General features: G+C 70.2%; 109 protein-coding genes, 1 tRNA gene, 3 rRNA genes and 5 pseudogenes (2 of these 118 running past the window's edge). 59 read left to right on the forward strand and 59 right to left on the reverse strand.

The genetic code is table 11. The features are described 5' to 3' along the window. Both QCD66_RS23710 and QCD66_RS23715 read right to left on the reverse strand, forming a co-directional pair. Positions 1 to 2227, reverse strand: partial view of a glycosyl hydrolase 53 family protein gene (locus QCD66_RS23710; protein ID WP_375736824.1) — the 5' portion only. The gene continues 149 nt to the left of window position 1, outside the view; 2227 of the gene's 2376 nt are visible here — the first part of the coding sequence; its start codon is at positions 2225 to 2227; its stop codon lies off the left edge, out of view. Between the two features lie 678 nt (positions 2228 to 2905). Further along, positions 2906 to 3312, reverse strand: a pseudogene (locus QCD66_RS23715) (transposase); the annotation flags it as partial. Here QCD66_RS23715 and catA point away from each other — a divergent pair. The 3 genes and pseudogenes from catA to QCD66_RS23730 form a co-directional block, all read left to right on the forward strand. After that, positions 3286 to 4152 carry a catechol 1,2-dioxygenase gene (gene catA / locus QCD66_RS23720; RefSeq protein WP_375736825.1) on the forward strand — a complete coding sequence of 289 codons (867 nt, stop codon included), beginning with the start codon at positions 3286 to 3288 and terminating at the stop codon, positions 4150 to 4152. The pseudogene QCD66_RS23715 and the gene catA sit on opposite strands and share 27 nt — an antisense overlap. Then, positions 4152 to 4448, forward strand: a pseudogene (gene catC, locus QCD66_RS23725) (muconolactone Delta-isomerase). The gene catA and the pseudogene catC overlap by 1 nt, the downstream one beginning before the upstream one ends. Positions 4449 to 4690: 242 nt before the next feature. Beyond that, a pseudogene (locus tag QCD66_RS23730) lies at positions 4691 to 4924 on the forward strand (transposase); the annotation flags it as partial. A 371-nt stretch (positions 4925 to 5295) separates the two neighbouring features. Here the strand turns inward: QCD66_RS23730 and QCD66_RS23735 are convergent. Next, positions 5296 to 6633: an amidohydrolase family protein gene (locus QCD66_RS23735; protein WP_375736826.1), complete on the reverse strand. Its 1338-nt coding sequence runs from the start codon at positions 6631 to 6633 to the stop codon at positions 5296 to 5298. 25 nt (positions 6634 to 6658) lie between these two features. Next, on the reverse strand, positions 6659 to 7387 hold the full coding sequence (locus QCD66_RS23740) for an Atu4866 domain-containing protein (protein ID WP_375736827.1): 729 nt from the start codon (positions 7385 to 7387) through the stop codon (positions 6659 to 6661). Positions 7388 to 7515: 128 nt separating this feature from the next. On the opposite strand from QCD66_RS23740, the gene QCD66_RS23745 reads away from it, so the two are divergent. Next, the gene (locus tag QCD66_RS23745) at positions 7516 to 8343 is read left to right on the forward strand and encodes a helix-turn-helix domain-containing protein (RefSeq protein WP_375736828.1); all 828 of its coding nucleotides are present in this window, start codon (positions 7516 to 7518) and stop codon (positions 8341 to 8343) included. Positions 8344 to 8364: 21 nt separating this feature from the next. On the opposite strand, the gene QCD66_RS23750 is transcribed toward QCD66_RS23745, so the two are convergent. Next, the gene (locus QCD66_RS23750; RefSeq protein WP_375736829.1) at positions 8365 to 8901 is read right to left on the reverse strand and encodes a nuclear transport factor 2 family protein; all 537 of its coding nucleotides are present in this window, start codon (positions 8899 to 8901) and stop codon (positions 8365 to 8367) included. Next, positions 8898 to 9557 carry an Atu4866 domain-containing protein gene (locus tag QCD66_RS23755; protein WP_375736830.1) on the reverse strand — a complete coding sequence of 220 codons (660 nt, stop codon included), beginning with the start codon at positions 9555 to 9557 and terminating at the stop codon, positions 8898 to 8900. Before QCD66_RS23755 ends, QCD66_RS23750 begins: the two co-directional genes overlap by 4 nt. Positions 9558 to 9615: 58 nt before the next feature. On the opposite strand from QCD66_RS23755, the gene QCD66_RS23760 reads away from it, so the two are divergent. The 4 genes from QCD66_RS23760 to QCD66_RS23775 all read left to right on the forward strand — a co-directional run bounded on the left by QCD66_RS23760 (position 9616) and on the right by QCD66_RS23775 (position 13222). Beyond that, positions 9616 to 10551: an ISAs1 family transposase gene (locus QCD66_RS23760; RefSeq protein WP_375736831.1), complete on the forward strand. Its 936-nt coding sequence runs from the start codon at positions 9616 to 9618 to the stop codon at positions 10549 to 10551. A 180-nt stretch (positions 10552 to 10731) separates the two neighbouring features. After that, positions 10732 to 11730 (forward strand): alpha-amylase family glycosyl hydrolase, encoded by a 999-nt coding sequence (locus tag QCD66_RS23765; protein ID WP_375736832.1) that lies wholly within the window; start codon positions 10732 to 10734, stop codon positions 11728 to 11730. Between the two features lie 44 nt (positions 11731 to 11774). Then, entirely contained in the window at positions 11775 to 12218 is a 444-nt protein-coding gene (locus tag QCD66_RS23770; RefSeq protein WP_407566786.1) for a hypothetical protein, read from the forward strand. 5 nt (positions 12219 to 12223) lie between these two features. Beyond that, positions 12224 to 13222, forward strand: coding sequence for an IS3 family transposase (locus tag QCD66_RS23775; RefSeq protein WP_407566787.1), 999 nt, complete (start codon positions 12224 to 12226; stop codon positions 13220 to 13222). An 87-nt stretch (positions 13223 to 13309) separates the two neighbouring features. Here QCD66_RS23775 and QCD66_RS23780 read toward each other — a convergent pair whose 3' ends face one another. After that, positions 13310 to 14800: a carboxylesterase/lipase family protein gene (locus QCD66_RS23780; RefSeq protein WP_407566788.1), complete on the reverse strand. Its 1491-nt coding sequence runs from the start codon at positions 14798 to 14800 to the stop codon at positions 13310 to 13312. A 96-nt stretch (positions 14801 to 14896) separates the two neighbouring features. Between QCD66_RS23780 and QCD66_RS23785 the strand changes: the two genes are divergently transcribed. The 4 genes from QCD66_RS23785 (at position 14897) to QCD66_RS23800 (ending at position 20866) form a co-directional block, all read left to right on the forward strand. Further along, positions 14897 to 15496 carry a TetR/AcrR family transcriptional regulator gene (locus tag QCD66_RS23785; RefSeq protein ID WP_375735732.1) on the forward strand — a complete coding sequence of 200 codons (600 nt, stop codon included), beginning with the start codon at positions 14897 to 14899 and terminating at the stop codon, positions 15494 to 15496. Between the two features lie 221 nt (positions 15497 to 15717). Beyond that, entirely contained in the window at positions 15718 to 16344 is a 627-nt protein-coding gene (locus QCD66_RS23790) for a hypothetical protein (RefSeq protein ID WP_364221269.1), read from the forward strand. Continuing rightward, on the forward strand, positions 16344 to 19118 hold the full coding sequence (locus QCD66_RS23795) for an ABC transporter ATP-binding protein/permease (protein ID WP_375735731.1): 2775 nt from the start codon (positions 16344 to 16346) through the stop codon (positions 19116 to 19118). The genes QCD66_RS23790 and QCD66_RS23795 overlap by 1 nt, the downstream gene beginning before the upstream one ends. Then, entirely contained in the window at positions 19115 to 20866 is a 1752-nt protein-coding gene (locus QCD66_RS23800) for an ABC transporter ATP-binding protein (protein ID WP_375735730.1), read from the forward strand. Before QCD66_RS23795 ends, QCD66_RS23800 begins: the two co-directional genes overlap by 4 nt. A 22-nt stretch (positions 20867 to 20888) precedes the next feature. Here QCD66_RS23800 and QCD66_RS23805 read toward each other — a convergent pair whose 3' ends face one another. The 7 genes from QCD66_RS23805 to QCD66_RS23835 form a co-directional block, all read right to left on the reverse strand. Then, positions 20889 to 21071: a hypothetical protein gene (locus QCD66_RS23805; RefSeq protein WP_375735729.1), complete on the reverse strand. Its 183-nt coding sequence runs from the start codon at positions 21069 to 21071 to the stop codon at positions 20889 to 20891. Between the two features lie 89 nt (positions 21072 to 21160). Next, entirely contained in the window at positions 21161 to 22855 is a 1695-nt protein-coding gene (locus tag QCD66_RS23810) for a SulP family inorganic anion transporter (RefSeq protein WP_375735728.1), read from the reverse strand. Further along, positions 22852 to 23193, reverse strand: a complete 342-nt coding sequence (locus QCD66_RS23815) for a metalloregulator ArsR/SmtB family transcription factor (protein WP_357543784.1) — start codon at positions 23191 to 23193, stop codon at positions 22852 to 22854. The genes QCD66_RS23810 and QCD66_RS23815 overlap by 4 nt, the downstream gene beginning before the upstream one ends. Before the next feature lie 274 nt (positions 23194 to 23467). Further along, positions 23468 to 24226: an SH3 domain-containing protein gene (locus QCD66_RS23820; protein ID WP_375735727.1), complete on the reverse strand. Its 759-nt coding sequence runs from the start codon at positions 24224 to 24226 to the stop codon at positions 23468 to 23470. Further along, entirely contained in the window at positions 24214 to 25980 is a 1767-nt protein-coding gene (locus tag QCD66_RS23825) for a C39 family peptidase (protein ID WP_375735726.1), read from the reverse strand. The genes QCD66_RS23820 and QCD66_RS23825 overlap by 13 nt, the downstream gene beginning before the upstream one ends. Before the next feature lie 63 nt (positions 25981 to 26043). After that, positions 26044 to 26685 (reverse strand): hypothetical protein, encoded by a 642-nt coding sequence (locus tag QCD66_RS23830; RefSeq protein ID WP_364221245.1) that lies wholly within the window; start codon positions 26683 to 26685, stop codon positions 26044 to 26046. A 2-nt stretch (positions 26686 to 26687) separates the two neighbouring features. Continuing rightward, positions 26688 to 27407: a hypothetical protein gene (locus QCD66_RS23835; protein ID WP_375735725.1), complete on the reverse strand. Its 720-nt coding sequence runs from the start codon at positions 27405 to 27407 to the stop codon at positions 26688 to 26690. Positions 27408 to 27499: 92 nt separating this feature from the next. Here QCD66_RS23835 and QCD66_RS23840 point away from each other — a divergent pair, with 92 nt between their 5' ends. The 22 genes from QCD66_RS23840 (at position 27500) to xerC (QCD66_RS23945) (ending at position 44660) form a co-directional block, all read left to right on the forward strand. Next, complete coding sequence (locus tag QCD66_RS23840; RefSeq protein ID WP_375735724.1) at positions 27500 to 30370, forward strand: BTAD domain-containing putative transcriptional regulator; 2871 nt, start codon at positions 27500 to 27502, stop codon at positions 30368 to 30370. A gap of 133 nt (positions 30371 to 30503) precedes the next feature. Beyond that, on the forward strand, positions 30504 to 30701 hold the full coding sequence (locus QCD66_RS23845; protein ID WP_375735723.1) for an integrase: 198 nt from the start codon (positions 30504 to 30506) through the stop codon (positions 30699 to 30701). A gap of 437 nt (positions 30702 to 31138) precedes the next feature. After that, on the forward strand, positions 31139 to 31465 hold the full coding sequence (locus tag QCD66_RS23850) for a PadR family transcriptional regulator (RefSeq protein ID WP_375735722.1): 327 nt from the start codon (positions 31139 to 31141) through the stop codon (positions 31463 to 31465). Next, positions 31462 to 32013, forward strand: a complete 552-nt coding sequence (locus QCD66_RS23855; RefSeq protein WP_375735721.1) for a hypothetical protein — start codon at positions 31462 to 31464, stop codon at positions 32011 to 32013. Before QCD66_RS23850 ends, QCD66_RS23855 begins: the two co-directional genes overlap by 4 nt. 633 nt (positions 32014 to 32646) lie before the next feature. Continuing rightward, entirely contained in the window at positions 32647 to 33288 is a 642-nt protein-coding gene (locus tag QCD66_RS23860; protein ID WP_375735720.1) for a hypothetical protein, read from the forward strand. Positions 33289 to 33441: 153 nt separating this feature from the next. Further along, entirely contained in the window at positions 33442 to 34299 is an 858-nt protein-coding gene (locus QCD66_RS23865) for a helix-turn-helix domain-containing protein (RefSeq protein WP_375735719.1), read from the forward strand. Between the two features lie 20 nt (positions 34300 to 34319). After that, positions 34320 to 34523 (forward strand): DUF397 domain-containing protein, encoded by a 204-nt coding sequence (locus QCD66_RS23870; RefSeq protein WP_357519840.1) that lies wholly within the window; start codon positions 34320 to 34322, stop codon positions 34521 to 34523. A 31-nt stretch (positions 34524 to 34554) separates the two neighbouring features. Beyond that, entirely contained in the window at positions 34555 to 35778 is a 1224-nt protein-coding gene (locus QCD66_RS23875) for an MFS transporter (protein ID WP_375735718.1), read from the forward strand. A 143-nt stretch (positions 35779 to 35921) separates the two neighbouring features. Beyond that, positions 35922 to 36239, forward strand: coding sequence for a hypothetical protein (locus QCD66_RS23880; RefSeq protein ID WP_364216729.1), 318 nt, complete (start codon positions 35922 to 35924; stop codon positions 36237 to 36239). A 136-nt stretch (positions 36240 to 36375) separates the two neighbouring features. After that, positions 36376 to 36921, forward strand: coding sequence for a DUF3307 domain-containing protein (locus QCD66_RS23885; RefSeq protein WP_375735717.1), 546 nt, complete (start codon positions 36376 to 36378; stop codon positions 36919 to 36921). A gap of 83 nt (positions 36922 to 37004) precedes the next feature. Next, the gene (locus tag QCD66_RS23890) at positions 37005 to 37931 is read left to right on the forward strand and encodes a hypothetical protein (protein ID WP_375735716.1); all 927 of its coding nucleotides are present in this window, start codon (positions 37005 to 37007) and stop codon (positions 37929 to 37931) included. A 73-nt stretch (positions 37932 to 38004) separates the two neighbouring features. After that, positions 38005 to 38850, forward strand: coding sequence for an FtsK/SpoIIIE domain-containing protein (locus tag QCD66_RS23895; protein ID WP_375735715.1), 846 nt, complete (start codon positions 38005 to 38007; stop codon positions 38848 to 38850). Further along, positions 38847 to 39062, forward strand: coding sequence for a hypothetical protein (locus QCD66_RS23900; protein ID WP_364221154.1), 216 nt, complete (start codon positions 38847 to 38849; stop codon positions 39060 to 39062). Before QCD66_RS23895 ends, QCD66_RS23900 begins: the two co-directional genes overlap by 4 nt. 82 nt (positions 39063 to 39144) lie before the next feature. Next, positions 39145 to 39567: a DUF6197 family protein gene (locus tag QCD66_RS23905; RefSeq protein ID WP_375735714.1), complete on the forward strand. Its 423-nt coding sequence runs from the start codon at positions 39145 to 39147 to the stop codon at positions 39565 to 39567. After that, positions 39564 to 39863 carry a hypothetical protein gene (locus QCD66_RS23910; protein WP_364221148.1) on the forward strand — a complete coding sequence of 100 codons (300 nt, stop codon included), beginning with the start codon at positions 39564 to 39566 and terminating at the stop codon, positions 39861 to 39863. Before QCD66_RS23905 ends, QCD66_RS23910 begins: the two co-directional genes overlap by 4 nt. After that, positions 39860 to 40240, forward strand: coding sequence for an RRQRL motif-containing zinc-binding protein (locus tag QCD66_RS23915; RefSeq protein ID WP_375735713.1), 381 nt, complete (start codon positions 39860 to 39862; stop codon positions 40238 to 40240). The genes QCD66_RS23910 and QCD66_RS23915 overlap by 4 nt, the downstream gene beginning before the upstream one ends. A 1-nt stretch (position 40241) precedes the next feature. Beyond that, entirely contained in the window at positions 40242 to 40532 is a 291-nt protein-coding gene (locus QCD66_RS23920; RefSeq protein WP_375735712.1) for a hypothetical protein, read from the forward strand. Continuing rightward, the gene (locus tag QCD66_RS23925; RefSeq protein ID WP_375735711.1) at positions 40519 to 41247 is read left to right on the forward strand and encodes a hypothetical protein; all 729 of its coding nucleotides are present in this window, start codon (positions 40519 to 40521) and stop codon (positions 41245 to 41247) included. The genes QCD66_RS23920 and QCD66_RS23925 overlap by 14 nt, the downstream gene beginning before the upstream one ends. Beyond that, a complete protein-coding gene (locus QCD66_RS23930) occupies positions 41244 to 41522 on the forward strand; it encodes a hypothetical protein (RefSeq protein WP_375735710.1) in 279 nt (92 codons plus the stop codon). Before QCD66_RS23925 ends, QCD66_RS23930 begins: the two co-directional genes overlap by 4 nt. Next, complete coding sequence (locus tag QCD66_RS23935; protein WP_375735709.1) at positions 41522 to 43276, forward strand: replication initiator; 1755 nt, start codon at positions 41522 to 41524, stop codon at positions 43274 to 43276. The genes QCD66_RS23930 and QCD66_RS23935 overlap by 1 nt, the downstream gene beginning before the upstream one ends. After that, positions 43273 to 43518, forward strand: a complete 246-nt coding sequence (locus QCD66_RS23940; protein WP_375735708.1) for a helix-turn-helix domain-containing protein — start codon at positions 43273 to 43275, stop codon at positions 43516 to 43518. Before QCD66_RS23935 ends, QCD66_RS23940 begins: the two co-directional genes overlap by 4 nt. Then, entirely contained in the window at positions 43515 to 44660 is a 1146-nt protein-coding gene (gene xerC, locus QCD66_RS23945) for a tyrosine recombinase XerC (RefSeq protein WP_375735707.1), read from the forward strand. The genes QCD66_RS23940 and xerC (QCD66_RS23945) overlap by 4 nt, the downstream gene beginning before the upstream one ends. Positions 44661 to 44927: 267 nt before the next feature. Here xerC (QCD66_RS23945) and QCD66_RS23950 read toward each other — a convergent pair whose 3' ends face one another. Beyond that, on the reverse strand, positions 44928 to 46166 hold the full coding sequence (locus QCD66_RS23950) for an IS701 family transposase (protein WP_407566789.1): 1239 nt from the start codon (positions 46164 to 46166) through the stop codon (positions 44928 to 44930). 367 nt (positions 46167 to 46533) lie between these two features. Here QCD66_RS23950 and QCD66_RS23955 point away from each other — a divergent pair, with 367 nt between their 5' ends. The 3 genes from QCD66_RS23955 to QCD66_RS23965 all read left to right on the forward strand — a co-directional run bounded on the left by QCD66_RS23955 (position 46534) and on the right by QCD66_RS23965 (position 49909). Beyond that, positions 46534 to 47130, forward strand: coding sequence for a DUF4145 domain-containing protein (locus tag QCD66_RS23955; RefSeq protein ID WP_375736886.1), 597 nt, complete (start codon positions 46534 to 46536; stop codon positions 47128 to 47130). Between the two features lie 738 nt (positions 47131 to 47868). Beyond that, on the forward strand, positions 47869 to 48543 hold the full coding sequence (locus tag QCD66_RS23960) for a DUF4231 domain-containing protein (protein WP_375736885.1): 675 nt from the start codon (positions 47869 to 47871) through the stop codon (positions 48541 to 48543). Positions 48544 to 48739: 196 nt separating this feature from the next. Then, positions 48740 to 49909 carry a hypothetical protein gene (locus QCD66_RS23965; protein ID WP_375736884.1) on the forward strand — a complete coding sequence of 390 codons (1170 nt, stop codon included), beginning with the start codon at positions 48740 to 48742 and terminating at the stop codon, positions 49907 to 49909. 88 nt (positions 49910 to 49997) lie between these two features. Here the strand turns inward: QCD66_RS23965 and QCD66_RS23970 are convergent, their stop codons facing one another. The 3 genes from QCD66_RS23970 to QCD66_RS23980 form a co-directional block, all read right to left on the reverse strand. After that, positions 49998 to 50933 carry an NAD-dependent epimerase/dehydratase family protein gene (locus QCD66_RS23970; protein WP_375736883.1) on the reverse strand — a complete coding sequence of 312 codons (936 nt, stop codon included), beginning with the start codon at positions 50931 to 50933 and terminating at the stop codon, positions 49998 to 50000. 1 nt (position 50934) lies between these two features. Beyond that, positions 50935 to 52374 carry a helix-turn-helix transcriptional regulator gene (locus tag QCD66_RS23975; protein WP_407566790.1) on the reverse strand — a complete coding sequence of 480 codons (1440 nt, stop codon included), beginning with the start codon at positions 52372 to 52374 and terminating at the stop codon, positions 50935 to 50937. 215 nt (positions 52375 to 52589) lie between these two features. Continuing rightward, on the reverse strand, positions 52590 to 52952 hold the full coding sequence (locus tag QCD66_RS23980; protein ID WP_375736881.1) for a hypothetical protein: 363 nt from the start codon (positions 52950 to 52952) through the stop codon (positions 52590 to 52592). A 620-nt stretch (positions 52953 to 53572) separates the two neighbouring features. Here QCD66_RS23980 and QCD66_RS23985 point away from each other — a divergent pair. From QCD66_RS23985 to xerC (QCD66_RS24070), 18 genes are all read left to right on the forward strand, one after another. Beyond that, positions 53573 to 53809, forward strand: a complete 237-nt coding sequence (locus QCD66_RS23985) for a DUF6284 family protein (protein WP_375736880.1) — start codon at positions 53573 to 53575, stop codon at positions 53807 to 53809. 30 nt (positions 53810 to 53839) lie between these two features. Beyond that, complete coding sequence (locus QCD66_RS23990; protein WP_375736879.1) at positions 53840 to 54181, forward strand: hypothetical protein; 342 nt, start codon at positions 53840 to 53842, stop codon at positions 54179 to 54181. After that, the gene (locus tag QCD66_RS23995) at positions 54178 to 55290 is read left to right on the forward strand and encodes a hypothetical protein (protein WP_375736878.1); all 1113 of its coding nucleotides are present in this window, start codon (positions 54178 to 54180) and stop codon (positions 55288 to 55290) included. Before QCD66_RS23990 ends, QCD66_RS23995 begins: the two co-directional genes overlap by 4 nt. Beyond that, positions 55290 to 55490 (forward strand): hypothetical protein, encoded by a 201-nt coding sequence (locus QCD66_RS24000; RefSeq protein ID WP_375736877.1) that lies wholly within the window; start codon positions 55290 to 55292, stop codon positions 55488 to 55490. Before QCD66_RS23995 ends, QCD66_RS24000 begins: the two co-directional genes overlap by 1 nt. Before the next feature lie 28 nt (positions 55491 to 55518). Further along, complete coding sequence (locus QCD66_RS24005; protein ID WP_375736876.1) at positions 55519 to 55671, forward strand: hypothetical protein; 153 nt, start codon at positions 55519 to 55521, stop codon at positions 55669 to 55671. A gap of 93 nt (positions 55672 to 55764) precedes the next feature. Next, positions 55765 to 56223 (forward strand): DUF3307 domain-containing protein, encoded by a 459-nt coding sequence (locus tag QCD66_RS24010; protein ID WP_375736875.1) that lies wholly within the window; start codon positions 55765 to 55767, stop codon positions 56221 to 56223. A gap of 18 nt (positions 56224 to 56241) precedes the next feature. Then, on the forward strand, positions 56242 to 56418 hold the full coding sequence (locus QCD66_RS24015) for a hypothetical protein (RefSeq protein ID WP_375736874.1): 177 nt from the start codon (positions 56242 to 56244) through the stop codon (positions 56416 to 56418). Positions 56419 to 56510: 92 nt separating this feature from the next. Next, positions 56511 to 58724 carry a cell division protein FtsK gene (locus QCD66_RS24020; RefSeq protein ID WP_407566791.1) on the forward strand — a complete coding sequence of 738 codons (2214 nt, stop codon included), beginning with the start codon at positions 56511 to 56513 and terminating at the stop codon, positions 58722 to 58724. Between the two features lie 141 nt (positions 58725 to 58865). Next, a complete protein-coding gene (locus QCD66_RS24025; protein ID WP_407566792.1) occupies positions 58866 to 59117 on the forward strand; it encodes a hypothetical protein in 252 nt (83 codons plus the stop codon). Further along, positions 59114 to 59422: a hypothetical protein gene (locus tag QCD66_RS24030; protein ID WP_375736120.1), complete on the forward strand. Its 309-nt coding sequence runs from the start codon at positions 59114 to 59116 to the stop codon at positions 59420 to 59422. Before QCD66_RS24025 ends, QCD66_RS24030 begins: the two co-directional genes overlap by 4 nt. Beyond that, entirely contained in the window at positions 59422 to 60168 is a 747-nt protein-coding gene (locus QCD66_RS24035) for a DNA cytosine methyltransferase (protein ID WP_375736121.1), read from the forward strand. Before QCD66_RS24030 ends, QCD66_RS24035 begins: the two co-directional genes overlap by 1 nt. Next, on the forward strand, positions 60168 to 60482 hold the full coding sequence (locus tag QCD66_RS24040; protein WP_375736122.1) for a DUF4326 domain-containing protein: 315 nt from the start codon (positions 60168 to 60170) through the stop codon (positions 60480 to 60482). The genes QCD66_RS24035 and QCD66_RS24040 overlap by 1 nt, the downstream gene beginning before the upstream one ends. Then, positions 60479 to 60973, forward strand: a complete 495-nt coding sequence (locus tag QCD66_RS24045) for a hypothetical protein (RefSeq protein WP_375736123.1) — start codon at positions 60479 to 60481, stop codon at positions 60971 to 60973. The genes QCD66_RS24040 and QCD66_RS24045 overlap by 4 nt, the downstream gene beginning before the upstream one ends. Before the next feature lie 32 nt (positions 60974 to 61005). Beyond that, positions 61006 to 61941, forward strand: coding sequence for a bifunctional DNA primase/polymerase (locus tag QCD66_RS24050; RefSeq protein ID WP_375736124.1), 936 nt, complete (start codon positions 61006 to 61008; stop codon positions 61939 to 61941). Further along, entirely contained in the window at positions 61938 to 63521 is a 1584-nt protein-coding gene (locus tag QCD66_RS24055) for a hypothetical protein (RefSeq protein WP_375736125.1), read from the forward strand. Before QCD66_RS24050 ends, QCD66_RS24055 begins: the two co-directional genes overlap by 4 nt. A 434-nt stretch (positions 63522 to 63955) precedes the next feature. After that, positions 63956 to 64156 (forward strand): hypothetical protein, encoded by a 201-nt coding sequence (locus QCD66_RS24060; RefSeq protein WP_375736126.1) that lies wholly within the window; start codon positions 63956 to 63958, stop codon positions 64154 to 64156. After that, entirely contained in the window at positions 64153 to 64365 is a 213-nt protein-coding gene (locus QCD66_RS24065; protein ID WP_375736127.1) for a helix-turn-helix transcriptional regulator, read from the forward strand. Before QCD66_RS24060 ends, QCD66_RS24065 begins: the two co-directional genes overlap by 4 nt. Next, on the forward strand, positions 64365 to 65570 hold the full coding sequence (gene xerC / locus QCD66_RS24070) for a tyrosine recombinase XerC (RefSeq protein ID WP_375736128.1): 1206 nt from the start codon (positions 64365 to 64367) through the stop codon (positions 65568 to 65570). The genes QCD66_RS24065 and xerC (QCD66_RS24070) overlap by 1 nt, the downstream gene beginning before the upstream one ends. An 82-nt stretch (positions 65571 to 65652) precedes the next feature. Here xerC (QCD66_RS24070) and QCD66_RS24075 read toward each other — a convergent pair. The 9 genes and pseudogenes from QCD66_RS24075 to ald all read right to left on the reverse strand — a co-directional run bounded on the left by QCD66_RS24075 (position 65653) and on the right by ald (position 74657). Next, positions 65653 to 65726: transfer RNA gene (locus QCD66_RS24075), tRNA-Pro, on the reverse strand. Positions 65727 to 65976: 250 nt separating this feature from the next. Next, positions 65977 to 67392, reverse strand: a complete 1416-nt coding sequence (der, locus tag QCD66_RS24080; protein ID WP_364221236.1) for a ribosome biogenesis GTPase Der — start codon at positions 67390 to 67392, stop codon at positions 65977 to 65979. Positions 67393 to 67450: 58 nt separating this feature from the next. Then, positions 67451 to 68131, reverse strand: a complete 681-nt coding sequence (gene cmk / locus QCD66_RS24085; RefSeq protein ID WP_375736129.1) for a (d)CMP kinase — start codon at positions 68129 to 68131, stop codon at positions 67451 to 67453. A 215-nt stretch (positions 68132 to 68346) separates the two neighbouring features. Further along, the gene (locus QCD66_RS24090; RefSeq protein WP_364221230.1) at positions 68347 to 69087 is read right to left on the reverse strand and encodes a pseudouridine synthase; all 741 of its coding nucleotides are present in this window, start codon (positions 69085 to 69087) and stop codon (positions 68347 to 68349) included. After that, a pseudogene (scpB, locus tag QCD66_RS24095) lies at positions 69074 to 69898 on the reverse strand (SMC-Scp complex subunit ScpB); the annotation flags it as partial. The gene QCD66_RS24090 and the pseudogene scpB, both read right to left, overlap by 14 nt. Positions 69899 to 70344: 446 nt before the next feature. Then, entirely contained in the window at positions 70345 to 71280 is a 936-nt protein-coding gene (locus QCD66_RS24100) for a segregation/condensation protein A (RefSeq protein WP_364221227.1), read from the reverse strand. Positions 71281 to 71321: 41 nt separating this feature from the next. Then, positions 71322 to 72251, reverse strand: a complete 930-nt coding sequence (locus tag QCD66_RS24105; protein ID WP_364221224.1) for an AAA family ATPase — start codon at positions 72249 to 72251, stop codon at positions 71322 to 71324. A gap of 295 nt (positions 72252 to 72546) precedes the next feature. Continuing rightward, on the reverse strand, positions 72547 to 73545 hold the full coding sequence (locus QCD66_RS24110; RefSeq protein ID WP_375736132.1) for a site-specific tyrosine recombinase XerD: 999 nt from the start codon (positions 73543 to 73545) through the stop codon (positions 72547 to 72549). Then, entirely contained in the window at positions 73542 to 74657 is a 1116-nt protein-coding gene (ald, locus tag QCD66_RS24115) for an alanine dehydrogenase (protein WP_364221221.1), read from the reverse strand. The genes QCD66_RS24110 and ald overlap by 4 nt, the downstream gene beginning before the upstream one ends. A 324-nt stretch (positions 74658 to 74981) precedes the next feature. Here ald and QCD66_RS24120 point away from each other — a divergent pair, with 324 nt between their 5' ends. Beyond that, the gene (locus tag QCD66_RS24120) at positions 74982 to 75248 is read left to right on the forward strand and encodes a TM2 domain-containing protein (RefSeq protein ID WP_212817211.1); all 267 of its coding nucleotides are present in this window, start codon (positions 74982 to 74984) and stop codon (positions 75246 to 75248) included. A 67-nt stretch (positions 75249 to 75315) separates the two neighbouring features. On the opposite strand, the gene QCD66_RS24125 is transcribed toward QCD66_RS24120, so the two are convergent. From QCD66_RS24125 to QCD66_RS24185, 13 genes and pseudogenes are all read right to left on the reverse strand, one after another. Continuing rightward, complete coding sequence (locus QCD66_RS24125; RefSeq protein WP_364221218.1) at positions 75316 to 75945, reverse strand: NUDIX hydrolase; 630 nt, start codon at positions 75943 to 75945, stop codon at positions 75316 to 75318. Between the two features lie 143 nt (positions 75946 to 76088). Continuing rightward, positions 76089 to 77768 (reverse strand): annotated as a pseudogene (locus tag QCD66_RS24130) (CTP synthase); the annotation flags it as partial. A 137-nt stretch (positions 77769 to 77905) separates the two neighbouring features. Then, entirely contained in the window at positions 77906 to 80164 is a 2259-nt protein-coding gene (locus QCD66_RS24135) for a hypothetical protein (RefSeq protein ID WP_375736130.1), read from the reverse strand. Continuing rightward, a complete protein-coding gene (locus QCD66_RS24140; RefSeq protein ID WP_364221215.1) occupies positions 80164 to 81336 on the reverse strand; it encodes a glycosyltransferase family 4 protein in 1173 nt (390 codons plus the stop codon). Before QCD66_RS24140 ends, QCD66_RS24135 begins: the two co-directional genes overlap by 1 nt. Further along, positions 81333 to 83033, reverse strand: coding sequence for a murein biosynthesis integral membrane protein MurJ (gene murJ, locus QCD66_RS24145; RefSeq protein WP_407566793.1), 1701 nt, complete (start codon positions 83031 to 83033; stop codon positions 81333 to 81335). Before murJ ends, QCD66_RS24140 begins: the two co-directional genes overlap by 4 nt. Position 83034: 1 nt before the next feature. Continuing rightward, positions 83035 to 83910, reverse strand: coding sequence for a hypothetical protein (locus QCD66_RS24150; RefSeq protein ID WP_364221209.1), 876 nt, complete (start codon positions 83908 to 83910; stop codon positions 83035 to 83037). Continuing rightward, positions 83907 to 84845 (reverse strand): copper transporter, encoded by a 939-nt coding sequence (locus QCD66_RS24155; protein ID WP_364221206.1) that lies wholly within the window; start codon positions 84843 to 84845, stop codon positions 83907 to 83909. Before QCD66_RS24155 ends, QCD66_RS24150 begins: the two co-directional genes overlap by 4 nt. Before the next feature lie 27 nt (positions 84846 to 84872). After that, entirely contained in the window at positions 84873 to 86063 is a 1191-nt protein-coding gene (steA, locus tag QCD66_RS24160; RefSeq protein WP_364221203.1) for a putative cytokinetic ring protein SteA, read from the reverse strand. 119 nt (positions 86064 to 86182) lie between these two features. Beyond that, positions 86183 to 87940, reverse strand: a complete 1758-nt coding sequence (recN, locus tag QCD66_RS24165) for a DNA repair protein RecN (protein WP_375737039.1) — start codon at positions 87938 to 87940, stop codon at positions 86183 to 86185. Positions 87941 to 88181: 241 nt separating this feature from the next. Then, positions 88182 to 89066: an NAD kinase gene (locus tag QCD66_RS24170; RefSeq protein WP_357534528.1), complete on the reverse strand. Its 885-nt coding sequence runs from the start codon at positions 89064 to 89066 to the stop codon at positions 88182 to 88184. Further along, positions 89063 to 89971: a TlyA family RNA methyltransferase gene (locus QCD66_RS24175; protein WP_357534526.1), complete on the reverse strand. Its 909-nt coding sequence runs from the start codon at positions 89969 to 89971 to the stop codon at positions 89063 to 89065. The genes QCD66_RS24170 and QCD66_RS24175 overlap by 4 nt, the downstream gene beginning before the upstream one ends. Positions 89972 to 89996: 25 nt before the next feature. Further along, positions 89997 to 90350, reverse strand: a complete 354-nt coding sequence (locus QCD66_RS24180; RefSeq protein WP_407566794.1) for a hypothetical protein — start codon at positions 90348 to 90350, stop codon at positions 89997 to 89999. Beyond that, complete coding sequence (locus QCD66_RS24185) at positions 90347 to 91033, reverse strand: phasin family protein (RefSeq protein ID WP_375737266.1); 687 nt, start codon at positions 91031 to 91033, stop codon at positions 90347 to 90349. Before QCD66_RS24185 ends, QCD66_RS24180 begins: the two co-directional genes overlap by 4 nt. A gap of 184 nt (positions 91034 to 91217) precedes the next feature. Between QCD66_RS24185 and QCD66_RS24190 the strand changes: the two genes are divergently transcribed. Then, positions 91218 to 91556, forward strand: a complete 339-nt coding sequence (locus tag QCD66_RS24190; protein ID WP_357534522.1) for an alkyl sulfatase C-terminal domain-containing protein — start codon at positions 91218 to 91220, stop codon at positions 91554 to 91556. Positions 91557 to 91562: 6 nt separating this feature from the next. On the opposite strand, the gene QCD66_RS24195 is transcribed toward QCD66_RS24190, so the two are convergent. Further along, positions 91563 to 92612, reverse strand: a complete 1050-nt coding sequence (locus tag QCD66_RS24195; RefSeq protein WP_375737265.1) for an HAD-IIA family hydrolase — start codon at positions 92610 to 92612, stop codon at positions 91563 to 91565. Further along, on the reverse strand, positions 92609 to 93649 hold the full coding sequence (locus tag QCD66_RS24200) for a Replicase polyprotein 1ab (RefSeq protein WP_375737267.1): 1041 nt from the start codon (positions 93647 to 93649) through the stop codon (positions 92609 to 92611). Before QCD66_RS24200 ends, QCD66_RS24195 begins: the two co-directional genes overlap by 4 nt. 120 nt (positions 93650 to 93769) lie before the next feature. On the opposite strand from QCD66_RS24200, the gene QCD66_RS24205 reads away from it, so the two are divergent. Continuing rightward, the gene (locus tag QCD66_RS24205) at positions 93770 to 95239 is read left to right on the forward strand and encodes a hypothetical protein (protein WP_407566795.1); all 1470 of its coding nucleotides are present in this window, start codon (positions 93770 to 93772) and stop codon (positions 95237 to 95239) included. A 97-nt stretch (positions 95240 to 95336) separates the two neighbouring features. Here the strand turns inward: QCD66_RS24205 and rrf are convergent. From rrf to QCD66_RS24230, 5 genes are all read right to left on the reverse strand, one after another. After that, positions 95337 to 95453: ribosomal RNA gene (rrf, locus tag QCD66_RS24210) — 5S ribosomal RNA — on the reverse strand. A 106-nt stretch (positions 95454 to 95559) separates the two neighbouring features. Further along, positions 95560 to 98665: ribosomal RNA gene (locus QCD66_RS24215) — 23S ribosomal RNA — on the reverse strand. A gap of 367 nt (positions 98666 to 99032) precedes the next feature. Further along, positions 99033 to 100548, reverse strand: a 16S ribosomal RNA gene (locus QCD66_RS24220). Together the 16S, 23S and 5S rRNA genes form the textbook arrangement of a ribosomal RNA operon. Before the next feature lie 680 nt (positions 100549 to 101228). Further along, a complete protein-coding gene (gene tyrS / locus QCD66_RS24225; protein ID WP_375735174.1) occupies positions 101229 to 102488 on the reverse strand; it encodes a tyrosine--tRNA ligase in 1260 nt (419 codons plus the stop codon). Between the two features lie 42 nt (positions 102489 to 102530). Further along, a complete protein-coding gene (locus QCD66_RS24230; RefSeq protein ID WP_364207635.1) occupies positions 102531 to 103169 on the reverse strand; it encodes a DNA-3-methyladenine glycosylase in 639 nt (212 codons plus the stop codon). 82 nt (positions 103170 to 103251) lie between these two features. Between QCD66_RS24230 and QCD66_RS24235 the strand changes: the two genes are divergently transcribed. Then, entirely contained in the window at positions 103252 to 104049 is a 798-nt protein-coding gene (locus QCD66_RS24235) for a phosphotransferase (protein WP_375735175.1), read from the forward strand. 47 nt (positions 104050 to 104096) lie between these two features. Here the strand turns inward: QCD66_RS24235 and argH are convergent, their stop codons facing one another. The 12 genes from argH to pheT form a co-directional block, all read right to left on the reverse strand. After that, positions 104097 to 105560, reverse strand: a complete 1464-nt coding sequence (gene argH / locus QCD66_RS24240) for an argininosuccinate lyase (protein WP_364207633.1) — start codon at positions 105558 to 105560, stop codon at positions 104097 to 104099. A 116-nt stretch (positions 105561 to 105676) separates the two neighbouring features. Next, the gene (locus tag QCD66_RS24245) at positions 105677 to 106189 is read right to left on the reverse strand and encodes an arginine repressor (RefSeq protein WP_357540126.1); all 513 of its coding nucleotides are present in this window, start codon (positions 106187 to 106189) and stop codon (positions 105677 to 105679) included. A gap of 94 nt (positions 106190 to 106283) precedes the next feature. Next, positions 106284 to 107213 (reverse strand): ornithine carbamoyltransferase, encoded by a 930-nt coding sequence (argF, locus tag QCD66_RS24250; protein ID WP_364207571.1) that lies wholly within the window; start codon positions 107211 to 107213, stop codon positions 106284 to 106286. After that, complete coding sequence (locus QCD66_RS24255) at positions 107210 to 108394, reverse strand: acetylornithine transaminase (protein WP_357540122.1); 1185 nt, start codon at positions 108392 to 108394, stop codon at positions 107210 to 107212. Before QCD66_RS24255 ends, argF begins: the two co-directional genes overlap by 4 nt. Beyond that, complete coding sequence (gene argB, locus QCD66_RS24260; protein WP_364207569.1) at positions 108391 to 109332, reverse strand: acetylglutamate kinase; 942 nt, start codon at positions 109330 to 109332, stop codon at positions 108391 to 108393. The genes QCD66_RS24255 and argB overlap by 4 nt, the downstream gene beginning before the upstream one ends. 56 nt (positions 109333 to 109388) lie before the next feature. Continuing rightward, positions 109389 to 110561 carry a bifunctional glutamate N-acetyltransferase/amino-acid acetyltransferase ArgJ gene (argJ, locus tag QCD66_RS24265; protein WP_357540118.1) on the reverse strand — a complete coding sequence of 391 codons (1173 nt, stop codon included), beginning with the start codon at positions 110559 to 110561 and terminating at the stop codon, positions 109389 to 109391. Between the two features lie 70 nt (positions 110562 to 110631). Continuing rightward, the gene (gene argC / locus QCD66_RS24270; RefSeq protein ID WP_375735176.1) at positions 110632 to 111633 is read right to left on the reverse strand and encodes an N-acetyl-gamma-glutamyl-phosphate reductase; all 1002 of its coding nucleotides are present in this window, start codon (positions 111631 to 111633) and stop codon (positions 110632 to 110634) included. 79 nt (positions 111634 to 111712) lie between these two features. After that, complete coding sequence (locus tag QCD66_RS24275; protein WP_364207565.1) at positions 111713 to 112024, reverse strand: DUF6510 family protein; 312 nt, start codon at positions 112022 to 112024, stop codon at positions 111713 to 111715. Position 112025: 1 nt separating this feature from the next. Further along, positions 112026 to 112790: a ferredoxin reductase gene (locus QCD66_RS24280; protein ID WP_364207563.1), complete on the reverse strand. Its 765-nt coding sequence runs from the start codon at positions 112788 to 112790 to the stop codon at positions 112026 to 112028. Next, positions 112760 to 113359 carry a sulfite oxidase-like oxidoreductase gene (locus QCD66_RS24285; protein WP_364207561.1) on the reverse strand — a complete coding sequence of 200 codons (600 nt, stop codon included), beginning with the start codon at positions 113357 to 113359 and terminating at the stop codon, positions 112760 to 112762. The genes QCD66_RS24280 and QCD66_RS24285 overlap by 31 nt, the downstream gene beginning before the upstream one ends. A 71-nt stretch (positions 113360 to 113430) precedes the next feature. After that, positions 113431 to 113919, reverse strand: coding sequence for a S26 family signal peptidase (locus tag QCD66_RS24290; protein ID WP_375735177.1), 489 nt, complete (start codon positions 113917 to 113919; stop codon positions 113431 to 113433). A gap of 5 nt (positions 113920 to 113924) precedes the next feature. Continuing rightward, positions 113925 to 115343 carry the 3' portion of a phenylalanine--tRNA ligase subunit beta gene (gene pheT, locus QCD66_RS24295; RefSeq protein WP_375735178.1) on the reverse strand. The gene runs 1104 nt beyond the window's last position, so 1419 of the gene's 2523 nt are visible here — the last part of the coding sequence; its start codon lies off the right edge, out of view; the stop codon is at positions 113925 to 113927.

Here is a 115343-nt window from a genome sequence, read left to right on the forward strand (position 1 = left end):
TCACCGGGCCGGTGATCGTATTCCGACCACAGCCGAGCACCGGGTTACCGAGCGTCACCGACGAGCCCTCGGAAAGGCTCACGGGGCCACTGATCCGGCTGTCGCAGACAACCACCGCCTTCGCGTCGACCGCCCGTACCGGACCGGCGATAGTCGCCTGGTCGACCTGTAGCGACGCACCGGCACGTACCGACACCGGACCGGACACCGTCGCTCCGTCCAGGCACGTCACGCCTTCGGTCACGGTCAGCGGCCCGGCATGCCGTCCGGTTATCGCCCGGTCACAGTCGAGGGCGGCGTATGCCCTGATGACGTCGACCACCGCTGTCACGGATCCGAACCCGGTCAGGCCGTGGATGGTGAGCCGGCCGGCCGTGTCGGTGGCGCCGGCGGGCACCGAGTCCCATTCAACCGGGGTTGGCCGGTTCGAACCATCCGCTGTGGTCAGCACCTGCACCGACTCGGGCAGCACGACGTCGTCACCAATCAGTACGGCCGAATAGACCGTGTCCTCCACCACGTGGGTTGCGTGACTCTTGTTGAAGACGTCGATCGACGCGTTCGGTTCCCAGGTGCGCGTCATTCCGGGTACGGGGCTGAACAGGGACTGCCACCTTGCGGGCTCCCACGCCAGAACTCCCAGTCCCTGGTTGTTCGGGATGTCGTTGGCGATCTGGAACACGCGCTGGAGGGCGTCCGCCTGGCCCTGGACGGTCCGCGGGTACGGCGAGTTGGGCATCGGGGTTCCGTCGCCGCCCGACGCCGGGTACGAAGTCTCGGCGATGTCGATCTTGTAGCCCGGGTGTGCCGCTGCCACGGCGTTGACGTTGAACTCGTAGTGGTCCGGCGATCCGTGGTACTGCGGGTAGTACGAGTGAGCGAGGACGTCCGGGTCGGCGCCCTTGGCGTTCACGCGGGTGAGGTACTGGTTCCAGAACTCCAGTGTCCTGTCGAGCTGGCCGTTGTCGATGATGATGTGGGTCTCGACGGCGATGTTCTTGCCCTGGGCTGCTGACACGTCACGGACCGCACGGATCCCCGCGGCGGACAGTGTGGTGAACCGGTCCCACGCCTCGTCGTACAGTTGCCGTTCGGCGGGGTCGTCGGAACGCCAGTAGTTCCAGAGCAGGCCACCGCCGGGCTTCGACTGATAGATGTCAGCCTGGTTCCGGAAGTACGCCGGGTTGGTGGCACCGATGTGGGCGTTCTCGCTGCCGTACATGAAGCCATTCAGGATCTCGTTGCCGATGGCCACCTTGTCCGGCGTGGTGCCCTGCTCGATCAACTGCTCGATGGAGTCGTAGGTGTAGTCGTAGACCGCTTGGGTCAGGTCGTCGAACTCCAGCTCCGCCCACGCCCGAGGCTTCGGCTGCTTCACGGGGTCGGCCCACGAGTCCGCATAGTGGAAGTCAATGCCCAGCCCCATGTCCCGCTCGGCCTTGATCCACTTGGCTACTTCGCGCGTTCGTTCCGGACCCTGGTACGGAATAGCCTGCACGGCCCCGTTGCTCTCGTTACGCGGCTCGTTGAAGACACGCAACCGGATGTACTCGAAGCCACGGTCCTTCAACACGTCCAGCAGGTGAGGTCCCGCGCCCCGGTCATCCGCGAGCGGACTCACCCAGTAGTTCCGCCCTTCCGCGACGTCATTGTCGACCCAGGAGGCGTCGCCGCCGAGAACAAGGTCGTCGCGCAGGTAGTTGTAGACGCTGAGTTCACTGACGCCCACGGCCGCTCCGGGCGAGGCACCCTTCACCGTCACCCGGACGTATCTCGTGCCGGGCTGGGTGAAGAGGTCGACCGACCCTCGCGCGGGCTCGTGGTTGGCCGAGTGGTCGGCGATGACCGTCCAGTTGTCACCATCCCCAGACGACTCGATGGCGTATTGATAGACCGCCCCGGAGTCCGGGAAGAGAACCCTGACCTTCCTGACGTTGTCGTACGCACCGCCGAGATCGAGGGTCAACCACTGGCTGGTCGACATGTCCTCGGCGATCCACGCGGTCTGGTCGTCCTGGTCGATCGCGAGGTTCGCGGTGGATGCGCCACTGCTGACCTCGACGCTCGCCCATGACTTCGCGCCGATGTTGCTCTCGATCGGCGAGATCTCAGCCTCACCGGAGAGCGCGGAAGCCGGGACGACCGGCCCAAGAACTGCCACACCGCAAGCCATCGCGACTGCGGCCGTGAAGCCTAGTGTCCTCCGGATGGGACGCTTGCGCGTCATTCTTGCTCCTCATCTTTTGCCGCTGATCGAAAAGAGGACCGCCGCGACCCGGCGAGATTCTCGAGCGGATCTGGACAGCCCAACTGTTCGGCACTGGCCGGGGTCGGTCAGGGCCGCCATCTCGCTCCCGCCCTCCCCGAGGGTCGCCCAGGTAGAGAAGGAGCACTTCCCGCCTTTGGTGCTTCCGGGGCCAACGCCTGCGGACGGCCCGACGCAGGACGTCCAAGCCCGTCGCTCCGAAGACGTGGCGTGAGCATCTCCAACGTGAGATTTCTCAGTCGTGAAACGTTTTAACGCCCCAAGTATGGTAAGACCATTCACGGATGTCAACAGCGCGTTTCAGAACGTTTCGGACAATCCCGCCCACTCCCTGCCGCCTAGGGGAACATCGGAGGGGCTAGCGCCGAAGGAAGCACCGCGTTACACCCTGATTCGACCAGCAGCGACGCGATCGGTCATCGCAATACTTGAAACGTTATTTGCAGCGTCGCGGTGCGGGCACTGACGTGGGTGGGGCCGTCACCCGGGCAACGACGCCCACAGCCTCGCAATGGTCCTCCGCGGCGCGCGTTTGCATCTCCGGTTGGCAGCCCGGCACTCACAGACGGCGACGGCGGGAGTGACTGGGCCCCGTTTGGTGGTCCACCGGCTATGAGAGCGGTGGTTGCCGGTTGGTGGAGCCGGCGCCGGACGACGTTGCGCCGACCGGTGCTGCCCGACCAGCCGGCACGCCCTGCGTTCGGACACCCCGAACCGCTGCCGCAACACCGTCACCGCCAGGCGGCGGCGCCGCGGGCTCACCAGTTTCCCCGGTTCAACTCCTTGAGCATGTCGATATCCAGGAGCTGATCGGCGACGATCCTCTTCAACCGGGCGTTCTCCCGTTCCAGATCCTTCAGCCGCTTGGCGTCGTCGGCCTTCATCCCGCCGTACTGCGCGACCCACCGGTGCCAGGTCGCCTCGGAGACCTCCAACTGCTTACACACCTCCGGCAGGGCCGAGCCCTGGCCGATCAGCTTCTCGCCCTCACGCAGCTTGCGGATGATCTGCTCCGGTGTGTGCCGTCGTCGGGTACCCATCGTGATGATTCCTCCCAGCCCCATCATGGGGCATCGGACTCTCACAACAGGTGGACCACTTCACGGGGACCCAGTCAGCCGTTCGACGCGGTCAAGAACACCCCCAAAGAGAGGGTCGACCTACTGGCGCGCGAACTGCTCAACGCTGCGCACGAAACCATCCGGAAGCACAAGGTCACCTACGACGAGTTCAACGCGCTCAAGGCATGGCTGATCCAGGTCGGCAAGGACGGCGAATGGCCGTTGTTCCTCGACGTCTGGCTCGAGCACGTCGTCGAGGATGTCGCCACCGCTCACAGGGCCGGCAGCAAGGGCAGCATCGAAGGTCCGTACTACGTGCCGAACGCCCCCGAACAAGGCGCGGACGGTGCCGTGCCAATGCGCACGAACGAGCGCGGCACAACGTTGCTGTGGGAAGGCACGATCACCTCCACCGACGGAACCGCCCTCGCCGGCGCGACAGTCGAACTGTGGCAGGCCGACGCCGACGGCCTCTACTCACAGTTCGCGCCGGGCATTCCCGAGTGGAACCTGCGCGGCACCTTCACCGTCGGCGTCGACGGCAGGTTCCGGATCCGCACCATCGAGCCGGCGCCGTACCAGATCCCCACAGACGGCTCCTGTGGCAAGTTGATCGCTGCCGCCGGCTGGCACGCCTGGCGCCCGGCCCACCTGCACGTGAAGGTCTCCGCGCCTGGCCACGAGTTGGTGACCGCGCAGCTCTACTTCCCCGGTGACCCACACAACGACGACGACATCGCCAACGCGGTCAAGTCGGAGCTGATACTCACACGGCGCGACGGCGGACGCGCTGTCGAATACGGCTTCGTGCTCGACCCTGCCTGATGCTGTTTCACGTACGGATGGACGTCCGACTCCCCCACGATCTCGCCCCGGAGGCCCGGGCCGAGATCGTGGCCAGGGAGAAGGCGTACTCCCAGGAGTTGCAGCGGGCCGGCAAGTGAGCTCACATTTGGCGAATCGCCGGCAAATACTCAAACTTCTCGGTCTTCAACGTGGAAAGCAACGACGAACTCCACACGATCCTGTCCGGCCTGCCCCTCTTTCCCTACATGGACATACAGGTCACGGCACTCGCCACCCACCCCTCGGACATCGCAGCCTGTCACGAGGATGGGTAGCGGCGGCCGCCGCCAGTTTGGACGCGGTCTGTGATCCTCCTGCCGCCCACCACAACGGGATTGCACCAACGACGGTCCTCTCGTGTCGGAGCCGCCGTACAAAGCCCTGCGGAGTCGACTCCGCAGGGCTTTGTACGCCCCACCCGGTCAGGGCGTGTACAGATCAACGGCTGATCGACCGACCTGGGAGAGACGCCAGATGACGGCGGAGATCACCTCGGGCAGGAACCGGCCGGCGAGTCGGGCTGCTCAAGCGGCTGACGAAGGCGGTCCTGGAGAGCGCGCTGAATGAGGAGGTTACCGAGCACCTCGGCTACGACAAGCGCGGCGCGGCCGGTGCCGGTCGGGGCAACGTCCGCAACGGGACCCGGTCGAAGACGGTGCTGACCGAGGCCGACGGGGCGGAACGGATCGACGTGCCGCAGGATCGGGCTGGCACCTTCGAACCGCGGATCGTGCGCAAGCGGCAGCGGCGCCGCCGTCCGCGCCCGGCCAGGCCGTGCACTCAGTCCGTCCACACCGATCGGCGCGCATGCCGCGGCAGCGGCGGTGCCGGGGACGACCGTCTCGTTGTGGTGGTAGATGCACTGGTCGGCCGGAATGCTCGGCTCGATGTGTTTGCCGGTCACCGCTGCTCCCCTCGTCGCCGAGGCCGGTGAGGCTGACGGAACTCGCCCACCCGGTCAGGAACTCAGTCGGAACGGCGACGCAGGTCAGCGGGGATACGCGGCTCGACTGCACGACGGCAGGTGTGACGCTGCCCGCGAGAGGGCCGCGTCACACCTGTCCTGATCGCGTCGGCCAAGGCCATGCCCGCCGAGAGCGCGAATCCGTCGTACTGCCGAGATCAATCCTCGGCGACGGCCTTGCGGATCGCGTCGCGGGATTCGGTCACCTGCCGGCGCAGCTCGTCCATGTCCACGCCGACAAGTTGCCCGTTCCGCTTGCGCACCTGGCCGGCCACCACGACGGTCTCGATGTTGCGGGCGTCGGCCCCGAGCACCAGCGTGCCGACCGCGTCGTTGAGCGGCATCGTGTTGATGTCGTCGGCGGCGACGACCAGCAGGTCCGCCTGCTTGCCGGGGGTGAGGGCCCCGGTGACGTCACCGAGTCCATTGGTCCGGGCGCCCTGCGCCGTGGCGAAGTCCAGCACGTCGCGTGAGGTGATCCGGTCCGGCGTGGTGTCCGTGCCGTACGCGGCGTTCACCGCACGCATCCGCTGGATCGCGTGCAGGGTACGCATCTGCGTGAACATGTCGCTGGCCAGCGCCACCTCCACGTCGATGCTGAGTCCGGGCCGGATACCGACGGCCAGCGCCTCGTCGATCGCGGGTACCGCCGTCTCCAGGCCGATCTGCGCCTCGGAGGTCGGTGCCAGCGACACGGTGACCCCCGCGTCGCCCATCGCCTGCCACGCCTGCGAGGTGAGGCCGGTGGCGTGGATCAGGGTCAGGTCCGGGCCGAGCAGCCCGTCGGCGGCCCAGCGCAGGATCGCCGCCGACGACGGCATACCGAACACCGCGTCCACGCTGACACCGAGGTCGAGATCGCGCGCGACGGCCGCCAGCTCCGGCCCGTAGGCCAGGGCCGGGCCGGCGATCTCGTCGGTGGCCAACGCCGCCAGGCGCAGGGTCACCAGCCCGCCGTTCGTCCCCTGGTACGCCCCGCACAACCGGGCCAGGTCGCCGGGCCACTGGCGGTCCCACTCACCGAAGTGCGGCCCCATCGACGCGTGTACGCCCCGGATGCCGGTGTCGACCAGCGCCCGGATCGCCGCGTCCGAGTGCGCCGCCGTACGGGAGTTGTGCGAGAAGTCGAGCATCGTGGTGATGCCGGCGTCGAGGGCGGTGAGCGCGGCGAGCCGGGTGCCGACGTACATGTCGTGCGGCGTGTACGCGGGCGCGATCCCGGCCAGCGTCGACTTCACGTACGCCTCCAGGTCGGTCACGTCCGGGATGCTGCGGCGCATCTGCGCCTGCCAGGCGTGCCGATGCGTGTCGACGAATCCGGGGCTGACGATCCGGCCGGTCGTGTCGACCACGGTCGCGCCCGCCGCCTCCGGATGCGACCGCAGGTCCGGGCCAACCGCGACGATCCGGTCCGCACGGATCAGCACGTCACCCCGTTCCAGGTCGCCGATGGCCGGGTCCATGGTGACGACCGTGCCGCCGCTGAACAACATCATCGGGCTCCCCCTTCGCTGTCTGCGCTCACCGGCGGCGCAGGACGTAACCGGCGTGGTGAAGGACCCCGTCGACGAACCGGCCGTACGCCCAGAAACCCAGGTCGTCGCGGTAGACGATCCGGTCGCCGTCGATCCAGAACGCCCCCTGGTACGCGTGCGGCCGACCGCCCCGCGTCTCGTCGTACCGGCCGTCGGCGGTGAGTTCCTGGTGCAGGAAACCGGTCTCGTCGATCCACATGCCCAGGTAGGGGCTCTCGACCGACCTCGGCCCCGGCTGGGGCTCGATCGGAGCGGGCGTGAGTCGGCGGCCGTTGACCTGCGCGATCTCGCCGTCGACGACGATCGCGGCGGCCTGCTCCGGACGCCAGACGATCATCTCCAGCACGGACCTGCCGGAGGTCGGGCCGGCGACCAGGGCGAAGGTGGCCGGGTTTCCGGGAGTGAGCGCGCCGACCCGGTCGGCCGGACGAACACGCAGGCCGGCGACGGCGACACCGTCGACCACCGCGGGCACGATGGCCAGACCGGTGCAGTCGACCACGATCGCGCCGTCGTCCTCGGCCGCGGTGTGCAGGCCGGTGCCGACCGCGACGATCTCGTTCGTGCCGATCAACAGGTCGGCGGCGGGGAAGTCACCGATCACCGGGTCGAGCGTGTGGATGGCGGCGTTGACGAACATCAGTGGCCGGTGCCGGTCGCCGGTGTTCCCGGCGATCTCCGCCAGTACCGCCTCGTCGAGCAGCAGGCTGCTCATGGCGTACCTCCTGGGGTTGGGGTTCGTGCTCCCACCGTCACCGGCGGCGGAGTCGGCAGCCAGGCCGGACCGAACCAGGGTGTGACGCACCCTGCCTGGCCGGAGCCCGCACGGTTACCGTTGGTGGCATGCCGACGACCGCGCTCGGGGCGTTCCTCACCGCCCGACGCGCCCGGTTGACCCCGGGCGCCGTCGGCCTCGTCTCCAGTGGCACCCGGCGCGTCGCCGGGCTGCGGCGCGAAGAGGTCGCGGTGCTGGCCGGGGTGAGCGTCGACTACTACACCCGGCTCGAACAGGGCCGCGAGCGCAACCCGTCGTCGTCGGTGCTGGCCGCCGTGGCCCGGGCGCTCGACCTCGGGCCGGACGCCCACGACCACCTCTTCCGGCTGGCCGGGCTCTCGCCCGGCAGCGCGCCGACCCCCGCTCGACCACAGGTCGGGCAGAGCCTGCGCGAACTGCTCGACGCCTGGCCGGACACCCCGGCCGTGGTCATCGACCGGCGACTCGACCTGCTGGCCGGCAACGCGCTGGCCGACGCGTTCTACGCGGACTTCACCGAAGCGGACAACCTCGTCCGGATGACCTTCCTCGACCCGGCCGGTACGACGTTCTTCGCCGACTGGCGTCGCGCCGCCGAGGCGTGCGTGGCGAACCTGCGCCTGGCCCTCGGCCATGACCCGCACGACCGGCGGGCGCGGGAACTGGTCGAGGAGATGGGCGCCGCGAGCGCGGAGTTCCGCAGGCTGTGGGGGCGGCACGACGTGCAGGGCAAGACGCACGAGGCGAAGACGTTCCGGCACGGTGCGGTGGGCGAACTGACGCTGTCGTACCACGCGTTCGACGTACGGGACGCGCCCGGCCAGCAGTTGATCGTGTACCGGGCGGAGCCGCACAGCCGCAGCGCCGAGGCACTGCGACTGCTGGGCACCCTGGCCGTCAGTCGCTGGCTCCGCTGACCCCGGGCTCGTACCGCCGATTCAGGGAAGCTCGACGCGCTCGATGAGCTCCCGCACCGCGATCATGTCCAGGAAGGCGTGGCAACGCACCACCTTGCCGCCTCGCATCTGCCAGATCCAGCAGTACTCGTTGTGGTAGTCGGCGCCGTCGGTGGCCGTCGCGTCACCCTCGAACCGGATGATCACGGTGTCACCGTCGGTCCACATGTCCTTGATCGTCATCCTGAGGATCGACGCCAGCCGGTCCAGGATCGGTGCCGACCCCTCCGCCAGGAACTCGGCCTTGGAGGTGTAGGTGCGGCCGTTGACGATCGTCCATCGGACGTCGTCGTGGAGGATCTCGTAGATGTCGCCACCCGCGTTCTGCCGCGCGAAGGCGCGCAACACCGCGGCCCGGTTGCGGCCCTCCTCGCCCGGCTTCCCGGGGCCGCGCCCGCCGGCCCGCTCGGCCGGGGCCGCCGAGGCCGCGCCAGCCCCGGCCAGGGCTGTCAGTCCACCGGCGACTCCTGCGGTCAGGAGCACCCGCCGGCTGTGCTGCGTGGCACTGTCCTTCATCATCGTTCCTCCCTAGCTTGCCGATGCGCGTCGCTGCCCTCGCGGTAGAAGACGTATCCCGCGTGGTGCAGCACGTCCCCGTCGAAGGTGCCGTCCGCGCTGAATCCGGTGTCGTCGACGTACTCGATCCGGGTCCCGACGACCTGGTAGGAACCCGTGTAGGCGCTCTCCCGCCCGCCACGGGCCTCGTCGTACCGGCCGTTCGCCAGCAGCATCTGCCGAATGTGACCGTCGGCCGTCACCCACATCCCGACGTACGGGTGCGGCGACACGTCACCGGCCCCCGCCGGTGGCGTCGCAGTCTGTGCGGCAGTCGCCGAAGGCGTGGACGCCGGACCGCCGTGCGGCGCCGCGTCGTCGGAAGCGGCACCACCGCTGCCTGCCCCGGCGGAACAACCCGCGAGCAACAGGACGCCGCACGCCGCGCTGAACAGAGCCCCTGGTCTCGAATTCGCCATGTCGACCACGGTAGGTATCCCGTCCGCCGACAGCCTGGTCCCAGTACTCCCAGGAAGAGGCCACCCTGCGTGCTCACCGCACACCCTGGCCAGGCCAGTGCCGCCCAGTGGGTCTTCCGGAGGGCCCTGGCAAGTCGTGACGGTGCCTGACTGTGGGGCTTGGGGTAGAAGCGCGGTTGTTGGTGGCGGCAGGACGGGCATGACCGGCTCAGATGATCATCACGGTTCTCTAGGCCATGCTGATCGTCCGAAGTGAGTCATGCCCGCACTGGCATCAGCGCTGACCTCGTCCCTGTCCTGCGCACCGGCTCTGACCGTGCCCGACCCCGCTGGTGGGTTGCCCGCGGTGCTCGCTGGTCTGCCTGATCCACGGGCACGGCGAGGTGTCCGGCACCGGCTGGCGGTCGTGGTGACCGCGGCGGTGTGCGCTGTGGTGGCCGCCTACCGCTCGTACGCCGCGATCGCCGAGTGGGTCGCCGACGTGCCGGCCGCGACGGCTCTCACATTGGGCATGACGCCCAATAGGCGCCCGTCGGAGGCGATGATCCGTCGGCTGTTGCAGGCCATGGACCCGCAACTGTCCGCGGCGATCAGTGTCTGGCTCGCCCGCCGGGCTGCCGCCGCAACCTCGACGACCGGCCGGGCCATCGCCGTCGACGGCAAGGGCCTGCGCGGCTCCCGCAGCACCGACAACACCGCCCGACACGTCCTCGCAGCCTGCGACCAGAACACCGGCGTGGTCCTGGGCAGCATCGACGTCAACGGCAAGAGCAACGAGATCACCCGATTTCAGCCGCTGCTCGATCAGATCAGCGACCCGCGCGACACCGTGATCACCGCCGACGCCCTGCACTGCCAGCGTGAGCCCGTCACCTATCTCGCCGAACGCGGCGCCCACTGGATCCTGACCGTCAAGGGCAACCAGCCCCACCTGCACGCCCAACTCACCGCACTGCCCGGCCTGGACCAGGTAGACGATCGCGGCCAGGATGGCCCGGTCATCAGCCCGCCGTTTTCCACCACCCTGCAGCCGGAGCGCAGGGGCGGGATCAACGGCTGCGTGGCCTGCCAGAAGTCGTCCGGAGCCCAGGAAGACGTCGATGATCTGCTGCGTACGCTTCGCGCTCTTCGCGTACGTGCCGCGATCGGATCGCCGGGCCACGGACCTCCCATTCCGTTCGGTCGATGTCGATGAGGTCGCCCGCTCGCACCCGCCTCCGACGCATCGTATGCGGATCACGACACATCACCTGCCGCCCCACGGGCCCCCGACATCCCGCCATCTTCAAAATATCCGTACGGATATTTCTGTGCTACGGTCTCGTCCATGTAGCGCAGATCCTCGCGGCGCCGTCGACGAACGAACGGAGCGAGAATGTCGTCCTACCCGAGATCGCATGCCGACCAGGCGCGACTGGCCCACGCGAACGACCCGACGTGGTGGCGACAGGCAGTCGTCTACCAGGTCTATCCCCGCAGCTTCGCGGACTCGAACGGCGACGGGATCGGCGACCTTCGCGGAGTGCTGTCCCGCGTGCCGTACCTCGCATCGCTCGATATCGACGCCGTCTGGCTGAGCCCGTTCTACCCGTCCGCACTGACCGACGGCGGCTACGACGTCGACCACTACCGTGACGTGGATCCGAGGCTCGGGACCCTGGACGACTTCGACGCACTCGTCGATCAACTCCACCGGCACGGCATTAAGATCATCATCGACATCGTCCCCAATCACAGCTCCGACCGTCACGCGTGGTTCCAGGAAGCGCTCGCGGGCGGACGCGGCTCCAGCGCCCGCGAGCGCTACATCTTCCGAGAAGGTCGGGGAGAGCACGGCGAACTGCCTCCGACGGACTGGGCAGCGCTCTTCGGCGGGTCCGCCTGGACGTGCGTGGATGACGGGCAGTGGTATCTGGGCCTGTTCACCCCTCACCAGCCCGACTGGAACTGGAACAATGCGGATGTCCGGGAGGATTTCCTACGCACTCTGCGTTTTTGGGGCGACCGCAGAGTGGACGGCTTCCGCGTCGACGTCGCGATGGGCCTCGCCAAGGACCTGCGCGATCCCCTCCCGAGCTGGGAGATGATCGCACCGGGTCTGGCGATCCTAAAAGGTCTCGTCTTCGAAGACCCGTTCGAAGAGGGACAGCATCCGCTCTTCGACCGCGACGAGGTCCACGACATCTACGCCGACTGGCGCGCCGTCTTCGACAGCTACTCGCCACCGTTGTTCGCCGTCGCCGAGGCGTGGGTGGCGCCGCACCGACGCGTTCGCTACGCCAGCGCGGAGAGCCTCGGACAGGCCTTCAACTTCGATCTGTTGACCGCGCCCTGGAGCCCACTTGGTCAAGATGGTGTGAGACACCCCGTGTGAGTGGGGTGCTGACCTGAGGGCGGGGATCGGAGATCCTTGTGTACGTGTCCACTTCATCTGGCAAGGAGTCGGCGTCCGGTGGCGGGGCTGATCCGGCGCCGAAGCCGTCGCGGCGGGTTTTCAGCCCGGAGTACAAGCTCGCGATGGTCGCCGAGTACGAGAGCGCCGCGAACGGGGAGAAAGGCGCGATCCTGCGCCGGGAGGGCTTGTACTCATCGCACATCATTGAATGGACGCGAGCCCGCGACGCCGGGCAACTCGGCAACGGAGGCGCCGAGAAAACGGACGCCGCCACGACTGTGGCCGGGGCGCGAGTGAAGAAGTCCGCGGAACAGATCGAATTGGAGAAGCTGCGCCGGCAGAACGAGAAACTGCAGGCGGATCTGAAGAAGACCCGTATGGCGTTGGATATTATGGGAAAAGCGCACGCGCTCTTGGAAGAACTCTCCGAGAGCGCGGACGACGACAGCCCGCCGAAGAGATCCTGACCGCCGTGTTCGGCGAGTTGCGCGACGCGGATATCTCGGTGCAGCGGGCGTGCGCGCTGACTGGGACCTCGCGGGCGACCTACTATCGGCGGGCGAAGCCGGTCGGACCGCGGCACGGGCCGTGGCTGCCGCGGACCCCGCCGCCGCAAGCGCTCAGCACGGCCGAACGTGACCGGGTGCTGGCGGTGTTGAACTCGCCGGTATACGCCGACCTGGCGATCCCGCAGGTCTGGGCCCGGGAACTCGATGCGGGCAGGTACCACTGCTCGATGTCCACGATGTATCGCATCGCCCGGGCGGCCGGGCAGAGCCGGGAACGACGCCGGCTGGCGACTCATCCACCCCGGGTGCGTCCAGAGCTGGTCGCGACCGGGCCCGGTCAGGTGTGGTCCTGGGACATCACCGCGTTGAAAGGACCCGTCAAAGGCGTCTGGTACAGATGTTACGTCGTTATTGACATCTACTCACGTTACGTCACCGGCTGGCTCGTCGCCGCCGGTGAGGACGCGATCGTGGCCCGTGTCTTCCTGGCCGACGCGATCAGCCGTAACGGGATCGAGCCGCACACCATCCACGCCGACCGTGGCGGCGCCATGGTGTCGAAGCCGGTATCGGAAATGCTCGTCGACCTCGGAGTCCTACGTTCGCATTCCCGGCCTCGGACCTCGAACGACAACCCGTACTCCGAAGCTCAGTTCAAGACGATGAAATACGTGCCGGACTTCCCGGATAGGTTCGGATCCCTCGCTGACGCGAGAGCCTTCTGTGACGCCTTCTTCACCGCCTACAATCACGAGCATCGGCATTCCGGGATCGGCTGGCACACTCCGGCGTCGGTGCACTACGGCACCGCCGAGCAAATCCGTGAGCAACGCCAACGCGCCCTCGACGCGGCCCACGCCGCCCACCCGGACCGGTTCAACCGCCGGCCGCGCGCACCGAAACTGCCCGACCAGGCCTGGATCAACCAGCCGACCCAGAAGGAACAGACCGTCTCAGTTTGACTTGACAACTACCGGTACGCCAGTTCGCGCTGTCCCCGATGGGCAGGTGAGTGGCGGCGTCGCAGTCGTAGGAGCCGACCCGGACAATTACGAGAGATCGAAGGGGGCGGGGAAGTGGCCTTCCCAGATCTGGCGGGATGCCTGTTCGGGGTAGGGCAGAGTCTTCGACTCGGTGTCCAGGACGCGGGTGAGGTGCCCGCCGGGCCGGTGAGCGGACCAGCCCGCGTCGCCGGTGGTGACGAAGCGGACCCATGCCTCCTGGAGTTCGCGGGAGAGCGCGACGGCCTCGGGAGTGGGCTCCCCGCCGATGAGCTGGGTGCCGACGGGGCTGTCCAGCGTGCCGAACGCCAGGGGCACGTCGAGGCTGTGGCAGGCGCCCAGGATGCCGCCGAGGGCCGGGGCAACCCAGCACAGTTCGAACAGGTATGAGGTGCCGCCGGCTGCGGCGTTCGCCTCGGCCAGCTTCTGTGACGGCATGCGGAAGAGGGCGTCGGAGTACACCGTCTCCACCAACTCCTCCGGGCCTGCCTGCGGGAACGCGGCACGGTAGGCCCGCGCGCCGTCCGGCTGCGGGGCGTGCAGTTCCAGGGCTGCGTGGGCGTCCTCCTCGGCGAAGGTGCCGTACCGTCCGCTCATGACGCTGAAGTACCGGAATTCGTCCCGGGTGTGGCCGACGAGCAGTTCGGTCCCGCTCGCGCGCGCGCCGGTCAGCGCGGGCCAGGGCGTTTCCGGGAGGACCTCGCCGTCGACGACGGGGCACAGCGCGGTGCCGGTCTCCGTGAGGCGTCCCCAACTCTCCCGGTGCGCGTGGAGGCCGGCGTTGAAGGAGGTGAGCGCGGCGGCCAGGTGCCATGGGTCGATGTCGCGCAGGGCCTCGGCGGTGGGGGCCGCCGCGCCGAGCCGGTCCGCGAACGCGGCGGTGACCTGCCGTGCCAGCGCGGGGGTGCTGTGCAGCCCCGGCACCGAATGGGCGATGGCCCGCCGGAACAGGCCGCGCGCGGACTTCATCGTCAGCAGGGCCGCGACCGAGCCCGCCCCGGCGGACACCCCGCCCACGGTGACCCGGCCGGGGTCGCCTCCGAAGGCGGCGATGTTGCGCTGCACCCACTCCAGCGCCGCGATCTGGTCGAGGAATCCGCGGTTGGGCGGCACGTCGTCGAGGAACGCGAATCCCTCCGCGCCCACGCGGCAGTTGATGGTCACCACGACGACTCCCGCCTCGGCCAGCGCTGCCGGGTCGTACATCGGGTCGCTCGACGCCGCCGAGAGGTAGCCGCCCACGGGGATCCACACCAGCACCGGCAGTCCCGCCGCGCCGGGATCCGGAGTGCCGACGTTGAGCGTCAGCCAGTCGGTGCCCTGCGGCGGCACGTCGATCGGCAGGGACAGCGGCACCACGGGGCCGAACTCGACCGCCTGCCTCGTCCCCTCCCAGCGGTGCGGCGGCGCGGGCGCGGCGAATCGGAGCGCTCCGACCGGGGGCTGGGCGTAGGGGATGCCGCGGAACACCGCGTGCCCCTGCCGCCGGCGCCCCTGCACCACGCCTTCCGTGGTCCGTACCCTTGGCTGTTCGCACATGACGATTCCTTCCCTCGAGTGGAACCCAGGATTATGGGTCAGTTGTATTATGTCAACCGTATTGGAACAGTCCCGGGTACGAGGGAAGGGCCGGCGATGCCGAAACAGGTGGACCACCGCGGACGCCGCGAAGCGATCGCCCGCGCACTGTGGCGGGTGGTGGAGCAGCGCGGCGTCACACAGCTGACGATGCGCGTGGTCGCGCAGGAGGCGGGCATGTCACTCGGGCAGCTGCAGCACTACTTCGCCTCCCGGACCGCCATGCTCTCCTTCGCCATGGACTTCGCGTCCGAGCAGACCTCGGTGCGCGTACACCACGGGCTCGAAAAGCTCGGCGACCGTCCGCACCCCCGTGACGTGCTGCGACTGACGCTCGCGGAAATGCTCCCCCTGCACGCCGACGCCCGCGCGACCAGCCGGATGAGCGCCACCTACGCCCTGGAGGCGCTGCACGACGAGGCCGTGCACGAGCAGGCGCGCCGCGGCCTCGTCCAAGGGCGGGCCCTCGTCGAGCAGTTGGTCCGCCAGGCGATCGCCGACGGGCACATCGACTCCGGCCGCGACCCGGCGACCGAGACCAACCTGCTCCTCGCCCTCACCGGCTTCACCTCCCTGATCGAACTCGACGTGATCGGGCCCCAGGACGCGCTCGCCGCGATCGACGTACATCTGGACCGGCTGTTCAGGAGCACATGACCTGTCCCCGGACACGGGGGCAGGTGGTGTCGGTCGTCGCCGGTCGCTCGTGAGTCGATCCGTCACCTTTGACCCCGGGATCTTGTTTTCCCGCGAGCCCTAACTTAGGGTGCCCTTAGTTACCCCCTATAACTCGCGGTGGAGGTGCAGTGGCGCGCGTAGGCGAACGTCGACGCCGGATCGGGGTTTACGACATCGTGCGGGTCGGTCGCGATCTCGGGATGGACGCCCTCAGCGTCAAGGCCGTCGCCGTCGAGCTTGGGGTCAGCCCGACCGCGCTCTACCGCTACGTCGACGGGCGGTGGGCGCTCGAACAACTCGTCGGGGAGAGCATCCTCGCCGAGCTAACCCTGACCGACGACCCCTCACACGGCATCGAGCGGCACCTGCTCTCGTTCGCGCTGCAACTGCGGGCCTTCACCCATATCCACCCGGGCATAGCCAGCTACCTGCAGACACTCTTCCCCCGTGGCGACTCCGGGCGGCGGGTGCTCGCCGACGAGGTCGCCGCGCTCGTCCGGCGTGGCTACGCCCCGGACGCGGCGATCGTCGTCTGCGGGGCGGTCGCCTCGATGACGATCGCGCTCGCGGCGTCCGAGGAGGTCAGCATCGCGGCCGAGAACGAGGACGCCGACGGCCTCGACCGGGAGCGTCTGTCGGCGGTCACCCACCTCGCCGTCGACGACCGCCTCGGGCCGGCGCACCTTGCCCTGCCCCAGTTCGCGCGTCCCGAGTACGTACGGCTGCTGCTCACCGGCGCGATCCGTGGCCTGGTCCACGTCGCGCCGCCCGGCCGGCCGGTCCATGAGATCGTCGCGGACCTCGCCGCGACCGGAGAGGAACTTTGATGGGCAGACGCGGATTCCAGGGTGCGGTCATGCGCAGCTTCGGCGCCCGTGACCATGAGTCGACCGTGGTCGGGCGGGAGCAGCGTGCGCCGAACCTGGTGCGCATCCGGCTGATCTCGCCGACGCTCTTCGACGAGGTGGAGGTCTTCCCCACAGCCTGGCTTCGGTTCTGGTTCCCCGACCCGGACGGTGGTGAGACCGAGCACCAACGCGCCTACACGATCGCCGAGGCGGATACGTCGACCGGCGAGTTCGCCATCGACATGGTGCTGCACGAGCCCGCCGGCGCCGCGTCCACCTGGGCGCAGAACGCCCAGCCGGGATGGACCGTCATGGCGACCTCGCTCGGCTCGTCCCGGTTCGAGGTGCCGGAGGACCTGCCTGCCGGCTACCTGCTGATCGGCGACTCGGCGTCGATCCCGGCGATCAACGGCATTCTCGGCGCGCTCCCCGCCGATGTCCCGGTGGAGGTGTACCTCGAGCAGCACGACGAGGCGGACCTGCTCATCCCGCTCGCCACCCACCCGCGGGCACGTGTCCACTGGGTGCCGCGCGCCGGAGGGGCCTCGCTGGCCGGGGCGATCGAGGCACGTGACTGGTCGGACTGGTATGCCTGGCTCGGCACCGAACACGTCTCCCTCAAGCACCTGCGGACCCGGCTGAAGGACGAGTTCGGGTTCCCGAAGTCGGAGGTGTACGGCCAGTCGTACTGGATCTACGGCCGTTCCATGGGCAAGTGGCGCGCCAGCAAGGAGGAACGGGCGGCTGTCCGGGCGGCGGAGGCGGCCACCGCCTCCCCCGCCGACACGCCCGCCGACCGAGCGTCGTTGGTAGCCTCGGCCGCACCCGTCGTGGACGGGGCCGGCGCGACGACGGCCCCGACAGCACCGGCCGAGTCCGTGCATTCGGACACGGCCGACCCGGACGTGCGGGGCGCCTGGCGGGCCCAGGCCGCCGGACGACTCCTTGCGCCGCTCAAGCGCACCCTCATCCTGGCCGGGGTGTTGCAGGCGGTGGTGACCCTGGTGGAGTTCGCCCCGTTCGTGCTGCTGGTCGAGCTGGCCCGGCGGATGCTGGCCGGCGCGCCGGACCACGCGCTGTGGACGATCGGGCTGTGGGCGGTCGCCCTGCTCGGCGTGGGCACTCTGCTCAGCGGCGCACTCACCCTGTGGCTGCACCTCGTCGACGCCCGCTTCGCGCGAGGCGTGCGGCAGCGACTGCTCGGCAAACTGGCCCGGCTGCCGCTCGGCTGGTTCACCGCCCGCGGCTCCGGCCACGTCAAGCAGGTGGTGCAGGACGACACCCTGGCCGTGCACTACCTGGTGACCCACGCCGTCCCCGACGCCGTCGCCGCGATCGTGGCGCCGCTGGCCGTGCTCGGTTACCTCTTCGTGGTCGACTGGCGGATGGCGTTGCTGCTGTTCGTACCGGTGCTGGTCTACGTGTTCACCATGTACGCGATGATCGTCCAATCCGGACCCAGGATCAGCCAATCCCAGCGGTGGGCGGAGCGGATGTCCGGCGAGGCCGGCGCCTACCTGGAGGGACAGCCGGTGATCCGGGTCTTCGGTGGGGCTGCCGCGTCGACGTTCCGCGCCCGGCTCGACGAGTACATCCAGTTCCTCAACGACTGGCAGCGGCCGTTCACCAACAAGAAAACGTTGATGGATCTCACGACCCGGCCGGGGACGTTCCTGCTCGTCATCGCCGCCGCCGGCACCGCCTTCGTCGCCGGCGGATCGATGGAGCCGGTGACGCTGCTGCCGTTCCTGCTGTTGGGAACCACGTTCGGCGCCCGGCTGCTCGGCATCGGCTACGGGCTGAGCGGGCTACGCGCCGGACTGCTCGCCGCCCGCCGCGTACAGAACACCATCGACGGCCCCGAACTGCGGACCGCCGCGGAGGACGCCCACGCCGCCCCAGCGGAGGTCGATGTCATCGGAGACGGCGACTCCACCCGCCACCGCGCCGGGACCGTCACCTTCGACCGGGTCACGTTCTCCTACCGGCCCGGCGTGCCGGTGATCTCCGACGTCTCGCTCGTCCTCACCCCCGGCACCGTGACCGCGCTCGTCGGCCCGTCCGGATCGGGCAAGTCGACGCTGGCCGCACTGCTCGCCCGGTTCTACGACGTCGACTCCGGCGCGATCCGGGTCGACGGTCGCGACGTGCGCGACCTCGGCGTCGACGCGCTGTACGAGCGGGTCGGCTTCGTGTTCCAGCAGACGCAACTGGTGCACGGCACGGTGCACGACAACATCGCCCTCGCCGTGCCGGACGCGACCCGTGAGCAGGTCGTCGACGCGGCCCGAGCGGCGCACATCCACGATCGCGTCCAACGCATGGCCGACGGGTACGACACCGTCCTCGGACCCGACGCGGCACTGTCCGGCGGGGAGCGCCAGCGCCTCACCATCGCCCGCGCGATCCTCGCCGACACCCCGGTCCTCGTCCTCGACGAGGCGACCGCCTACGCCGACCCCGAATCGGAGTACCTCGTGCAACAGGCCCTCAACCGGCTCACCGCCGACCGCACCGTGCTCGTCATCGCCCACCGGCTGCACACCATTACCGGCGTCGACCGGATCGTGGTGCTCGACGAGGGACGCATCGCCGAGACCGGCACCCACGACGAACTCCTCGCGGCCGGCGGCCGGTACCGGCGGCTCTGGGACGCCGGACAGGGACGCAGTGCCGACGACGCCGCGACCGACCCGGACGGGCAGCCGCGTCCGGCCGGTCAGTCGTTCGAGATCGAGGGGGCGGCCCGATGATCCGTACCCTGGTGCGTCTGCTGCCTCCCGACCAGCGTCGCCGGGCCGCCGGCCACACCGCCCTGACCGTCGTCGGCGTCATCCTGCGCGCGGTCGGCGCGGTGCTGCTGGTGCCGCTCGTCGCTGCCCTGTTCGGCCCCGACCCCGGACGGGCGTGGCCGTGGGTGGGTGCCCTGACCGCGGTAACCGTCGTGGGATGGGTCGTCGACGCGAGTGTCGCCCGGATCGGCTTCGACCTCGGGTACGGGCTGCTCAACAACGCCCAGCACACGATCGCCGACCGGCTCACCCGGATCCAGCTGACCTGGTTCACCGCCGACAACACCGCCACCGCCCGGCAGGCGATCGCGGCGACCGGCCCGGACCTGTTCGGCATCATCGTCTACCTGGTCACCCCGCTGATCGGCGCGATCGCCCTGCCCGTCATCATCGGGCTGGCGCTGCTCGCCATCTCCGTACCGCTCGGGCTTGCCGCACTGGCCGGGGTGCCGGTGCTGCTCGGCGCGTTCTGGGCGGCCGGGCGGATCACCCGGGCCGCGGACCGCACCGCAGGTGAACGCAACACCTCGCTGACCGAGCGGATCGTCGAGTTCGCCCGCAACCAGCAAGCCTTGCGGGCGGCCCGGCGCGCCGAGCCAGCCCGCAGTGTCGTCGGCGCCACGCTGGAATCCCAGCACGGTGCGGCCATGCGGCTGGTGCTCATGCAGATCCCGGGGCAGTTGCTGTTCAGCCTCGCAAGCCAGATCGCCCTGGTGCTGCTGGCCGGCACCACGACGGTGCTTGCGGTGCGGGGCGACCTCGGCATCCCGGAGGCGATCGCGCTGATCGTCGTCATCGCACGCTACCTGGAGCCGTTCGCCGCGCTCGGCGGCCTCTCCCCCGGCATTGAGACCGCCACGACGACCCTGCGTCGGATGCACGCCGTCCTGAACGCACCGGTCCCGACCGGGGGCACGGCGGACGGGTCCGTGCCGACCGGGGCGCCCCGGATCCGGCTGGACGCAGTGGAATTCCGCTACGACCCGGACGGCCCACCCGTCCTCGACGGCCTGGACCTGACCTTCGAACCGGGGAGCACCACCGCGATCGTCGGCCCTTCCGGATCGGGCAAGAGCACCGTCCTGGCGCTGCTCGCAGGGCTGCACACACCGTCGAGCGGAGCCATCCGCATCGGCGACGCCGACGTCGCCACCCTGGATCCGGATGCCAGGCGCCGGTTGGTCAGCGTGGTCTTCCAACACCCGTACCTGTTCGGCGGCACGGTCCGGGACAACATCCTCGCCGGCGACACCTCGGCCGACGCTGACCGCGTCGCCCTGGCCGCGGCGTTGGCCCGTGTCGACGAGTTGACCGCCCGGCTGCCCGACGGGGAGGAGACCGTCGTCGGCGAGGCCGGCACCGCCCTGTCCGGCGGCGAACGGCAACGGGTGAGCATCGCACGGGCACTGCTCAAGCCCGCACCGGTGCTACTGCTGGACGAGGCCACCAGCGCCCTGGACACCGAGAACGAAATCGCGGTCGTCCGGGCGCTCACCGACGACCCAGTGCCGCGCACCCGGGTCATCGTCACCCACCGGCCCGGCAGCATCCGCCACGCCGACCGGGTCGTCCTGATCGAGAACGGGCGCGTCATCGAGGACGGGCCCGTCGACGAACTGCTCGCCGCAGGTGGCCGGTTCGCCCAGTTCTGGCAGCAGCAGGAGTCGGTAGCCGGGTGGCGCATCGCGGCGGGCCGCACCGCCGCCTGATTCCGCCGCGGCGCCGGCGCACTCACCGCCGCCACCGGCGGGCCAACCGGGCCATCTCGTCGAGCAGGTCATGACTTGGTGAGGGCGGGCGTCGCGGAACTTCGACGACTTCGTGCCGGCGGCCATCGGTGGCGGTGATCGCGATACGGCGCGGCTTGGATGTCTCGGCATCAACATGCAGATGGGGGGCGATCTCGCCGGCCACACCAAGACCTGAAACCGTTACCAGACGGGCTTTTGCGCGAGATCGGAAAGGGCATCCGGCGAGGAGGGGACCAACCTGCGCGAGCCTGGTCAGGGCTGGAGTTGTGTGGGTATCGCTCCGTTGGTCTGGAGCATGTCGCGGGCGGCTTTGATGGCGTCGGGGGTGGTGGGAAGGACCCGGCCGGCGTTGTCGAGCCGGGTGAGTACGCCGAGGGCTTGCAGTGGCCGGTGGTGGCCGTCGCGGATGCCGGAGACGTAGACGGTGATGCCGCGCCCCTCGAGTTTTTCGATGGCGTCCTTGAGGATGAGCGCGCCTGAGGCGTCGATGGTGGTCACTCGGGACATGCGGAGAATGACCACCGAGACGTCTGCGACGTCGGCCAGTTCGAGCAGGAAGCGGTGGGCGGCGGCGAAGAACAGGGGGCCGTCGATCCGGTAGGCGACGATGTGTTCGGTGAGCAGTTTGTGTTCGGCTTCGCCGTGCGCGTCGGGCAGGTCCGGTGTCACGTCGACCTGGTCGAGGCGGGCGTCCTTGGCCACGGCCCGCAGGGCGAGGGTGCCGGCGACGATCAGGCCGATGATCACGGCGTAGACCAGGTCCAGGGCAACTGTCGCGGCAGCGGTGAGGACCAGGACCACGGCGTCGGATCGGGTGGCGCGGGCCATTGCCTTGAGGCTTCCGACCTCGACCATGCGGATCGCGGTGGCGATCAGTACGCCGGCCAGGGCCGCGAGTGGGACACGGGAGACCAGCGGCGCCGCGGCGAGGACGATGAGCGCTAGTATCGCAGCGTGGGTGAGTGCGGCCAGACGGGAGCTGGCTCCGGAGCGCACGTTCACGGCGGTACGGGCGATGGCGCCGGTGGCCGGAACCCCGCCGAACAGCGGAGCCGCGATGTTGGCCAGTCCTTGGCCGAACAGTTCACGGTCGGGGTCGTGGCGTTGCTCGACCGTCATGCCGTCGGCCACGGACGCCGACAGCAGGGACTCCAGAGCCGCGAGGGTCGCGACGGCAAGAGCCGGCGCCAGCAGCGCGGTGAGCGTGTCCGGATCGAGGAACCCCAGGGACGGCGCGGGCAGGCCGGCGGGTAGGGCGCCGATCGTCTGCGCATCCAGCTCGAGAGCCTCGGTCACGATCGTCGCGGCGATGACGGCGAGAATGGAGAACGGGATGGCGGGCTTCCATCTCGCACCGAGAAGCATCACCGCGGCCACACCGACGGTGATGCCGGCCGGCGCCCAGTTCGGGGCGCCGACGAATCCTCGCATGGCGTGCCAGGTGGCCAGCAGGATCTGGTCGGCTTCCGGCTTGGGGACGCCGAGTGCGTTGGGAATCTGTTGCAGGCCGATCACACAGGCGATCCCGAACGTGAATCCCTCGACCACCGGCGCCGGGACGTACCGCATGTAGCGGCCGGCTCTGGCGAACGCGAGCGCGACCAGCAGCAGCCCGGCCAGCAACCCGACGGTCAGCACCCCGGTGGCGCCGTACTGAGCGGTGATCGGCACCAGGACGACCGTCATGGCCCCGGTCGGCCCGGAGACCTGCAGGTTCGATCCGCCGAACACCGCGGCGACAGCACCCGCGACGATCGCGGTCGCCAGTCCCGCTTCCGCACCCATTCCCGAGGCGACCCCGAAGCCGAGGGCGAGCGGAAGCGCGACCACGGCCACCGTGAGTCCGGCCAGCAGGTCGCGGCGCGGCTGACGGCGTATCGCTGCCAGGTCTGCGCGACCGGGTAGCAGGGACCTGACCTGACGCCAGGACCTGCCGATCGGCTTCACTTCGCGTCGGCTCCGACTTGCCGTAGCTCCTCAAGAAGCTCGTTCTGACCGGCGAGCATCTCGGTGAGGATCCGCCGCGCGGCTCGCATCAGGTCGGCGACGTCCCCACCGGCCAAGGCGTAGACGACGGTGGAGCCCTGGCGGCTGGCTGTGACGATGCCCGACCGGCGAAGCACCGCCAACTGCTGCGACAGGTTCGGAGGCTCGACGTCGATGGCGGCCAGCAGGTCCCGCACCGGCATGGGCCGTTCCTGCAGCAGCTCCAGGACCCGGATCCGGACCGGATGACCCAGCATCCGGAAGAACTCGGCCTTGGCCTGATAGAGCGGAACCGGCATGCCACCTCGATCACTGAAACCTGATCACTGAAACCCCCACCGCCGAAGCACTGCCGCCCGACGCTCCCACATCGTGCATCAAGTTGCGAAATTATGCAATTGCTAATTCGATCCGGACGGGGATGCGACCCCCACCGACAACTCCCCTGGCCGCTGGGCGATCGAGACGAGAGCCTCATCGACGCCGCGAACCCCACCTCGACCACTTGACACGTCAGAGGGACCTCGGCCCGGTCGGCCCGGTCCTCCTCCACCAGGCCGTCCGGGTTTCCGCTCAACAGTTCGGGGCGACCGTGCCGGACGATCCGGTGTGGACGAACCCGTCGGAGACGTACCGGCCGTCGCCGATCTTGTCCCAGATGTCGGTCCAGTACTGGTAGACGTCGCTCCAGACCCGGGTGCCCCGGGTCTGGCAGATGATCTGCACGGTCGCGCCGTGGGCGACGGTGCCGACCACGGCGTACGAGGTGCCGGGGCCGGACCGCACGTTCAGTGCGTCGCCGCCGGTGTTGACCGTGCCGTAGACCCCGCCACCGGGGTTGCCGACCCCCTCGCGGGCCTCGGCGAGGTAGTTGCGGTAGGCGCCGTTGGTGTAGGTCGCCCACGCGGTCCAGCCGGACCAGCCCCAGATGTCGTGGGCGGCACGGGCGTTGCAGTACAACTCGTAGGCGCAGGCGTCGCTGACCCAGGCGTGGTAGCAGTTGTTGATCTGCCAGCCGCCGCGGTCGAGCGAGCCGTTGGGGCAGCCGGCGGTCGGGCCGTTGCGGTTCTGGGCGCCGGCGGTGCACCAGGACTCGGCCAGGGCGACGGCGACCGCGACGACCAGGTTCTCGCCGGTCCAGCCGGCCGCACGGGCCGGCTGGGCGCAGCGTACGGAACGGGCGCTGGCCTGCGTGCCCACGCCGTCCCCGGTCCGGGCACCGGCCGCGACCGGCTCCGGCCCGGCCGGGCTCGCCGCGGCCGGGCCGGCCACGGTCAGGTTCAGCCCGAGTACGGCCACCAGCGCGACCACGGTACGGATCACGCGGCCCACGCGTACCACCCCCTCATGTAGTCCAGTGTGTAGGCGGTGTTCTTGCCGTCCCAGCTCCCGTCGGTGCCGGCGCCGTACGGGTCGTTGACGTAGACCCGGCCGTCGTCGAGGTAGCCGGTGATCAGGGCGATGTGGCCGTACCTGCCGTAGGCGAAGTTGCCGCTGACGACGACCATCAGGTTGGCGTCGATCTTGGACTTGATCCAGGACCAGGTGACATTGCCGGTCTCGGCGACCGTGTACGAGACGTGCCGGTCGAGGTAGTCCCGCAGCCAGTGGTGCAGGGTGCCGACGCTCGGAGTGTCCACCAGCCAGCCGTACGCGCCGGCGAAGTAGTTCCAGTTCGGGTCCGGGGCCACCGCGTCGTAGGTGGTGCCGTAGGCGGTGTACCGGTGGGTGATGTATCCGCCGTACGGTGACCAGTGCCGTGACGGGGTACTGACGTAGTAGCCGTTCTGGTTGGCGAGTTGGTAGCCGGCGAGGTCCATGACCACGCTGGTCGGCCCGCAGGCGGAGTTGCCGTTGAAGTTGTCGGCGGTGTCCCAGAGCTGGTGGATGAAGGTCGACGAGACGATCTTCGCCTGTACGCCGGCACCGCCGGTGGTTGCGGTGCCGGTGCCCTTCCCGCCGCTGGTGACGGTGGCCGTCGTGGGGGTGGCGGCGGCGTCGAGGTGCGCGGCGGTCACCGCGTCGGTGGCGTCCACGATCCGCACCCCGAGGCGTTCGGAGGCCAGCCGCAGTCCGGTGCCGGCGAATCCGTCGAGGCGGTAGTTGGCGGTGATGCCGGCGACGACACGTTCGATACCGCCCGTCTTCAGGTCGCGGACGTAGACGCCGTTCAGGTCGTCGAGCCGTTGCAGCGCCCGACCCCGGCTGGCCGCCTTCTCGTCCGGGGAGACACAGCCCTGGATGGCGTACGCGACCCGCCCGTCGCCGCTCCACACCGCCTCGCGGTAGGAGTCGGTGGTGGTGCCGGTCCGGGTCAGCGTCGTACCGTGCTCGTCGGCGAGCAGCAGGCTGGCGGAGGTGCCGGCGCACGGGTAGACGTGGTCGGCGACGATCGCGCTCACCCGCACCGCCCCGCCGACCGTCACGGTGCGCAGGTCGCGGTAGACGGTGCCGCCGGTGCTGGCCAGTACGGTGCGGTGGGTGCCGGTGGCCAGGTCGACCCGGCTCAGTGACGGCCCGGACCCAGGCCCGGCCAGCCGGTGGGTGACCAGCGCCGCCCCGCCGGTGCCCCAGCCGAGCAGTTGTACGTCGCTGCCGGTGAGCCGGGCGACGGCGCGGTCCGGGCCGGCACCTTCCGCCGGGCGCAGCCGCAACTGCCCGGAGTCGGTGCCGGCCAGGACGTAGCCGAGCCGGCCGTCCGTGGTGTACGCGGCGGAGGTTACCCGGCCGGCGGCGACCCGGGTGAGCCGTCCGCTGTCGACGTCGAGGGCGAGCAGGCCGGCTCCGTACCGGCCGTCGAAGTCGGTGATGACGGCGGCGTGTCTTCCGGTCGGGTCGAGCACGGCCCGTACCGAGAAGCCGGGGTCGCTGACCGCGACCGTGGCGCGGGTGACGCCGTCGACGCGGACGTCGTAGCCGGCGGCGGTCCGTACGGTGTGGATGCCGTGGTCAGCGGGGGCGGCCGGCACGCCGCCGGCCGTGGCCGGCGGCGTGCCGGTGGTGGCCAACGCCGCCGCGCAGAGTCCGGCGAGCAGGATCGGGCGGACTGCCCGCGAGCCGCGTCCGGGTGGTCGGGGTGGGGACATGTGCGTCTCCTTCGCAGGTTGGTCGGGGCTCCCGGCCGGGAGCGCCGCCGGCCGGGAGCGGGTTCACCCGATCTGGTCCGGTGCCCGGGGTTCGAGCCCGAGTGCCTCGCGCAGGTCCTGGGCGAGGGCGGTCGGGTCGGCGAACCGGCTCTGCCGTACCAGCAGTGCCGTGGAGACCGGGAAAAGGTTGCCGGCCTCCCGCATGAGTTCGGCCGTGCCAGCCCCGGCTGGGCGGTCGGGGCCGAGAACCCGATCGGCGGTCGGGTCGTCGAGGACGTAGACCCAGACCCGGTAGGCGCTCGGGTCGTCGGTCAGCCCCGGACCGGCCAGTACGGTGCGGTCGTACCGCTCGGGCAGGGCCGGTGCGGGGCAGCCGAGGTGGACCGCGGTCGCCGGGTCGTACCCGAACCGGCCGTAGGCACCGGACCAGCCTGGCGCCTGGCGGGCCCGGTCCAGGGCGGTGAGCAGGACGGTCCGGACGCTGTCCGGCGCGTCCGAACGCGGTCCGGCCTCGACACACATCCGCAGGTCCGACCGGGTGGTGACGAGTAGTCCGCTGGCGGTGTCGAGGTGGGCGTGGTCGGCGTGGTCGTGGCCGCTGTCGCGGCCTGTCGCCGCCACCGCGATCCCGCCGGCGATCAGCGCCGCCACGACCGCCCCGGTCAGCACGGTCAGGAGTCGGGTGGGTGGAAAGCGCCGGTCCACGGTCAGCCCATCAGGTTCCGTACGGACTGGAAGTCCGATGGGCTCGGATACCAGTTGGTCCAGTTGCCGCAGCCGTAGCCGACGATCGTGCTGTGCATGAGGCTCGGCGGGTTGCAGACGCCGTTGTCGTCGGTCAGGCCGAAGACGTGCCCGAACTCGTGGTTGATGAACGCCCGACCGGTGTTGTCGAGCCGGCCGCCGGAGCTGAAGACCAGGTAGACGTATGCCCACCGGCTGTCGTAGTGGCCGTGGGTGGCGTTCCACACCGGGTTGTCGTGGACGACGCAGTTGTAGTAGTTGGCCGGGCCGCCGCACCGGCCGCTCCAGTCCCAGGCGTAGTGGACCTCGATCTCGATGGTGTTCCGGGTCGCGGCGGGGTACGAGCTGCAGTGGCTGTCGGTCGGCCACAGGTCGATCCGCCACTCGCCGAGGCCGTCCCAGACCCTGCCGGATCCCATCTGCGTCAGGGTCTGGTTCACGAAGGAGCGGGCGGCGGCGTGGCTGACCTTGGACGTGTCCCGCGACTCGACGCAGAACTGCTCGTCGTAGGTGCCGGCGGCGGAGCCGGCGGTGGCGAAGTGCATGTTGTGCAGGTGCCGCTGCGAGCTGGGGTTCGGGTGGGACGCGGCGGCCGGGCCGGCTGGTACGAGCAGCGCGGCGACCAGCACGGCGAGCCATACGGCCGGAACCCAGGCGGGTAGCGGGGCACGTCGGTCGGACATCGACGTTCTCCTTTCGACGGGGGTGTCGTGGAGTGTTCCGGGCACCGTTCTACGGCTGGTATATGCGCACCTGATCGCTATGCTTCGATGCCATGGAGGATCGGCTGCGGTTCGGTCTCCTCGGCCCCGTACAGGCGTGGGCCGGCGACCGGCCGGTCGTGCTCGGACCACCGATGCAGCGTGCGGTCCTGGCCGCGCTGCTCCTGCACGCCAACCGGGTCACCTCGGTCGACGAGCTCGTCGACCTGCTGTGGGAAGCCGGGCCGCCACGCACCGCCCGCAAGAACGTCCAGTTGTACGTGTGGCGCCTACGCAAGCTTCTCGGCGACCGCCTGGTGTCGAGCCCGCCCGGCTACCGGATCGCGGTCGACCCGGCCGACCTGGACCTCACCCGGTTCGAGGACCTGCTCCGCGCGGCCCGGACGTCCGTCCGGGCCGGCCGTTGCGAGCGGGCCGGCGCGCTGTACCGGTCGGCGCTGGACCTGTGGCGCGGCGAGCCGCTGGCCGACGTCGCCGGGATCGGCACCTTCGGCGCCGGCGCCGCCCGGCTGGACCGGTTACGCCTGGCGGCGTACGAGGAGTACGTCGACGTGGAACTCGACCTGGACCGGCACCAGGCGGTGTTGCCACTGCTCGACGACCTGGTCACCCGCTATCCGCTGCACGAACGGTTCGCCGAGCAACAGGTGACGACGCTGCACCACCTCGGCCGGCGGGGTGCGGCCGTCGACGCGTACCTGCGGTGCCGCCGGACGCTCGCCGACGAACTCGGGCTGCGGCCCGGCCCGGTCCTACAACGCCTCGGTGAACTGGCCCGGGGCCCGGCCGACCCGCCAGCCCCGGGCCCCCGAGGGTCGGCGCTGCGGGAGTTGCCGCACACCGTCGCCGCATTCGTCGGCCGCCAGCGGGAACTCGGCGTCCTGCGCGAACGGCTCACCGACCGCCGGGGACCGGCGATCCCGCTGTGCGTGGTCACCGGACCGGCCGGGGTCGGCAAGTCGGCCCTGGCCATACGGGCAGCTCACCAGGTCGCCGACGCCTTCCCCGACGGCCAGTTGTACGCCGACCTGCGTGGCGCCACCGCCGGCCTGCAGCCGGCCGCGCCGATCGACGTACTCGGCCGGTTCCTGCGGGTGCTCGGGGTGGCGGACAACGCGGTCCCCGCCGAGGTGGCCGAGGCGTCGGCCCGCCTGCGGTCGCTGCTGGCCGACCGGCGGCTGCTCCTGGTCCTCGACAACGCCCACGACGCTGCCCAGGTACGACCCCTGATCCCGGCCGGTACCCGCTGCGCGGTCCTGGTCACCTCCCGGCGCAACCTGGTCGACGTCGACGGTGCCGGCCACCTGGAACTCGACGTGCTCACCGACGCCGACGCCGTCGAACTACTCGTCCGGCTTGCCGGCGGCCCCCGGGTCGCCGCGGAGGCCGACACCGCCGCGCTGCTGGTCCGCCGGCTCGGCGGCCTGCCGCTCGCGATCCGGATCGCCGGTGCCCGGCTCGCCGCCCGGCCGAACTGGACGCTGGCCACGCTCGCCGACCGGCTGCACGACGAACGGCGCCGGCTGCACGAACTGCGCCTGGGCGACATCGCGGTACGGACCAGTTTCCTCGTCAGCTACCAGCACCTGGCCGACCCGATGGCGACCCGGCTGTTCCGGCTACTCGGTGCCGTCGACGGACCGGACGTCACCGCACCGGTCGCCGCGGTGCTGCTGGACGTCGACCCGCCGCAGGCCCTGGACGCGCTCGACGAACTCGTCGACGCCCGGCTACTCGACGAGACCGCGACCGGGCGCTACGCCATGCACGACCTGATCCGGCTCTTCGCCCGCGAACGCGCCGGCGACGAACCACCCGCCGACCGGGACGCGGCCGTGGACCGGATGCTGGCCCACCACCTCGACCTGACCCGACACGCGTTGGGCCTGCTGCGGCCCGGCACCCGTACACCCCCGATCACCGGCCCGCCGCGCTTCGTCGACGCGGACACGGCGCTGGCCTGGCTGACCACCGAGCGGACGAACCTGGTGGCGGCCACCGTGCAGGCCGCCGGCTCGACGGCACACGCCCGCCACGGCGCCGACCTGGCCGACAGCCTGTTCCTCTTCTTCGAGATGTCCGGGCACGTGGCGGACTGGCTCACCGTCGACCGGGCCGGCATCGACGCGGCCGTCCGACTCGGTGACCGGGTGACCGAGGCCCGCCTGCGGCACGACCTCGCGGTCGCGTACTTCTATTTGCACCGCCCCGACGAGGCGGCCCGGCATCTGGAGCACAGCCTGCTGGTCAGCCGGGCCGCCGGCGACGACGAGGGCCGGGCCAGGGCGCTGAACCAGTTCGGTGTGCTGCACGGGATGGCCGGCGACTACGAACGGGCCGCCGAGTTCTTCAAGGACAGCCTGCGGCTGCGCCGCAAGCTCGGTGACGAGCGGTCCTGTGCCGCGGCCCAGGGCAACATCGGCATGGCCTACCGCCTCGCCGGACGCCTGGAGGAGTCGGTGCGGCACTGCCGGGCGGCGGCGAGCCTGGCCCGGCGGGCCGCCGCCCCCGAGGTGGAGGTGAACGCGCTGGGCAATCTCGGTGAGGTGCAGTGCATGCTGGGCCGCTACAGTTCGGCGCTGCGGTACCTGCGGCGCAGCCTGGCCATCGCCGGGGTGCCGGCCAACGAGCGCAACCGGGGCAGCATCATGGGCACCCTCGCCGACGCCTACCTCGGCGCGGGACGACCCGGTCCGGCGATCAGATACGCGGAACTTGCCGTCGAGGCCATGCGCCGGGCGGACTTCCGGCACGGCGAGGCGCTCGCGCTGCGCCGGGCCGGCCGGATGCTGTGCGCCCACGGCGATCCGGGACGCGGGATAGAACAGTTGCGGCTCGCCCTGGCCCTGTTCACCGACCTGAAGCTACCCGAAGCGGCCGAGGTACGCGCCGAACTACGTGCGGCCCGGCCGATCCGGCCGTAACCCGGCGCCGGGCATGGGCTGCGTCCGCCGCTGCCGGACGCTGACGCAGGCTACCGCGACAGCAGCCAGTTCCGCACCGCACTGGATGGGACGTCGCTTACGTCATGCAGGTCAACGGCGACGCCCCAAGACCGTGGCCACCCTCATCAAGCAGGAAACCGGCACCAAAAGCGCCGCGGCACAGCCCGGACACTCCAGCGAAGAGGTCACCCACACCTACTACATCGCCAAGCCCCTCCAAGCACCCGACGTCTCCGACGTACTCGAACGCCTCGGCGCCGCCCCGGACGGACAACACACACCCGCACCGCACGACGATGCACACCGATGACAAACCCGGTTGCCGCCCCGGGTAATCGGGGGGTATTCGGGGGGCGATTCAAAGCTTCATAGAAGAAAGCCAAAGCCCTGACCAGCATTTCCGCTGGTCAGGGCTTTCTTTTTGTCGGGACGGCCGGATTCGAACCGACGACCCCTTGACCCCCAGGCAACCAACCCGGGGCGTTGAGCTAGAGCAAGACCTCACCCCACCTGCAGCGCCGATCCCCCACCGTCCACCGCTGTCCGTCGGCGCACACCTCGATCGTCACTCAGTTAGTCACCCATCCTCTCGCTCGCCTCTCCACGCGCCCCGCCCAAGCAAGCCTGCGCCACCTGCTCCTCATCGGCGAAATCAAGACTCAGCTTCGACAGACACCGATTCGCAACAGATCTCGCTCGTCATCCGTAGCAAGCCTACCTATGTAGAGCTACTGCTATCGTGCTCGTGTGCAGATCACTCTGACGGTGCTGAAGGTGCTAACAGCCCTTCTCGAAGATCCATTGGCTGAGCGGTACGGCCTTGATCTCATGAAGGAGACGGGCCTACCGTCCGGAACCCTCTATCCAATCTTGGCCCGCCTAGAAAGTGCGGGATGGCTCAAGGCGGAGAAGGAGATGCCACCCCCAATCGGGCGACCACGTCGACGCTACTACCGCCTGACCGCAGAGGGCACCATCCAAGCTCGACTTGCCCGCGCTGAGGCATTAAGGGAACTGGGCGAAAAGAAGCCAAGCACGGCTATCCCGCTGCGACCCCAGGGACAGTTGGCGTGAGCAGTCTTCTAGTTGCGGTTATCTCTTGCCTCGCCATCATTATCGCCACAACCGCGAGCGGCTTGATAGTAAAAGAGCTTGAGGGGTGGTTCGACATCATCCCGAATCTGCTACTAAAGGTCGCTCGGCGGCGACTACCATCCCATCTCCGCGTGGAACTGTACGAGGAGTGGTCGGCAGAACTCCATATAGCTCTTCATGCCGCCTCCACCAGACCGATCTCACGCTTGTTTCTAGGAGTCAGGTATGCAACTGGTCTTCTATGGGCAGCTCGCCGCGTGGGCAGAGAGCTAAGCGCCACAAGCAGAGAAACCGACGACTTGACGGTAGACCAGCTTGCCAGATTCGAAATTTTTGCCGCCGATACTACACCAACAGAATACCATTTCGCCCTCGTCCGCGAGGGAAGCATGTCCCGACGCCAGCATCTCATACGCGTCCCCCGTTCGACCGCAGACAATCTACCGGCAATGCTTGTTCTACTAATCGCGTCCCTCGAGGACCCCGCCGACCCATACGAATTGAGGCGATTGCTGCTCATCAAGTAGGTCTAGCGCCATCCCGTCTGCCGTCGACCCGCCCACCGTGGGAGCGGGCCGCCGCCCCGGCCCGCCATGACAAGCGGACCTTGACGGCTCGTACGGGCGCTGGCGGGTCGGGGTGGTGGTCTGCTCGGCTTGCCCGGGTCGATGGCGGGCGGGATGGCCCGCCGCAACCACCCACGGACCGCGACCCGCCGACGGCGGCCGGGCATCCCGGAGCCCGAGCGCCCCCGCCGGAGGCGCAGTAACCGCAACCCCGCACGGCCCGGCCCCCGCCCCGTCGACGCCGGCCGGGTCGTCGGGCGCGTCGGCCTGGTCCCGGTCGTGGCCGGCTGCCGGCCGGCGCACCCCAACCACTACACAACCTCGTGCCGTCGTCGCGGCCCGCTTGGGCCTTCCGCTTCCGCGCCAGCCGTCGGGCGTGTTGCGTGGCCGGAGTCGGAGCGCCAGCGGAGCGACGGACGCGCGCCCAGACGGCGGCGCGTGCGGCCCGTCTCGGGCCGCCTTGAAGACGTACAGAAACTTTGCACGTCTCGAACGGCAGCCGGGTGTCCGGTCTCGGGACCTGCGTGACACTGGGTCTGTTCGGGTGATGGAAAGCAACCTGACGGACAGGTTGTCTCCTGGCAGGGTGAGCTGGTGCCGGATATGGACCCGACAGAGGCGGAGTACCTCCGTCAGATAGAACTCCTTGCCAATGGCGTCGTCAATCGGGCGCTGGACGAGGGTTGGCTGAGCTTTGCTCCCGATCCTGACGATGCGACACCCCTGCATCGCGCCGTCAACGAGCTGGCCCGCCAGTTGCGGCATTACCACTTCGAGGATGACGGCTGCGTCGACCCCGATGCCCCACTTGTCAGCCTAGCCGGGGCTCTCCTGGTTCGTCCCAACAGCGTTATGAGCGAGCAGGAGTACACCGACATTTGCGAACGCCTAGGCGTTGAGGCACGGCCACAGGGGTGGGCGTTGTGGCACACCTGGGATAAGAAAGGCCGACGAATCACCATGGTCACCACTAGGATTAGCACCACTGAAGGAATGCTGCTGGTCTGGTCGAAAGGCAGCCACCTCATGCCCGCCAAACCGCCACGCGCTGCGGTCGCAGCCACAGTCAAGGGATGGCTTGGACCAGCGGTCCGATCTCCCGACTACGCGGCCGAGACGGGCGTAACGGAAGCCGCCGCCGCTTCCGTGTCACCGCGCTCGCCAGGTGGGTCCATAACGACCCCATCGAGCAACGGGCAGGAGGGCATTCGGCCGGATGTGTCGCCCACCTCCTGAGACCGGCAGCCGGCAGCCGGCCATAACCTCGCCCAGGTCGAGCCGTCTTCGCCGAAAGCTGCTCCCACCGAAGCCCTCAACGTCGGGTGCCTGACTGGAGTTTATGCAGGTCAACCGGTAGCATCGTGCATATACACGGACGATCGGAGTGCGGTGGCAGGCTTTGCAGAGCCCGAGCAGGTCGCCGCGCGTCATGAGCTTGGCGCGGAGCTGCGACAGCTTCGGGAACAGGCTGGGTTGTCCGGTCAGGGGTTGGCGGATCTGCTGGGTTGGTCCCAGTCCAAGGTGAGCCGGATCGAGCAGGCAAAGACTCTGCCGTCGCTCGACGACGTCGGTACGGCGTTGGCCGCACTCGGGGCGTCCGACTCGACGAGTGCCCGACTGCTGGAGTTGGCAGCGGTTGCGACGTCCGGAAGTTGGCGGAATTCCACCGGGGTCGGACTGACCCGCAGGCAACAGGACTTCGTGGCGTTGGAAGGCTCGGCGGTCGAAATCTGCCACTACAACCCGGTGCTCCTGCCTGGCTACATGCAGACCGAGGACTACGCCCGCAGCGTCATCAGGATGGCTGGGGCTGCCAACGAGGAACGGGCGGTCGAGTATCGGATGGCCCGTCGGTCGACGATGCTCCGTGAGGACGGTCCCCAGTACCGGGTGACGCTGCCCGAAGCCGTGCTCCGTTGGCGTCCCGTTCCGGTCGACCAGATGGCCGAGCAACTACGGAAGCTGGCCGAGTACGCCACCCTGCCGAACGTTGAGCTGCGCATCATCAGCCTCGACCGGGAACAGTCGTCGTTCATGCAGCATCCGCTGATGGTCTTCCGCTACACCTCACCCGACACACTCAGGGCGCTTGTCGAGACGACCACCCAGGATCACCACATCACCGAGGCCGCTCCGACCGAGCAGCTCCTACGTAACTTTGAGCAACTGACTTCCTCCGCACTGTCACTTGATGATTCACTAGCTCTGCTTCGCAAGGCCATCGATGCCTTCGCGGGTGCTTCGTGACCCCTCATCAAGGAGACGGCATGGCAGAGACCCCGACCCCTGTGCGCTGGCGAAAGAGCAATGTCAGCGGTGACGGCAACTGTGTCGAGGTTGCCGAACTGACCGGCACCGAGATCGGCGTACGAGACAGCAAGGACAGTGCCGGGCCGGTGCTGACCTTCTCCCCCGCCGCCTGGGGAACCTTCCTCGACGGCGTCAAGACCGGAAGCTTCGAGTCCCGGTAGACACCGCCGTAAGGGCCTGGAGGGTGAGCGGATGACGGAAACGATGGCGGAACCGAAACACGATCAGCCGAAACCCTCGCGGGGCTTCGGCGCACTGTGGGGCTCTGCTGTCGTCTCCAGCGTTGGCGACGGGGCATACATCGCCGCCGCTCCCCTCCTGGCCGCCTTCCTCACCCGTGACCCGCTCGGCGTCGCTGCCGTCAGCGCTGCTGCCGCTGCTCCCTGGTTCCTGGTGAGCTTCTGGTCGGGTGCCATTGTCGACCGGTTCTCGCGCCGCCTGGTCATGGTGGTCTCTGAACTCGTGCGGGCGCTGGGCCTCGGACTCCTCGTCGTCCTGGTCCTGCTCGACATGGCGACCATTCCTCTGCTTGCGATCACGTCGTTCCTCGTGGTCACGGGGCAGTGCTTCTCCGATCCGGCAGCACAGGCCATGCTCCCCCACGTGGTCGGGCGTGATCAGGACCGTCTGACTCGAGCAAACGGCCGGATCTTTGCTGGCGAGACCGTGGGAAAGTCGCTGGTCGGACCACCGATCGGAGGACTGACGTTCTCGATCGCCCCCTGGGTGCCGTTCGCGCTTGACTCGGCGTCCTTTGTGGCGTCTGCCGCCCTGGTTGCCAAGGTGCCGCCCGCTCCCCCACCATCACGCGACACCGGTCAGAGCATCGCGGCGGCGATCAGAGAAGGCTTCGCCTACCTCCTTCGTGACCGGCTGCTTCTCGTGCTGTCGTTGTGCCTTGCCGTCTACAACCTGACGTACAACCTCGCTGCGGCCACCCTGGTTCTGTTCGCCACCGATGCGCTCGGCGTGACCGACCTGGGCTTCGGGCTACTTCTCGCCGTCAGCGCGGCTGGCGCCGTCATTGCTGGCTGGGTCTCGGCTCCGCTCGTCCGTGTGCTCACGATGCGTGGCGCGGTCGTGCTTGCCTGCATCTGCCAGGCGGCAGCCTGGCTCGGAATCGCTGCCACCTCGTCGCCGTGGTTCGCCGCCCTCGGCTTCGTGGCGCTCGGCGCGACGTCGACCCTCGTCACCGTTGCCGTGGTCTCGGCCCGGCAGCAGCTCGTTCCCGACCATCTACTTGGACGGGTCGTCTCGGCCTTCCGCCTCATCGGTAACGGCGTCGCGCCGATCGGCTCCCTGATCGGCGGTCTGGTGGCTGCGGGAGCTGGTCTGCGCGCCCCGATGGTTGTCGCCGCCGCTGTCACCGTCGGCGCGATAGCGGCCCTGTCGGTGCCCCTTTTCCGACGTTTGTAACCTCCCGCGCCATCTGAGTTCTACCAGCCTCGATTCGTTGCATCGTGCATAGTCACGGAGTATCGTCGTGCATATGCAAGATGCTCCGCATCTGGCTGGAGCAGTCGTCCACAGGGGACGCGCTCAGACACAGGAGGTAGCTCGTGAAGCTGTACGTGGACACGACCGGCAAGCAGGTCACGGTGTCGAAGGGCACCGAGCCGAAGAACGACCAGAACGGTAACCAGCGTTCCGAGAAGGGGACGGGCCGGCTGATGTGGGCCACCCAGGTCTTCGTACTCGACGAGACCGGGGGCGAGGTCATCACCATCACCACGGCGGGTGAGAAGCCGAACGTGACGGTGGGACAACTCGTCTCCGTCGAGCAGTTGGAGGCCATCCCGTGGGCGACCAACGGGCGTAACGGCGTCGCGTTCCGTGCGGTGTCGCTGAAGCCGATGTCGGGTGCTTCGGGCAAGTAGCAAGTCCTTCGCGCACCTCGTGCTGCACGTCGCCGCATGTGTCCGTGGCACCTGACAGCGACCTGAACCGTCGCTGACCGATCGATCAACTGCATTGCAGTCCAGGAATTTGAACGGCTCCTAGATTCCTGGCCTGGTGACCACGTCCGGTGGTCACACCCGTTCACGGCGCGGGGTCGGTACCGGCTCTATGCCTGCCGGCCTCGCGCCTCTTTCCATTTCTTCTCCAGCCCCTTTGTTGGGAGGACTCGTCATGTCCGTTTCCGCGCTGGTTTTCGCCGTTGTCGCGGCGACTCTGTACGCCGGGCATCAGCTCGCTGACCACGTTCTCGGTCAGAGTGACGCCCAGGCGTCGAACAAGGCCGCTTCGGGTTGGGGTGGCTGGCGCCACCTGCTCGGTCACGTCGGCGCGTACCACCTGGTCCTCGTGGTGATGCTGGTCATCACCGTCGTGGTCCTGGACCTTCCGGTCACCGTGGTCGGCATGGTCGCCGGCCTGTCGTTCTCGGCGGTCACGCACGCCGTGTTGGACCGGCGTTGGCCGGTTCGCTGGATTCTCCAGCACACCGGATCGGCGGACTTCGCTGACCGGCAGTCCCCGATCTGCGGGATGTACCTGGCCGATCAGGCCCTGCACTACGGATGCCTGTGGGTGTCCGCGCTGCTGATCGCAGCTCTGTGAGAAGGCGCGGGGTCGGCAACGGCTCCTAAACCTACCGACCCCACGCCGCCTTTCCATCCACCCCTTTTCAGGGAGGACGTGTCATGTCCAAGTCTACCCGCCCGTTCGGACGCAAGTCGTCCCCAACTGTGACCGTCATCGAAGCGAAGGTGCAGCGCTCTTCTGCGCGCAACGCCCGTATCGCGTTCGTGGTCACCGCCCTGGTCGTCGCTCTGCTGTCGGCCACCGTCGCCGCGGAATCGTGGCACGCGATCCTTGCCGGCCTGTTCGGCATCGTCTGCGGCCTGCTGGCCGGCTTCGTTGTCGGCGCCCTGGTCCGGGTCTGGCCGGTCGTCCGGCTCATCTGGTGGTGGCTTCCGGAGATCACCGCCGGCTTCCTGCTGGTCTACGGCTGGGTCGCGCTGACCACCCACACCAGCCTGTTCGTCACCCTCGCGGTGATGGCCGTCGTCATCGGTGTCCCGGCCGCCATCGGCCCGGTCCGGCGTTTCCTGACCGACTGGGTCTGGTGCCTGATCGTTCGGCACCGGCTGCGGGTCTGCTTCTCGCAGTTCATCATCGCCAACCAGTCCGGCACCCTGCCGCTGATCCTGCTCGCCCGTCCGACCCCGGTCGGGGAACGGGTCTGGATCTACCTTCGCCCCGGCCTGTCCCTGGCCGACCTGACCAGTCGCACGGACAAGATGGCCGTCGCCTGCCACGCCTCGAACGTCGTGGTCGATCGGGCCTCGGACCGTACCGCCGGTCTGCTGCGCATCGACGTCAAGCGCCGCGAGGTGCTGAACGACACCGTCGGCTCTCCGCTGGTCGACCTGGTCGACCCCGACACCCCCACCCCGGTACGCCCCGAACCGGTCGTACCCACCGGTCTGGATCTGCCCGACGTGGCAGCCGAACCGATCACCCTCCCGACGCAGAAGCCGGCCAAGCCGGCCGCCGCCGCGTCCGCGAACGGCAAGAAGCCGGCTCCCGCCTCGGGTGAAGCCGACGACCTGTCCGACTGGATCTGACCCCCGATCCCGGTGGCGGGACCACCTGTCGTGGTGCTCCCGCCCCGGCCCAACCTCCAAGGGAGAACTTCTGATGTCTGCCAACGCCCCGGCCGTGGTGCCGGTCGGCCCGTCGCTTTCGATGTACGACCCGATCTATCTGGGCATCGACGAGTTCGGTGAACCCGTCTACCTCAACCTCGTCTACCGCAACCTGCTCGCCGGCGGTGAACCCGGCGGCGGAAAGTCCGGCCTGCTCAACGCCGTTGCCGCCCACGCCGCCCTGTCGGTCGACACCCGCCTCGTCCTGCTCGACGGCAAACTCGTCGAGCTTGGCCTGTGGGCCGATGTCGCTGACGAGTTCGTCGGCCCGGACATCACCCACGCCCTGACCGTCCTTCGTCGTCTTCAGACGGTGATGAACAACCGGTACGCGTGGCTACGTGCACACGGCCGACGCAAGATCGCACCCGGTGACGGCATGTCGGTCATCACCGCGATCATCGACGAGATCGCGTTCTACTCCGCGACCGTCGGCACCAAGCCCGAACAGGAAGAGTTCGTCGCGCTGCTGCGTGACCTGGTCGCTCGGGGTCGTGCCGCCGGCATCCCCGTCGTCGCCGCGACTCAGCGGCCGAGCTTCGACATCATCCCCACGTCGCTGCGGGATCTGTTCGGCTACCGGGCCGCGTTCCGGTGCACCACCCCGAACACCTCGAACATCGTCCTCGGCCACGGCTGGGCCGAACAGGGCTACACCGCCACCGACATCGCGCCCACGAACCAGGGCGCCGCGTACCTAATCGCCGAAGGCGGCACGCCTCGCCGGATCAAGGTCGCCTACCTGTCCGACACCCAGATTCAGGCGATCGCGGACTACGCCGCCTGGGTCCGCCGCCCCACCACCTCGTCACGGCTTGATTGGGAGGTCGCCGGATGAACACCAGAGAACGCGCCCGCGCCAAAGCCGACAACGCACGGGCCGCCCAGTTCACCGAACTGTGGATCATCGGCACGCCCGAGGACGTCAGCGCGATCGTCCACCAAGCATCCGCCTCCGGGCTGCTCGTATACGCCTCCGCACCCGAACGGGTGTCCCGCGAAGACCCGCGCTTTCGCCGCTACCTGCGGCTGCGGACCGCACCGAAGTAGACGGCCGACAGGACCGGACAACGCCTGCCAGCAACGCCGGTCCTGCCGACCACTCCACAACCCGTGAAAGGACGTGGTTGCCGTGAAGGCTACCCACCAACCGCCCACCACCGGGGACACCACCCCGGCCGACCTGCTGCGCGGTGCCGCCCTCTACATCGAACGCCACGGCTGGAACCAGGGCGCGTTCTTCCAACTCCCGACCCGCCACCGGCTCGCCCCGGCCTGCGCCATGGGCGCCCTGCGCATCGCCGCCACCGGCACCACCGACAGCATCATCCTCGACGACGTCTTCACCCAGGTCCTGGCCGCACAGGCGATCCTGGCCAACCACCTCGAACCCGACTACGACCACACCACCGACCTCGAAGCCGACCTCAACTTCGAGGTCATCAGCGACTGGAACGACGACGGCGACCGCACCGCCGCCGAGGTCGTCACCGCCCTGCGAGACGCCGCCGACACCTGGGACCGCCTCCACCCCACCGGGGGTGAGAACGCATGAACGGCGTCAACAACCACTTGACACCTGTCCGGCCCGCACCCCGCCGCCGGACCGTCGTCGAGAACGACGAATTCGCCGCCTTCACCCGACGCATCATCGCCGCCCACGGCCGCCGCGTCGCCACCGGAGACGTCGAAGCCCTCCGCGACCTCGTCGCCCTCTCCGAAACCCTCGACAACGCCATCGGCCAGGCCGTCATCGGGCTTCGCGCCTTCGGCTACTCCTGGGCCGAGATCGGCACCCGCCTCGGCATCTCCCGCCAGGCCGCCCAACAACGCTGGGGCGGCACCCCATGACCGACTTCCCCATCGACCGCGTCGCGATCCCGGTCGAGTTCCACGACCCGCACGGCACCCGCTACGGCTTCCCGACCTTCCCCTACCGGGGAGCACCCGAAGGGCTGGCCACCATCCGCCAACTGCGGGCCGCTGGTCTTCGTCCCGGCGGACACGACCCGGTCGCCCAGATCTACTGGCGCCACCGTTCCGGCCGCCGCGTCGCCTACCTCTACCGAATCGACCTGGCCAAACCCAAGCGCACCGCCACCCCCGCCCAACGCGTGGCGATCGGTCGGGCGCTGCTGGCCCGCCAGACCTGCACCACCTGCAACCAGGTCAAGCCCTACTACATCCCCCGCCGCTACGGCGAATGCCTCGACTGCATCGGGAGCTGACATGTCCTTCAACCTTGCCGACCCCTGCCTGTGGTGCATCGACGGCAACACCCCCGCCGGCATCCACGGCGTCCTCAACGAGGTCTACCGCCCCTGCCCCGTCTGCCTCATCGTCTGCGACCTGTGCGAAGGCGAAGGACTCTTCCCCGCCGAATACACCTGCCTGCACTGCCTCACCGACCGACTCGCCCGCCTCGGCCTCGCCCCGGTCCTGTGCGCCCACTGCCTCGGCGTCATCGACCTCATCCCCCGCGACACCACCCAGGAGGCGACCTGCGATGTCGAACACTAGAACCCACCGCGCCGAGGGCGTGGTCCTGGTCCTCATCCTGCTCACCGTCGCCGGATTCGCCGGCGCCGCCTCCTTCACCCACGTCAAGGACTGGACCCTCGACAACAGCCCCGCCGGCACCGGCGAATGGTTCGGCTGGGCCAACGCCGTCATCAGCGAACTCGTCCCTATCGCCGCGCTGCTCACCATCCGCCGACGCCGCCGCACCGGCCAGCCCATCGGCTACCCCATGTTCCTGCTCATCGCCGCCGCCGGCCTCTCCCTCGCCGCACAACTCGCGGTCGCCAAACCCGGCCCGTCCGGCTGGCTACTGTCCGCAGTACCCGCCCTGGCCTTCATGGCCCTGGCCAAACTCGTCCTGTCCACCACCCCGGCCACCAACACCACCGACACCCCGGCCACCACGCCGGCCGTCGACACCACGCCGACCCCCACCCCGACACCGCCCGTCGTCGACGAGCCCGCCGACCCGGCACCACCCGTCGTCGACGAGCCGCCGGCCGTACTGCCGGCCATCACCCCCACGACGGAACCCGTCACGGTTCCGCCGCACCTGGTACCCACCGCCCGGTTCGTCGTGGTCAACCATGAACAGACCACCGGACGCCCCATCACCGCCGACGAACTCGCCGTACGCATGAGCGTCACCCCGGCCGTCGCCGGCCACCTCCTCGACACCGTCAACACCCCCGCCCTCAACGGCGGTCCCCGATGACCATCCACCTCGTCGACCTCGTACGGGTGCTGCACACCTGCCCGGCCCACCCGGAGCCGCACCCCTACGACATCCGACGCACCGTCGTCGCTGTCATCCCCGGCGGTCCCTGCCGGGCACCGGTCACCGTCCGCTGCGGCGCACAGACCGCACTGATCCCGTGCCACCGGCACGAACCGGAAAAGCGCCAGTGTGGCGCGTGCCGGGTCATCGTCACCGAACGCACCATCACCGACATCACCACCGGCACCCGTCCCACCCAGGACGTCGCCTGATGGTGTCGACGCTGGACCTCACCCCCCGTGCCTCCTCGGCCCGGGGGGTGGGCTCGAACGCTGACACCCCACCCGCCGACTACACCGCCGCCGGCTCCGCCCTCCTACGCGCCGGACAACCCGACTACTTCCGCTGGCTCGACCACGTCCGCGCCGCCGCCGGCTGCACCCGCCCCATCCGCCTGACCGGCCACCTGTTCACCATCGAAACGGGCACCGGTCGGCTGCTCGACGAGCGGCACACCGACCACCTACCCGACGCCGCGATCTACAAGGCGTGCGGAAACAGGCGCGCAACCGTCTGCCCGGCCTGCGCCGCCGTCTACCAGGCCGACGCCTACCAGCTCCTGCGCGCCGGCCTCGTCGGCGGCAAAGGCATCCCCGAGACCGTCAGCCGCCATCCGGCGGTGTTCGCCACCTTCACCGCCCCGTCGTTCGGCACCGTCCACACCCGCACCGTCCGCGCCCACACCTGCACCAACCGCAAACGCTGCGACTGCCGGCCCGACCCCTGCCACCCCCGCCGCGAGACCGGCCCGTGCCAGCACGGTCGCCCGGCCGTGTGCTGGGCACGCCACGAACCCGGCGACGAGGTGCTGTCCCGACCTTTGTGCCTGGACTGCTACGACCACGACCACCAGGCCGTCTGGAACGCCTTCACCGGCGAACTCTGGCGCCGCACCAAGCCCATCGCAGAGCGCCACCTCAACCAGATCGCCCGCCGACACGGCGTGGCTGACGTCCTGGTCACCACCGCCAGCGGCAAAACCCGCCGCGTCCCACCCGTCCGGCTCTCGCACGGCAAAGCCGCGGAGTTTCAGGCACGAGCCGCTGTCCACTTCCACACCCTGATCCGCGCCGACGGCGTCGACCCCGCAGACCCGACCGCCGTCGTCCCGCCCCCGGCGGTCATCACCGTCGACGACGTCGTCCAGGCCGTCACCCTCGCCGCCCGACGCGCCACCTACACCACCCCGCCCCACCCCGACCACCCACAAGGCTGGCACGTGGTGTGGGGCGAACAGCTCGACGTACGCCCGATCAGCCTCAACGGCGGCGAGGTCACCGACGGCATGGCGGCCGGCTACCTCGCCAAGTACGCCACCAAGAGCACCGAAGCCACCGGCCACCGCTCCACCCGCCTCGACGCCGACACCATCGCGGACCACGCCGACCCCGACGGCGACCACACCGCCCGCCTCATCGACGCCTGCTGGCGCCTCGGCCGCCCCACCGGCACCCCGGCCCCGCTGTCCAGCCGGCCCCGCGACCCCCGACCCGAACCCGGCTTCACGAAGCCGTGGAACTGCCCCGACTGCGGCACCCGCACCCGCTACCGCGCCTGCCCCGTCTGCGTCGCCGAACGTCAAGCCGCCCTTGACACCAAACCGACGAACCCGGCCAGCGGCAACCCGTATGCCCGGCTGCGCCGGTGGGCGCACATGCTCGGCTACGGCGGCCACTTCCTCACCAAAGCCCGCCGCTACTCCGTCACCTTCCAACTCCTGCGCGACACCCGCATCACTTACCGCCGCCACGAGGACCAGGCCGACGAGCAGCACCGGCCCACCGTCGAGTCCGACACCGCTGTCGTCGGCGTCCTGACCTTCACCGGCGCCGGCTGGCACACCACCGGCGACGCCCTCCTCGCCAACACCGCCGCTGCCCTCGCCCGCGACCGACAACACACCGCCCGCGAAGAACTCGCCCACGAAGCCAGCCAAACCGTCGCCGAACTACCGCAAGCCGCATGACCGCAAGGTCTGCACTCGACAGAGAGGCAACCCTGTTGACCGAACCCGCACCCAAAGCGCTCTACCGCATCCCCGAAGCCATGCGGCTGCTCAGCCTCAGCCGCTCCGTCATCTACGAACTCATCCGCTCCGGCCGGCTGCGCACCGTCAAGGAAGGCCGCACCCGACTGGTCCCACACTCGGCCATCGTCGAGTACGTCACCCTCCTGGAACGGGAGAGCATGAAAGGAGTCGCCGCATGACCAAACGCCGCAGTCGTGGAGACGGCGGACTGCACTGGGACGAAGCCCGGCAACGCTGGATCGCCTCAGTCACCGTCGGCTACACGCCGGCCGGCAAACGCATCGTCCGCAAAGGCAGTGGCAAGACCAAGACCGAGGCCCACGCCAAGCTCCGCGAGAAGATCCGCGAGTACGAGGATGGCCTCGCTATGATCCAGGATGGCCACACGGTGGCCGACGCTCTCACTGACTGGCTGACCTACGGTCTCAGCACACAGTCGGAGAGCACCAAGGAGAACTACTCGGTTCTCGTGCGTACGCATATCATTCCGGCCCTGGGTGCCCGCAAGCTGCGCGACCTGAGCGCAACGGACATCGACAGGTGGCTTGCCGACCGGGCGAAGATCCTGAGCACCCGGACCCTGCGACTCCTTCACTCGCTGTTGAACCGCGCGGTCAACCGGGCCATGGCGCGTGACCGGGTGAAGCGCAACGTCGTCGCGCTCTGCGCGATCCCCACCGGGCAGACCGGACGCCCATCCAAGTCGCTGACTCTCGACCAGGCCAAGGCGCTACTCGTCGCCGCCGTCGACACGCCCCTACACGCGTACGTCGTGGTGTCCCTGCTGACCGGTGCCCGAACCGAAGAGCTTCGCGCGCTCACCTGGGCAAACGTCGACCTCGACGGTCGACCGGCGAACGATCCGCCCCTACCGCCCTCGGTGCAGGTGTGGCACTCCGTACGGGCACACGGCGACACCAAGACCCGCAAATCGCGGCGCACCCTCGCCCTACCGGCCCGGTGCGTAGCCGCGCTCGCCAGCCTCTACGAACAACAGGGCAAGCCCAACGGCCACCAGCTCGTGTTCGTATCCTCCGCCGGCACCGCCCTCGACCGGCACAACGTCCTGCGGGCCTTCCGCCCGATCATCAGGGCGGCCGGGCTCGATCCGAAGCAGTGGACACCTCGGGAGCTACGGCACAGCTTCGTGTCCCTGCTGTCGAGCAACGGCGTCGGCATCGAGGACATCGCGGATCTCTGCGGGCACTCCGGGACCACCATCACCCAGACCGTCTACCGGCACCAACTACGTCCGGTGCTTCTCAACGGCGCGGTCGCCATGGATCGGATCTTCGGCGTCGAGCCGGGTCCGGCGGCATAGTCACCCAGCTAGTCACCCGGAATGGCAAGAGGGCATATCTCGCCTATGAGATATGCCCTCTGAGCTGGTCGGGACGGCCGGATTCGAACCGACGACCCCTTGACCCCCAGGACGATTCGCCACACGTCCACGTACGTCACGCACGCTATGCCCATGATCAAGATGTTCGACCGACGGCTCAGCGTCCACCATCACGCAGGACGTCTGGTCCCCAGGTGGTCCCCGAGGATTGGCAGCTGCAGTGCCAGACCGGTTAGTACTCCAACGTCAGTTCGCCTGTCTGCGCTGGTAGTGGGATCGTCGGGCTCGGGCTTGGGATGTTCGTCGCCAGATGGACCAGTGCATGGTGTGTGCTGGTGGGAGTGGATGGGTGAGGACGAGGGCGTTGAGGAGTCGGCGGATCTCGGCGACGGTCAACGCGATGACCTGCGGGTCGGGGTCGGGCTGTCGGACGGTGGCGGCGAGGGTGGTCAGGACGGCCAGGGCGAGCATTGCGAGGGTGATGAACCGGTGCCAGCCGGTCCAGCCGCGGACCTGGTAGTGGTCCAGTCCGACCTGGCCCTTGCCGGTCTGGAACAGTTCCTCGATGCTCCAGCGGGAGCCGGCCACTCGTACGAGGGTGTGTAGCGGTACGGGGCGGGGTGACCAGCACAGGTAGAAGGCGAGGTCGCCGGTGGTGCGGTTGCGGCGGATGAGTAGCCACCGGTGTTCGCCGGGTCGGGTGGCGGTGGTGATCCAGGCCCACAGGTAGTCGCGGTGTCCTTTGGCTCCCGGTCCGCAACTGCGTGGCTGCCATCCGGTGGTGGGGATCCGTTCGGCGAGGGTGTCGCCGCGCACGAGGGTGCGGCCGTCGTTGACCGCCACGCGCCGGTCGCAGCCGACTGCCAGAACGTAGCCGATCCCGTAGGTTTCCAGGTCGGTGCGTAGGCCGGGGTCGGCGCCGTAGACCTCGTCGGCGGTCACCCATCCGACCGGGACACCGGCGTCGATCGCGGCGGTGATCATCTGTCGGGCCAGGGCCGGTTTCGTGGCGAAGCCGACCTGGTCGGGGACGCCGGCGGCGGTGAGGCGTTCGGGCTGGTCGCACCAGGTCGTCTCCGGCAGGTAGAGCCGACGGTCGATCAACGCCCGGCCCGCCGGTGACACGTAGGCCAGGAACACCCCGACCTGGCTGTTCTCCACACGCCCGGCGGTGCCGGTGTACTGGCGCTGCACCCCGACCGAACACGCGCCCTTCTTCAGGAAGCCGGTCTCGTCGGCGACGAGCACGGCGTCGGGGTGACCGAGCTGTTCGACCAGCCAGTCACGTACGTCGTCGCGGACGGCGTCGGCGTCCCACACCGCGGTACGCAGCAGTCGCTGCATCGCCTGCGGATCGGCGTCACCCGCGTGTTCGGCAAGCGACCAGCAGGTCTTGCGTTCCACACCGGACAGCAGCCCTTCCACGAACCGCGCCGTGGTCGCCCGCGGTTCCGCCCGGGCGAACCTGCCGGCGACACGCGTCACGGCCTCGTTTAGGACGACCCGCCACCTGGCGGGGTCTACGCTGTGGCACGCGGCCACCGCACGATCTTCGGTTGTCCTCACAAACCATCGATGATCGCCGCGGTGGCCGTCCTCATACCCGCGCCACGCCCAACGCCAAAGCCAAGTGACGTTGGAGTATTAGGAGCTGTCGATGCCTGCGGTCGGGCCGTGTCGGTGACTTGGCGCGACCTGCCTCTCCATGCCCCCACTGTCCGGCACACCTTCGACCGCCGTTGACCTTCGATATCCCCTCAACGAGCACACGACGACCACGGCCGCACGCCCTTGAGGATCAAGACTAGGAACTGCCTGGCGCCTGTCGTGCCCACGCAGTAACCTGCCGAACGTGCTCGTCGACACCTGCCCTCGCTGCGGGGCTCGCGCCCAGTTCGAAGTTGTATGGATAGGAAAGCCCGGCTCCTGGAGTCGCGAGAGATATCCAGCGGCTTTGGTATGCATCGCCTGCGGAAGTCCCGTTGCCGGTGACGTCAGTGAGAGGGGTCACCATATCCTTGGCCTTTGGGCGGACAGAGTCACCGGCAAGGAATTCCCCGATGTCCCTCGACATATCGCGGAAACGGCAGACGAGGCACACAGGTGCCACAGCATCAAGGCCTACCGGGCCGCCGTCCTACTTGCCAGATCCGTCATCGAGGCAACCGCCAAAGAAAAAGAAATAACAAACGGCAGCCTCATCAAGAAGATTGATGAGATGTTCGACAGGCGGCTCATCCGGGAGCATGTCAAGGACGGCGCGCACGAGGTTCGCCATCTCGGCAACGACATGGCCCATGGAGATTTCATCGACCCCGTAGACGCCGAAGAGTCAGGCTTGATTCTTACTCTTATGAGTGAACTACTTGAAGAAGTCTTCCAATCTGTGGCCAGAGTTCAGCGCGCTCGTGATTTGAGAGCAGCGAAGGTAACTGGGTCCGGAGCCTAAGGGCTCTCTTCGCCGGGCAGTCACCGACCGCTCCCGGACCGAGTCAAGGTCGTTCGTCCGGTAGGGCGCTCCATCTTGTCCCGGTCCGGGGAGGCTGATCGTCCTTTGGATGCCCAATGAGGTGATCCGCTATGGCTGACCTTTGAGGAGGGCCGGGGTCGGACAGAGCCCGGAGGTCTCATGGCCTTGTGCCCCCACCCACCGAGCGTTTCGGCACGTGAGCGCGACAGGGAAGAAACCTAGGGCGCTTTGCCAGACGGCCGGTTCGTCAGCGCTTAGCACTTGCGTCCCATGCAGCCCCCAGTCAGGGCTAGTCCAGACACCTCCGAAGCAACAACCCGCCCATCGGATGCAGGCCATTTGGCTTTCCTGAACTCTGAGCCGATCGCTCTAATCTCGCCCTCGTCAACCGGTTTCTAGCACACTCATTTTGACACCGGGCACACCAATTGAGCAGCACCCGACACGCCTATTGTCGGATGAACGACAAAGTGACGGCAAGCGATCAATAAAATGGTATAACCCTGGCGCCGGGGATTGATTACGGGAAGGGCGACCAGGCTCATGCCGACACAGCGATCAGACAGCGAGCGGCGAAGCGGCTCAACGCAAGGTCGAGTAGAGCAACTGCTAGGAATCACTCGCGAGATTCTGGACGCCGAAAACGAACTTACAACCGTCCGGTTGCTGAATTTCGGAATAATTGCCGGAATTATAGGTGGCCCCATAGTCTTCCTGATGCTTCTCGTTCCCACGCTTGCCACCTGGGAACAATTCGACATGGGATACATCTTTCGCCCACTCGCTCCAGTCATGATTGCCTCTGGCATCACGGCGGGCTCGTGTTTCCTCTACAAGGACGCGAAATGCCCGAAGTCGGCAAGAAGACTAACGCTTGACCTATCCCTGCTTCGCGAGCGTAAGCGACTCCGAGCCGCCGAAATGACACTTGACTCTCATTACTCCAGGAGTTCGTACAAGGACGACGTTATCAGTGAAGTTGAACGGTTTCGAAAGCAGAGCCGACACTATCGCCGCATACACAACGGCTTCCAGTCAGCAATCATTATCGGATCTTTAGCCACCACGACCGTCTCAGGAATTGCGCTCGACAGCAGCCCACTTCAATGGATAGTCGTCGGCACCAGCTTTTCGGTCGGCATAGCCGCCGGCTTTACCGGCTACTTCAAGTACCGGGAGCGAGGATTCTACCTCCAGCAAACCGCTGACGCCATCGAACAAGAATGGACGGCCGCCGAACTCTCAATCTTCCGCTACAAAGGTCTCACCGAAAACGAGCAACTAGCAGCATTCGTTGAAGAGGTTGAACGACTAAGGGCAGAGCAGCGAAAGCGCGAGCAGAGCCTCGACCAGCCTTCCGGCCACAGTCGCGACGGCAGCCCCAGCAGCTGAAGATTCGCTCACCCTAACACTCTCAGCGACCGCCCTACAGATCGAGCTAAGCCATCATCCGACCCACAGGTGAAGAACAGACACCGAGCACACCTTTTGCAGGCGTATGCATCCGATGCACCTTTCGACAGATGCGAGAAAGGTATGACCTCACTAGCTCAGTTCTATTTTACAGAACAAGCAGGGAGAGCCTGAAGTGCCGATCCTGAAGAATTCCAGAGGGAAGTTTTTCCACGTACACAAGATGCCATCAGATCGGGCATTCTGGCTGCATTTTTTTGACCGAATGGGCAAGATGAATCTCGTCCCCCACCACCATCGGCGCGCACTGGAATCATGGAAACCGGAACGCTCAAACTGCCCCGAATTGACATACATGATCGAAGGATTCATTGCGCGAATCCCCGGCGAATGGCAGGCAACGGCACGCAACCTCTTTGTGGGTCGAGTAATGGCGGCCGACATCAACGCCAAGGCCTGGACAGAAAGGCAAGCCGGCATCATTGAGATCAATCTTCAGTACACTTGGGCACTCTCTGCATATGTAACAACATTCGACGAAGTATTGGGGACCCTCAGACACCTCCTGAACAACGCTACAGAAGGGGCCGAACTAGAAACCGATCAACTATTGGAGAATCTCAATAGGCGACTTAGACACCCATGGGAGCAGCTTGATCTTTCTCGCGCCCAATGGCGCGATCCTCGCCTCTTGGGCAGCGGGGACATCTCACTCCTGGAGGCTACAGCACCCGAGCGGATCGGCCTGCAGGCAGAGGTAGTAAGCGCCTGCGAGGAGTTCATACTCGCGCACGAACTTGCACACCATCTCCTTGGCCACCTCTCTAAGCATCCAGGCAAAGGAAACGCCCGGAAAGTGGTTACCGACCTATTAGATCGCAGCGACCTATTAGGTCTACGAACCAAACTGAACACGAACCAGAAGCAAGAAATCGATGCCGACGTCTTGGCCTTCGCATTGGTCGCCGATTGCATAGAGAGGGCACCCACTCACGAAGGACTTTACCGCGCAATACTTGCCTCCATCATCTCGCTTGTTACACTGGCTCACGTTCAGGACTCCTGGTTTGAAATAGAGCCGGAAGCCAGTCATCCAGGATTCCTTGAGCGTTTTACAGCGCTAACCAAGTTGACCAAACTACTGGCAACCGGAATGCCTATCGGCCCGTCCGGAGATCATCCATTAGATGCCCTTGCTCAACTGCAGACATTCGCCGGCATTGCGTATACATCTTGGGCTAACAAAAATGCAGTCCCCCCTGCAAAGCAGCTTGGAATCTTGAGCATAGCTAATTTTTTGATGGATCGACGTGAACAACTCATGCAAGAAATAAGTACGGATTAGAGGCGGCTTCCTACCTCCACCCTCTGACGCAAACCAGCGCTACGTACACTCGCCGAGAACACAGCGCCTCCCTGCGCTTAGTGATGCGTCAATGCCACGCCTTCCAGGCATCGCTAAGGATCTGTAGCAGGCCCGAACGGTCAGGGCTCCAGCCGAGTTGAGCACGGGCGCGGCTGATGTCTGCGGTGAGGTGTGGTGGCTCTGGCTTGGGCGGGTTGCGCTTAACCGCGACCGTAGCTCCGGTACTGTCCCCCGCCGCCGCGATTACCTCAGCCATGCTGGCCCCGACCCCTGAACCAAGATTGAAGAGATAGTGGCTGCCAGGTACGCAGGCCGAAAGAGCTGCCCTCACCGCTTCGGCCACGTCTGCGACGTGCACGAAGTCGCGTACTGCTGATCCGTCGCCGTTGAGGGTGACGTGGGGAAGTTGGCCGGTAATGGTGCGGAAGATATTGGGGATGATGCGGGCGGGGTCGGTGTCGCCGACTCCGTCGACGGCTCCGGCGATGTTGAAGGGGCGTACGGTCACTGCGCCGATTGCTCCGGTGGCGGCGTAGGCGGCGACGAGTTGTTCGGCGGCGAGTTTGGATGCGGCGTACGGGCTTTCGGGGTGTGGGTCGAGGTCTTCGGAGAGCGCTCCGGTGTGCCGGGAGCCGTACACGATGTTGGTGGAGGCGAAGACCAGCGATGCGGGCGGGCGGTGGTCGCGGGCGGCGTCGAGGGCCATGAGCAGGTTCAGGGTGCCGCCGGTGTTGACGTCGAAGTAGGTCAGCGGGTCGGCGTGGGAGTCCCGGCCGCTGGTCAAGGCGGCGAGGTGTACGACGCCGTCGTACTCCCCCGTCTTGACGATGTCGGCGACCCGGTCGCGGTCGCGGATGTCGCCGGTGACCAGCTCGGCGCCGGCCGGTGGTTTAGCGTCGATCCGGCCGCGGGTCATGACGGTGACCTGGTGGCCGGCGGCGAGCAGGTCGACGGTGACGGCGTGGCCGAGGAAGCCGAGTCCGCCGGTGACCAGTACGTGCACGTCAGTTCCTCCCCAGGATGGTCCTGCGATGCTCCCACGCCAGTTGCAGACAGCCGGCCGCGGCCGGGGCGAGGCGTCCGCTGGCAGTCAGTTCCTCGATGTTGTGCCGGGTGAACGGCAGCGCCGAGGTGGGTTTGAGTCGGCCGGTCTTGACGACGGTGCCTTCGGTGTTGGTGCTGACCATGTCGGCGAACAACCGGTCGTACGCCGGGCCGTCGAAGACGGCCACGGTCAGGATCTCGCCCCACAGGGTCAGAGCGTCGAGCGCGACACCGAGGCAGTACACCCGGACCTCGCCGGCCTGGTAGGCGCGATCGAGCGAGGCGAGGGGTTCGGTCCGGTAGTCGGCGGGTTGGCCGTCGCCGCCGTGTTCGGCGTTGCCGAGGAATTCCTCGCTGTACTCGCGGACGATGTTGCGCCACAGGTCGAAGTCGGCTGTCTGCGCCGCGGGCAGGATGCTCGACGGCTGGAAGACGCCGGCCGGCATGATGTGCAGCATCCCGCCGGCTACTGCGACGTTGCCGGCGGCACGGTTGTGCAGGACGAAGGTGACGCCGTCGTCGTCGGCCCGCAGGGTCAGGGTATTGATCGAGGGCACGGTTGGCCGGCGGTGCGGGCTGAACGGGTCGCCGACCAACCGCCGGAACGTGAGGTTGCGCCAGGCCGCGGGCACGATGCCGCTGCCGTCGCCGGCCACGTGGAAGCTGGCCATCTCGTGTGCCAGGGCTTCGGAGACGTCGACCCCGCCGAAGTAGGTGCCCGTGCCGAAGGTCAAGACCCGTTCCGGGTTGGTCCAGTCGACGCCGGTGAGGTACCAGGAGAGCCGGTTGTCGAACAGCCGCGGCTGCTCGACGTCGCGTAGGGCGAGGCTGTAGCGCTGGTGGCGCTGGCCGGTGAAGTCGAGCGGGCGCACGCCCGCAGAGGCATCCTCTGATCCGGTGATCTCGGGTGGGACGCTGCCGTTGGGCGACAGGCCGATCCCGAACTGGGTCAGGTCCACAGGGGATGCCGGTAGCCAGGCAGGGGCGGCGATCAGGCCGGTGTCGCCGACGCGGTTCTCCGGTTCGTACAGGTGGGCCGCTTGACGGGCGAGCGGTACGCGATGGTTGTTCAGGGCTCGGCGGACCGCGCGCCATTCCGTCTGGCTGGCCTCCACCTGGGGGCGGGGTCTGGTGTCTACGTCGTAGATGGCGAAACCTCCGGGGGCATCCGTCTCTGACGTATCGAGTGTGGTCGAGGTGACCCGTTGTCGGGTCAGGCCGAGGTCTTGGAGGGATACCGCAAAGTGCTCGGCAAGGAGCTGGCGGTAGAGCGCTGACGGATGGGTGATGCCCCGTTCCCACCGGCTGATCTGGTTCGCGGTCACCGCCAACCGCTTGCCGCGTTGGTTGCCGAGGCGGTTCAGGGCGTCGGCGACGTCCTGCTGTGTCTGGCCGGCCACGTCACGCAGGTTGTAGAGCGCGAGATTCGGCGTAGCGTCACTCGCCCGTGCCGGCACAACCGTCACCCCCTCGGCTCTGGCCGCGTCGAGCGCCGTGGTCCGTCGTGCCTACTCGGTGCCTACCTGGTGCACCTGTCTGACGTGCGAAGACCGTTCGATCGTGAGTCATCAACTGGTGTCCTTGATGCATGAACGACACGGAACAGGGACAGCCACTACCGGGCTTTGCCGTCGTCCGCGATGCGGTCGACAGCGTCGGCCAGGCGACGGACCTCGACGTGCAGTTCATCGAGCCGGGCCAGCACGATCGACAGGTCGCCCTCCGAAGCGGTCGAGCCGCCACCGGCCGGCGGCGCACCTCCGGTCAGCCGGGCTTGCAGGTACCCATCCGGCCAGCCGAGCGCCAGGGAGATCGCGGCGAGCGTGCGTGCGGACCGTTTCCGGGTGGCCTTGGCGTGCTGCAACTCCCGAAGCGTGGCCACCGACACGCCGGACCGGTCGGCCAGCTCCTTTTGCGACAAGGGCAGTTCGGTCATGCGGTCGTTGATCGCGTTGGCCACGGCCTGCCAGTTCTCCACCCTGCGCCTCCACCTCATCTGACCTGACGCCGTTGATCGTAGCCCTCCTATGGCTTGACTACACACAATCCGAGCGCTAATTTTAGCGCTGAAACAAGCGCTGGTGACTCCACGGCCGGCGGAGGTGGCTTCGGCTGCGCCGCTCGTGAATCTGCTGGAAGCCGTGGCGCATGGCTCCACTTGAGAACTGAACAGAGGTCCGGGACACAGGAAGATCCGTCTCCCTCATTGGTCCCGATGCATGCGATCTAGGGGTGGCAGGCGAGCGTCGGCTGTCGACTTGTCCGGTCACAAGACTTGTCCGCTTTAGGGGTTTGGCCCCTTGCTTGCCCAACCGAGGGTCGCCCGCGTGCTGTTCGCACGCCGTGTTCGTCGTCCGGGAAGCGCGGCCGGTGTTGGCCGCGCCCCGGTTGCTTGTCCGACCTGACTTGAGCTGGAGAGAGGTGAGCTGTCATGTCCGTGAGCATCGCCGCCGCCGTGCGGATTACGACCAGGAGCAGCGCCGTGTGGCGTGACTGCGGCGGGTGTGGCCGCCTCGCTCCGCTGGCCCCCGATGAGCGTCGGTGCCGGTCTTGCCGGCAGCCGTCGCGCTCTCGCCGTACCGGAAGGAACCGATCGAAGTGAACCCCGAGCTGGACGGCCCGACCGCCGCCGACCTGGCCGCGATCGACCAGGAGTGGCCGGTGATCGCCGCCGAACTCGACCTGCTCGACGCGGAGATTTCCCTGATCTACGCCGCCGACCACGGCGGCCCGACCTCGCTCGACTGGCGTCGTGTGCGCCGTGCCGAGCACCGGGTCATCCGGGCCGCCGCCTCGATCGGCGCCCCAACCGCCCCGTTCCGGCTGGTCGCCTGACCTGCCCCTCAAGTGAAGGAGTTTCGTGCAATGACCGAACGGAAGTCCCGGCGGACGGTGTTCGCCGAATTGCTGCTGCTGACCAACCCGACCGAGATTCGACAGGCGGGCGACGGGCAGAGCCTGCGCGTCGAGTTCGAATCGATCGCAGACCTGCGCTCCTGGCTGCACGCGGCCGGACTCAAGTCGGACGACGTGACAACCCACGAGTACACCGAGGTCAGGGGCGACGGTATCCCGTACCGGACGTTGTACGCCTGGCCGACGTGGCACGGCTGGAAGATCAGCGCCTACGCCACGGACCGCACCGACCCCGGCCCGCTCGACGCCGACACGGCGGACAAGCTGTCGGCGCTGGCGGTGACCGGATGAGCCTGGTGAGCATCTACAAGCGGTCCGGCCGGGTGGCCGAGTCGGCCGACTCGTTGCGGGCCGGTCTGTTGGAAGCCCGTGAGGTCATCGGCGTCCGGCGGGAGGATGCGCGGGCGCGGCGGGCGCAGGACGCCGAGCACCGGGTGGCGATCGCCGACGTTGACGAGCGTGCCGCAGCTGCGGCGCGGGCGCGGCGGGAACGTGTCCGCGACGCCGACGAATCCGCGGCACTGGCGGAGTTGTACCGGCGGGCGGCCCGGTCGGGTGCGCGGGCGCGGGTGCGTGCCGACATCGAACGGTCCGCGGAGATGCGGGCGCTCCGGGTGGCGCGGGTGCGGCAGGTGACCCTGCTGGCCGGTATCCCGGTTCTGGCCGCGTTCGCCGCCTGGTCCACGACCGGCGTTCAGGCCGGCGTGGTTCGGCTGCTCGGCCTGGAACCGGGTACGGCCGGTTGGTGGGCCGGGTGGGCGATGGAACCGGCCCTGATCACCGTCGTGGCGCTGATCATCATCGGCCGGGCCGTGTTGCGGTCGGCGGGCGGTGACACCGACTGGCGTGCCGACGTCGCCGAGTGGACTGCACTCGCGTTGTCGCTGGCGCTGAACCTGGCCGGTGGCTGGCACGGCGACGGATTCCTAACTGCGCTCGGTGGCGGGCTGGCGCACTCGGTCGGCCCGATCGGCGCGGCCGGTACGGCGTTCCTGATCGGTGTCTTCGACTCCTACGCCACCGCCGCCCGGCCGTGGGATAACGCGCCCCGCCTGGCCGACCTGAACCTCACCATCCCCGCACCCGTACCCGCGCACGGTGAACCGGCCGCCCCGGTGACGCCACCAACGCCCGTTCCGGCGCCCGTGGTGGAGCTGCCACCGGCACCCGAACCGACCCCGGTATCGGAACCTGCGGCCCCGGTGGTCAAGGCAACCCGTCCGGCGAAGCGCCAGCCGTCGGCCGCCGATCGGGTCGCCGCCGCGATCGCCCGATCCCCGAAGGCGTCCGACGCCACGATCGCCGCCCGGCTCGGTCTGTCCGAGGCCACGGTCAAGCGCCACCGCCGACACGCTGTCGACAGCGTGTCGACAGACACCCCGCCCGCGAAGGCCGCGTGATGTCCGACGTCGCCGGTCACCTTGCCGTGACCGCCGCCGGCTACCGCCGGCAGATCGCATCGGCCCGACACCGGATCGACCAGCTCATCACCCGCGCCGAGACGCGGCTCAACGACGAGGACGCCGACCGACAGGCCGTGCTCGAAGACCTGCTGACCGGCCTCACCGTGCTGTGCGAGGACCTGAACCCCAACACCTGACCCGACCGACGACAGACAGGAAACCGAAGTGAGCAAGAAGGACAAGAGCACCGTCGAACTGGCCGCGCAGCTCATCGCCCAACAGCAGCCGACCCCGCGCCCGGACCTGCGCTGCAAGGACTGCCAGCGCGAGTCCATCGGCCACTGCGCCGGCCTCGGACGGCCGCACAAGAACCGCTGACCCCGCCCGGCGGCACGGCCCTCGTGGCCTGGAAACCCGTGCCGTGCCGCCGGCCCAAATCCCCTCAGCCAACAGACCTCGGGAAGGACTTCCATGCTCTCACCCGCCGACCCGTTGGCCACCTTCGCCGCCGTGTTCGCCGCTCTCTACGTCGCGCACCAGGTCGCCGACCACTGGGTACAGACCCAGCACCAGGCCGACTGCAAGGGCCGCCCCGGCTGGCCCGGCCGCCTCGCCTGCGCCGCCCACGTCACCACCTACACCCTGACCGCCGGCCTAGCCCTGCTCGCCGTGATGGCCGCGACCGGTCTGCGGCTGGACGTCGGGCCGGTCGCGGTCGGACTCGCGGTGTCGTCTGTGTCGCACTACATCGCCGACCGCCGCACCCCGCTACGCAAGCTCGCCGAACTGCTCGGCTCGGCCCGCTTCTACGCCCTCGGCACGCCCCGCCCCGGCCGCGATGACAACCCGTCTCTCGGCACTGGCGCCTACGCGCTTGACCAGTCGTTTCACCTGTTCTTCCTGTTCGCCGCCGCCCTGATCATCGCCTGACCGCAGAGAGGAACCGAGATGCAGCAGGTATCGCGAACCGTCTACACCAAGGGCCTGCACGAGGCGTACGTGCTCATGGACGGCGCCGGCCACTACAGCGTGATCTGCACCGGGTGCGGCCTCAACCAGTACAAGGCCGGGCTCGCTCCCGCGCTGGCGCTGCTGTCCAGCCATGCCAACACCTGCAACCGCTGACTACCGAACCCCTACCGCGCGGCGCGGCCCGTGACCACCAACCGGGCCGCGCCGCCGCCCCAACGAAACCGGAAACTCTGACTGGAGAAGCAATGAGCAGCAACGCTTACCAGCCCGACGACTTCGACGGCCGGATCATCGATGGTGAGGTGGTCGACGCCGAGGTGGTCGACCTGGACAAGGTCCGCAACCGCCGCACCGGGGGCACCTCGCCCGGCCCGGTCGCCGACGACATCGACCCCGACAGCGACGGGGATGCGGAGTCGCTTGACGACGACGCGCCGACGCTCGGTGCGCCGGTCGACCGGGACGACGACCCCGGATTCACCCCGACCCGCCGCCCGGACCGCCGGGCGATCCTGCCCCGCTGGGCCTACACCATGCGCGGCATCAAGGCCGCGATCCGCTGGCAGCTCAAGGACTTCGGGTACGTGTCGGCGTTTCACGCGGTCCGGGTGCCGAAGTACGCGGGAAAGCTGCTGGTGTGGTGCCCGGTAGGGCTGTTCAAGGGCACTGGTCGGCTGCTGTTGTGGGCCAGTGCGGAGGAGGGCAACTACGGGTTGCGGCAGGCTGCCGCTGGTCGTGGTTCGTCGTCGGACATTGACCAGTGGTTGAAGCTCGACACGCGCCGGCAGCGTCAGTCGACGTGGCGGTGGTGGCTGCTCGCCGCCGGTGCCGGCGCGGCGACGGCGGGTGGCCTGGTCCTGGCCTACGGGCCGGTTCCGGAGTGGGCGCCGTGGGCGGCACTAGCCGGCATGGTCGGGCTGCTGGCGCGGGTGGGTCGGCCGGATGACAAGCCGATCACCGACCGGGTGACCGAGGCGACCCGCTACCGCAAGCTCACCGCCGAACTCGTCCGACGCGGCCTGACCTCGCTCGGACTGTCCGGCATCAACTCCGCGGTAGCCAAGGACCCCCGTGCGATCAGCTTCCCGGTCGACATTCACCGCGACGGCCCCGGACACATCGCCATCGTCGACCTGCCGTACGGCGTCGAAGCCTCGGAGGTGGTCGCCAGGCGGGGCAAGCTGGCCTCGGCGTTGCGGCTGCCGCTCGACCAGGTGTGGCCCGAACCGGCTGACGGGCACACCGGCCGGCTGGCGTTGTGGGTCGGGTACGAGCCGGCGTCGCAGATGAAGCAGCCGGCCTGGCCGTTGCTGTCGTCGTCGGCGAAGGTCGACGTGTTCAAGCCGTTCCCCCTGGCCACCACGCCCCGGCTGGAGAACGTTGACGTCAGTCTGATGTTCCGTAACTACCTGTTCGGCGGCCAGCCCGGCTCCGGTAAGACGTTCGCGTTGCGGGACTTGGTCCTCGCCGCCGCCCTGGACGCGCGTACGGAGATCCGGGGCTACGAACTGAAGGGCGTTGGCGACTTCGCCGTGCTGGAACCGGTCATGACCGAGTACGGCAACGGCTTCGATGACGACACCCTCGCCCGCTGCTTCGCGTTCATCGAGTGGCTGTACGAGGAATGCCGCCGCCGGTCCAAGCGCATCGAGCACTACGCCCGGTTGGGCAAGGCCCCGGAGAACAAGGTCACGCCCGAACTCGCGTCGCTGAAGGGCTCTGGCCTTCACCCGCTGGTGGCCTGGTTCGATGAGCTGCAAGAGCTGATGACCAGCAAGTACGGCAAGGACGCCGGGGAGATCCTGGAGAAGGTCATCAAGCTCGGCCGCGCGCTCGGGGTGATCATCCTGATCGGTACCCAGATTCCGGACAAGGACAGCCTGCCGACCGGCATCACCCGCAACGTCAACTCCCGGTTCTGCCTGTCCGTTGCTGACCAGACGGCGAACGACATGATCCTCGGGACGTCGTCGTACAAGCAGGGCTACCGCGCCACGGTGTTCCAGCCGGTTGATGAGGCAGGGTGGGGCATCCTGCGCGGCTTCGGCAAGCCCGCGTCGGTCCGCTCGTACTACGTCAACACCGACTCCGCCGCCCGCATCGTCGCCCGCGCCGTCGCGCTGCGGCAGGCGGCGGGGACGCTGCCCGAGCCGGACAGCCAGACCCGCGACGCCGCCCACATCGCCGACGTGCTCGCCGACCTCGCCCAGGTCTGGCCCGCCGGGGAGAAGTCGGCGTGGAACGAGACGCTGTGCACGCTGCTCGCCGAACTGCGGCCCGACGTCTACGGCGGGTGGGAGTCGGCGCAACTGACCGCCGCGCTCAAGCCGCACCCGTCGATCACCGTGCGGGACGTCGGCCGGCGCATCGACGGCAAGCAGATCACCCGGCGCGGCTTCGCCCACGCCGACCTCCTCACCGCGATCACCGAACGTAACCGGAAGCGGTCGGCGGACTAACCCGTGCGGGGCTGCTATCGATAGCGGCTCGCTCTGCTAGCGATAGCAGCCCCGCTAGCACCCCATCGGAAACCTGAGCTGCGATCTAGCAGATAGCAGCTCACAGCCTCATGCACCCAAAAACCGGCCTGGGAGGCTGTTGTGGACACCCCCGCCATCGGTGCTGGCACCCTCGCCACCACCGCCATCCTGATCACCCTCGGTTACACCGTTGCCTGCTCGGTCTGGCCGTTCAAAGCCTGCCGACGCTGCACCGGAACCGGCCGCCGACGCTCCCCGTCCGGCCGCGCGTTCCGGGAATGCCGCCGCTGCGACGGCACCGGCCGACGGCTACGCGCCGGCCGCCGAATCTACAACCGCATCAACCAGGTCCGCCGGGACGGCACCCGATGAACCGCCGCCGGCCCCGGCCGCACACCGACTGGTGTGCCCGTGACCACCGCTGCAACCTCGCCGAACACCGAGCCGAGGAGATCGTGGTCGACCTGCCCGGCCACGGCCAGGCCGTACTCACCCGCGTCCTGGTCGACGGCGGAGGCGAGTACGCCGACGTCCGACTCAGGATCGCGCTCGCCCCGGCCGAGCCGGCCGCCCGCCGGCAGCTCGGCACGCTGCTCGGCGACCTGCGCACGCTGGTCACCCGCGCGACGCTCGCCGGCCGACCGGCACCCGACCGGTACCGCCGGGGGGCGGCGTGATGAACGTGCTGTCGCTGTTCGCCGGGATCGGCGGTCTGGAACTCGGTTTGGAACGGGCCGGGATGACCGTCGTCGGTCAGGTCGAGATCGACCCGTTCTGCCGTCACGTGCTCGCCGCCCACTGGCCGGAGGTGCCCCGTCATGACGACGTCCGAACCGCTGTCGCCTGGTGGCGGTCCCGTCCCCGTCCCGCTGTTCACGTTGTCGCCGGTGGATTCCCGTGCCAGCCGGTCAGCGACGCGGGTCGCAAACTGGCACAGGCGGATCCCCGCTGGCTCTGGAACCCGATGGCCGACGTCATCGCCGACCTACGGCCCGAATGGGTCGTCGCCGAGAACGTGCCCGGTCTGCGAACCCGCGGACTCAACCTTGTTCTCGCCGACCTGCACCGACTCGGATACACCGCCCGTGCCGGCTACATCAGCGCTTGCGAGATGGGCGCCCCACACCCACGTAAGCGCCTGTTCATACTGGCCCACCCCCAAGGCCAAGGACGGTGCCCGTGGCGGGCTCAGCGAACCGGCCCTGCTACGCCGGATGGCGAAGACGGGCTCCGGGACGTGCGACCTGGGGGACGCGGTCGGTGGGCCACCGAACCCGACGTGGCTCGAATGGCTCATGGGGTTCCCGCCGGCGTGGACCGACGTCGCGCACTCGGAAACGCCGTCGTCCCTGACGTCGCCGAACACATCGGCCGACTGATCACCAACCGCACTGCGTCAGCCACCGCCAGGCGGGCCGCGTGATGGCCGACGACACCGCACCCGCCCTGCCGCGGCGTGTCCAGCGGCGCCGGTCCCGCGGCTGGCGCATGCCGGCAAACACCGTCTACGTCGGCCGGCCCGGCCGGTGGGGCAACCCGTTCCCCGCCGCGGAGCCGACCCCGGACGGCCGGGCCGAGGCGGTCGACCGGTACCGGCGGTGGATGGCCGGCCGGCCCGACCTGATCGCCGCCGCCCGCCGGGAACTCGCCGACCGGAACCTGGCCTGCTGGTGCCCGATCGGCCAGCCCTGCCACGCCGACATCCTGCTCGCCCACCTCACCGGGGACACGTCGTGACCCGGCCGACCACCATCCCCGACACCCTGCACACCGCCGCCGCCTACATCACCCGACACGGCTGGTTCCGCGGCTACCTCTACGACGCCCACGACGGCTGCCAGCGCAACTGCCCGGTCCACCGCACCGGCCTTTACCCGGCGTCGATCCTCGGCGCGGTCCGGGCCGCGCTGGTCGGCCAACCGAAGTGGTTCCTGACCAGCACCCCGCCCGGCACGGCCGACGCGTACGCGGCCACCCTCGATCACCTCAACCACCACCTGTCCAGCTACGGCGCGGCCGGGCTGCGTGCCCCGGTCATCCCGTGGTCGCACGCCCCTCGCCGGACCCCGGCCGAGGTAGTCGCCGCACTACGGGCCGCCGCTTCGACCGCGCCGCGTCGCCCGTTCGTCGGCCCGGCCGGGCTGGCACCGGTCGTGCCGCTGCACCCACGGACGAGCCGATCGGACCGGCCTTCGGCCGGGCTGTTCACCCTGCCCCGTCCCGCCTGACCTCCTGACCGACCGGAACGGAGAGAGTTTCCATGTCTGACCTGCTCACCGCCGCCCTCGGCTACGCCGAACGCGGCTGGCACGTCTTCCCGCTCATCCCTGACGACAAGCGGCCCGCCTTTCCCGCCCGGTGCACCGCGGAGCGCTGCGACCGCACTGACCCCCGATGCCACGCTGCCGGCCGGCACGTCGGTTGGGAGGAACGCGCCACCGTCGACCCGGCCCGTATCCGGCGGGCGTGGTCGGCCCGCCCGTACGGGGTCGGTATCGCGTGCGGCCCGTCCGGGCTGGTCGTGGTCGACCTGGACACACCCAAGCCCGACCAGACCCCGCCGGCCGCATGGCGGCTGGACGGTATCCGCGACGGCAGCGACGTGTTCACCGTCATCGCCGAACGCGCCGAACAGCCGGTGCCGGACCTGACCTACACGGTCACGACCGGCCGTGGCGGCACCCACCTCTACTACCGCCACCCCACCGGCGGCCCGGACCTGCGGAACACGGCCGGCCGCCTCGGTTGGCTGGTCGACACCCGCGCCCACGGCGGATACGTCGTCGCCGCCGGGTCGACCGCGAACGGTCAGCCGTACGTGGTCGCCGTCGACCTAGCCCCGATGCCGCTACCGCGTTGGCTGGCCGGGCTACTCGCCCCCGCGCCGATGCCGCCGGCCCGGCCGGTCGTGGTCGACTTGAACACCGACCGGACCGGCCGCTACCTCGCCGCCGCCATCCGGCGGGAAACCGCCCGCGTCACCGACGCCACCGAAGGCGAACGCAACCGGTGCCTCTACATCGCCTCGGTAGCCCTCGGCCAGCTCGTGGCCGGTGGCGCCCTGGCCGAAGACGACGCCGAAGCCGTGCTCGGCCAGGCGGCGACCCGCGCCGGCCTCGGCCGGGCCGAGACCGCCCGCACCGTACGGTCCGGGCTGACCGCCGGCCGCAAGCGGCCCCGGACGGTGGCCGCATGACCACCACCACGGAGACCACAGAGCCGGTGCGGGTGCAGGTCGGTACCGGCCCGGAAACGATCCGTGTCGTCAAGAACGCCCTACAGAACGGGCTGCTGCCCGACACCTACGTGTCCGCCGGGGATCTGGTCCACATGGAAACCGTCTCCGGTGGCCTGTCCGGCGGCGTAGACGAAGACTCCCCCCTGCCGGTGTCGGCGTCCCGGTTGAATCCGGCCGGGCTGGCCGGGCTGCTCGCCGAACACGCCTACGTCTACCGGCTGCGCACCCGCAAGAACAACAGCGGTGACCCCGAGGTGGTCGAAGAGGAGGTGACCCCGCCGCGGGACATCCTGTCATCGGTGCTGGCCGGCAAGACCTGGCCGAAGGTCGACGCGCTACGCGGGATCATCGGGGCGCCGGTGCTGCGACGGGACGGGACGTTGTTGCAGCGACCGGGCTACGACCCGGCGACCGGCCTCTATCTCGCCTCCAAGGTCGCCCTACCGCCGGTCCCGGACCGACCCACCGCGGAGCAGGTACGCCAGGCGCGAGAGTTCCTGCTCGGCCGGTTCCTGCGCGACTTCCCGTGGTCGACGGCGGCCGACCGGGCGAACTACGTCGCTCTGTTGGCGACGCCGATCCTGCGGCACTTCACCCGCTCCCTGACCCCGTTCGCGCTCATCGATGCGACCATGCCCGCGTCGGGCAAGAGCATCCTGACCGCGGGGCCGGGGATGTTGTACGGGCAGCGGATGATGCCGTGGGCCGACAGCGAGGAGGAGCTACGCAAGTCGATCACGGCCGTGTTGGCTGAACAGGTCGGCGTGGTCATCTGGGACAACGTCCCCGAGGGCACCGTCATCGACTCTGCGACCCTCGCCCTGCTCGTCACGGCCGGGGTGTGGTCGGATCGGCAGTTGGGGGCGTCGCGGAACGTGGCCACGGTCAATGACCGGCTGTGGATGGCCACGGGCAACAACCTCCAGGTCGGCGGCGACATGGCATCCCGCACGGTGCGGGTGCACCTCGATCCGAACATGCCCCGCCCCGACCAACGCGACCAATCCGGATTCGGTATCCCGCACCTTGACCAGTGGATCACCGTCCCCGCCAACCAGCTCACCGTGCTGTGGCACCTGCTGGTGCTGGTGCTGGACTGGACGAACAACGGCGCACCCCGTGCATCGGGGGTGTCGATGCGGCAGTTCACGCCGTGGGCGAACGCCCTCGGCGGGTTCCTCGGCCACCACGGCATCGACGGGTTCCTGACCAACGTCGCCGCCGTATCCGGGATCGATGAAGACGAAACCCGCTGGCGCGGGTTCCTCACCTGCTGGCACGACCGCCACGGTGGCCAGCCGATGACGGCCGCCGAGCTACGCCGCGACGCCGAACCCCAAACCTTCGGCGGCGACGTCGTTGACGCATGGGACGGGCAGTTCATCACCACCCACAACGGCCGCCTACCCAACCCACTGTCACTCGGCCGACTGCTCACCGGGCAGGTCGGCCGGTGGCGCGGCGACCACGTCCTACGCTCCCGCAAGAGCGAACGCGGCGACCGAAACGTCTTCTGGGTCGAACGCCACAACGGCTAGACCCCGGAAACCCGCTGAAACATCTCCGCAACGCAGCAACGCCGCAAAACCGGCCCGCTACCAGCACAAACACCCTGCGGAGATCTCCACCATCGAACAGAATCCATCTCCACAACGCCGCAACCTCTGTGGGGATAGCGGGCCGTTGCGGAGACGAACTCTCCGACCACCTCCTCATCTCCGCAAACGTTTTCCGAGGTCAAGGGCGCGTTTGCGGAGATGAGGGGATGAGGAGATGTTTCAGCCCTCAGCGCAGGAGCAACGACGGACCGCGACCGAGACACGGCCCGACCCGAAGCGAACGACCCCCTGAGAGCCCCTGAGACGGATCGACGCATACCAACACACCGGAACGCCTGAGATCTTGCGCCTACAACGCTCTCAGGGGGTCACCCTAAGCCCTTCTGTGGCGATACCTCCCTGATCCTCCACCGATGACCATCCGCGCACGAAAGGCACCCACCGTGCGAATCAGGCTGCACGGCACCCCCGCCGAGATAACCGCCACCCTCGCCACCCTCGCCGTAACGCTCGACATCCACACCATCAGCCGTCGCTACCGCGACCGATCACCCTCCACCTTGGAACGGATCTATCTCGACGCCAGCCCTCGCCGCACGAAGGAGTCAAAGTGATCTCGCTCCCGCTGAACGCGCTCATGACCACCGAGGAGCTTGCCGAATTGCTCAGTGTCGACCCGTCCACCATCCGCCGCTGGCGTACGACCAGCCCGGTACAAGGGCCGCCGTTCATCCGAATCTCGGAACGGGTCGTGAAGTACGCCCCTGAAGACGTCCGGCGCTGGCTCTCCGCCCGCCGGATCGACCCGGCGGTGGCCGCCTGATGGCGAACCCGCAAAACCCGCCGATCGGCGTCGACCTCTCCCCCGACGTCGAGCACCGGCCCGGCCGAGAGCAGGCGTACCGGGCACGGGTCCGCTGGACCGACCCGACGAGCAAACGGCGCCTGTCCAAGTCGCAATCGTTCAAGACCCCCGAAGCGGCTCAGGCATGGATTGACGACATGGTCGGCGCCGCCCAGGCCGGCATCGACCCCGCGGCCGCAACCAAACGCCTGGCCGAATACGGGGACAGCGTGATGTCGCTGGCCCTACGCGGGTTGGAACGAAAGACGCTCGACCCGTACTTGGCCGGCTGGCGTAGGCGCGTCGTGCCTGCTCTCGGTCACATCCCCGTTCGGATGCTCACCAATGGCGCCGTTGACCGGGCCGTTCACGGCTGGATTGCGGACGAGTGCAGCCGGTCGACCGTCAAGAACACCCTCGCCGTACTGGTACGCGTGATGGAACAGGCCGTGCGGGACGGGTTACGGGACCGCAATCCAGCAACCGTGACCGGATGGCAACACGCCTACAAACAGGCAGAAGACGAGTTGGACAACCCGCGATCCCTCGCACTGCGCGATTGGGAAACACTGACCACCCTCGCCGACGCCCTGATCGCACGATCCGCGCAACAGTTCGCCGGATGGGGCGACCTGGTGAAGTTCGCCGCGTGCACCGCCGCCCGAATCGGCGAGGTTTCCGGGGTCCGCGCGGAAGACGTCGACACGGACACGTGGATGTGGACCGTTCGCCGGCAAACGACTCCCGGACCGGGTGGCCTTATCGACAAGGGCACGAAAGGCAAACGCGCACGTACGGTGCCCCTGATCGAGGAAATCCGGCCGATCGTCGCCCGGCGGGTCGACGCCGTATCCGATCCTGCGGCCCGGCTGTTCACCGGACCGCGCGGCGGACGGATCAGCACCGCTGTTCTGCGTGACGCGACCCATTGGGATGAGGTGGTAACAAAGCTCGGATTCGAGCACCTTCGCCGGCACGACCTTCGACACACCGGCCTTACCTGGATGGCCGACGCCGGGGTGCCGGTGCACGTCCTACGCAAGATCGCCGGCCACGGTTCGCTGACCACGACCCAGCGGTACCTACACCCCGACCGGCAGGCGTTCACGGACGCCGGAACGGCCCTGAGCGCCCACCTGAAGGCGCTCCGGTCCCCAATTGGTCCCCAGGGACTCACCGCCTAGACGCCGCCGACCGTCCACGCGCGACAATGAAGAAGGCCGTTGACCAGGGCGCATGCCTCGGTCAACGGCCTTCTTTCGTTTGTCGGGACGGCCGGATTCGAACCGACGACCCCTTGACCCCCAGTCAAGTGCGCTACCAAGCTGCGCCACGTCCCGTTGCTGTCGCATGGTCCCCCTTGCGGCAGCCGGTACAGCGTAGCGCAGACCTTTCGACGACGCGCATCCGTATCCCCCTCCCGCGCGTCACCCCGCCCACCACACACCCCCTAGGCCATCCTAGGAGGCTAGGTGCCCATGGAAGAGCCTGATCAGGGACCCTGCCCCAGACACACCGGAGACACGCCCGCCCTGGTCCCTGATCACGTGGATCAAGGGGCCAGGGCGGTGGGCAGAAGGCGAAAGAGCGTCAGCCGTGGGCTTTGCCTCGGCCGCCGGGGCCCAGGCGCTTGCGGGGGCGTACGGAGACCTCCACCGGACTGCCGGCGAAGCCGAACTCCTCGCGCAGCTTGCGCTCGACGAACCTCTGGTAGCCGGCGTCCAGCGGCCCCGTGGTGAACAACACGAACCGCGGCGGCGCCACCCCGGCCTGGGTCGCGAAGAGGATCCGGGGTGCCCGGCCGCCGCGCACCGGGTGCGGGGTCGCCTGCACCAGCGCGGTCAGCCACTGGTTGAGCTGCCCGGTCGGTACCCGGGTCTCCCAGCTCTCCAGGGCGGTACGCAGGGCGGGAGCGAGCTTCTCGACGGCCCGTCCGGTCTTGGCCGAGATGTTCACCCGGATCGCCCACGGGATCCGCTTCAGCTCCCGGTCGATCTCCTTGTCGAGGTAGTAGCGCCGGTCGGCGTCGACCAGGTCCCACTTGTTGAAGGCGATCACCAGGGCCCGGCCGGCCTCGATCACCATCGTCAGGATCCGCTGGTCCTGCTCGCTGATCGGTTCGGCGGCGTCGAGGAGTACGACGGCGACCTCGGCCGCCTCGATGGCGCCGGCGGTACGCAGGCTGGCGTAGTACTCGGTGCCGCTGGCCTGGCTCACCCGCTTGCGCAGCCCGGCGGTGTCGACGAACTGCCACGGCTGGCCGCCGATCTCGACCAGGCTGTCGACCGGGTCGACGGTGGTGCCGGCGACCGAGTCGACGACCGCCCGCTCCTCGCGGGACACCCGGTTGAGCAGGCTCGACTTGCCGACGTTCGGCCGGCCGACGAGGGCGACCCGGCGCGGGCCGCGTACGCCGGGCTCGCTGACCGGCGGTGCCTCCGGCATCGCCTTGATGATCGCGTCGAGCAGGTCGCCGGAGCCGCGGCCGTGCAGGGCCGACACCGGGTGTGGTTCGCCGAGCCCGAGGGACCACAGCGACGTCGCCTCGACCTCCAGGGCCGCGTTGTCGACCTTGTTGGCGACCAGCAGCACCGGCTTGGCGCTGCGGCGCAGCATCCGTACGGCGGCCTCGTCTACGTCGGTGGAGCCGACGACGGCGTCGACGACGAAGACGACGACGTCGGCGGTGCCGATCGCGATCTCGGCCTGCGCGGCGATCGCGGCGGCCCGGTCCTTGGCGTCGGGTTCCCAGCCGCCGGTGTCGACCACGGTGAACTGGCGGCCGATCCACTGGGCGTCGTACGGCACCCGGTCGCGGGTCACCCCGGGGGTGTCCTCGACGACCGCCTGCCGCCGTCCGATGATCCGGTTGACCAGGGTCGACTTGCCGACGTTCGGCCGTCCCACCACGGCGACGACCGGAACGGGACCGGTCGGCTCACCGGCGTCGGCCTCGGACTCCTCCTCCAGCTCTACCCACTCGTCCCACTCGTCCCGGTCGGTCACCTGAGCCCACCCATACCCTCGCTCGATTCTTCTGCGGCGGCACACACCACGAAACCGCTCACAGCGACACCTTGGTGGCCACGAGCTGCCGCAGGTAGGCGACGACCTCGTCGATGCCCATCTCGGTGGTGTCCAGTTCCACCGCGTCCACCGACTGCCGTAGCGGATCGGCGGCCCGGGTGGAGTCGAGCCGGTCCCGGCGGGCCAGGTCGGCGGCGGTGGCGTCGACGTCGGTGGCGTACTCGGCGCTGCGCCGCCGCGCGCGGGCGTCGGCGGACGCGGTCAGGTAGACCTTCAGCTCGGCGTCGGGAGCGACCACCGCGGCGATGTCCCGGCCCTCGACGACGATCCAGCCGGCCGCCGCGATGATCTCCCGTTGGCGGGCGACCATGAGCTTGCGGACGGCGGGTACGGCGGACACCGCGGAGACCGCGGCGGTGACCTCCGGGCCACGGATGTCGGTCTCGACCGGGGTGTCGTCGACGCGTACGCGCGCCACGTGCGGGTCGGTCCCGATCTCGAGGTCGAGTTCGGCGGCCACCTTCGCCACCGAGTCGGCGTCCTGCGGGTCGACGTCGCTGCGCAGCACCGCCCAGGTGACCGCCCGGTACATCGCGCCGGTGTCGAGGTAGCGGGCGCCGAGCGCGTCCGCCAGCCGGCGGGAGACGGTGGACTTACCCGAACCGGACGGCCCGTCCAGGGCGATCACACATCGCCCGGCCCGTACCTTTTCCGCCACCGTTCCTCCTAGCCGGTCTCGACATCCACGGACTCACCGGTTCCGACACCCACGGACTGCCCGTTTCCCTGGTCCATCATGCCCCGGTACGCCGAACGCACCGACGCCGGCCACCGGCAACCGGGGGCCGGGCCGGCGCCGCGGGCCGGCGGGAAGGCGTCGCCGCACGTCAGCGGGCACGACGGGGCCACGCCCGCGGGCGGGGTGGGCGGAGGTCAGTCGCCGACGGCCTTGAAGAGGGCGGCGACCTCGGCGTTGGTGAGCCGGCGGTTGCGGCCGGGCCGCAGGTCGCCGAGGCGGATCGGGCCGATCGAGGTGCGGATCAGCCGGGACACCGGGTGGCCGACCTCGTCCAGCAGCCGCCGCACGATGTGCTTGCGGCCCTCGTGCAGGGTCACCTCGACCTGGGCGGTGCGGCCGAGGCTGTCGACGACCCGGAACGCGTCGAGCCGCGCCGGCCCGTCCGACAGCTCCACGCCGGCCATGAGCCGCTTGCCGAGGTTCTTCGGCACCGGGCCGGCCACCTCGCACAGGTAGGTCTTCTGCACCCCGTACGACGGGTGCATGAGCTTGTTGGCCAGGGTGCCGTCGTTGGTGAGCAGCAGCAGGCCCTCGCTGTCGGCGTCGAGCCGCCCGACGTGGTAGACCCGCTCCTCGACCCGGTCGAGGAAGTCGGCCAGCGCGGTGCGGCCCTTCTCGTCGTCCATGGTCGAGACGACGCCGCGGGGCTTGTTCAGCGCCAGGTAGACCAGCCGGGTGTCGGTGATCAGACGTTCGCCGTCGACGCGGATCTCGGCGACCCTGGGGTCGGCCTTGTCGCCGAGTTGCGCGACCCGCCCGTCGACGGTGACCCGGCGGCGGAAGATCAGGTCTTCGCAGGCGCGGCGGGATCCCACCCCGGCGGCGGCGAGCACCTTCTGGAGGCGTTCGGGGCCGCGGGTCTCATCGCTGGGCATCGGCTATCTCTTCCACGTCGTCGGGCAGGAACGGGGCGAGCGGCGGCAGTTGGTCGACCGTGTCGAGTCCCAGTTTCTCCAGGAACAGCACGGTCGTCCGGTAGAGGAACGCCCCGGTTTCGGACTCGGTGCCGCATTCCTCGACGAGTCCGCGTGTCACCAGGGTACGGAGCACCCCGTCACAGTTGACACCCCGGATGGCGGAGATCCTCGACCGGGTCACCGGCTGCTTGTAGGCGACCACGGCGAGGGTCTCCAGCGCGGCCTGGGTGAGCCGGACGGACTGCCCGTCGAGGACGAACCGTTCGACGTAGGCGGCGTATTCCGGCCGGGTGTAGAGCCGCCAGCCGCCGGCGGCGCGGCGCAGTTCGAAGCCGTGCCCGGCGGCGGTGTAGTCGGCCGAGATACGTTCCAGGGTCGCGGTGACCCGGGCGGTCGGCTGCTCCAGCACCTGGGCGAGGACGACGTCGGCGACCGGCTGGTCGACGACCAGCAGGATCGCCTCCAGGGCGCCGCGCAGCTCGGCGTCGTCGGTCAGGGCCGGCAGTTCGGGTTCGGGTCGCCGGTCGCGCGCCGCGGTCCGGTTGCCCTTCCTTCCCGGTACGGGCACCGCCGGCTCCGGTCCGGCGGCCGGTTGCGCCGGCGGGCCGGAGCCGGCGGGCTCGCCGGAAGCTGGCGGGCCGGAGCCGTTGGGCTCCGCCGTCGCGGCGTCCCCGCCCGTGGGGTCGGTCGGCTCCGGTTCCCCGGCCGGTGGCGGGTCCTCGGCGGCGGGCCGGTCCCGGACGGCCGGCGGGGTGGGCTCGTCCGGTACGGCGGGCTTGTCCCGGACCGCCGGGGCGGCGGGTCCGGTCGCCTCGGTCGGTCCGGCCGGCTCGACCGGTCCGCTCGGCTCGGTCGACGGCTCGACCGGTTCGGCGGGCGTCGTCGCGGTGCCGGTGGTCGGGTCGGCGTCGACGTCGGTGACCGGGCGCGTCCCGGGGAGCGGTTCCGCGGGCTCGCCGGCGGGCGCCGCACCGTCCGGCTCGGCGCCGGAGACGTCGACCGAGACCGTCCCGACCGGAGCCCGGTCGTCCGGGCCGGAGTCGGCGAGAGCCCGGTCGTCTGGCCCGGGGTCGGCGAGAGCCCGGTCGTCCGGGCCGGGGTCGGCTGCAGCCGGGTCGGCTTGCTCGTCGGGCTTGCGGGGGGCGGCGGTCCGTTCCCACGGCGGCACCCACGCCGCCGCCTGTTCGGCCAGTGACTCCCGGCGCTCGTCGCCGTTCACCGTGCCTCCTCCCCGTCCCGCACACCGGCGCCGGCCGCCTCCGGGGCGCCGCCCGCGGTCGGGCCGTCCCCGGCGGCCGGGGTGCCGGCGTACTCGTCGATGTCCAGTTCGGCGTCGGCGTCCTGGCCGCCGTTCCACCGCACGGTCAGCTCCCCCAGCGCCTGCACCTGGGTGAAGTCGACCAGGCCCTCGCGGTAGAGCTCCAGCAGGGCCAGGAACCTCGCCACCACCTCCAGCGTCGACTCGCAGTCGGCGCAGAGCACGTCGAAGGTCGCGGTGCCGGCCCGTCGCAGCCGGTCGCGCAGGATCGCGGCGTGTTCGCGGACGCTGACCCGGACCTGGTGGATGTGCGCGATCGACACCACCGGCACCGGTTTCGGCGTCATCGCCTTGACGGCGAGTTTCAGCAGCCGCTGCGGGCCGACGCCGAGGACGAGTTCGGGCAGCGCCTGGGCGTACCGGTCCTCGAGGGTGACCGCCCGCGGGTAGCGGCGGGCGCCGACCGCCTCGAGTTCGGCGATGTGCGCGGCGGCCTCCTTGAACGCCTTGTACTGCAGCAGCCGGGCGAAGAGCAGGTCGCGCGCCTCGAGCAGGGCGAGGTCCTCCTCGTTCTCGACGTCGGCGGCGGGCAGCAGCCGGGCCGCCTTCAGGTCGAGGAGGGTCGCGGCGACCAGCAGGAACTCGCTGGCCTCGTCGAGGTCCCATTCGTCGCCCATCGCCCGGATGTAGGCGATGAACTCGTCGGTGACCCGGTGCAGGGCGACCTCGGTGACGTCGAGCTTGTGTTTGCCGATGAGTTGCAGCAGCAGGTCGAACGGGCCGGTGAAGTTCTCCAGCCGTACCGTGAACCCGGTGCCGGCCTCGTCGCCGCCCGGCCCGGCCGCCGGGTCGGTGCCCGGCGGTGCTGCGGGTACGGCGTCGGGGGCGGTCACCTGCTGACCGTAGTGCACTGTGATCGGGGCCTCCGCTGCGGTCAACGGGCGGACTGCTGCGCGATCACCTCGCGGGCCAGTTGCCGGTAGTTGCGCGCTCCGGACGAGGCCGGGTCGAGCGTGGTGATCGGGGCGCCGGCGACGGTCGACTCGGGGAACTTGACGGTCTTGGTGATGACGGTCTGGTAGACCTTGTCACCGAACGCCTCCACGACGCGTTGCAGCACCTGCCGGCAGTGGGTGGTGCGGCTGTCGTACATGGTGGCGAGGATGCCTTCGAGTTCGAGGTCGAAGTTGAGCCGTTCGCGGACCTTGTCGATGGTGTCCAGCAGCAGCGCGACCCCGCGCAGGCTGAAGAACTCGCATTCCAGCGGGATCAGCACGCCGTTGGCGACGGTGAGCGCGTTGATGGCGAGCAGGCCCAGCGACGGCTGGCAGTCGATGAGGATGTAGTCGTATTCCTTGCGGATGGAGCGCAGCACCCGGGCCAGCGCCATCTCGCGGGCGACCTCGTTGACGAGCTGTATCTCCGCCGCCGACAGGTCGATGTTGGCCGGCAGCAGGTGCAGGCCGGCCACGTCGGTCTTGATCAGGACGTCCTCGGCGGTGACGTCGTCCTGCATCAGCAGGTTGTAGACCGACAGGTCGAGGTTGTGCGGGTTGACGCCGAGACCGACGGACAGCGCGCCCTGCGGGTCGAAGTCGACGAGCAGGACCTTGCGGCCGTATTCGGCCAGCGCGGCGCCCAGGTTGATCGTCGTCGTGGTCTTGCCGACGCCGCCCTTCTGGTTGGCCATCGCGATGATGCGGGCCGGACCGTGCCGGTCGGTGGGCATCGGTTCGGGGATGGGTTTGCGCATCGTGTAGGCGGCCGGGTCGGCGGGGCCGAGTTCGGCACCGAGGTCCAGGCCGGCCTGCTGTTCGCGGAGGCTGGAGGTCCACGCCTCGGCCCGGTCACCGTTGCCAGCCATTGAACGTCACGCCCCCTCCCGACGACCGCCGCGCGCCGGACCCGACCGGAGCCCTGGAACACCCCGCTGCCGTGGCCGCACCCCCCGGGTCCGGTGCCACCGTCGTTCCGGTGTCACCCGCGTACCGGTGGTGACCTTCACGGCGTGGCGAGCCTCCCGTTGCCACCGCCGGCGACGCTCGCGCCGCCTGCGACTGTACGCCACGTCCGGGGACCTCCGCCGGCACCGGGTCGGCGTGTCGACACTCCGGTGAAACGGGTCCGGCCCGTGGTCACCGGGCGGATCGGGCCGGTGGTCACCCGCGGGCGCGGGGGTGGGAAGTGGCGTACACCTCACGGAGCCGGTCGACGGTCACCAGGGTGTAGACCTGGGTGGTGGTCACCGAGGCGTGGCCGAGCAGTTCCTGCACGACCCGTACGTCGGCGCCGCCGTCGAGCAGGTGCGTGGCGTACGAGTGACGCAGGGTGTGCGGCGACACCGCCCGGGCGCCGTCGACGGGCAGGCCGGCGCGCTGGGCGGCACGGCGCAGGATGGTCCAGGCGCTCTGCCGCGACAGCGGCCCGCCCCTGGCGTTGAGGAAGACCGCCGGGGTGCCCCGGCCGGCGGCGACCAGGCCGGGCCGGGCCCGGACCAGGTATGCGTGCAGGGCGGCGACGGCGTAGCCGCCGATCGGCACCAGCCGGGTCCGGCCGCCCTTGCCGTGCAGGGTGGCGGCGCCGGCCGGCAGGTCGAGGTCGTCGACGGCGGCACCGACCGCCTCGGAGATCCGCGCGCCGGTGCCGTACAGGAACTCCAGCAGGGCCCGGTCGCGCAGGCCGAGCGGGGCGGCGTCGGCGGCGGTGCCGTCCGGGCCGGCGGCCTCCAGCAGGGCGACCACCTCGGTGACGTCGAGCGCCTTCGGCAACCGGCGCGGCGGTGCCGGCGGGCGTACGTCGCGGCTGGCGTCGTGGCCGACGAGTCCCTCGCGTACGGCGAAGCGGTGCAGTCCGCGTACGGCGCTGGCGGCCCGGGCGGCGGAGGCGGCCGACAGCGGCGGGTGGTCGGTGTCGCCCTCGCGCAGCCGGGCGACGTGCGCGGCGACCTGCGCCGGCCCGATCGCGGCGAGGTCGTCGACGCCGTCGGCCGCCAGCGTGTCGAGGTAGCGGTCCAGGTCCCGCCGGTACGAGGTGAGGGTGTTCGCCGACAGGCCGCGCTCGACGGTCAGGTGGTCGAGGTAGGTGCGGACCGCACGCCGCAGGGCCGGTGCCGGGACTGGCCGGTCACCGGCCTTCGCGGCCGTGGTCGACGCCGTCAGGCGAGCACCTCCGCGAGCGGCAGGGTGGTCATGCCGTGGGCCTCGGCGACCGGGCCGTAGGTGACCTGGCCGTCGTGGGTGTTCAGGCCCAGGGCGAGGGCGGGGTCGCGGCGCAACGCGTCGCGCCAGCCGCGGTTGGCCAGTTCCAGCGCGTACGGCAGGGTGACGTTGGTCAGCGCGTACGTGCTGGTGTGCGGGACGGCGCCGGGCATGTTGGCCACGCAGTAGAACAGCGAGTCGTGGACCTTGTAGACCGGGTCGGCGTGGGTGGTGGGGCGGGAGTCCTCGAAGCAGCCGCCCTGGTCGATGGAGATGTCGACCAGTACGCTGCCGGGCTTCATCCGGGACACCAGCTCGTTGGAGATCAGGGTCGGGGCCTTGGCGCCGGGCACCAGGACCGCGCCGATGACCAGGTCGGCGTCGATGACGGCCCGCTCGATCTCGTACGCGTTGGAGGCGACGGTCTGCAGGTGGCCGCGGTAGTCGGCGTCGGCGTCGCGCAGCCGGGCGATGTTCTTGTCCAGCAGCAGCACCTCGGCCTGCATGCCGAGCGCGATGGCGGCGGCGTTCATGCCGGATACACCGGCGCCGATGACGACGACCTTGGCCGCGTAGACGCCGGGGACGCCGCCCATGAGCACGCCGCGCCCGCCGCCGGAGCGCATCAGGTGGTACGCCCCGACCTGGGGGGCGAGGCGGCCGGCGACCTCGGACATCGGGGCGAGCAGCGGCAGCGACCGGTCGGGCAGTTCGACGGTCTCGTACGCGATCCCGGTGACCTTCCGGTCGATCAGGGCGTCGGTGCACTCCTTGGAGGCGGCCAGGTGCAGGTAGGTGAACAGCACCTGGCCGGGGCGCATCCGGTGGTGCTCCTCGGTGATCGGTTCCTTGACCTTCAGGACCAGGTCGGCGGTCTGCCACACCTCGTCGGCGCTGGGCGCGATGGTCGCGCCGGCGGCGGCGAACTCGTCGTCGGTGATCGACGAGCCGAGGCCGGCGCCGGTCTCGACGTAGACCTGGTGGCCGTTGCGGGTGAACTCGTGGACCCCCGCGGGGGTGATCGCCACACGGTACTCGTGATTCTTGATCTCGCGCGGGATTCCGACCTTCACAACGCACACCCCTCAATCCGTGCGGCGGACGCGCCTCGTTGCCCGTCTGCGCCGAACCTGACCGCGGCAGTCTAGAACCGATAACCTGCGCCGGTCGGGCATCAGGCTGGTATCCAACCGCCCCGTCGCCTGACATCTTGTTACCCCGGCCGGGGTGCCGCCACCCGGGCGGCGGGCAACCCGTCGGCAAGCCCTTTGCGGCAGCTCACGGGCATTCGCGTCGGCCATCCGACATGAACCGTACTGGGATCTTCTTAACAATTCAGGAAACGTGCCGCATTTCCACACTGACACGGAGAGGCTAGATCACTATGCTCCCGCCTCATGACTAACCCTCAATACCCGGGTCAGTACCCCGGCGCGGCCGGCGGCTACTCGGACAAAAGCAAGCTGGTGGCCGGCTTGCTCGGCATCTTCCTCGGCGGCTTCGGCGTCGGGCGGTTCTACATCGGCGACACCAAGACCGGCGTACTCCAGCTCGTCGTCACCCTCATCACCTGTGGTCTCGGCTCGCTCTGGGGCCTCATCGACGGCATCCTCATCCTTGTCAACGGCGGTACCGACGCGCAGGGACGCCCCCTGCGGGACTGACGCGAAACGCCCCCGGGGGTGACGGACCGACCCGTCGACCCCCGGGGGCGCGAAACCCCCGGCGCGGCTACCGCTCGCCGGCGCCGGCCGTGGGCAACGGCGCGTCGGCCGGCCGCAGCGGCGCCCACCCGGCGTCGCGGGCCCGCGCGGCGGCCAGCAGACCACCCACCGCCGCCGCGTTCGTCACCGCGCCGGTGAAGACCATCGCCACCGCCTCATCGAGGTCCACCCGCGCCACCCGCATCGTGGCCTCCTCGCCGTGCCGCTCGTGCCGCTCCCCGTCGGGAACCGGTGTCAGGTCCCGGGCCAGGAAGACCCGGATCATCTCGTTCGAACAGCCCGGCGAGGTGTGCAGGTCGGCGAGCACGTCGATCCGGCCGGCCCGCAGGTCGGCCTCCTCCGCCAGCTCGCGCAGCGCCGCCTCGGGCAGCCCCTCCCCCCGCACGTCGATCAGGCCCGCCGGCAGCTCCCACAGCCGCTGCCGCACCGGATGCCGGTACTGCTCGACCAGCACCACCCTGCCGTCGGCGTCGAGCGCGACCACACCGACCGCGCCGACGTGCCGTACGTAGTCACGGGCCGCGACCCCACCGCCGGGCATCGTCACCTCGTCGGTGACGACCGAGAACACCGGCCCGTCGAACCGCTCGACGCTGGACCGGACCTCGAAGACGTGCCCGCCGTCCGGCGTGCTCACCTGCCGGCCTTCGCCGGCTTCGCGGCGCCGTTGCGGCCGGCGAACTCCACCGACCCGTCCGCGGCGACGCCGGTGTGCGGGTCGACCGCGCCCGGCACCGCCGGCGGCTCCGGTGCCTCGGCGCCGGGCCGGGCCTCCTGCGGGCCGCCGAGGTCGACCGGCAACTGGTCGGCCGAGGCGTACCTGACGACCGCGCCGACGAACGCCGCGAACAGCGGGTGCGGCCGGGTCGGCCGGCTCTTCAGCTCCGGATGCGCCTGGGTGGCGACGAAGAACGGGTGCAGGTCGCGGTCGAGTTCGACGAACTCCACCAGCCGGCCGTCCGGGGACGTGCCGGAGATCCGCAGCCCGGCCTCGGTCAACGCGTCCCGGTAGGCGTTGTTGACCTCGTAGCGGTGCCGGTGCCGCTCGCTGACCCTCGTGGTGCCGTACGCCTGCGCGACGATCGACCCCTCGGCCAGCTTCGCGTCGTACGCCCCCAGCCGCATCGTGCCGCCGAGGTCGCCCTTGCCGGCGACGATGTCGGTCTGGTCGGCCATCGTCGAGATCACCGGGTGGGTGGCCTGGTCGTCGAACTCCAGCGAGTTCGCCCCGTCGAGGCCGGCCGCGTGGCGGGCCACCTCGATCGCCATGCACTGCAGGCCGAGGCACAGCCCGAGGATCGGCACCCGGTTCTCCCGCGCGAAGCGGGCCGCGCCGACCTTGCCCTCGATGCCGCGTACGCCGAAGCCGCCGGGGATCACGATCCCGTCGACGCCGGACAGCGCGGCCGCCGCCCCGGCCGGGTCGACGCAGTCGTCGCTGGGCACCCACCGCAGCTGCACCCGCGCCCGGTGGTGGAACCCGGCCGCCCGGATCGCCTCGCTGACCGACAGGTAGGCGTCGGGCAGGTCGACGTACTTGCCGACCAGCGCCACCGTCACCGTGTGGTGCGGGTGGTGCACCCGGTCGAGCAGGTCGTCCCAGCCGCTCCAGGCCACGTCCCGGAACGACAGCCCGAGCCGGCGTACGACGTAGGCGTCGAGGCCCTCACGGTGCAGCACCTTCGGGATGTCGTAGATGCTGGGCGCGTCGGGCGCGGCGATGACCGCCTCCCGGTCGACGTCGCAGTACAGCGACAGCTTGTGCTTGAGCTTGTCCGGGATCTCCCGGTCCGACCGGCACACGATCGCGTCCGGCTGGATACCGATGTTGCGCAGCTGGGCGACCGAGTGCTGGGTCGGCTTGGTCTTCAGCTCCCCGGACGGCGCCAGGTAGGGCACCAGCGAGACATGCAGGTAGAAGCAGTTGTCCCGGCCGAGGTCGTGGCGGACCTGCCGGATCGCCTCCAGGAACGGCAGCGACTCGATGTCGCCGACCGTGCCGCCGACCTCGGTGATCACCACATCGGGTGTTCGGCCGTCCTCGTCCGGGTCGCCCATCGCGAGGATGCGGGCCTTGATCTCGTTGGTGATGTGCGGGATCACCTGGACGGTGTCGCCGAGGTACTCGCCGCGCCGCTCCTTGGCGATCACCGCCGAGTAGATCTGGCCGGTGGTCACGTTCGCCTTGCCGGACAGGTCCCGGTCGAGGAACCGCTCGTAGTGCCCGACGTCGAGGTCGGTCTCGGCCCCGTCGTCGGTGACGAAGACCTCACCGTGCTGGAACGGGTTCATCGTCCCCGGGTCGACGTTCAGATAGGGGTCGAGCTTCTGCATCACGACCCGCAGCCCACGGGCGGTGAGCAGGTTACCGAGGCTGGAGGCGGTCAGGCCCTTTCCGAGCGAGGAGGCAACGCCCCCGGTGACGAAGATGTGCCTGGTCGTCCGTGCTGAAGGGGCCAACGCCTGCTCCCGTGGTCGTCTGTTGCAGTAGTGCAGACCAGCGGATCAGGAATGTGATCACGCCATCCACGGGATTCCACCCTAACACCTCGGGCCGGGCCCCCGACGCCCGCCTCGCGGCAGGTCAGGGCCGTCGCTCACGGTGATCCGACCGGAACGTCCCTGGTCGGGGCGTCGGGCCGGGGCCCGTCCGGCCCGCCGTCGGCGGTCTCCGCCGCCGGCCCGGCCGCCGCGCCCACGCCACCGGACCCGCCGGCCGTAGACGCCGACGCCGGATCGTCGACCAGCGGCAGCACCGGCGGCCTCGTCCGGTCGGCGGAGTGGCCGAGCACCCGCAACGCCGCCAGCGCCGCCAGCGGCACCGTCGTCGCCGCCGCCGCGCCCGCCACGTTGAACGCCGAACCGCCCATCACGCCGCCGATCACGGTGGCGACCGCGATACCGCCCATCCCGGCCCGGACCGCCGGGTAGATGCCGAACAGCCGCTTCAGGCCACCCCAGGTACGCAGCAGCGCGAACCACACCAGCACCGCGCCGACCAGCGCGATCACCGTCAGCGAGCTGCCGACCAGCGCCTCCATGTTCGCGGTCGCCGTACGCTGCACGGTCATCCCGCTGGTGCCGTCACCGAGCGCGCCGAGGAACCGGCCGAGGCTGCCCCGCTCGGCGACCGGCCGGCGCAGGTCGATCACCGCGAACCCGGCCGTGACCGCCAGCCCGGCCATCGTCGCCCAGGCGACCCGGGCCAGGCTGAGCCAGCCGCCGGTGCTGATCGCCGCGGCGATGGCGACCCCGGCCGTCAGCGCGACCGCGCCGACCGGGTCGGCGCCCAGATAGGGGCTGCCGACGACGACCACCCCGATCCCGCCGACGGCGACCATGACCGCCGGCCGCCACGTACGCCGTACCTGCTGGGCCAGGCAGCCGGCGGCGAGCAGCACCCCGGCGACGAAGACGCCGAGGCCGACCACGCCGACACCGGCGTACCGGCCGCCCTCCAGCGCGGAGTAGCCGGTGACGCCGTTGAGTTGCAGCTGGGCGCCGGTGAGCACGTCGACGCCGACCACGACGGCGGCGATCGTCGCCGCCGTACCCATCGGTCCGAGCGTGGCCGGGTACGGCCGGCTCAGCCGCACCACCGCGGTCGCCAGCGCCAGCGTGACCAGCGCCACCGCGCCGAAGAGCAGCCCGGCGTGGGTGGCCCGCCACCAGGGCACGACGTCGGCCAGCAGGGCGGCCGGGATCGCCAGCGCCGCCGCGACCAGCAGCACCTCGACGACGGCCACGACCCGGGGCGGCACCGGCGCCGGACCGGGCGGCCCGCCGTGCGGCCGGGCCCGGCGCAGCAGCGGCACCACGGCGACGGCCAGCAGCACCTGGAAGACGGCGAGCAGGCCGAAGAACCAGTCGGCGACGGTCCGCTGGGCGCGGGCCTCCCGGTCGGCGTCGTTGGGGGCGACGACCGCCTCGGGCAGGTCGGCGGGGCGGCCGACGACGGTGCTGGCGGGGTGGCCGACGAAGAGCCGCTCCGGCATCGGCCGGCCGAGCACGGCGACGACGGTCGGGGCGATGTCGACCAGTTGCAGGTAGCCGTCGCGCTGGGTGCTGGCCGAGGTCAGCCAGCCCGCCTCCCAGCCCGGGCCGTCGGCGACCGCGACGTGCAGCCGCGACGACTGGTCGGTGTCGGAGACCCCGGCGACCAGCACCAGCGACCGGTCCGGCCGGGCGTCGAGGACCCGGGCCAGCTCGGCGTCGGCGCGGGCGGCGGCCGCGGCCCGCTCCGCCGGGTCCTCGCCGCTGACCGTGCCGAGGTCGACGATGCTCAGTACGCACGACGCCAGCAGGTCGCCCGGGTCGGCGGGCAGCTCCGGCTCGTACCGGTCGACCCGGCCGAACGGGCGGGCGGCGGCGACGGCGGCGCCCGGGCCGACCGCGACGGTGCAGCGCATCGACTCGGCCAGCGCCCCCGGCACGGTCCCCCACGGCAGCCGCTCCTGGTTGTAACGGACCGCGGTGCGCTGGTCGGGCAGGTTGGCGCCGATGCCGTCGGGCTGCTCGACGACCACGTCCGACGGCGGGCACTCGCCGGTGACGGGGTCGGCGTCCCAGGCGGCGTAGCTGCCGGCGCCCAGGGTGAGCCAGCCGTCGACGGGGCACGTCGGTTTGCGGGCCGAGCGTACGGCCAGCGAGCCGATCGAGCCGCGTTCGGCCATCGCCCACAACGTCGGGGTGTTCTCCTGGCTGACGTCGTCCCAGCGCAGCCCGGCGACCCCGACGACGACCGCGTAGTCGGCGGAGCCCTGCGGCGCGCCGGTGGCCGGCCGTACCACCAGGGCCGCGATCGCGGTGACCACCACCAGGGCGGTCAGCAGGATCGGCAGGACGCGACGCAGCATCAGGCGCGTCCCCCGGCCGTGCCGCCGTCGCCGGCCCGCCGGTCGGCGACGCCCCCGCCGGCCGGGACCAGTTCGGCGTAGACGGCCGCGAGCTCCGCGACGGTGTCGGCCTCGCGCGCCCAGGTGGCGGCCCGTTCCGGACCCAGCCGGCCGAGTTCGGCCCGGCGGTCGTCGTCGGCGAGCAGGTCGCGTACGGCCGTGTCGACGGCGTCGACGTCGCCGGGCGGCACCAGCACGGCGGCGTCGCCGACGAGGTCGGGGATGCCGCCGACCCCGGTCGCGACCAGTGGCACCCCGGCGTGCAGCGCCTCCTGGGCGAAGAGTTGCCGCGCCTCCCAGTCGCTGGTGACCAGGGCCAGGTCGGCGCCGGCGAGCAGGTCGGCGATGTCGGTGCGGTGCCCGAGCAGGGTGACCGGGGCCCGGGAGGCGGAGACCCGGGCGGCGAGCTGGATGTAGCTGGGGCCGCTGCCGGCGATCACCACGACCGGCGGCGGGTCCAGGGACCGCCAGCGGGCGGCAGCGTCGACGAGGATGTCGTAGCGCTTCTGCGGGTGCAGCCGGCCCACCGAGACGATCAGCGGCTGGCCGGCGGCGACGCCGAACTCGGCGCGTACGGCGGACCGGCCGCGCCGTGGCGCGGGCAGGGCCGGCGCGGCGACCGGCGCGAGCCGGGCGTCGCGGGCGCCGAGCGCGCGGGCCCGGTCGACGAGGTCCTGCGAGGCGCCGAGCGCGACCCGGGCGGCGCGGGCGACGACCCGCTCGACCAGCCGCGACACCCGCCCGCGCAGGCCGGTGGCGAGGACCGCGTTGTGCCAGGTGACGACGAGCGGCTGGGCCGGCCGGGCCAGGGCGGCGACCAGGCCGGCGCGCAGCCCGTGGGCGTGTACGACGTCGACCGGCCCGGCGAGCACCCGGCGCAGCGCGGCGACCGCCCGCCCGTCGGCCGGGGTCGGGTTGGCCGGGATCTCCACCGCGACGAAGCGGGCCCCGGCCGCGGTGAACCGGAACTGCTCCTCGGTGCCGGCGGGGCCGCACACCGTGACGGAGGCGCCGGCGGTGGCCAGCCCGCGGGCGACGGAGGCGACGTGCTGGCCGACGCCGCCGGTGCTGGAGGCGAGGACGAGCGCCACCGCGCCCGTGAAGTGCGTAACCGTTGCGTCCGCCTCGGTCACCGCGGATCCGTCCCCTCTGCGTCGTCGTGCCGGTCGGGGCCGTCGCGACGGCCCCCGCGCAGCCGGCGCCCGACCGCTGCCACCATCGGACGCAGGTCGTGGCGGTCCAGCGGGTAGGCGACACCGGCGAACACGAGCGCCACGACGGCTCCGGCAAGCATGCCCTGCAGCAGTGCGACGGTGTGCGCCGGGGTGCCGCCGCCGGCGTCCGCCGCAGGCCAGAGGCTCAGGCCCGCCCCGGCCAGCCAGTTGCCGACCACCGTACCGGCCAGCGCGGCGAGGCCACCGGCCAGCAGGGCGACGCCGGCCGCCCGGGGCAGGCCGGCGACGGCGCCCGGCCCGGCCCGGCGGGCGACGGCGACGACCAGCACCGCGCCGAGCACCACCATCCCGACCGAGTTGGCGCCGGTCACCGCCGGCACCCGCTGGTCGTCGGGTACGGCCGCGGCCAGCAGCACGGCGGCGGCCGGTACGGCGAGCCAGCCGAGCCCGGTCGCCACGGCGGCGGCGCGGGTGTCGCCGCGGGCGTACAGCGCCCGGGACAGCACCGCGAACAGGCCGTAACCGAGCAGTCCGGGGGCGAACCCGACGATGCCGGCGGCGGCCTGTTCGGCGGCCACCCCGGTGAAGAAGAACTGGGCGACCGGGCGGGCGACGGCGGTCAGCGCGGCGGCACCGAGCGTCGCCAGCAGCAGCACCCGCCGGACCGTCGGGGCGAGGGTGGCCCGGTAGCCGTCCTCGTCGCCGGTGGTGTGCGCGGCCGCCAGGGCCGGGTAGGCGGCGACCGCGAGCGGCACCGCCAGCACCGACCACGGCAGCAGGTAGATCGTCTGGGCCAGGTTGTAGGGCACGACGGCGTCGACGCCGGTCGCGCCGCCGGAGACCAGGTTGAGCGACACCAGCAGGGCGACCTGCTGCCCGGCGACGGTGACCGCGCCGGCCACCGCCAGCCCGCCGACGCGGCGCCGGGCGTCGGCGTCGAACGCGTACGTCGGCGCCGGCCGCAGCCGCAGCGCGCGCAGCGGGATCAGCAGCGACAGCGACAGTACGACCACCCCGGCGGTGGTGCCGACGGCGAGGATCAGTTCGCCGGCCAGGTCGACGCCGGCGATGTCGACGCCGCGGCCCTGGGTGCCGGCGAAGACGAGGTAGGCGGCCATGACGGTGACGCTGGACAGCAGCGGGGCGATGACCGGCCAGGCGAACCGGCGGTGTGCCTGCAGCACGCCGGTGAGCACGATCCCGATGCCGTACAGCGGCAACTGCGGGGCGAAGATCCGCAGCATCCGGGCGCCGACGGCGACCTCGGCCGGGGTCGGGTCGTTGGCGATCGCGGCGACGATCGGACCGGCGAACACGGCGACGACGACGGCCAGCGGCACCAGCAGGGTGACCGTCCAGGTGAGCAGGGCGCCGGTGGTGGCCGCGACCGCGGCCCGGTCGCCGGCCGCGATCGCGCCGGCCAGCAGCGGTACGACGAGACTGGCCAGCGCCCCGCCGGCCACGATCTCGAAAATGATGTTGGGGACGGTGTTGGCGATCAGGTAGACGCCGCCGAGGTCGGTGCCGCCGACGACCCAGGTGAACACCCCGGTACGGGCGAACCCGGCCAGCCGGCTCGCGACGGTCAGTACGGCGATCAGCGCGGCGGCGCCGGCGATCCGACCGGCGCCGGTGACCGTACCCGGCGTGCCCACGTCAGGCGCTGCGCCGGCCCAGCGCGTCCAGCTCCCGCAGTCCCGGGGTGCGCTGGATCACCTGGGTGAAGCTGACCTTCTCGCTGGCAGCGGTCAGCGCGGTGACGACCGCGAGGATCCCGGCCCGGCCCAGCGGCCCGCTGCGCGCGGCCAGCGCCACCCCGAGCAGCGCGCCGAGCGCGTTGGCGCCGGAGTCGCCGAGCATGACCCGCTCGTCGAGGTCGTCGGGCAGCAGCGCGGCGGCGGCACCGACCGGCCCGGCGGCCAGTCCGCCGGCGGGGCCGGACACCAGCGGGGCGCCGAGCAGCAGCCCCGACTTCAGCGCCCGGCCGGGGCGCAGGTCGAGCAGGTTGACCAGGTTGGCGGTGCCGGCGACGACCCCGGCGCCGAGCAGCACGTCGACGACCCGGCCGGCCCGGCGCTGCCCGCGGCGGTGGCGGTGGCCGCGTACGGCCGGGTCGGCGGCGAGCAGGGTCGCGGCGGCGAGTCCGGCCGCGCCCACCCCGGCGATCTTCACCAGGCCGCTGGTGACCCGCCCGTCCCGCAGCGCGGACAGGTGGCCGGCGAAGCCCTTGGCCGTCTTCTGGTCGGGGCGGGCGCCGACGACGTCGTCGTAGAGGCCGACGGCCCCGGACGCGAGTCCGGCGACCGCGGCGGCGGCACCGGACGCCGGGCCGGGTGCCCCGGCGGCAGCCGCCACCGACGCCCCGACGGCCAGCGCCGGGCCGGCGGCCAGGGTCACGGTACGGCCACGGAAGTTGGTGCGGTCCAGGGCCGGCGCCCGTGGGGTGGCGGTCACGGCCCCCAGCGCGGCCCGGGCGGCGAGCACTCCGGCGCCGGCCACCAGCAGGCGGCCGGCGAGACGTCGGGCGTTCACTCGGTCAGCTTCGGCACGAGCGAGGCGGCGCCGCTGTTGACGCCGTACTGGCCGGCCCGGTTGAACATGAACTGTTCGGTCAGGGCGAGCGCGGTGACCAACTGGCCCTGCAGCGTGTTGGCGTGGTCGACGGTCGAGATCGTCTTGGAGAGGGTGGGGTCGCCGCGGACGACCGCGACGACGTTGCCGCCACTGGCACCGCTGCCGGCGACGACGAGCGGCCCGACCCGGTCGAACTGCACGGCGACGGTGACCACGGCCGAGTCCTTCTTGGCGAAGTCCCGGTCGACGTACGGCTGGCCGGTGACCAGCAGGACCGCCTGGGCCGGGGTGCCGATCTGCTCGTCGGCGTTGATGTAGCCGGCGGTGCGGTAGGCGCTGAGCACCGACTTGACGTCGGCCTCGGTGACCGGCGGGGTGCCCTGCGGGCGTTCGAGCAGCACGTTGGCCAGCAGCGCGGCCGATGTCTCCACGCCGTCGCTGTTGCGGGGCAGGTCCGCGGCCGGCACGCTGGTCGGCAGCGCGCGGGTGGCGAGTTCGAGCAGTTCGGTGCCGTTCTCCGGGTCGACGAACTTGTCCAGCACCTCGACCCGCCCGGTCACGCTGGCCCCGGCGGTCTCGAGCATCGCGGTGACCCCCTCGACGTGGTCCTGGCCGGACGGCAGCACCACGAGCGCGACGCGCCGGTCGGTGAGCTTGCCGGCGAGCATCACCGGGGCGGCCTCGGCGACGAAGTCCTCCTCGAGGTCGACCTCCCGCTGGAGGCTGCTGACCGACTCCCGCAGCTGCTGGTTGTCCTTGCGCAGCGCGTTGACGTTGTCCTTCAGCGAGTCGGCCACCGGTCCGTTCAACGCCGCTGTGCCGACGACCAGGCCGATGGCCAGCGCCAGGAACACCGCGGTGAGCGATACCACGTGGTACCGGAAATTGATCACGCCTGAAGCCCCTTGAGCAACGGGGGACTAGAAGAGCCGTCCCAGAAGCTGTCCGATCTGGAAGACCAGATTGTCCCACCATTCGGAGGCGACCCCGAGATAGGCCTTGCCGACGGTGGACACCGCCACCGCCGACGCCATGGCGGCCACCGCCGACAGCACCAGCAGCAGCAGCGACGATCCGGAGATGTTCTGCCGGTAGAGCCGGCTGACGCCCTTGGCGTCGACCAGCTTGCCACCGACCTTGAGCCGGGTGAGGAACGTCGACGCCATGCCGCCGCGCCCCTTGTCGAGGAACTCCACCAGGGTCGCGTGGGTGCCGACGGCCACGAGCAGCGACGCGCCCTTCTCGTCGGCGAGCAGCATCGCCAGGTCCTCGCTGGTGGCCGCGGCCGGGAAGGTCACCGCCGACAGGCCGAGCTGCTGCACCCGGGCCAGGCCGGGGGCCCGCCCGTCGGGATAGGCGTGCACGATGACCTCGGCGCCGCAACGCAGCACGTCGTCGGTGACCGAGTCCATGTCGCCGATGATCATGTCGGGGGTGTAGCCCGCCTCGACCAGCGCGTCCGCGCCCCCGTCGACCCCGATCAGGACCGGCTTGTACTCACGGATGTAGGGCCGCAGGACGTCCAGGTCGGCCTTGTAGTCGTAGCCGCGGACCACGATCAGGCAGTGCCGGCCGCCGATCCGGGTCTCGACCTCGGGTACGCCGACCCCGTCGAACAGCAGGTCGCGTTCCTGCTTGAGGTATTCCATCGTGTTGGCGGCGAACGCCTCCAACTGCACCGACAGGCCCTCCCGGGCGTCGGCCATCGCCTTGGCGACCGTCTCGGCGTCCTGCCGGACACCGTGCGCCACCGGCTCACCGTCCAGCAGCACCGTGTTGCCGTCGATCCGGACGTTGGCGCCCTCGCGGACCGCCTGGAACACGGTCTCGCCGAGGTCGTCGAGCAGCGGGATGCCGGCCTCGATCAGCACCTCCGGACCCAGGTTCGGGTAGCGACCGGAGACCGACGGCTTGGCGTTGAGCACCGCGGCGACCCCGACGGCGACCAGCGAGTCGGCCGCCACCCGGTCCAGGTCGACATGGTCGATGATCGCGATGTCCCCCGGCCGCAGCCGCCCGACCAGGCGTTTCGTACGCCGGTCGAGGCGCGCGGTGCCGGTGACGATGCCCGGTTCGACGGTCCGGGTCCGGCGCAAGGTGGGTAGACGCATCGGCACCATCCTGGCATGTGAGGCACAGTTTCCTGTTGCGACATGCCCCGAGCAGAGTCGCAACCTCCAGGGAAGCACGCCGGATCGGGAATCAGTGTGGCTATTGTCACACAGGACGTTCAGTGGCGCCGCTCCCGGGACGCCACCGCCAGCAGTTCCTCGGCATGTGCGATACCCAGATCGGAATCCGGCAAACCAGCCAGCATCCGGGCCAGCTCACGGGCCCGCTCGGTGTCCTCGACCACCCGCACCCCGCTGGTCGTGACCGCCCCACCGGTGTCCTTGGCCACCACCAGATGCCGGTCGGCGAACGCCGCCACCTGCGGCAGGTGCGTCACCACCAGCACCTGGTGACTGCGCGCCAGCCGGGCCAGCCGGCGACCGATCTCCACCGCCGCCTGCCCACCGACCCCGGAGTCGACCTCGTCGAAGACCAACGTCGGCGGACCGCCCGACCCCGCGAAGACCACCTCGATCGCGAGCATCACCCGCGACAGCTCACCGCCGGACGCGCCCCGTTGCAGCGGCAGCGACGGCGCCCCCGGATGGGCCAGCAACCGCAACTCCACCTCGTCGGCCCCGTCGGGCCCGATCCCGACCTCGACCCCGTCGACGGTCACCGTCGGCTCGCCCCGCCCGACCGGCCGCGGCAGCACCGCCACCTCGATACGCGCGTGCGGCATCGCCAGCCCGGCCAGCTCCACCGTCACCTCGTCGGCGAACCGGGCCGCCGCGGCCCGCCGCGCCGCCGTCAACCGCACCGCCAGGTCGGCGACCTCCGCCGCCAGCCGGGTCCGCTCGCGTTCCAACTCCTCCAGCACGTCGTCGGAACTGTCCAGCTCGGACAACCGGGTGCGGGCCCGCTCGGCCCAGGCGACCACCCCGTCGACGTCGTCGGCGTACTTACGGGTCAACCCGCGCAGCACCGCCCGCCGCTCGTAGACCGTCTGCAACCGGGCCGGATCGGCGTCCAGCAAGTCCAGATAGGACGACAGCTCCGCCACGACGTCGCCGACCAGGGTCGCCGCCTCCTCCAGCCGGCCACCGAGGTCGCCGAGCTTGCGGTCCACCCCCGCCTGCGCCTCCAGCGTGCGCCGCGCCATCCCCAGCAGGCTCGTCACGTCCGGGGTCTCGTCGACGACGTCACCGGCACCGGCCAGCGACACGTACGCCACCTGCGCCGCCGTACGCAGCCCCTCGGCGTGTTCCAGGCGCTGCGCCTCGGCCTTCAGCTCCTCGTCCTCGCCCGGCTGCGGATCGGCCCGGCTGATCTCGTCCAGCCCCAGCCGCAGCAGGTCGGCCTCCTGGTTGCGCTCGCGCGCGTTGCGCCGCCGGTCGGCCAGGTCGTCGGCGACCCGGCGCCACTGCGCGTACGACTCGTGCGCCGTCGCCAGCAGCTTCTCGTGCTCCGGCCCGGCGAACCGGTCCAGCGCGCCCCGCTGCTCGGCCGGGCGCAGCAGCCGCAACTGGTCGGACTGGCCGTGGACCGCCACCACCTGCTCGCCGATCTCGCCCAGCATCGACACCGGCATCGCGCGCCCCCCGACGTGCGCGCGCGACCGGCCCTCGACCGTCACCGTACGGCTCAACAGCAGGCAGCCGTCGTCGTCGGGCTCCCCACCCGCGTCGGCGACCCGGGTGTGCACCCCGGTCGCGGTCGGCTCGGACAGCCGCAGCCGCCCCTCCACGACCGCGCGCCCCGGCTCGGCGCGCACCCGGCCGGCGTCGGCCCGGCCGCCGAAGAGCAGCCCGAGCCCGGTGACCACCATCGTCTTGCCCGCACCGGTCTCACCGGTGATGACGTTCATACCGCCGGTCAACGGCAGCGTGGTGTCCTCGATGACGCCCAGCCCGGTGATTCGAAGCTCTTCCAACACAGGCAATGACAGTAGTGGCGCGGTCCGACGGTTGACCAGCCACAGGCGTGCCACCCGGCGGCGGCGTACGCCTCCACCGGTGGTCCGACCGGGGGTTCCACGGCGGCGGCACGGCGGTCCCGGGCGTGTCGCCGATCAAGGACCGGGCCGCCCGGACCGTGGCCGCCCGGACCACCGCAGCCCGGACCATGGCAGCCCGGACCACCGCCGCCCCTGGCGGGAGTCGGCCCGGACGGTGGGATCAGCCGCGGTTGCCGCGCCAGCCGGCCACCGGCAGGGCGAACTTCGCGACCAGCCGGTCGGTGAACGGCCGCGGCCGCAGCCGGACGATCCGCACCGGCACCGCCCCCCGCTGCACCGTCACCCGCGCCCCCGGCGGCAGGTCGTAGACCCGCCGGCCGTCGCAACACAACACGGCCAGCGTGGTGAACGGGTCGACGGTGATCGAGAACGTCGATGTGGGCGCGGTCACCAGCGGCCGGCTGAACAGGGCGTGCGCGCTGATCGGCACCAGCAGCAGCGCCTCCACCTCCGGCCACACCACCGGGCCGCCGGCCGAGAACGCGTACGCCGTCGAACCGGTCGGGGTGGCGCAGACCACCCCGTCGCAGCCGTACCTCGACAGCGGCCGGCCGTCGACGTCGACCAGCAGCTCCAGCATCTGGGCCCGCTCGCCCTTCTCGACACTGACCTCGTTCAGCGCCCACGACTCGATCGTCGGCCCGCCGTCGAACTCCGCCCGCACGTCCAGCGTCAACCGCTCGTCCACGGTGTACGACCGCTCGACGACGTCACGTACCGCCTGGTCCAGGTCGTTGATCTCGGCCTCGGCCAGGAAGCCGACCTTGCCGAGGTTGATGCCGAGCAGCGGCGCCTTCGCCGGCCGGGCCAGGTCGGCGGCGCGCAGGAAGGTGCCGTCGCCACCGAGCGCGAAGACGATCTCGGCGCCGTCGGCCGGGGCGTCCCCGTCGACCGGCACGATCCCCGGCAGGTCGAGGTCCTCGGCCTCGTCGGCCACCACCCGGACCTCGAAGCCCGCCTCCATGAGGTCGGCCGCCACCGTCCGGGCGTGCTCGGTGCTGCGCCGCCGCCCGGTGTGGGTCACCAGCAGAGCCACCCGACTCATCGGGTCTCCTCCCCAGTACGCGCACCACCGGCCGCCGGCCCGACACCGACGCCGTCCGGACCATCCGGCCCGCCACCTTCGGGGGGTTCGGCGGGCACCGTCGCCGGGCCGGCGGCGACGACCGCCCGTACCCGCTCCGCGCCCACCCCGGCCGCGCCGCGACGCAGCCACACGAAGAACTCGACGTTCCCGCTCGGGCCCGGCAGCGGACTGGCCACCACGTCGGCGAGACCGAGCCCGAGCGCCGCGGCGGCCGCCGCCACGTCCAGTACCGCCTCGGCCCGCAGCTCCGGGTCGCGGACCACGCCGCCGGCGCCGACCCGCTCCCGTCCGACCTCGAACTGCGGCTTGACCATCAGCGCCAGGTCGCCGTCGGTACGTGTGCACGCCGCCAGCGCCGGCAGCACCAGCCGCAGCGAGATGAACGACAGATCCGCCACCGTCAGGTCGACCGGGCCGCCGATCTGTTCCGGGGTCAGCGACCGCACGTTGGTGCGCTCGAAGACCCGTACCCGGGCGTCGCCGCGCAGCGACCAGGCGAGCTGGCCGTAGCCGACGTCGACCGCGACCACCTCGGCCGCTCCCGCGCGCAGCAGCACGTCGGTGAACCCGCCGGTGGACGCGCCCGCGTCCAGGCACCGTCGCCCGGTCACCGCCAGCCCGGCCGGCCCGAACGCGGCCAGCGCGCCGGCCAGCTTGTGGCCGCCCCGGGAGACGTACTCCTGTTTCGGGTCGTCGCCGACGACCCGGACCGGGTCGGCCGGGTCGACCATGGCCGCGACCTTGCGGGCCACGACCCCGCGCACCTGGACCCGCCCGGCATCGACGAGGGCGGCGGCCTGCTCGCGGGAACGGGCCAGGCCACGACGGACGAGTTCGGCATCCAGCCGGGTACGGCGAGCCATGGGTGTCTCCGGGAGGGGCGGGCGGTCAGCCGTGGTCGATGGTGGCGAGGGTTTCCTGGAGCGTGCGGTGCGCCGCCTCGTACTGGGCGATCTGGTCCGCCGGCGGCAGGTCGGCGGCGTTGGCCATCGCCTGGATCGCCGCGTCGACGGCGGGATGGCCGGAGCCGCCCGGGCCGGCGACCGTCGGCAGGACCGGCGCCTCCGGGCCGGACGGCCACCCGCCGTCAGCCGGCGCGGCGGGCCGGGAGCCCGCCGGACCGGCGGCCGGCGGGGCCGGCCGGAACCCACCGGACGGCGGCACGGGACGGGGACCGGACGGCGGTCCGGGCCGGGCGCCGCCGGGCGGCGGTCCGGGCCTTCCGGGTACGGGCCCGGTCACGCCTCCGCGCTCCCGGCCGGCGGAGCCGCCTTCTTGACCGCCTTCTTCGCGACCGCCTTCTTGGCCGGCGCGGCCTTCTTCGCCGCGGCACGCTTGGGGACGACCCCCTTTGTGGTGGCGGGCTGGTCGGCCGGGGTCGGGACGGCGGACGTCCGGCTGACCGGCGGCTCGGTGACCAGGTCGGCCGGGGCCGGCTCGAACAGCGGCGACACCGCCTTGCCCGCCTCGGGCCGCTTCGCCACCGCCTTCTTGGCGACGGTCTTCTTCGCGACGGCCTTGCCGGCCGCCGGCTTCGCCGGTCCGGCCTCGCCGGGTACGGACGGCGGGGCACCACCGGCCGGGAGCAGGGCGGCACCTGCCGCCTCCGCGGCATCCGCGCGGGCCCGGGTCTCGATCAGCTCGCGTTCCAGGTCACGTACCCGGGTCGTCAGGTCGGCGACCTCCTCGGCCGTGGCCAGCCCCACCGCGCCCAGCGTCCGGTCCACCTCGAAGCGGACCAGCTTCGTCAGCGCCTCCCGGTTGGCCGCGCTCGTGGTCACCAGTTCCTCGGCCATCGCCTGCAACTGGGCGGCGGTCGCCCCACCGGCGCCGACGAGGTTGCGGGCCACCCGCTCGGCCTTCTTCTTCGACGCCTCGGTCAGCCCGAGGGCCAGCTCGAGGTATGCCCGCCACGCGTCCGGCATGCCCGGTCCCCTTCCCGATCGGCGAATCCTTCGGGTGTCACGCTACCGGGCGCCGCCACCGGGACGGTGCGGTACGGTGCGCAGGACGGGGCGCGCCGTGACGACGTACGCCGATCGGAGCGCGACCACCCGCCCGGCCGGCGCCGTTCCGGCCCCGACGACGAGACGACGATGGAGGCGACAGGTGGCCACGGTTGACGAGTGCCGGCAGGCTCTGCACGATCTGGCGGCCCGGCTCGCCGCCAACGCGGCCAAGGTGCGCGACCGGGTCGACCTCGACCGCACCCTCGCCTGCCGGATCACCGACCTCGGCACCGCGTTCCACGGCCGGCTCACCGACGGCCACCTCGTCGACCTCGCCGACGGCGACGACCCCAAGGCCAAGGTCGCGCTGACCACCTCCAGCGACGACCTGATCGCCCTCGTCCGCGGCGACCTCGACGTCGCCAAGGCCCTCGGCGCCCGGCGGATCTCGATCAACGCCAACCCGTTCGACCTGCTGAAGCTGCGCAAGCTCCTCTGAGGACGGTCAGTCGGCCAGGCCGAGTTCACCCAACGCCGCCCGTGCCGGCTCCGAGTCGCCGACCACCGTCACCGCCTGCCCGGCGGTCCCCTCGTCGCGGTCCGGCGAAGGCGACCACGCCGCGGCGCACAGCGCGGCGAGCGCGTCGAGGGTCGGACCGGCCCCGTCGAGCCGCAGCCCGCCGCCGTCGTTTGACACCCGCCAGCCACCGGCTTCCGGCTCCCCCGCCGGCACCCGCACCGCACCGTCCACGTCGAACAGTCCACCCAGGTCGTACCCGACGAAGGTGGGCCGGCGCGCCGCCGGCGCGGCGAGCAGCTCCGGGACGTCGCTGACCCCGGTCAGCACCAGCAGCGAATCCATGCCGGCCCGCACCGCGCCCTCGATGTCGGTGTCGAGCCGGTCCCCGACGACCAGCGGCCGGCTCGAACCGACCCGCTGCGCACCGGTGCGGAACAGCCCCGGAGCCGGCTTGCCGACCACGATGTCCGGATCCCGGTCCAGCGCCGTACGCAGCACCGCCACCAGTGACCCGTTGCCGGGCAGCGGCCCGCGCGGGCTCGGCAGGGTGCGGTCGGTGTTCGTCGCCACCCAGACCGCGCCGGCCCGTACCGCGACCGCCGCCTCGGCCAGCTCGGCCCAGCCGACCCGCGGCCCGTAGCCCTGGACGACCGCGACCGGCTCCTCGTCGGCACGGGTGACCGGGACGAGACCCGCCTCGGCGATCTCGTCCCGCAGCGCGTCGGCGCCGACGACGAGCACCCGGTCGCCGGGAGCCAGCCGCCCGGCGAGTACCGCCGCGGCGGCACCCGCCGAGGTGACCACCTCGTCCGCGCCGGCGGGTACGCCCATCCCGGTCAGCAGCTCGGCGACGTCGGCGGCCCGCCGGGAGGCGTTGTTCGTCGCGTACGACACCGACCGCCCCTCGTCGTGCAGCCGACCGATCGCCTCGACCGCGCCGGGGATCGGCTCGTCGATCAGGTAGACGACCCCGTCAAGATCAAAAATGACCAGGTCGTACGCGTCGACCAGCCGACCCGCGCCCCGCCCGCTCACGAACCGGCCGGCCAGGGCCGCTCACCGCCGGCCGCCTCGTCGCCCCCGGTGCCGGTCACGGCGCTGTCGGCCGCCTCCGGGCCGGTGGGGGCATCCGCCGCCGCCGGGCCGCTCTGGTGCTCCGACGGCTCGTCGTCCACCTCGACCGGCAGGTCCTTCTCGTCGTCGTCGAGGTCCTTCTCGTCCTCCTGCACGGTGACAGCGCCGCTGTCGGCGTACCCGGACTCCTCCACCTCCGTGACGTCGCTCTCCCGCCGGCCGCCGTCGACCACCCGGGCCGCGGCGACCGCCTCGACGGTCTCGCCGTCCGCCGGTACGACGTCCGCGCCGTCCGTCGCCACGCCCGACGCCTCGGACCCGGAACGCTCGTCGCGCCCCTCGACCTCCTCGTCGGACTCCTCCGCGCCGTCCTCGAACTCCTCGTCGTCGCCCTCGATCAGCACGCCGTCGAGTTCGAGCAGCCGCTCGGCGGCGTCGGTCTCGCCCTCCTCGTCGGCCTCCACCGCCCGGGCGAACCACTCCCGGGCCTCGTCCCGGCGGCCGACCGCCAGCAGCGAGTCCGCGTACGCGTACCGCAGCCGGCCGGCCCACGGCTCGGTGGCCCCGCCGCTCAGCTCGCGTACCTGCAACATCGCCACCGCGGCGTCACCCTGGCCGAGGTCGCCCCGGGCACCGGCGGCCACGATGAGCAGCTCGATCGCGGTCGCCGGGTCGAGCGCGTCCCGGTCCGCGCCACGGAACAGGTCGATCGCCCGCTCCGGCCGGCCGAGCGCCCGCTCACTGTCCGCGAGCACCGCCAGGTGCGTCTGCCGCCCGCTCATCCGGTGGTACGTCCGCAGCTCCGCGATCGCGGTCTGCCACTCCCCGGCCCGGTACGCAGCCAGTCCGACCGCCTCGCGTACGGCCGCGATCCGCGACGCCAGCCGGCGGGCGGCGAGCGCGTGCGCGAGCGCCTCCTCGGGCTCGTCGTCGATCAGCAGGCCGGTCGCCACGAGGTGCCGGGCAACCGTCTCGGCGACCGGCTTCGCGAGCGACAGCAGTTCGGCGCGTACGTCCTTGTCGAGGTCGCTGGCCACGATCTCGTCGGAGAGCTCGGGAGCGCCCGGCGCCGAGGCCCGCTCCGGCTCGCCGGCCGGGCGGTACTCGCCCTGGTCGCGGTGCCCGCTGTCGCGGCGTTCGTCACGGTCGAACCGGCCACGCCGGTCGTCCCCGCCCCGGAAGCCACCCTCACGCGGGCCACGGTCCCGGTCGCCACGCTCCCGGTCGCCACGGAACCCGCCCTCACGCGGACCGCGGTCCCGGTCGCCACGGAAGCCACCCTCACGGAAGCCACCCGGCCGGTCACCGCCCCGCGGCCGCTCCGAACGGAAGCCGCCCTCACGGTCGCCGCCCCGGAAGCCACCCTCACGGGGGCCACGGTCGCGGTCACCACCGCGGAAGCCGCCCTCGCGGGGACCACGGTCCCGGTCGCCGCCCCGGAAGCCACCCGGCCGGTCACCGCCGTCGCGCTGCCCCGGGCGGTAACCACCGTCGCGGTCGCCGCCACGGAAACCGCCTTCACGCGGCCGTTCGGTACGGAAGCCACCATCGCGGTCACCACCGCGGAAACCACCCTCACGCGGACCACGGTCGCGGTCGCCACGGAAGCCGCCCTCACGGAAACCGCCACCACGCGAGTCCCGGTCGCCGCCACGGAAGCCGCCCTCACGGGGGCCACGGTCCCGGTCGCCGGCACGGAACCCACCCTCACGCGGCGGCCCGGAACGGAAGCCGTCCTTGCGGTCGCCGCCACGGAAGCCACCCTCACGCGGACCACGGTCGCGGTCACCACGGAAACCGCTGCCACGCGAGTCCCGGTCGCCGCCCCGGAAGCCGCCCTCACGGGGGCCACGGTCCCGGTCACCGGAACGGAAGCCGCCGCCCTGGGAGTCGCGGTCGCCGCCACGGTAGCCACGGTCGGCACCGTCACGCGGCGGACCGGAACGGTATCCACCGTCACGGTCCCCCGACCGGAACCCACCACCGTCACGCGGACCACGGTCCCGGTCACCACGGAAGCCACCGGACCGGTCGCCGCCATCACGCGGACCACGGTCGCGGTCGCCGCCACGGAAGCCGCCCTCACGGGGGCCACGGTCCCGGTCACCGGAACGGAACCCACCCTCACGCGGCGGCCCCGAGCGGAAACCTTCCGCACGGTCGCGGCCGCGGAAGCCGCCGCCCTGGGAGTCGCGGTCGCCGCCACGGTAGCCACGGTCGGCACCGTCACGCGGCGGACCGGAACGGTATCCACCGTCACGGTCCCCCGACCGGAACCCACCACCGTCACGCGGACCACGGTCCCGGTCACCACGGAAGCCACCGGACCGGTCGCCGCCATCACGCGGACCACGGTCGCGGTCGCCGCCACGGAAGCCGCCGCCGTAGCCGCCCTGGCGGCCGCCGTCGCGGGCTCCGCCCCGGGAGTCACGATCGTCGCGGTAGCCGCCACGCTGGCCACCCGAGTAGCCGCCCCGGTCCCGGTCACCTCGGTACGGCGGACGGTCGCCCCGCGAAGAAGACCCGTCACGGCCACGATCGGGTCGCTCGTCGTCGCGACGAGGGCGGTTGCCGCCCTCCGGTCCTGAACTCACAGCTATGTCCTTCCTCGGGCCGTCCGTCGACGGCGGCCTAACGCAGTTGAGGGCCGACCCCGGGAAAGGGGGCGGCCCTCAACTATAAGAAGTCCGGCGGTGTCCTACTCTCCCACACCCTCACGAGTGCAGTACCATCGGCGCTGGAGGGCTTAGCTTCCGGGTTCGGAATGTAACCGGGCGTTTCCCCTCCGCCATAACCGCCGTAACACTATCGACTTATCAAACACCACCCACAACCACCCACATTCCCTTGGGCGGCGGGGTCGGGTGTTCGTTTGTCGGGAATCACACAGTGGACGCGTAGCAGCTTAGTAGTCAAGTCCTCGGCCTATTAGTACCGGTCAACTCAACACGTTACCGTGCTTACATCTCCGGCCTATCAACCCAGTCGTCTAACTGGGAGCCTTACCCCACCAAGGTGGGTGGGATACCTCATCTTGAAGCGAGCTTCCCGCTTAGATGCTTTCAGCGGTTATCCCTTCCGAACGTAGCCAACCAGCCATGCTCCTGGCGGAACAACTGGCACACCAGAGGTTCGTCCGTCCCGGTCCTCTCGTACTAGGGACAGCCCTTCTCAAGTATCCTACGCGCACGGCGGATAGGGACCGAACTGTCTCACGACGTTCTAAACCCAGCTCGCGTACCGCTTTAATGGGCGAACAGCCCAACCCTTGGGACCTGCTACAGCCCCAGGATGCGACGAGCCGACATCGAGGTGCCAAACCATCCCGTCGATATGGACTCTTGGGGAAGATCAGCCTGTTATCCCCGGGGTACCTTTTATCCGTTGAGCGACACCGCTTCCACACGCAAGTGCCGGATCACTAGTCCCGACTTTCGTCCCTGCTCGACCCGTCAGTCTCACAGTCAAGCTCCCTTGTGCACTTACACTCAACACCTGATTGCCAACCAGGATGAGGGAACCTTTGGGCGCCTCCGTTACCCTTTAGGAGGCAACCGCCCCAGTTAAACTACCCACCAGACACTGTCCCTGAACCGGATCACGGCCCCAAGTTAGATACCCAAATCAACCAGAGTGGTATTTCAAGATTGCCTCCACCTGTACTGGCGTACAAGCTTCACCGGCTCCCACCTATCCTACACAAGCTAATTCAGATACCAATGTCAAGCTATAGTAAAGGTCCCGGGGTCTTTCCGTCCTGCCGCGCGTAACGAGCATCTTTACTCGTAATGCAATTTCGCCGGGCCTGTGGTTGAGACAGTGGGGAAGTCGTTACGCCATTCGTGCAGGTCGGAACTTACCCGACAAGGAATTTCGCTACCTTAGGATGGTTATAGTTACCACCGCCGTTTACTGGCGCTTAAGTTCTCAGCTTCGCCCCGAAGAGCTAACCGGTCCCCTTAACGTTCCAGCACCGGGCAGGCGTCAGTCCATATACATCGAATTACTTCTTCGCATGGACCTGTGTTTTTAGTAAACAGTCGCTTCCCCCTGCTCTCTGCGGCCATACCACGCTCCAGGAGCAAGTCCCTTCACGCGTCCGGCCCCCCTTCTCCCTAAGTTACGGGGGCAATTTGCCGAGTTCCTTAACCACAGTTCGCCCGATCGCCTCGGTATTCTCTACCTGACCACCTGTGTCGGTTTGGGGTACGGGCCGCTAAGAACTCGCTAGAGGCTTTTCTCGGCAGCATAGGATCACTGACTTCACCTGAATCGGCTCGGCATCACGTCTCAGCCACAAGGTGTGCGGATTTGCCTACACACCGGCCTACACGCTTACCCCGGCACAACCACCGGCCGGGATCAGCTACCTTCCTGCGTCACCCCATCGCTTGACTACTACCCACCAGGTTCCCAGGCTCACCAGCATCAGTCCGAAGACCTCCACCAGATCACGTGGTTAGCACAACGAGGTTCATCATGGGCGCTCTTTCGCGGGTACGGGAATATCAACCCGTTGTCCATCGACTACGCCTCTCGGCCTCGCCTTAGGTCCCGACTCACCCAGGGCGGATTAACCTAGCCCTGGAACCCTTGGTCATCCGGCGGAAGGGTTTCTCACCCTTCATTCGCTACTCATGCCTGCATTCTCACTCGTGCCGCGTCCACAGCTGGGTCACCCCGCTGCTTCACCCCGGCACGACGCTCCCCTACCCATCCACACACCTGCACCCACACCCAAAGGCATAGGCGAAGTAAAAATGTGAATGCCACAGCTTCGGCGGTGTACTTGAGCCCCGCTACATTGTCGGCGCGGAACCACTTGACCAGTGAGCTATTACGCACTCTTTAAAGGATGGCTGCTTCTAAGCCAACCTCCTGGTTGTCTATGCGACCCCACATCCTTTTCCACTTAGCACACGCTTAGGGGCCTTAGCTGGTGATCTGGGCTGTTTCCCTCTCGACTACGAAGCTTATCCCCCGCAGTCTCACTGCCACGCTCTCACTTACCGGCATTCGGAGTTTAGCTGATTTCGGTAAGCTTGTAGGCCCCTAGACCATCCAGTGCTCTACCTCCGGCAAGAAACACGCAACGCTGCACCTAAATGCATTTCGGGGAGAACCAGCTATCACGGAGTTTGATTGGCCTTTCACCCCTAACCACAGGTCATCCCCCAACTTTTCAACGTTGGTGGGTTCGGCCCTCCACACGGTCTTACCCGCGCTTCAGCCTGCCCATGGCTAGATCACTCCGCTTCGGGTCTAGAACATGCGACTAAACGCCCTATTAAGACTCGCTTTCGCTACGGCTACCCCACACGGGTTAACCTCGCCACATGCCACTAACTCGCAGGCTCATTCTTCAAAAGGCACGCCGTCACCCCTAAAGGCTCCGACGGATTGTAGGCGAACGGTTTCAGGTACTATTTCACTCCCCTCCCGGGGTACTTTTCACCATTCCCTCACGGTACTAGTCCGCTATCGGTCACCAGGAAGTATTCAGGCTTACCAGGTGGTCCTGGCAGATTCACGGCAGATTACAGGGGTCCGCCGCTACTCGGGAACATCCACAGAAGACCAGCCACTTTCACCTACCGGACTATCACCGACTACGGTTGGCTTTCCCACACCATTCGGCTAGCAACTGGCTTTATAACTTCTCGAACAAGTGTCAGCTTGTCCAGCAGAGTCCCACAACCCCGACCACGCAACCCCTGACAGGTATCACACGCAACCGGTTTAGCCTAAATCCGCTTTCGCTCGCCACTACTCACGGAATCACTATTGTTTTCTCTTCCTACGGGTACTGAGATGTTTCACTTCCCCGCGTTCCCTCCACACACCCTATGCATTCAGGTGCGGGTGACATCACATGACTGATGCCAGGTTTCCCCATTCGGACACCCTGGGATCACAGCTTGGTTGACAGCTCCCCCAGGCCTATCGCGGCCTCCCACGTCCTTCATCGGCTCCTGGTGCCAAGGCATCCACCGTCCGCCCTTGACAACTTGACCACAAAGATGCTCGCGTCCACTGTGTAATTCTCAACAAACGACCAACCCACAACCCACAGCACCACACCAAACCCCGAACCCCCACCCAACAGGGCAAGACTCCGACCGGTATGCGGCACCAGGCCATGCCTGGACAACCCGAAACAACAACCCACAACATGCGGCTTGTTCTTTCAGGACCCAACAGGATGCTCACATTCACCACCAGCCGCACCAACCATCCGTTCCTGTCCCCACAGGGATGTACTAAGACAGCCAGCCGTTGCCGGCAGAAAACTCACCAGTGTCTCCGCCAATCGAGCAACCCCGACCCAACATCCGCGGGCCGCGGGCTCCTAGCCGACCTTCGCCGGCAGGTGCTCCTTAGAAAGGAGGTGATCCAGCCGCACCTTCCGGTACGGCTACCTTGTTACGACTTCGTCCCAATCGCCAGCCCCACCTTCGACGGCTCCCTCCCACAAGGGGTTAGGCCACCGGCTTCGGGTGTTGCCGACTTTCGTGACGTGACGGGCGGTGTGTACAAGGCCCGGGAACGTATTCACCGCAGCGTTGCTGATCTGCGATTACTAGCGACTCCGACTTCACGGGGTCGAGTTGCAGACCCCGATCCGAACTGAGACCGGCTTTTTGGGATTCGCTCCACCTCACGGTATCGCAGCCCATTGTACCAGCCATTGTAGCATGCGTGAAGCCCTGGACATAAGGGGCATGATGACTTGACGTCATCCCCACCTTCCTCCGAGTTGACCCCGGCAGTCTTCGATGAGTCCCCGGCATAACCCGCTGGCAACATCGAACGAGGGTTGCGCTCGTTGCGGGACTTAACCCAACATCTCACGACACGAGCTGACGACAGCCATGCACCACCTGTGAACGGCCCCGAAGGACCCGACATCTCTGCCGGATTTCCGCCCATGTCAAACCCAGGTAAGGTTCTTCGCGTTGCATCGAATTAATCCGCATGCTCCGCCGCTTGTGCGGGCCCCCGTCAATTCCTTTGAGTTTTAGCCTTGCGGCCGTACTCCCCAGGCGGGGCGCTTAATGCGTTAGCTGCGGCACAGAGAACCGGAGAGGCCCCCCACACCTAGCGCCCAACGTTTACAGCGTGGACTACCAGGGTATCTAATCCTGTTCGCTCCCCACGCTTTCGCTCCTCAGCGTCAGTATCGGCCCAGAGACCCGCCTTCGCCACCGGTGTTCCTCCTGATATCTGCGCATTTCACCGCTACACCAGGAATTCCAGTCTCCCTACCGAACTCTAGCCTGCCCGTATCGGCTGCAAGCCCGCAGTTGAGCTGCGGGTTTTCACAGTCGACGCGACAAGCCGCCTACGAGCTCTTTACGCCCAATAAATCCGGACAACGCTCGCGCCCTACGTCTTACCGCGGCTGCTGGCACGTAGTTGGCCGGCGCTTCTTCTGCAGGTACCGTCACTTGCGCTTCGTCCCTGCTGAAAGAGGTTTACAACCCGAAGGCCGTCATCCCTCACGCGGCGTCGCTGCATCAGGCTTCCGCCCATTGTGCAATATTCCCCACTGCTGCCTCCCGTAGGAGTCTGGGCCGTGTCTCAGTCCCAGTGTGGCCGGTCGCCCTCTCAGGCCGGCTACCCGTCGTCGCCTTGGTAGGCCATCACCCCACCAACAAGCTGATAGGCCGCGAGCCCATCCCAAGCCGAAAAACTTTCCACCCCCAACCATGCGGTCAGAAGTCATATCCGGTATTAGCCCCCGTTTCCGAGGGTTATCCCAAAGCCTGGGGCAGGTTACTCACGTGTTACTCACCCGTTCGCCGCTCGAGTACCCCGAAGGGCCTTTCCGCTCGACTTGCATGTGTTAAGCACGCCGCCAGCGTTCGTCCTGAGCCAGGATCAAACTCTCCAACAAAAACCTGTCGAAAAATCCATCCCGGCAATCAAAGATTGCCAAAGGAATCCAAACCCAACCCACCCCAACAAACCGTTGAAGCAGACCAGGCCCGGGAAATAATCATTCTTGGCACTGGCTTACAAGCACCCTGTTGAGTTCTCAAAGAACAAACACACACCAAACCCGAACCCCACCAACAAGCAGGACCCGAACCCGGGGCTCCACACCCTGCACCCCGCGCTCAGCGCCAGGCACTTTTACTACGTTACCCGCCAGTTTCTACCGTGTCAACCCGATATTTCCGATCAACACCGCATCATCCAGCTTTGTCCCAACCGCAACACGCAGAGTCATGCCCCGCAGTGTTGATGTTTGGGATTCCGGCAGGCCGGCCGCCGCAGGTCCGCTCCCTTGGGAGCGACTTGCTGGCTCGCCCGGTTCCCTGTCCGGTCGTTCACTCTACCCGGCCGGTTTCGCGGCGCCAAATCGACCCTTCAGGTCGTCGTGCCGCACCACCCGGCCCCGGTCAGATCCGGCGGAACGCCGTACCGTCTCGGGGTTGCCCCTGTGGTCCTCGGCCTCGAGGTGCTTTCGCACCTTTCGTCCGTGTCCCCTGCGGGCAGAGAGAAAGTTACGCACCCGGTGGATCGATCGTCAAATCCACCGGGTGCGTCCCGCGTCACATCAACGAGGACTGACTATCTGGCCAGCTCAACGCCGGCGAAGGTGCGCTTGCCCCGGCGCAGGACCAGGAACCGGCCGTGCAGCAGCGCCGCCGGCGCGACCGTCGCCTCGACGTCGGTCACCCGCTCGTTGTTGAGGTACGCGCCGCCCTCGGTGATCGCCCGACGCGCCTCGTTGAAGCTGCCGACCAGGCCGGAGTCCTTCAACAACGTGGCCACGGTCGGCAGCTCCCCACGGACCTCCAGCAGGCCGGCCTCGGCCAGCGCGGCACGCAACGTCTCCGGCGCCAACTCGTCGAGCGACCCGCGGCCGAACAGCGCCTGGCTGGCGGCGATCACCTGCCGCGTCTCCTCCTCGCCGTGCACGAGCGTGGTCAGTTCCTCCGCCAGCGCCCGTTGTCCGAGCCGGGCCTGCGGCCGCTCCTCGGTCGCGGCGACCAGCTCCTCGATCTCGTCACGGGATCGGAAGCTGAAGTAGCGCAGGTAACGCGGCACATCCCGGTCGTCGCTGTTGAGCCAGAACTGGTAGAAGGCGTACGGGCTGGTCATGGTGGGGTCGATCCAGACGGCACCGCCCTCGCTCTTGCCGAACTTGGTCCCGTCGGACTTGGTCACCAGCGGTGTGGTGAACGCGTGCACCGGCCCGGCGCCGCGCCGGCGGATGTAGTCGACCCCGGCGGTGATGTTGCCCCACTGGTCGGAGCCACCGAACTGCAGCGTGCAGCCGTGCCGGCGGTGCAGTTCGAAGTAGTCGTTGGCCTGGAGCAACTGGTAGCTGAACTCGGTGAAGCTGATGCCGCTCTCCAGGCGCGCCTTGACCACCTCGCGGGCCAGCATCCGGTTGACCGGGAAGTGCTTGCCGACGTCGCGGAGGAACTCGACGACCGACATCTCCGCCGTCCAGTCCAGGTTGTTGACCAGGGTCGCGGCGTTGTCGCCGGTGTACGTCACGAACGGCGAGAGCTGGTCACGGATCCGGGCCACCCATCCGGTCACCGTCTCCGGGCTGTGCAGGCTGCGTTCGCCGCCCTCCTTCGGATCACCGATCTGGCCGGTCGCCCCACCGACCAGCAGCAGCGGACGGTGACCGGCGAGCTGCAGGCGCCGGGCGGTCAGCACCTGCACCAGGTGGCCGACGTGCAGGCTCGCGGCGGTCGGGTCGAAGCCGACATAGAAGGTCACCTGCTCGTTGTCCAGGTGCTTGCGCAACTCGTCGAGGTCGGTCGAGTCCTGGATGAGACCCCGCCACAGCAGGTCGTCGATCAGATCGGTCACACAGCGAATTGTCCCCCACAACCGCGCCCCACCTGTACCGGGTTACGGACGGACGCCCGACGCGCCGGCCGTACGCGCCGGTTTCGGAACATGCCGGCGGTAGGCGCTGACGGTCGGGTCCCCGGTGATCCAGAACCGCCACGGCCGGTCGTGCGCGCCGGTCACCCCGACCCGGGGGCCGGCGCTGACCGTCGCCGGATCGACCGGTGCCGGCGGCGCGGTGAGCCGTACCGGACCGGCGCCGAGCAGGTGGACGCCGTACGCGGAGCCGTCCAGGCCGAGCGCGGAACACAGCCGCGCCGGACCGCGGGCCAGGTCGACGTCCCGGCGTACGGCGGGACGCCGGGACCGGGCGACGTCCAGGCCCGCGACGATCTCGCCGGCCCGCAGGAGTACCGCGGACGCCTCCCCTTCCGGTCCGGTCACCACGTTCATGCACCAGTGCATGCCGTACGTGAAGTAGACGTAGGCGTACCCGGACGGGCCGAACATGACCGAGTTGCGTGGGGTACGGCCCCGGTACGCGTGCGAGGCGGGGTCACCGGCGGTGCCCGCGTACGCCTCGACCTCGGTGACGCGCACGGTGACGCCGCCGGCGGACAGCCGGCAACCGAGCAGTCCGTGCGCCGCGGGCACGACCGGGCCGGCGAGCAGGTGGGCGAGGTCGGTCACGTCGTACAGGACAGCACGGATGGTGCCGCCGATGCCACCTCGGTGCGGGTCGCGGGACCCGCCGGCGGATCCGCTCTGGCAGAATGCCCCGATGCTCTCCGGTCCCCCGCCGCCCGACCAACCGGTTCCCGAGGTCGTACGGCGGCTCGCCGCCGGGCGGCCGACCCACCCAATGTGGCGCAACGAACTGGGCGGCCTCACCTTCGAGATCACCGTCGGCGCCGGCCGGTGGTTCGTGAAGTGGGCGCCGCCGGACAGCGGGCTGCGGCTGGACCGGGAGGCGGAACGGCTGCGGTGGGCGGTCCGGTACGCGCTGGTGCCGCCGGTCCTCGACGAGGGCGCCGACGAGAGCGGGAGCTGGCTGCTGACCGACGGCCTGCCCGGCGAACCCGCGGTCGTCGACCGGTGGAAGGCGGACCCGGCGACCGGGGCGGCCGCGATCGGCGCCGGGCTGCGGCGGTTGCACGACCGGCTGCCGGTCGCGGACTGCCCGTTCGGTTGGCGGGTCGAGGACCGGCTCGCCCGGGTGCGGCGGTCCGCCGCGGCCGGGCGGCTCGATCCGGCGTGGTGGCATCCGGACCACGCCGCGTTGGGCGTGGCCCGGGCGCTGGCCCGGCTCGCCGACGTGCCGGCGGTCGACCGGCTGGTGGTCTGCCAGGGTGACCCGTGCGCCCCCAACACGCTGATCACCCCGGACGGCCGGTTCGCCGGGCACGTCGACCTGGGTGCGCTCGGGGTCGCCGACCGGTGGGCCGACCTGGCGGTGGCCACCTGGAGCCTGCACTGGAACTACGGGCCGGACTGGGAGGGTGTGCTGCTGGCCGCGTACGGAGTCGAGCCGGACGCCGACCGGATCGCCTACTACCGGCTGCTCTGGGACCTGGAGTAGGCCCCGGGCCACCGTGGCCGCCGCCCGGGCGGCGGCCACGGTGCCGGTCAGCGGGGTACGACGACCTCGGTGGCCCAGGCACGCCAGCCGGCGAGCTTGTCGATGGCGGTGGCGAGCTGGTCGGCGACCGGGCCGGGGCCGGTCGAGCCGGGCGTGGTGCGGGCGGCGAGTGCCGTACGGACCGACAGGACGTCGCGTACGCCGGCGTCGAGATGTGGGCTGACGAGGGTGAGGTCCTCGTCGGAGACCTCGTCGAGGGCGCAGTCGCGGGCCACGCACAGCGCCACCAGCTTGCCGGTGATCTCGTGTGCCTCCCGGAACGGCACGCCCTTGACGACCAGCCAGTCGGCGACCTCGGTGGCGAGGGTGAAGCCGACCGGCGCGGCGGCGGCGAGCCGGTCCACCCGTACCGTCATGGTGGAGATCATTCCGGCCAGTGCGGGCAGCAGGAGCTGGAGGGTGTCGACGGCGTCGAAGACCGGCTCCTTGTCCTCCTGCATGTCCCGGTCGTAGGTCAGCGGCAGGCCCTTGAGCATCGTCAGGACGGCGACGAGGCCGCCGACCAGCCGGCCGGACTTGCCGCGGGCCAGTTCGGCGATGTCGGCGTTCTTCTTCTGCGGCATGATCGACGATCCGGTGGCGAAGCTGTCGTCGAGTTCGACCCAGCCGAACTCCTGCGACGTCCAGAGCACCACCTCCTCGCCGAGCCGGGACAGGTGCACCCCGATCAGCGAGGTGACGAACAGGAACTCGGCCACGAAGTCCCGGTCGGCGACCGCGTCCATGGAGTTGGCGGCCGACGCGGTGAACCCGAGTTCCTTGGCGACCTGGACCGGGTCGAGCGGCAGCGAGGAGCCGGCGAGCGCGCCGGCGCCCAGTGGTGAGATCGCCGTACGGGCGTCCCAGTCCCGCAGCCGCTCCAGGTCGCGCAGCAGCGGCTGGACGTGGGCGAGCAGCCAGTGGCCGAAGGTGACCGGCTGGGCGTGCTGGACGTGGGTCATGCCCGGGGCGGGCGTGTCGACGTGCCGCTCGGCCTGCTCGACCAGGGCGTCGGCGAGCTCGACCAGCCGCTCGGCGACGCCGCGGGCGTGGTCACGCAGGTAGAGGCGCAGGTCGGTGGCGACCTGGTCGTTGCGGGAGCGGCCGGCGCGCAGCTTGCCGCCCAGGGTGCCGAGCCGTTCCAGCATCCCGCGTTCGAGCGCGGTGTGGACGTCCTCGTCGTCGACCGTCGGCCGGAACTCGCCGGAGGCGCAGGCGGCCTCCAGGTCGTCCAGGGCGGCCAGGACCCGGCCGAGTTCCTCGGCGTCGAGCAGCCCGGCGCGGGCCAGCACCCGGGCGTGTGCCCGGGAGCCCGCGAGGTCGTACGGCGCGAGGCGCCAGTCGAACTGGACGCTGACCGACAGCCGGGCCAGCGCCTCGGAGGGGCCGCCGGCGAACCGGCCTCCCCACAGGCTGGTCCGGTTGGCGGGCGCGCTGTTCTCGGTCAGGCTCTTGTCATCCACGCCGACAATCATTGCGAACGTGCCTTCCAATCAGATTTGCGGGGAGCCGAGGCGGGCGTCACGGGCGGCGGCCATCCGGCGTGGTGCTCCTTCTACGACGTGTCGACCGCGCCGGGTCGCGCCCGCTAGGCGGGTTCGGACCCGGCCGGCGGGGTGACGGCCCAGTCGGCCAGCTTCGCCGCGAGGGCGGCACCGCCGACCGTGTCCCTGGCCACCACCAGGATGGTGTCGTCGCCGGCGATGGTGCCGACCACCTCCGGCAGGCCGGAGCGGTCCAGTGCGCTGGCCAGGAACTGCGCGGCGCCGGGCGGGGTGCGCAACACGGCCATGTTGCCGCTGGCGTCGACGCTGGTCAGGAGTTCGCGCAGCAGCCGGAGCAGGCGGGCCGGGGCCTGCTCGGCGTCGCGCAGCGGTCGTAGGCCGTCCTCGGGGATGAGGTAGACGGCCGGCCCGCCGTCACCGCCACGGACCTTGACCGCGCCGAGTTCCTCCAGGTCACGTGACAGGGTGGCCTGGGTGACCTGGATGCCGTCGCCGGCGAGCAGGTCGGCGAGTTCGGTCTGCGAATGGACCACCTTGTCCCGGATCAGCTCGACGATGCGGGCGTGCCGTGCCGTCCGGGTGACCGGCCCGGTCACCCGACTGCCCTGCCCTGCTCGGTCACGCGCCCACCCCGCTGCGGCCGGCGGCCGGACGACCGCCGCCGGGCCTGTCGGCTTCCTCGCTGCCCGGTCACTTCGGCGCCTCCTGGCGCAGCAGCCAGGTGATCAGCGCCTTCTGCGCGTGTACCCGGTTCTCGGCCTCGTCGAACACGGCGCTGCGGTCGCCGTCCATGACCTCGTCGGTGATCTCCTCGCCGCGGTGGGCCGGCAGGCAGTGCAGCACGATCGCGTCCGGTGCGCCCGCCAGCAGCTCCTTGTTGACCTGGTAGGGCCAGAACGGGGTGAGCCGGTCGCGGCCGTCGTGCTCCTGCCCCATCGACGTCCAGGTGTCGGTGGCCACCACGTCGGCGCCGGCGACCGCCGCACGCGGGTCGCGCAGCACCTGGACCGAGCCACCGGTGCCCGCGGCGATCGCGGTCGCCGTGGCGACGATCTCCGGATCCGGGTCGTAGCCGGCGGGGCCGGCGACCCGGACGTGCATGCCAGCCGTCGCCCCGGCGACCAGGTAGGAGCGGGCCATGTTGTTGGCGGCGTCGCCGACGTACGCCAGGGTCCGGCCGGTGGTGCCGCCGCACCGCTGCCGGACCGTCAACAGGTCGGCGAGAAGCTGGCACGGGTGGAAGCCGTCGGTCAAGGCGTTGATCACCGGTACGGACGAGGCGGCCGCGACCTCGGCGATCCGGTCATCGCCGTGGGTCCGCATCACGATCGCCGCCACGTAGCGGGACAGTACCCGGGAGGCGTCGGCGAGCGTCTCGCCACGCCCGAAGTGGGTGCCGCCGGAATCGACGATGATCGCGTTGCCGCCGAGTTCGGCGATGCCGACGTCGAACGACAGCCGGGTCCGCAGGCTCTGCTTGTCGAAGAGGACCGCCACCGACCGGGGGCCGGCCAGCGGCCGTTCCCGGAACGGTTCCGCCTTGATCTGCTCCGCCAGGTCGAGTACGGCCGACTGCTCGGCCGGGGTCAGGTCGTCGTCACGCAGAAAGTGGCGGATCATGGCGTCTCCTCGTTCGGTGTCGCGGCGTCCAGCGCGGCCGGCAGGGCGGCGAGGAACGCGTCGGCCTGCTCGGCGGTGACGACCAGTGGCGGCGCCAGCCGCAGCACGTTCGGCTGGACCGGGTTGACGAGGAAACCGGCGTCCCGCAGCACTCCGGCGACCGCGCCCGACGCCGGGGCCCGCAGGACGATCCCGAGCAGCAGGCCGGCGCCGCGTACCTCGGCCACCAGCGGGTGGCCGAGCGCCTCGACGCCGTGCCGCAGCCGCTCGCCGATCCGCTTGACGTGGTCGAGCAGCCCCTCGTTGGCGATGGTGCTGACGACCGCCAGGGCGGCGGCGCAACTGACCGGGTTGCCGCCGAAGGTGCTGCCGTGCGCGCCCGGGGCGAGCAGGTCGGCGGCGGGGCCGAACGCGATGCAGGCGCCGATCGGCAGGCCGCCGCCGAGCCCCTTGGCCAGGGTCACCACGTCGGGCTCGATCCCCTCGGCCTGGTGGGCGAACCAGTGGCCGGTGCGTCCCATCCCGGTCTGCACCTCGTCGATGACGAGCAGCGCGCCGTGCCGGGTGGTGATCTCCCGGGCCGCGCCGAGGTAGCCGGGCGGGGGCACGCACACGCCGTTCTCGCCCTGGATCGGTTCGAGGATGACCATGGCGGTCTCGGCGGTGACCGCGGCCGCCAGGGCGTCGACGTCACCGTACGGGACGTGGGTGACGTCGCCGGGCAGCGGCCGGAACGGGTCGGCCTTGGTCGGCTGACCGGTCAGGGCCAGCGCACCCATGGTGCGGCCGTGGAAGCCGCCGACGGTCGACACGACGTGGCCGCGGCCGGTCAGCCGGGACAGCTTGAACGCCGCCTCGTTGACCTCCGCCCCGGAGTTGGCGAAGAACACCCGGCCGGGCCGGCCGGCGAGGGCCAGCAGCAGCTCGGCGAGCGCGACCGGCGGTTCGGCCACGAAGAGGTTCGAGACGTGGCCGAGCGTGGCCACCTGCTTGGAGACGGCGGCGACCACGGCGGGGTGCGCGTGGCCGAGGCTGTTGACGGCGATTCCGCCGAGCAGATCCACGTACTGCTTGCCGGCCTCGTCCACGACGACCGCCCCCGAGCCGCTGACCAACGCGAGTGGCGGTGTCCCGTAGTTGTCCATCATGGACTGACGCCAGCGGTCGACCAGGGTCGTCATGCTCCGTTCACCGTCTTCCCGTCCTGCGTCCCGGCACCCTCGGTGCCGGCGACGACCATCGTGCCGAAACCCTCGGAGGTGAACACCTCCAGCAACGTGGAATGCGCCACCCGGCCGTCGACGACGTGCGCGGCGGGCACACCACCCTGCACCGCCCGCAGGCATGCCTCCATCTTCGGCACCATTCCGGCCTCGAGGCGGGGCAGCAGCTTCGCCAGCTCGGCGACGGTGATCCGGTCGACGAGGCTGTCGGTGTCCGGCCAGTCGGCGTACAGGCCGGGCACGTCGGTCAACACGATCAGCTTGCGGGCGTCGAGCGCGACCGCGAGCGCCGCGGCCGCCGTGTCCGCGTTGAGGTTGTGCAGCACCCCGTCGGCGTCGGGTGCCACCGTCGAGATGACCGGGATCCGTCCGTTACCGATCAGGTCGGCGACCGCGGAGACATTGACCGCGTCGACGTCACCGACCTGGCCGATGTCGACCGGCTCCCCGTCGACGTACGCCGGCCGGCGGACGGCGGTGAACAGCCGGGCGTCCTCACCGGACAGTCCCACCGCGAACGGGCCGTGCTCGTTGATCAGCCCGACGAGTTCGCGGCCGACCTGACCCACGAGCACCATCCGGACGACGTCCATCGCCTCCGGGGTGGTGACCCGCAGGCCGCCCTTGAACTCACTGGGGATGCCGAGCCGGCCCAGCATCGCCGAGATCTGCGGGCCGCCGCCGTGCACCACGACCGGCCGGAGACCGGCGTAACGCAGGAAGACCATGTCGGCGGCGAACGCCCGCTGCAGTTCCGGGTCGATCATCGCGTTGCCGCCGTACTTGACGACGACGGTGGCCCCGTGGAACCGGGCCAGCCACGGCAGCGCCTCGATGAGCGTGGCCGCCTTCTCCTGGGCCGGACCGAGTCGATTCACCGCACTTCTCTCACTCATGTCGTGCCTGTCTTCGTTCGCGACTGCGGGGCTCCGCTCCGCCGCACTCCTCGCGCTCATGTCGAATACGCCGAGTTCTCGTGCACGTACGCGTGCGACAGGTCGTTGGTCCAGACGGTGGCGCGCTCGTCGCCCGCGTTGAGGTTCACCTGGATCGTGACGTCGCGGCCCGACAGGTCCACCTTGGACCGGTCGTCGGCGGCCGTGCCGGACCGGCACACCCACACCCCGTTGACCGCCACGTCGAGGCCGTCCGGCTCGAACGCGGCCGCGGTCGTGCCGACCGCCGCGAGAATCCGGCCCCAGTTGGGATCGTTGCCGAACAGGGCCGTCTTCACCAGGTTGTTGCGGGCCACCGACCGGCCGACCTCGACCGCGTCGTCCTCCGTCGCCGCGCCGAAGACCTCGATCGCGATCTGCTTGGTGGCCCCCTCGGCATCGGCGACGAGCTGCTGCGCCAGATCGTGGCAGGCGGCGGTCACCGTCGCGGTCAGCTCCTCCTGCGACGGCTCGATGCCGGACGCTCCGCTGGCCAGCAGGATCACCGTGTCGTTGGTGGACATGCAACCGTCGGAGTCGACCCGGTCGAACGTGCGCCGGCACGCGGCCCGCAGCGCCTCGTCGAGGGCGGCCGACCCGGCAACGGCGTCGGTGGTGAGGACGGCGAGCATCGTCGCGAGCCCCGGGGCGAGCATGCCCGCGCCCTTGGCCATGCCGCCGACGGTCCAGCCGGTGCCGGCGGCCACGGTCGTCTTCGGACGGGTGTCCGTGGTCATGATCGCCTCGGCGGCGGCGGGGCCGCCGCTGCGGGCCAGCGCCCGCACCGCCGAACCGATCCCGGGCAGCAGCCGGTCCATCGGCAGCCGCTCCCCGATCAGCCCGGTCGAGCAGACCGCGACCTCGCTCGCGCCGATGAGCAGCCGGGAATTGGAGCGGCTCAGCGCGGTGGCGGTGCGTTCGGCGGTGGAGTGGGTGTCCTGGAACCCCAAGGGACCGGTGCAGGCGTTGGCACCGCCGGAGTTGAGCACGACCGCCCGCACGACGCCGCCCCGGACGACCTGCTGGGTCCACAGCACGGGGGCCGCCTTGACCCGGTTGCTGGTGAAGACGGCGGCGACGGTGGCGTCCGGGCCGTCGTTGACGATCAGCGCCACGTCCCGCGCGCCGGTCGACTTCAGCCCCGCGGTCACACCGGCCGCCCGGAACCCCTTCGGCGTAGTCACGCTCACGACGCCACCTCGCTGCGCTCGGCGGCGCCGTGTCCAACACCGAACCTCACGGCTCCCTCGCTCCGCTCACTCACGGCGCCACTCCGAATACGGACAGGCCGGTGGTCTCCGGCAGGTCGAACATCAGGTTGGCGCACTGCACGGCCTGGCCGGCGGCGCCCTTGCCGAGGTTGTCGATGGCACTGGTGACGATCACCCGGCCGGAGTCGACGTCGGTGGCCACCTGGAGGTGGCAGGAGTTGGAGCCCAGCGTGGCGGCGGTGTGCGGCCAGGCGCCCTCCGGCAGGAGGTGCACGAACGGGGCGTCGGCATAGGCGGCGGCGAGCACTTCGCGGGCGTCGGCGCTGCCGGTCGGCCGGGCGGTGACGGTCGCCAGGATGCCGCGCGGCATCGGCGCGAGGACCGGGGTGAACGAAAGACCGGTGGCTCCCGTGGCCTGCTTGATCTCCGGCACGTGCTGATGGGCGCCGACCTTGTAGGGCGTCAGGTCGCCCATCACCTCGCTGCCGAGCAGGTTGACCTTGGCGGCGCGGCCGGCGCCGGAGGTGCCGGAGGAGGCGACGACGACCACGTCGGCGGGCTCCACGGCGCCGGCGGCGATCAGCGGGGCGAGCGCCAGACTGGTCGCGGCGGCGTAGCAGCCGGTCGCGGCGACCCGTTCGGATCCGGCGATGGCGGCCCGGGCGCCGGGCAGTTCGGGCAGGCCGTAGGTCCAGGCGCCGGCGTGCGTGCCGCCGTAGTAGCGGGTCCAGGCGGCGGCGTCGGCGAGCCGGTGGTCGGCGCCGAGGTCGACGACCCGGACACCGGCGGGCAACTGCGCGGCGAGCGCGGCGGACTGGCCGTGCGGCAGGGCCAGGAAGACCAGGTCCGCGTCGGCCAGGGTGGCCGGCCCGGTCTCGGCGAGCGTCAGGTCGAGGCCGGCGAGTTGTGGATGTACGGCGGAGACCCGTGCGCCGGCCTGGGTGTGGGCGGTGGCGGCAACGAGGTCGAACTCGGGGTGCCCGGCGAGTAGGCGGAGCAGTTCGCCGCCCGCGTAACCGCTCGCTCCGGCCACCGCGACCCTGATACCCATGTATACCTCCGTATTGCTATGCGAGCGAAGGTATCAGGATGCAGCAAGTCACCGCAAGAATATGCAGTCCATCTAATGATCAAACGGTGGCCGGTCCGTCAGGCGGGATCGGCAACCGGAGGCACACCACTCCGCGCAGGTCGAGCCACGCCGAGTCGGGCGACCGGACCAGTCGCAGCACCACCTCCGTACAGTTGGGGCAGCGCGCCACGAGTCCGGGCCCGTGGTCGAAGACCAGCAGCGTCGCCACCGGCGCGTCGAACCCGCACGAGGCGCACCGGCCGTCGGCCGCCGTCACGTCCACCGCGAAAAGCTCCCGCATCGGCCCGGCGAGCGAGTTGCCGTCGACGTACCGCCCGGTCATGGTGCCGGTGTCACTTCGCTCGGTCATGTCATCCTCCGGTCGGGCCGAACCGCTCGGTGCGGATCCGGCGCGGGTCGTGCCCGAGCGCGACGAGGACGTCGGCCACCGCCTCCACGAACCCCGTCGGCCCGCACACATAACAGGTGGGTGCCAGGTCCGGCGGCCAGCCATGGGTGTTCACGTCCGCGACCGAGATCCGCCGGGGCGGCCCCGGCCACTCCGGCGGTGCCTGGCGGGTCCAGACGTACGCGACGTCCAGGCCGGCGTCGTCGCGGACCCGGCGGCGCAACTCGTCGGCGTAGAACAGGTCGTCGGGCGTACGCGCCGAACAGATCAGCCGGAACGGCACCCGGCTGCCGGCCGCCCGGCGGGCCCGGATCATCGCCATCAGCGGCACGATCCCCGATCCGCCCGCGACCAGCAGCACCGGCGCGGTGTCCGCCGGCCGCCACACGAACCAGCCGCCGACCGGCCCGCGGACCTCCACCGGGTCACCGGTCCGGTACGTCTCGACCAGGTACGCCGACACCTCCCCGTCCGGCACCCGCTGCACGGTCAGCTCGACCCGCTCACCGTCGCCCGGCGCGGCCAGCGAATAGCTGCGCGAGGCCTGGTATCCGTCCTCGGCGGTGAGCCGTACGTCGACGTGCTGCCCGGCCAGGTGGCCCGGCCAGCCGGCCACCTCGAGGACCAGCGTCCGGGCGGTCGGGGTCTCGTCGCGGGCTTCCACCAGGCGGCCGACCCGCCAGGTGAGCCGCGGGCTCAGTCCCCTTGATACCGCTGCTCGCGCCACGGGTCACCGTAGTCGTGGTAGCCGGCCGTCTCCCAGAACCCCGGCTCGTCGTCGCGCATCAGCCGGACGCCGCGCACCCACTTCGCCGACTTCCAGAAGTACAGGTGCGGAACGATCATCCGGGCCGGGCCGCCGTGCTCGGGTGCGAGGTCCGCGCCGTCGAACCGGTACGCGATCCACGCCTGCCCGTCCCGCAGGTCGGCCAGTGGCAGGTTGGTGGTGTAGCCGCCGTACGACCGGACCAGGGCGTGATCGGCGCCGGTCTCGACGTCGGCGAGCAGGGTGTCCAGGGAGACGCCCCGCCAGGTGGTGCCGAGCTTGGACCACCGGGTGACGCAGTGGATGTCGACCGTCGGTTCCTCGCTGGGCAGCGCCAGCATCTGCGGCCAGGTCCAGCGGTGCTCCGCGCCGGTCTCGGTGGTGATCACGAACTCCCAGTGGTCGAGGTCGATCCGCGGGGTCGGACCGGCCGACAGCACCGGGAAGTCCTCGACCAGGTATTGCCCGGGCGGCAGGGCCGGCTGCGTGGTGCGCCGGCGGCCCTGGAAGCCGGGCGTGACGATGCCCATCCGTCAGTCGTACCACCGGTGGGGCGGCCTGTCCCGGCAGCCCGGAAACCCGGCCGGCGGCATCCGGCGGGTCAGGTCGGGTCGCGGCGACCGGTGAACCGGCGCGGCGCGACGACCACGCCGAGCAGGTCGGCCTCGGTGAAGTAGCCGACCTGCCGCGAGTCACGGCTGGCCGGCGGGTTGTCGCCGAACAGCACCAGATGACCGGGTGGCACCAGCCGGTGCCGGTCGGGTGGTGCCGACGGCGCGCTGGACGGTGCGGACGGCAGGCCGGGCGGCGCCGGATCGCCCGGCAGCGCCACCGCCCGCTTGACCAGCAGTCCGGCCGGCGGGCCGGTGGGCCAGCCGGCCGGTGTCCGCACCACGACGACATCGCCGCGGTGTATCCCGGCCAGGGTGGTGCGCCGGGCGACCACCCGGTCGCCCGGCCGCAACGTCGGCCGCATGCTGTCGCCGTCGATCGACACGACGAGCCAGCGGCGCCGGACCCACCACGCGATCCCGGCCGCCGTCACCGCGGAGGCGGCCAGGAGCGCGCAGACGGCCAGGACCGGCGCCACGACGGTCAGGCGCCGCGCAGCACCGCGCCGAACCGGGACGCCGCCCGCGAGACCGCCGCGTCGCGGGCCGCCACCGCCTCCTCGCCGGTCAGGGTCCGGTCCGGCGCCCGGAAGGTCAGCTTGTAGGCCAGCGACCGCCGACCGGCACCGAGTTGCTCGGAGGTGTAGACGTCGAACAGGCGTACCGACTCCAGCAGGTCACCGGCGCCCTCGGTGAGGGCCGCCTGCACCGACTCGGCCGGAACGTCCGCGTCGACGACCAGCGCCACGTCGATCAGCGCCGGCGGGAAGCCGGAGATCCGCGGGGCGGGCACCACCGGCGCGGCCGGCAGCGTGTCGAGGTCCAGTTCCATAGCGCAGGTGCGCCGGGGCAACTCCAGCGCCGCCACCACCCGCGGGTGCAGCTCACCGGCGTATCCGACGACGACGTCGTCGACAAGCACCTCGGCGCAGCGCCCCGGGTGCCACGGCGCCCGGTCACCCGAGCGGACGGTGACCCGGTCGCCGGGGATGCCGGCCACCTCGACCACGGTCCGGGCGGCCTGCACCGCGTCGGACCAGTCGGCCGGGCGGCCGCCGCCCCACCAGCCGGCCGGATCGACCTCGCCGGCGAGCGCCGCCGCCACGTGCCACGGCTGGTGCGGCACGGTCGCGTCGGCGGCGGTGAACCGGGCCGGCGACGGCCGGTCGTCGACCCCCATCGCCGGCGGACGGCCGGCACCCGGACGCGGCTGGAACACCATGCCGATCTCGTACAGCGCCAGGTCGCGGTGGCCGCGGCCGACGTTGCGGCGCAGGACGCCCAGCAGCGGGCCGAGCAGCGTCGTCCGCAGCAGCGGCTCCTCGTCGGACAGCGGGTTGGCCAGCCGCACCGCCGACCGGCGGGCGTCGTCGGCCGGCAGCCCCAGGGCGTCGAGCGTCTCGGGGCCGACGAACGGATACGACAGCACCTCGACGAACCCGGTCTCGGCGAGCGTACGGGCGATGGAGCGGCGCCGGCGCTGATCGTCGGTGAGGCCCCGGCCGGCCGGGGCCAGCGGCAACGCCCCGGGGACGTTGTCGTATCCGTCGAGGCGGGCGACCTCCTCGACGAAGTCGGCCGGGTCGGTCAGGTCGGGCCGCCAGGTCGGCGGGGTGACGCCGATCCGGTCGCCGGTGCCGCTGCCGGGCGCGGCGCCACCCGCCGAGGTGACGGTGCAGCCGATCTCCTCCAGGAGGGCGACCACACGGGCCGGCGGGTAGGCCACACCGACCCGGCGGGCCGGCAGCGTCACGTCGAGTTCGACCGGCGTCGGCGGGGCGACCTCGTCGAAGTCGAGGATCTCGGCACCGGCCGTGCCGCCGCCGTGCTCGGTGAGCAGGCTGACCGCGCGCTCGATGGCGACCAGCGGCAGCGCCGGGTCGACGCCGCGCTCCCACCGCTT

Source organism: Polymorphospora sp. A560 (assembly GCF_045781765.1).
Taxonomy (GTDB): domain Bacteria; phylum Actinomycetota; class Actinomycetes; order Mycobacteriales; family Micromonosporaceae; genus Polymorphospora; species Polymorphospora lycopeni.

Excerpts from the sequence above, each read along its gene's own strand:
- QCD66_RS24020 (WP_407566791.1), top strand. The coding sequence starts at position 56,511 with ATGAGCAGCAACGCTTACCAGCCCGACGACTTCGACGGCCGGATCATC.
- QCD66_RS23875 (WP_375735718.1), top strand. The coding sequence starts at position 34,555 with ATGACGGAAACGATGGCGGAACCGAAACACGATCAGCCGAAACCCTCG.
- QCD66_RS24030 (WP_375736120.1), top strand. The coding sequence starts at position 59,114 with ATGAACCGCCGCCGGCCCCGGCCGCACACCGACTGGTGTGCCCGTGAC.
- QCD66_RS23870 (WP_357519840.1), top strand. The coding sequence starts at position 34,320 with ATGGCAGAGACCCCGACCCCTGTGCGCTGGCGAAAGAGCAATGTCAGC.
- QCD66_RS23825 (WP_375735726.1), bottom strand. The coding sequence starts at position 25,980 with ATGTCCCCACCCCGACCACCCGGACGCGGCTCGCGGGCAGTCCGCCCG.
- QCD66_RS24255 (WP_357540122.1), bottom strand. The coding sequence starts at position 108,394 with ATGACGACCCTGGTCGACCGCTGGCGTCAGTCCATGATGGACAACTAC.
- QCD66_RS23930 (WP_375735710.1), top strand. The coding sequence starts at position 41,244 with ATGACCATCCACCTCGTCGACCTCGTACGGGTGCTGCACACCTGCCCG.
- QCD66_RS24285 (WP_364207561.1), bottom strand. The coding sequence starts at position 113,359 with ATGGGCATCGTCACGCCCGGCTTCCAGGGCCGCCGGCGCACCACGCAG.
- QCD66_RS23840 (WP_375735724.1), top strand. The coding sequence starts at position 27,500 with ATGGAGGATCGGCTGCGGTTCGGTCTCCTCGGCCCCGTACAGGCGTGG.
- QCD66_RS24000 (WP_375736877.1), top strand. The coding sequence starts at position 55,290 with ATGTCCGACGTCGCCGGTCACCTTGCCGTGACCGCCGCCGGCTACCGC.
- QCD66_RS24035 (WP_375736121.1), top strand. The coding sequence starts at position 59,422 with ATGAACGTGCTGTCGCTGTTCGCCGGGATCGGCGGTCTGGAACTCGGT.
- QCD66_RS23755 (WP_375736830.1), bottom strand. The coding sequence starts at position 9,557 with ATGCCCGTCCTGCCGCCACCAACAACCGCGCTTCTACCCCAAGCCCCA.
- xerC (WP_375736128.1), top strand. The coding sequence starts at position 64,365 with ATGGCGAACCCGCAAAACCCGCCGATCGGCGTCGACCTCTCCCCCGAC.
- QCD66_RS23990 (WP_375736879.1), top strand. The coding sequence starts at position 53,840 with ATGACCGAACGGAAGTCCCGGCGGACGGTGTTCGCCGAATTGCTGCTG.
- QCD66_RS23795 (WP_375735731.1), top strand. The coding sequence starts at position 16,344 with ATGGGCAGACGCGGATTCCAGGGTGCGGTCATGCGCAGCTTCGGCGCC.
- QCD66_RS23895 (WP_375735715.1), top strand. The coding sequence starts at position 38,005 with ATGTCTGCCAACGCCCCGGCCGTGGTGCCGGTCGGCCCGTCGCTTTCG.
- QCD66_RS23740 (WP_375736827.1), bottom strand. The coding sequence starts at position 7,387 with ATGAGCAGCCTGCTGCTCGACGAGGCGGTACTGGCGGAGATCGCCGGG.
- QCD66_RS24105 (WP_364221224.1), bottom strand. The coding sequence starts at position 72,251 with ATGGCTGGCAACGGTGACCGGGCCGAGGCGTGGACCTCCAGCCTCCGC.
- QCD66_RS23835 (WP_375735725.1), bottom strand. The coding sequence starts at position 27,407 with ATGTCCGACCGACGTGCCCCGCTACCCGCCTGGGTTCCGGCCGTATGG.
- argF (WP_364207571.1), bottom strand. The coding sequence starts at position 107,213 with ATGATCCGCCACTTTCTGCGTGACGACGACCTGACCCCGGCCGAGCAG.
- QCD66_RS23790 (WP_364221269.1), top strand. The coding sequence starts at position 15,718 with ATGGACGCCCTCAGCGTCAAGGCCGTCGCCGTCGAGCTTGGGGTCAGC.
- QCD66_RS23925 (WP_375735711.1), top strand. The coding sequence starts at position 40,519 with ATGTCGAACACTAGAACCCACCGCGCCGAGGGCGTGGTCCTGGTCCTC.
- QCD66_RS23960 (WP_375736885.1), top strand. The coding sequence starts at position 47,869 with ATGCTTCTCGTTCCCACGCTTGCCACCTGGGAACAATTCGACATGGGA.
- QCD66_RS23915 (WP_375735713.1), top strand. The coding sequence starts at position 39,860 with ATGACCGACTTCCCCATCGACCGCGTCGCGATCCCGGTCGAGTTCCAC.
- QCD66_RS24055 (WP_375736125.1), top strand. The coding sequence starts at position 61,938 with ATGACCACCACCACGGAGACCACAGAGCCGGTGCGGGTGCAGGTCGGT.
- xerC (WP_375735707.1), top strand. The coding sequence starts at position 43,515 with ATGACCAAACGCCGCAGTCGTGGAGACGGCGGACTGCACTGGGACGAA.
- QCD66_RS24060 (WP_375736126.1), top strand. The coding sequence starts at position 63,956 with ATGACCATCCGCGCACGAAAGGCACCCACCGTGCGAATCAGGCTGCAC.
- QCD66_RS23815 (WP_357543784.1), bottom strand. The coding sequence starts at position 23,193 with ATGCCGGTTCCGCTCTATCAGGCCAAGGCCGAGTTCTTCCGGATGCTG.
- QCD66_RS23780 (WP_407566788.1), bottom strand. The coding sequence starts at position 14,800 with ATGTGCGAACAGCCAAGGGTACGGACCACGGAAGGCGTGGTGCAGGGG.
- QCD66_RS24050 (WP_375736124.1), top strand. The coding sequence starts at position 61,006 with ATGTCTGACCTGCTCACCGCCGCCCTCGGCTACGCCGAACGCGGCTGG.
- argC (WP_375735176.1), bottom strand. The coding sequence starts at position 111,633 with ATGGGTATCAGGGTCGCGGTGGCCGGAGCGAGCGGTTACGCGGGCGGC.
- QCD66_RS23890 (WP_375735716.1), top strand. The coding sequence starts at position 37,005 with ATGTCCAAGTCTACCCGCCCGTTCGGACGCAAGTCGTCCCCAACTGTG.
- QCD66_RS23750 (WP_375736829.1), bottom strand. The coding sequence starts at position 8,901 with ATGATGAAGGACAGTGCCACGCAGCACAGCCGGCGGGTGCTCCTGACC.
- QCD66_RS23745 (WP_375736828.1), top strand. The coding sequence starts at position 7,516 with ATGCCGACGACCGCGCTCGGGGCGTTCCTCACCGCCCGACGCGCCCGG.
- QCD66_RS24135 (WP_375736130.1), bottom strand. The coding sequence starts at position 80,164 with ATGCTGCGTCGCGTCCTGCCGATCCTGCTGACCGCCCTGGTGGTGGTC.
- QCD66_RS23765 (WP_375736832.1), top strand. The coding sequence starts at position 10,732 with ATGTCGTCCTACCCGAGATCGCATGCCGACCAGGCGCGACTGGCCCAC.
- QCD66_RS23940 (WP_375735708.1), top strand. The coding sequence starts at position 43,273 with ATGACCGCAAGGTCTGCACTCGACAGAGAGGCAACCCTGTTGACCGAA.
- QCD66_RS24010 (WP_375736875.1), top strand. The coding sequence starts at position 55,765 with ATGCTCTCACCCGCCGACCCGTTGGCCACCTTCGCCGCCGTGTTCGCC.
- QCD66_RS24040 (WP_375736122.1), top strand. The coding sequence starts at position 60,168 with ATGGCCGACGACACCGCACCCGCCCTGCCGCGGCGTGTCCAGCGGCGC.
- QCD66_RS24275 (WP_364207565.1), bottom strand. The coding sequence starts at position 112,024 with ATGACCGAGCGAAGTGACACCGGCACCATGACCGGGCGGTACGTCGAC.
- QCD66_RS23935 (WP_375735709.1), top strand. The coding sequence starts at position 41,522 with ATGGTGTCGACGCTGGACCTCACCCCCCGTGCCTCCTCGGCCCGGGGG.
- QCD66_RS24185 (WP_375737266.1), bottom strand. The coding sequence starts at position 91,033 with ATGCCGGACGCGTGGCGGGCATACCTCGAGCTGGCCCTCGGGCTGACC.
- argB (WP_364207569.1), bottom strand. The coding sequence starts at position 109,332 with ATGAGTGAGAGAAGTGCGGTGAATCGACTCGGTCCGGCCCAGGAGAAG.
- QCD66_RS24175 (WP_357534526.1), bottom strand. The coding sequence starts at position 89,971 with ATGGCTCGCCGTACCCGGCTGGATGCCGAACTCGTCCGTCGTGGCCTG.
- steA (WP_364221203.1), bottom strand. The coding sequence starts at position 86,063 with ATGCGTCTACCCACCTTGCGCCGGACCCGGACCGTCGAACCGGGCATC.
- QCD66_RS23920 (WP_375735712.1), top strand. The coding sequence starts at position 40,242 with ATGTCCTTCAACCTTGCCGACCCCTGCCTGTGGTGCATCGACGGCAAC.
- QCD66_RS23910 (WP_364221148.1), top strand. The coding sequence starts at position 39,564 with ATGAACGGCGTCAACAACCACTTGACACCTGTCCGGCCCGCACCCCGC.
- QCD66_RS24170 (WP_357534528.1), bottom strand. The coding sequence starts at position 89,066 with ATGAGTCGGGTGGCTCTGCTGGTGACCCACACCGGGCGGCGGCGCAGC.
- QCD66_RS23735 (WP_375736826.1), bottom strand. The coding sequence starts at position 6,633 with ATGATGTTGTTCAGCGGCGGCACGGTCGTCACCATGGACCCGGCCATC.
- QCD66_RS24090 (WP_364221230.1), bottom strand. The coding sequence starts at position 69,087 with ATGCCCAGCGATGAGACCCGCGGCCCCGAACGCCTCCAGAAGGTGCTC.
- QCD66_RS23800 (WP_375735730.1), top strand. The coding sequence starts at position 19,115 with ATGATCCGTACCCTGGTGCGTCTGCTGCCTCCCGACCAGCGTCGCCGG.
- QCD66_RS23785 (WP_375735732.1), top strand. The coding sequence starts at position 14,897 with ATGCCGAAACAGGTGGACCACCGCGGACGCCGCGAAGCGATCGCCCGC.
- QCD66_RS24235 (WP_375735175.1), top strand. The coding sequence starts at position 103,252 with ATGCTCTCCGGTCCCCCGCCGCCCGACCAACCGGTTCCCGAGGTCGTA.
- QCD66_RS24015 (WP_375736874.1), top strand. The coding sequence starts at position 56,242 with ATGCAGCAGGTATCGCGAACCGTCTACACCAAGGGCCTGCACGAGGCG.
- QCD66_RS23995 (WP_375736878.1), top strand. The coding sequence starts at position 54,178 with ATGAGCCTGGTGAGCATCTACAAGCGGTCCGGCCGGGTGGCCGAGTCG.
- QCD66_RS23760 (WP_375736831.1), top strand. The coding sequence starts at position 9,616 with ATGCCCGCACTGGCATCAGCGCTGACCTCGTCCCTGTCCTGCGCACCG.
- QCD66_RS24120 (WP_212817211.1), top strand. The coding sequence starts at position 74,982 with ATGACTAACCCTCAATACCCGGGTCAGTACCCCGGCGCGGCCGGCGGC.
- QCD66_RS23900 (WP_364221154.1), top strand. The coding sequence starts at position 38,847 with ATGAACACCAGAGAACGCGCCCGCGCCAAAGCCGACAACGCACGGGCC.